This is a genomic window from Pseudomonas azotoformans (genome assembly GCF_900103345.1).
Taxonomy (GTDB): domain Bacteria; phylum Pseudomonadota; class Gammaproteobacteria; order Pseudomonadales; family Pseudomonadaceae; genus Aquipseudomonas; species Aquipseudomonas azotoformans.
In genome coordinates this window covers 3,080,934-3,194,262 of sequence record NZ_LT629702.1, presented here as the reverse complement: position 1 = coordinate 3,194,262, position 113,329 = coordinate 3,080,934, and the positions used below count along the sequence as shown (strand labels likewise).

At 59.4% G+C, this 113,329-nt stretch carries 109 protein-coding genes, 1 tRNA gene and 4 pseudogenes (1 of these 114 running past the window's edge); 71 read left to right on the top strand and 43 right to left on the bottom strand.

Annotated features, from left to right (window positions below; translation table 11 throughout):
• Positions 1-320 precede the first annotated feature (320 nt).
• The 3 genes from BLR69_RS14240 (at position 321) to BLR69_RS14230 (ending at position 3,365) form a co-directional block, all read left to right on the top strand.
• On the top strand, positions 321-1,652 hold the full coding sequence (locus tag BLR69_RS14240) for a dicarboxylate/amino acid:cation symporter (RefSeq protein ID WP_071493962.1): 1,332 nt from the start codon (positions 321-323) through the stop codon (positions 1,650-1,652).
• Positions 1,653-1,791: 139 nt separating this feature from the next.
• Positions 1,792-2,778 carry an XdhC family protein gene (locus tag BLR69_RS14235; RefSeq protein ID WP_071493961.1) on the top strand — a complete coding sequence of 329 codons (987 nt, stop codon included), beginning with the start codon at positions 1,792-1,794 and terminating at the stop codon, positions 2,776-2,778.
• Positions 2,775-3,365 carry a nucleotidyltransferase family protein gene (locus tag BLR69_RS14230; protein WP_071493960.1) on the top strand — a complete coding sequence of 197 codons (591 nt, stop codon included), beginning with the start codon at positions 2,775-2,777 and terminating at the stop codon, positions 3,363-3,365. Before BLR69_RS14235 ends, BLR69_RS14230 begins: the two co-directional genes overlap by 4 nt.
• Before the next feature lie 135 nt (positions 3,366-3,500).
• Here the strand turns inward: BLR69_RS14230 and BLR69_RS14225 are convergent.
• Positions 3,501-3,764, bottom strand: a pseudogene (locus BLR69_RS14225) (integrase core domain-containing protein); the annotation flags it as partial.
• Positions 3,765-3,828: 64 nt separating this feature from the next.
• Here BLR69_RS14225 and BLR69_RS14220 point away from each other — a divergent pair.
• The gene (locus tag BLR69_RS14220; protein WP_083365807.1) at positions 3,829-5,205 is read left to right on the top strand and encodes an IS30 family transposase; all 1,377 of its coding nucleotides are present in this window, start codon (positions 3,829-3,831) and stop codon (positions 5,203-5,205) included.
• On the opposite strand, the gene BLR69_RS31515 is transcribed toward BLR69_RS14220, so the two are convergent.
• The 3 genes from BLR69_RS31515 to rne all read right to left on the bottom strand — a co-directional run bounded on the left by BLR69_RS31515 (position 5,108) and on the right by rne (position 9,442).
• Positions 5,108-5,833, bottom strand: coding sequence for a DDE-type integrase/transposase/recombinase (locus tag BLR69_RS31515; protein ID WP_367889370.1), 726 nt, complete (start codon positions 5,831-5,833; stop codon positions 5,108-5,110). The genes BLR69_RS14220 and BLR69_RS31515 overlap by 98 nt on opposite strands.
• Positions 5,782-6,177 (bottom strand): IS3 family transposase, encoded by a 396-nt coding sequence (locus tag BLR69_RS31510; RefSeq protein WP_071493958.1) that lies wholly within the window; start codon positions 6,175-6,177, stop codon positions 5,782-5,784. The genes BLR69_RS31515 and BLR69_RS31510 overlap by 52 nt, the downstream gene beginning before the upstream one ends.
• Before the next feature lie 112 nt (positions 6,178-6,289).
• Positions 6,290-9,442, bottom strand: coding sequence for a ribonuclease E (gene rne / locus BLR69_RS14210; RefSeq protein ID WP_197681379.1), 3,153 nt, complete (start codon positions 9,440-9,442; stop codon positions 6,290-6,292).
• Positions 9,443-10,201: 759 nt separating this feature from the next.
• Between rne and rluC the strand changes: the two genes are divergently transcribed.
• From rluC to BLR69_RS14190, 3 genes are read left to right on the top strand one after another with little or no spacing between them, the layout of a single operon-like run.
• Positions 10,202-11,161: a 23S rRNA pseudouridine(955/2504/2580) synthase RluC gene (gene rluC, locus BLR69_RS14200; RefSeq protein WP_033901273.1), complete on the top strand. Its 960-nt coding sequence runs from the start codon at positions 10,202-10,204 to the stop codon at positions 11,159-11,161.
• Positions 11,148-11,810, top strand: coding sequence for an HAD-IA family hydrolase (locus BLR69_RS14195; protein WP_071493956.1), 663 nt, complete (start codon positions 11,148-11,150; stop codon positions 11,808-11,810). The genes rluC and BLR69_RS14195 overlap by 14 nt, the downstream gene beginning before the upstream one ends.
• Positions 11,811-11,831: 21 nt before the next feature.
• A complete protein-coding gene (locus tag BLR69_RS14190) occupies positions 11,832-12,815 on the top strand; it encodes a S49 family peptidase (RefSeq protein WP_071493955.1) in 984 nt (327 codons plus the stop codon).
• Positions 12,816-12,945: 130 nt separating this feature from the next.
• On the opposite strand, the gene BLR69_RS14185 is transcribed toward BLR69_RS14190, so the two are convergent.
• On the bottom strand, positions 12,946-13,524 hold the full coding sequence (locus BLR69_RS14185) for a Maf family protein (protein ID WP_071493954.1): 579 nt from the start codon (positions 13,522-13,524) through the stop codon (positions 12,946-12,948).
• Positions 13,525-13,629: 105 nt separating this feature from the next.
• On the opposite strand from BLR69_RS14185, the gene BLR69_RS14180 reads away from it, so the two are divergent.
• The 20 genes from BLR69_RS14180 to BLR69_RS14085 all read left to right on the top strand — a co-directional run bounded on the left by BLR69_RS14180 (position 13,630) and on the right by BLR69_RS14085 (position 31,320).
• A complete protein-coding gene (locus BLR69_RS14180) occupies positions 13,630-14,160 on the top strand; it encodes a YceD family protein (RefSeq protein WP_010566563.1) in 531 nt (176 codons plus the stop codon).
• Between the two features lie 13 nt (positions 14,161-14,173).
• Positions 14,174-14,356: a 50S ribosomal protein L32 gene (rpmF, locus tag BLR69_RS14175; protein WP_003179396.1), complete on the top strand. Its 183-nt coding sequence runs from the start codon at positions 14,174-14,176 to the stop codon at positions 14,354-14,356.
• A 4-nt stretch (positions 14,357-14,360) separates the two neighbouring features.
• Positions 14,361-15,371 (top strand): phosphate acyltransferase PlsX, encoded by a 1,011-nt coding sequence (gene plsX, locus BLR69_RS14170; RefSeq protein ID WP_076955198.1) that lies wholly within the window; start codon positions 14,361-14,363, stop codon positions 15,369-15,371.
• A gap of 126 nt (positions 15,372-15,497) precedes the next feature.
• Positions 15,498-16,436 (top strand): ACP S-malonyltransferase, encoded by a 939-nt coding sequence (fabD, locus tag BLR69_RS14165; protein ID WP_021491483.1) that lies wholly within the window; start codon positions 15,498-15,500, stop codon positions 16,434-16,436.
• A 25-nt stretch (positions 16,437-16,461) separates the two neighbouring features.
• The gene (gene fabG, locus BLR69_RS14160; protein ID WP_015885432.1) at positions 16,462-17,205 is read left to right on the top strand and encodes a 3-oxoacyl-ACP reductase FabG; all 744 of its coding nucleotides are present in this window, start codon (positions 16,462-16,464) and stop codon (positions 17,203-17,205) included.
• Between the two features lie 191 nt (positions 17,206-17,396).
• A complete protein-coding gene (acpP, locus tag BLR69_RS14155; protein WP_003175607.1) occupies positions 17,397-17,633 on the top strand; it encodes an acyl carrier protein in 237 nt (78 codons plus the stop codon).
• A gap of 128 nt (positions 17,634-17,761) precedes the next feature.
• A complete protein-coding gene (gene fabF / locus BLR69_RS14150; RefSeq protein ID WP_058427473.1) occupies positions 17,762-19,006 on the top strand; it encodes a beta-ketoacyl-ACP synthase II in 1,245 nt (414 codons plus the stop codon).
• Entirely contained in the window at positions 19,006-19,821 is an 816-nt protein-coding gene (pabC, locus tag BLR69_RS14145) for an aminodeoxychorismate lyase (protein WP_071493952.1), read from the top strand. The genes fabF and pabC overlap by 1 nt, the downstream gene beginning before the upstream one ends.
• 1 nt (position 19,822) lies before the next feature.
• Entirely contained in the window at positions 19,823-20,968 is a 1,146-nt protein-coding gene (mltG, locus tag BLR69_RS14140; RefSeq protein ID WP_071493951.1) for an endolytic transglycosylase MltG, read from the top strand.
• A 19-nt stretch (positions 20,969-20,987) separates the two neighbouring features.
• Positions 20,988-21,620, top strand: coding sequence for a dTMP kinase (tmk, locus tag BLR69_RS14135; RefSeq protein WP_071493950.1), 633 nt, complete (start codon positions 20,988-20,990; stop codon positions 21,618-21,620).
• Positions 21,613-22,602: a DNA polymerase III subunit delta' gene (locus BLR69_RS14130; RefSeq protein ID WP_071493949.1), complete on the top strand. Its 990-nt coding sequence runs from the start codon at positions 21,613-21,615 to the stop codon at positions 22,600-22,602. The genes tmk and BLR69_RS14130 overlap by 8 nt, the downstream gene beginning before the upstream one ends.
• A gap of 63 nt (positions 22,603-22,665) precedes the next feature.
• The gene (locus tag BLR69_RS14125; protein ID WP_071493948.1) at positions 22,666-23,451 is read left to right on the top strand and encodes a TatD family hydrolase; all 786 of its coding nucleotides are present in this window, start codon (positions 22,666-22,668) and stop codon (positions 23,449-23,451) included.
• Between the two features lie 445 nt (positions 23,452-23,896).
• Entirely contained in the window at positions 23,897-24,565 is a 669-nt protein-coding gene (locus tag BLR69_RS14120) for a TetR/AcrR family transcriptional regulator (protein WP_071493947.1), read from the top strand.
• 115 nt (positions 24,566-24,680) lie between these two features.
• A complete protein-coding gene (locus BLR69_RS14115) occupies positions 24,681-25,649 on the top strand; it encodes a GTP 3',8-cyclase MoaA (RefSeq protein ID WP_071493946.1) in 969 nt (322 codons plus the stop codon).
• A gap of 144 nt (positions 25,650-25,793) precedes the next feature.
• Entirely contained in the window at positions 25,794-26,399 is a 606-nt protein-coding gene (locus BLR69_RS14110) for a DUF4823 domain-containing protein (RefSeq protein ID WP_071493945.1), read from the top strand.
• A gap of 16 nt (positions 26,400-26,415) precedes the next feature.
• Positions 26,416-26,976, top strand: a complete 561-nt coding sequence (locus BLR69_RS14105; protein ID WP_071493944.1) for a DUF1285 domain-containing protein — start codon at positions 26,416-26,418, stop codon at positions 26,974-26,976.
• A gap of 70 nt (positions 26,977-27,046) precedes the next feature.
• A complete protein-coding gene (locus BLR69_RS14100) occupies positions 27,047-27,760 on the top strand; it encodes a GntR family transcriptional regulator (protein WP_071493943.1) in 714 nt (237 codons plus the stop codon).
• Complete coding sequence (locus BLR69_RS14095; RefSeq protein WP_071493942.1) at positions 27,757-28,764, top strand: ADP-ribosylglycohydrolase family protein; 1,008 nt, start codon at positions 27,757-27,759, stop codon at positions 28,762-28,764. The genes BLR69_RS14100 and BLR69_RS14095 overlap by 4 nt, the downstream gene beginning before the upstream one ends.
• A 179-nt stretch (positions 28,765-28,943) precedes the next feature.
• The gene (locus tag BLR69_RS14090; protein ID WP_071493941.1) at positions 28,944-30,410 is read left to right on the top strand and encodes a purine-cytosine permease family protein; all 1,467 of its coding nucleotides are present in this window, start codon (positions 28,944-28,946) and stop codon (positions 30,408-30,410) included.
• A complete protein-coding gene (locus tag BLR69_RS14085) occupies positions 30,403-31,320 on the top strand; it encodes a PfkB family carbohydrate kinase (protein ID WP_071493940.1) in 918 nt (305 codons plus the stop codon). Before BLR69_RS14090 ends, BLR69_RS14085 begins: the two co-directional genes overlap by 8 nt.
• A 48-nt stretch (positions 31,321-31,368) precedes the next feature.
• On the opposite strand, the gene BLR69_RS14080 is transcribed toward BLR69_RS14085, so the two are convergent.
• Positions 31,369-31,635, bottom strand: coding sequence for a hypothetical protein (locus BLR69_RS14080; RefSeq protein ID WP_058427435.1), 267 nt, complete (start codon positions 31,633-31,635; stop codon positions 31,369-31,371).
• Between the two features lie 51 nt (positions 31,636-31,686).
• Entirely contained in the window at positions 31,687-32,019 is a 333-nt protein-coding gene (locus tag BLR69_RS14075; protein ID WP_058427434.1) for a hypothetical protein, read from the bottom strand.
• A gap of 190 nt (positions 32,020-32,209) precedes the next feature.
• Between BLR69_RS14075 and BLR69_RS14070 the strand changes: the two genes are divergently transcribed.
• The 6 genes from BLR69_RS14070 to BLR69_RS14045 all read left to right on the top strand — a co-directional run bounded on the left by BLR69_RS14070 (position 32,210) and on the right by BLR69_RS14045 (position 38,213).
• Positions 32,210-32,689 (top strand): GNAT family N-acetyltransferase, encoded by a 480-nt coding sequence (locus BLR69_RS14070; RefSeq protein ID WP_010208407.1) that lies wholly within the window; start codon positions 32,210-32,212, stop codon positions 32,687-32,689.
• A gap of 223 nt (positions 32,690-32,912) precedes the next feature.
• Positions 32,913-33,734, top strand: coding sequence for an SDR family oxidoreductase (locus BLR69_RS14065; protein WP_071493939.1), 822 nt, complete (start codon positions 32,913-32,915; stop codon positions 33,732-33,734).
• Positions 33,735-33,766: 32 nt separating this feature from the next.
• Positions 33,767-34,747 carry a substrate-binding domain-containing protein gene (locus BLR69_RS14060; RefSeq protein ID WP_071493938.1) on the top strand — a complete coding sequence of 327 codons (981 nt, stop codon included), beginning with the start codon at positions 33,767-33,769 and terminating at the stop codon, positions 34,745-34,747.
• Positions 34,744-36,243 (top strand): L-arabinose ABC transporter ATP-binding protein AraG, encoded by a 1,500-nt coding sequence (araG, locus tag BLR69_RS14055; protein WP_071493937.1) that lies wholly within the window; start codon positions 34,744-34,746, stop codon positions 36,241-36,243. Before BLR69_RS14060 ends, araG begins: the two co-directional genes overlap by 4 nt.
• A gap of 17 nt (positions 36,244-36,260) precedes the next feature.
• Positions 36,261-37,226, top strand: a complete 966-nt coding sequence (gene araH / locus BLR69_RS14050; RefSeq protein ID WP_028617559.1) for an L-arabinose ABC transporter permease AraH — start codon at positions 36,261-36,263, stop codon at positions 37,224-37,226.
• Positions 37,227-37,409: 183 nt separating this feature from the next.
• Positions 37,410-38,213 carry an IclR family transcriptional regulator gene (locus tag BLR69_RS14045; RefSeq protein WP_071493936.1) on the top strand — a complete coding sequence of 268 codons (804 nt, stop codon included), beginning with the start codon at positions 37,410-37,412 and terminating at the stop codon, positions 38,211-38,213.
• Here BLR69_RS14045 and BLR69_RS14040 read toward each other — a convergent pair whose 3' ends face one another.
• On the bottom strand, positions 38,214-39,266 hold the full coding sequence (locus BLR69_RS14040) for an NAD(P)-dependent alcohol dehydrogenase (RefSeq protein ID WP_071493935.1): 1,053 nt from the start codon (positions 39,264-39,266) through the stop codon (positions 38,214-38,216).
• A 180-nt stretch (positions 39,267-39,446) separates the two neighbouring features.
• Between BLR69_RS14040 and BLR69_RS14035 the strand changes: the two genes are divergently transcribed.
• Positions 39,447-40,340, top strand: coding sequence for an AraC family transcriptional regulator (locus tag BLR69_RS14035; protein WP_071493934.1), 894 nt, complete (start codon positions 39,447-39,449; stop codon positions 40,338-40,340).
• A gap of 178 nt (positions 40,341-40,518) precedes the next feature.
• On the opposite strand, the gene BLR69_RS14030 is transcribed toward BLR69_RS14035, so the two are convergent.
• Positions 40,519-42,183: an electron transfer flavoprotein-ubiquinone oxidoreductase gene (locus tag BLR69_RS14030; RefSeq protein ID WP_071493933.1), complete on the bottom strand. Its 1,665-nt coding sequence runs from the start codon at positions 42,181-42,183 to the stop codon at positions 40,519-40,521.
• 506 nt (positions 42,184-42,689) lie between these two features.
• Here BLR69_RS14030 and BLR69_RS14025 point away from each other — a divergent pair.
• From BLR69_RS14025 to BLR69_RS13960, 14 genes are all read left to right on the top strand, one after another.
• Positions 42,690-43,439, top strand: a complete 750-nt coding sequence (locus BLR69_RS14025) for an electron transfer flavoprotein subunit beta/FixA family protein (protein WP_057009251.1) — start codon at positions 42,690-42,692, stop codon at positions 43,437-43,439.
• A gap of 2 nt (positions 43,440-43,441) precedes the next feature.
• On the top strand, positions 43,442-44,371 hold the full coding sequence (locus BLR69_RS14020) for an electron transfer flavoprotein subunit alpha/FixB family protein (protein ID WP_071493932.1): 930 nt from the start codon (positions 43,442-43,444) through the stop codon (positions 44,369-44,371).
• A gap of 73 nt (positions 44,372-44,444) precedes the next feature.
• Positions 44,445-45,260 (top strand): substrate-binding periplasmic protein, encoded by an 816-nt coding sequence (locus BLR69_RS14015; protein ID WP_071493931.1) that lies wholly within the window; start codon positions 44,445-44,447, stop codon positions 45,258-45,260.
• 9 nt (positions 45,261-45,269) lie between these two features.
• Positions 45,270-45,632: a DUF4398 domain-containing protein gene (locus BLR69_RS14010; RefSeq protein WP_058427423.1), complete on the top strand. Its 363-nt coding sequence runs from the start codon at positions 45,270-45,272 to the stop codon at positions 45,630-45,632.
• Positions 45,629-46,444 (top strand): OmpA family protein, encoded by an 816-nt coding sequence (locus BLR69_RS14005; RefSeq protein WP_071493930.1) that lies wholly within the window; start codon positions 45,629-45,631, stop codon positions 46,442-46,444. Before BLR69_RS14010 ends, BLR69_RS14005 begins: the two co-directional genes overlap by 4 nt.
• A gap of 249 nt (positions 46,445-46,693) precedes the next feature.
• Positions 46,694-48,133, top strand: a complete 1,440-nt coding sequence (locus tag BLR69_RS14000) for an aminotransferase-like domain-containing protein (RefSeq protein ID WP_015885400.1) — start codon at positions 46,694-46,696, stop codon at positions 48,131-48,133.
• Positions 48,134-48,237: 104 nt separating this feature from the next.
• Positions 48,238-48,723 (top strand): translation initiation factor 2, encoded by a 486-nt coding sequence (locus BLR69_RS13995; protein ID WP_071493929.1) that lies wholly within the window; start codon positions 48,238-48,240, stop codon positions 48,721-48,723.
• Between the two features lie 162 nt (positions 48,724-48,885).
• A complete protein-coding gene (locus BLR69_RS13990) occupies positions 48,886-49,140 on the top strand; it encodes a YkgJ family cysteine cluster protein (protein ID WP_071491547.1) in 255 nt (84 codons plus the stop codon).
• Between the two features lie 41 nt (positions 49,141-49,181).
• Positions 49,182-49,787, top strand: a complete 606-nt coding sequence (locus tag BLR69_RS13985; protein ID WP_071493928.1) for an START domain-containing protein — start codon at positions 49,182-49,184, stop codon at positions 49,785-49,787.
• Positions 49,788-49,890: 103 nt separating this feature from the next.
• Positions 49,891-50,127, top strand: a complete 237-nt coding sequence (locus BLR69_RS13980) for a hypothetical protein (RefSeq protein ID WP_058427417.1) — start codon at positions 49,891-49,893, stop codon at positions 50,125-50,127.
• Between the two features lie 213 nt (positions 50,128-50,340).
• Positions 50,341-50,682: a ribonuclease E inhibitor RraB gene (locus tag BLR69_RS13975; protein ID WP_058427416.1), complete on the top strand. Its 342-nt coding sequence runs from the start codon at positions 50,341-50,343 to the stop codon at positions 50,680-50,682.
• A 401-nt stretch (positions 50,683-51,083) separates the two neighbouring features.
• Positions 51,084-52,493, top strand: a complete 1,410-nt coding sequence (locus tag BLR69_RS13970) for a circularly permuted type 2 ATP-grasp protein (RefSeq protein WP_071493998.1) — start codon at positions 51,084-51,086, stop codon at positions 52,491-52,493.
• Positions 52,494-52,497: 4 nt separating this feature from the next.
• Positions 52,498-53,448, top strand: coding sequence for an alpha-E domain-containing protein (locus BLR69_RS13965; protein WP_071493927.1), 951 nt, complete (start codon positions 52,498-52,500; stop codon positions 53,446-53,448).
• Positions 53,445-54,248 carry a transglutaminase family protein gene (locus tag BLR69_RS13960; protein WP_071493926.1) on the top strand — a complete coding sequence of 268 codons (804 nt, stop codon included), beginning with the start codon at positions 53,445-53,447 and terminating at the stop codon, positions 54,246-54,248. The genes BLR69_RS13965 and BLR69_RS13960 overlap by 4 nt, the downstream gene beginning before the upstream one ends.
• 251 nt (positions 54,249-54,499) lie before the next feature.
• Here BLR69_RS13960 and BLR69_RS13955 read toward each other — a convergent pair whose 3' ends face one another.
• A complete protein-coding gene (locus BLR69_RS13955) occupies positions 54,500-55,306 on the bottom strand; it encodes a c-type cytochrome (protein WP_071493925.1) in 807 nt (268 codons plus the stop codon).
• A gap of 645 nt (positions 55,307-55,951) precedes the next feature.
• On the opposite strand from BLR69_RS13955, the gene BLR69_RS13950 reads away from it, so the two are divergent.
• The 3 genes from BLR69_RS13950 to BLR69_RS13940 all read left to right on the top strand — a co-directional run bounded on the left by BLR69_RS13950 (position 55,952) and on the right by BLR69_RS13940 (position 60,128).
• Complete coding sequence (locus tag BLR69_RS13950) at positions 55,952-57,157, top strand: acetyl-CoA C-acetyltransferase (protein ID WP_071493924.1); 1,206 nt, start codon at positions 55,952-55,954, stop codon at positions 57,155-57,157.
• 14 nt (positions 57,158-57,171) lie between these two features.
• Positions 57,172-59,319: a 3-hydroxyacyl-CoA dehydrogenase NAD-binding domain-containing protein gene (locus tag BLR69_RS13945; protein WP_071493923.1), complete on the top strand. Its 2,148-nt coding sequence runs from the start codon at positions 57,172-57,174 to the stop codon at positions 59,317-59,319.
• 83 nt (positions 59,320-59,402) lie between these two features.
• The gene (locus BLR69_RS13940; RefSeq protein ID WP_071493922.1) at positions 59,403-60,128 is read left to right on the top strand and encodes an amidotransferase; all 726 of its coding nucleotides are present in this window, start codon (positions 59,403-59,405) and stop codon (positions 60,126-60,128) included.
• On the opposite strand, the gene BLR69_RS13935 is transcribed toward BLR69_RS13940, so the two are convergent.
• From BLR69_RS13935 to BLR69_RS13925, 3 genes are all read right to left on the bottom strand, one after another.
• A complete protein-coding gene (locus BLR69_RS13935; RefSeq protein WP_071493921.1) occupies positions 60,125-61,096 on the bottom strand; it encodes a magnesium and cobalt transport protein CorA in 972 nt (323 codons plus the stop codon). The two genes, BLR69_RS13940 and BLR69_RS13935, sit on opposite strands and share 4 nt — an antisense overlap.
• 190 nt (positions 61,097-61,286) lie before the next feature.
• Positions 61,287-62,027, bottom strand: coding sequence for a 1-acylglycerol-3-phosphate O-acyltransferase (locus BLR69_RS13930; RefSeq protein WP_071493920.1), 741 nt, complete (start codon positions 62,025-62,027; stop codon positions 61,287-61,289).
• Between the two features lie 212 nt (positions 62,028-62,239).
• Positions 62,240-62,932, bottom strand: coding sequence for a crotonase/enoyl-CoA hydratase family protein (locus BLR69_RS13925; RefSeq protein WP_071493919.1), 693 nt, complete (start codon positions 62,930-62,932; stop codon positions 62,240-62,242).
• A gap of 320 nt (positions 62,933-63,252) precedes the next feature.
• Here BLR69_RS13925 and BLR69_RS13920 point away from each other — a divergent pair.
• Positions 63,253-63,342: transfer RNA gene (locus BLR69_RS13920), tRNA-Ser, on the top strand.
• A 379-nt stretch (positions 63,343-63,721) separates the two neighbouring features.
• Here BLR69_RS13920 and BLR69_RS13915 read toward each other — a convergent pair.
• The 3 genes from BLR69_RS13915 to BLR69_RS13905 form a co-directional block, all read right to left on the bottom strand.
• Complete coding sequence (locus tag BLR69_RS13915) at positions 63,722-65,317, bottom strand: YecA family protein (protein ID WP_076955199.1); 1,596 nt, start codon at positions 65,315-65,317, stop codon at positions 63,722-63,724.
• Positions 65,318-65,419: 102 nt separating this feature from the next.
• Positions 65,420-66,331, bottom strand: a complete 912-nt coding sequence (locus BLR69_RS13910) for a pPIWI-associating nuclease domain-containing protein (protein WP_071493918.1) — start codon at positions 66,329-66,331, stop codon at positions 65,420-65,422.
• A 125-nt stretch (positions 66,332-66,456) separates the two neighbouring features.
• Positions 66,457-66,708, bottom strand: a complete 252-nt coding sequence (locus tag BLR69_RS13905; RefSeq protein WP_071493917.1) for a helix-turn-helix domain-containing protein — start codon at positions 66,706-66,708, stop codon at positions 66,457-66,459.
• 110 nt (positions 66,709-66,818) lie between these two features.
• Here BLR69_RS13905 and BLR69_RS13900 point away from each other — a divergent pair, with 110 nt between their 5' ends.
• Both BLR69_RS13900 and BLR69_RS13895 read left to right on the top strand, forming a co-directional pair.
• Positions 66,819-67,124, top strand: a complete 306-nt coding sequence (locus tag BLR69_RS13900; protein ID WP_071493916.1) for a hypothetical protein — start codon at positions 66,819-66,821, stop codon at positions 67,122-67,124.
• 331 nt (positions 67,125-67,455) lie between these two features.
• On the top strand, positions 67,456-68,340 hold the full coding sequence (locus tag BLR69_RS13895) for a hypothetical protein (RefSeq protein ID WP_071493915.1): 885 nt from the start codon (positions 67,456-67,458) through the stop codon (positions 68,338-68,340).
• Between the two features lie 1,267 nt (positions 68,341-69,607).
• Here the strand turns inward: BLR69_RS13895 and BLR69_RS13880 are convergent.
• Entirely contained in the window at positions 69,608-70,015 is a 408-nt protein-coding gene (locus tag BLR69_RS13880; protein WP_069788554.1) for a hypothetical protein, read from the bottom strand.
• A 325-nt stretch (positions 70,016-70,340) separates the two neighbouring features.
• Positions 70,341-70,865, bottom strand: a complete 525-nt coding sequence (locus BLR69_RS13875; protein WP_069788555.1) for an RIP homotypic interaction motif-containing protein — start codon at positions 70,863-70,865, stop codon at positions 70,341-70,343.
• 205 nt (positions 70,866-71,070) lie between these two features.
• Between BLR69_RS13875 and BLR69_RS13870 the strand changes: the two genes are divergently transcribed.
• Positions 71,071-71,613, top strand: coding sequence for a recombinase family protein (locus BLR69_RS13870; RefSeq protein ID WP_071493996.1), 543 nt, complete (start codon positions 71,071-71,073; stop codon positions 71,611-71,613).
• Between the two features lie 389 nt (positions 71,614-72,002).
• On the opposite strand, the gene BLR69_RS13865 is transcribed toward BLR69_RS13870, so the two are convergent.
• From BLR69_RS13865 to BLR69_RS13855, 3 genes are all read right to left on the bottom strand, one after another.
• Positions 72,003-72,740 (bottom strand): hypothetical protein, encoded by a 738-nt coding sequence (locus BLR69_RS13865; RefSeq protein ID WP_071493912.1) that lies wholly within the window; start codon positions 72,738-72,740, stop codon positions 72,003-72,005.
• Positions 72,727-73,554: a hypothetical protein gene (locus BLR69_RS13860; RefSeq protein WP_071493911.1), complete on the bottom strand. Its 828-nt coding sequence runs from the start codon at positions 73,552-73,554 to the stop codon at positions 72,727-72,729. Before BLR69_RS13860 ends, BLR69_RS13865 begins: the two co-directional genes overlap by 14 nt.
• 178 nt (positions 73,555-73,732) lie before the next feature.
• A complete protein-coding gene (locus BLR69_RS13855) occupies positions 73,733-75,226 on the bottom strand; it encodes a site-specific integrase (RefSeq protein ID WP_071493910.1) in 1,494 nt (497 codons plus the stop codon).
• Between the two features lie 747 nt (positions 75,227-75,973).
• Here BLR69_RS13855 and BLR69_RS13850 point away from each other — a divergent pair.
• From BLR69_RS13850 to BLR69_RS13840, 3 genes and pseudogenes are all read left to right on the top strand, one after another.
• The gene (locus BLR69_RS13850; RefSeq protein ID WP_071493909.1) at positions 75,974-76,966 is read left to right on the top strand and encodes a hypothetical protein; all 993 of its coding nucleotides are present in this window, start codon (positions 75,974-75,976) and stop codon (positions 76,964-76,966) included.
• A 180-nt stretch (positions 76,967-77,146) separates the two neighbouring features.
• Positions 77,147-77,425, top strand: a complete 279-nt coding sequence (locus tag BLR69_RS13845; protein ID WP_071493908.1) for a hypothetical protein — start codon at positions 77,147-77,149, stop codon at positions 77,423-77,425.
• Positions 77,424-77,846, top strand: a pseudogene (locus BLR69_RS13840) (aromatic alcohol reductase); the annotation flags it as partial. The gene BLR69_RS13845 and the pseudogene BLR69_RS13840, both read left to right, overlap by 2 nt.
• 128 nt (positions 77,847-77,974) lie before the next feature.
• Here the strand turns inward: BLR69_RS13840 and BLR69_RS13835 are convergent.
• From BLR69_RS13835 to BLR69_RS13820, 4 genes are all read right to left on the bottom strand, one after another.
• Positions 77,975-78,328 carry a gamma-glutamylcyclotransferase family protein gene (locus BLR69_RS13835; protein WP_071493907.1) on the bottom strand — a complete coding sequence of 118 codons (354 nt, stop codon included), beginning with the start codon at positions 78,326-78,328 and terminating at the stop codon, positions 77,975-77,977.
• Positions 78,329-78,337: 9 nt separating this feature from the next.
• Positions 78,338-78,997: a M24 family metallopeptidase gene (locus BLR69_RS13830; protein WP_071493906.1), complete on the bottom strand. Its 660-nt coding sequence runs from the start codon at positions 78,995-78,997 to the stop codon at positions 78,338-78,340.
• A gap of 70 nt (positions 78,998-79,067) precedes the next feature.
• Positions 79,068-79,646: a DUF4337 domain-containing protein gene (locus BLR69_RS13825; RefSeq protein WP_071493905.1), complete on the bottom strand. Its 579-nt coding sequence runs from the start codon at positions 79,644-79,646 to the stop codon at positions 79,068-79,070.
• Positions 79,647-79,701: 55 nt separating this feature from the next.
• The gene (locus BLR69_RS13820) at positions 79,702-80,586 is read right to left on the bottom strand and encodes a LysR family transcriptional regulator (protein ID WP_071493904.1); all 885 of its coding nucleotides are present in this window, start codon (positions 80,584-80,586) and stop codon (positions 79,702-79,704) included.
• A gap of 93 nt (positions 80,587-80,679) precedes the next feature.
• Between BLR69_RS13820 and BLR69_RS13815 the strand changes: the two genes are divergently transcribed.
• On the top strand, positions 80,680-81,648 hold the full coding sequence (locus BLR69_RS13815) for an NAD(P)H-binding protein (protein WP_071493903.1): 969 nt from the start codon (positions 80,680-80,682) through the stop codon (positions 81,646-81,648).
• 121 nt (positions 81,649-81,769) lie between these two features.
• On the opposite strand, the gene BLR69_RS13810 is transcribed toward BLR69_RS13815, so the two are convergent.
• Both BLR69_RS13810 and BLR69_RS31165 read right to left on the bottom strand, forming a co-directional pair.
• Entirely contained in the window at positions 81,770-82,126 is a 357-nt protein-coding gene (locus BLR69_RS13810; protein WP_071493902.1) for a helix-turn-helix domain-containing protein, read from the bottom strand.
• Positions 82,080-82,331, bottom strand: a pseudogene (locus BLR69_RS31165) (type II toxin-antitoxin system RelE family toxin); the annotation flags it as partial. The gene BLR69_RS13810 and the pseudogene BLR69_RS31165, both read right to left, overlap by 47 nt.
• 257 nt (positions 82,332-82,588) lie before the next feature.
• Here BLR69_RS31165 and BLR69_RS13800 point away from each other — a divergent pair.
• Positions 82,589-83,278 (top strand): HAD-IA family hydrolase, encoded by a 690-nt coding sequence (locus tag BLR69_RS13800; protein ID WP_071493901.1) that lies wholly within the window; start codon positions 82,589-82,591, stop codon positions 83,276-83,278.
• Positions 83,279-83,362: 84 nt separating this feature from the next.
• On the opposite strand, the gene BLR69_RS13795 is transcribed toward BLR69_RS13800, so the two are convergent.
• Positions 83,363-84,109, bottom strand: a complete 747-nt coding sequence (locus BLR69_RS13795) for a 3-oxoacyl-ACP reductase family protein (RefSeq protein WP_071493995.1) — start codon at positions 84,107-84,109, stop codon at positions 83,363-83,365.
• Positions 84,110-84,234: 125 nt separating this feature from the next.
• Between BLR69_RS13795 and BLR69_RS13790 the strand changes: the two genes are divergently transcribed.
• Positions 84,235-85,164, top strand: a complete 930-nt coding sequence (locus BLR69_RS13790) for a LysR family transcriptional regulator (RefSeq protein WP_071493900.1) — start codon at positions 84,235-84,237, stop codon at positions 85,162-85,164.
• Here the strand turns inward: BLR69_RS13790 and BLR69_RS13785 are convergent.
• The 3 genes from BLR69_RS13785 to BLR69_RS13775 form a co-directional block, all read right to left on the bottom strand.
• Positions 85,145-85,861 (bottom strand): aspartate/glutamate racemase family protein, encoded by a 717-nt coding sequence (locus tag BLR69_RS13785; protein WP_071493899.1) that lies wholly within the window; start codon positions 85,859-85,861, stop codon positions 85,145-85,147. The genes BLR69_RS13790 and BLR69_RS13785 overlap by 20 nt on opposite strands.
• 13 nt (positions 85,862-85,874) lie before the next feature.
• Positions 85,875-87,401 carry an NCS1 family nucleobase:cation symporter-1 gene (locus BLR69_RS13780; protein WP_071493898.1) on the bottom strand — a complete coding sequence of 509 codons (1,527 nt, stop codon included), beginning with the start codon at positions 87,399-87,401 and terminating at the stop codon, positions 85,875-85,877.
• Positions 87,402-87,867: 466 nt separating this feature from the next.
• Positions 87,868-88,602, bottom strand: a complete 735-nt coding sequence (locus BLR69_RS13775; RefSeq protein ID WP_071493897.1) for a phosphoadenylyl-sulfate reductase — start codon at positions 88,600-88,602, stop codon at positions 87,868-87,870.
• Positions 88,603-88,754: 152 nt separating this feature from the next.
• Here BLR69_RS13775 and thrH point away from each other — a divergent pair, with 152 nt between their 5' ends.
• Positions 88,755-89,372, top strand: coding sequence for a bifunctional phosphoserine phosphatase/homoserine phosphotransferase ThrH (gene thrH, locus BLR69_RS13770; RefSeq protein WP_071493896.1), 618 nt, complete (start codon positions 88,755-88,757; stop codon positions 89,370-89,372).
• A 12-nt stretch (positions 89,373-89,384) separates the two neighbouring features.
• Here thrH and BLR69_RS13765 read toward each other — a convergent pair whose 3' ends face one another.
• The 6 genes from BLR69_RS13765 to rloA all read right to left on the bottom strand — a co-directional run bounded on the left by BLR69_RS13765 (position 89,385) and on the right by rloA (position 94,871).
• Positions 89,385-89,741, bottom strand: a complete 357-nt coding sequence (locus tag BLR69_RS13765; RefSeq protein ID WP_071493895.1) for a helix-turn-helix domain-containing protein — start codon at positions 89,739-89,741, stop codon at positions 89,385-89,387.
• Positions 89,741-90,043: a type II toxin-antitoxin system HigB family toxin gene (locus BLR69_RS13760; RefSeq protein WP_071493894.1), complete on the bottom strand. Its 303-nt coding sequence runs from the start codon at positions 90,041-90,043 to the stop codon at positions 89,741-89,743. Before BLR69_RS13760 ends, BLR69_RS13765 begins: the two co-directional genes overlap by 1 nt.
• Positions 90,044-90,272: 229 nt before the next feature.
• Positions 90,273-91,616, bottom strand: coding sequence for an aminodeoxychorismate synthase component I (gene pabB, locus BLR69_RS13755; protein WP_071493893.1), 1,344 nt, complete (start codon positions 91,614-91,616; stop codon positions 90,273-90,275).
• Between the two features lie 194 nt (positions 91,617-91,810).
• Positions 91,811-92,797: an alpha-L-glutamate ligase-like protein gene (locus BLR69_RS13750; RefSeq protein WP_071493892.1), complete on the bottom strand. Its 987-nt coding sequence runs from the start codon at positions 92,795-92,797 to the stop codon at positions 91,811-91,813.
• The gene (gene rloB / locus BLR69_RS13745; protein ID WP_058427392.1) at positions 92,797-94,329 is read right to left on the bottom strand and encodes an osmotic stress tolerance membrane protein RloB; all 1,533 of its coding nucleotides are present in this window, start codon (positions 94,327-94,329) and stop codon (positions 92,797-92,799) included. The genes BLR69_RS13750 and rloB overlap by 1 nt, the downstream gene beginning before the upstream one ends.
• A 5-nt stretch (positions 94,330-94,334) precedes the next feature.
• Complete coding sequence (rloA, locus tag BLR69_RS13740; RefSeq protein ID WP_071493891.1) at positions 94,335-94,871, bottom strand: retropepsin-like aspartic peptidase RloA; 537 nt, start codon at positions 94,869-94,871, stop codon at positions 94,335-94,337.
• Positions 94,872-95,141: 270 nt separating this feature from the next.
• On the opposite strand from rloA, the gene BLR69_RS13735 reads away from it, so the two are divergent.
• The 7 genes from BLR69_RS13735 (at position 95,142) to BLR69_RS13705 (ending at position 104,633) form a co-directional block, all read left to right on the top strand.
• Entirely contained in the window at positions 95,142-95,852 is a 711-nt protein-coding gene (locus BLR69_RS13735; protein WP_071493890.1) for a GntR family transcriptional regulator, read from the top strand.
• Positions 95,852-96,745, top strand: coding sequence for a methylisocitrate lyase (gene prpB / locus BLR69_RS13730; RefSeq protein WP_071493889.1), 894 nt, complete (start codon positions 95,852-95,854; stop codon positions 96,743-96,745). Before BLR69_RS13735 ends, prpB begins: the two co-directional genes overlap by 1 nt.
• Before the next feature lie 41 nt (positions 96,746-96,786).
• The gene (prpC, locus tag BLR69_RS13725; protein WP_071493888.1) at positions 96,787-97,914 is read left to right on the top strand and encodes a bifunctional 2-methylcitrate synthase/citrate synthase; all 1,128 of its coding nucleotides are present in this window, start codon (positions 96,787-96,789) and stop codon (positions 97,912-97,914) included.
• Between the two features lie 199 nt (positions 97,915-98,113).
• Complete coding sequence (gene acnD, locus BLR69_RS13720) at positions 98,114-100,708, top strand: Fe/S-dependent 2-methylisocitrate dehydratase AcnD (protein ID WP_071493887.1); 2,595 nt, start codon at positions 98,114-98,116, stop codon at positions 100,706-100,708.
• A gap of 9 nt (positions 100,709-100,717) precedes the next feature.
• Entirely contained in the window at positions 100,718-101,908 is a 1,191-nt protein-coding gene (gene prpF / locus BLR69_RS13715) for a 2-methylaconitate cis-trans isomerase PrpF (protein WP_071493886.1), read from the top strand.
• A gap of 203 nt (positions 101,909-102,111) precedes the next feature.
• Entirely contained in the window at positions 102,112-103,596 is a 1,485-nt protein-coding gene (prpD, locus tag BLR69_RS13710) for a 2-methylcitrate dehydratase (RefSeq protein ID WP_071493885.1), read from the top strand.
• 149 nt (positions 103,597-103,745) lie between these two features.
• A complete protein-coding gene (locus BLR69_RS13705; protein WP_071493884.1) occupies positions 103,746-104,633 on the top strand; it encodes a hypothetical protein in 888 nt (295 codons plus the stop codon).
• Between the two features lie 67 nt (positions 104,634-104,700).
• Here BLR69_RS13705 and BLR69_RS13700 read toward each other — a convergent pair whose 3' ends face one another.
• From BLR69_RS13700 to BLR69_RS13680, 5 genes are read right to left on the bottom strand one after another with little or no spacing between them, the layout of a single operon-like run.
• A complete protein-coding gene (locus BLR69_RS13700) occupies positions 104,701-105,429 on the bottom strand; it encodes an alanyl-tRNA editing protein (protein ID WP_071493883.1) in 729 nt (242 codons plus the stop codon).
• 2 nt (positions 105,430-105,431) lie between these two features.
• Entirely contained in the window at positions 105,432-106,424 is a 993-nt protein-coding gene (locus tag BLR69_RS13695; protein WP_071493882.1) for a serine O-acetyltransferase, read from the bottom strand.
• 37 nt (positions 106,425-106,461) lie between these two features.
• Positions 106,462-107,376: a PLP-dependent cysteine synthase family protein gene (locus tag BLR69_RS13690; RefSeq protein ID WP_071491545.1), complete on the bottom strand. Its 915-nt coding sequence runs from the start codon at positions 107,374-107,376 to the stop codon at positions 106,462-106,464.
• Positions 107,377-107,391: 15 nt separating this feature from the next.
• Complete coding sequence (gene moeB / locus BLR69_RS13685) at positions 107,392-109,254, bottom strand: molybdopterin-synthase adenylyltransferase MoeB (RefSeq protein WP_071493881.1); 1,863 nt, start codon at positions 109,252-109,254, stop codon at positions 107,392-107,394.
• A 26-nt stretch (positions 109,255-109,280) separates the two neighbouring features.
• Complete coding sequence (locus BLR69_RS13680; RefSeq protein ID WP_166794313.1) at positions 109,281-110,174, bottom strand: DMT family transporter; 894 nt, start codon at positions 110,172-110,174, stop codon at positions 109,281-109,283.
• Positions 110,175-110,334: 160 nt separating this feature from the next.
• Between BLR69_RS13680 and BLR69_RS13675 the strand changes: the two genes are divergently transcribed.
• A complete protein-coding gene (locus BLR69_RS13675) occupies positions 110,335-111,759 on the top strand; it encodes an aminotransferase-like domain-containing protein (protein ID WP_071491410.1) in 1,425 nt (474 codons plus the stop codon).
• A gap of 128 nt (positions 111,760-111,887) precedes the next feature.
• Here the strand turns inward: BLR69_RS13675 and ppsR are convergent, their stop codons facing one another.
• Positions 111,888-112,706 carry a posphoenolpyruvate synthetase regulatory kinase/phosphorylase PpsR gene (ppsR, locus tag BLR69_RS13670; protein WP_003193298.1) on the bottom strand — a complete coding sequence of 273 codons (819 nt, stop codon included), beginning with the start codon at positions 112,704-112,706 and terminating at the stop codon, positions 111,888-111,890.
• Positions 112,707-112,884: 178 nt separating this feature from the next.
• Between ppsR and ppsA the strand changes: the two are divergent.
• A pseudogene (gene ppsA, locus BLR69_RS13665) lies at positions 112,885-113,329 on the top strand (phosphoenolpyruvate synthase) (it continues 1,932 nt past the right edge of the window).

Below are 113,329 nucleotides of genomic sequence, written 5' to 3'. Positions count from 1 at the left end.
GAAGGGCGGATGGTAGTCATCCCCGGGTAGGGTCACAAGGCGGATATCCGCCAAATTGTAGGACGGGATTGGAGTGGTGGGCGGAAATCCGCCACTCGATCGAAGGCGTGGGAGCGTGCCGGAAAAGCCCAAGCCCTGATGTCTAAAGGCCTTCAGGGTTTTTCAGCAAAGTGGCACGGCGTTTGCGATAAGGATTACAGCGCAGGCTGGACCTACAGACCTCGCAAACAACAAATCCCTCCAGTGCAGGAGGGTTCGCAATTCAAGTGTCGTGGGCAATGGCGGATATTTGCCACACGGGACGATTGAGGAACTTTGCAATGACGACTCGTCAGCCTATCTACAAATCCCTGTACTTCCAGGTGATCGTTGCAATCGTTATCGGTATTTTGCTCGGTCACTTCTACCCAGAGACCGGTGTGGCCCTCAAGCCGCTGGGTGACGGGTTTATCAAACTGATCAAAATGGTCATCGCCCCGATCATCTTCTGCACCGTTGTCAGCGGCATCGCTGGCATGCAAAGCATGAAATCGGTGGGCAAGACCGGCGGCTACGCGCTGCTGTACTTCGAAATCGTTTCCACCGTCGCGCTGCTGATCGGCCTGATCGTGGTGAACGTCGTGCAACCGGGCGCCGGCATGCACATCGACGTAGCGACCCTGGATGCTTCCAAAGTCGCGGCCTATGTGACCGCCGGTAAAGACCAGAGCATCGTCGGCTTTATCCTCAACGTTATCCCGAACACCATCGTGGGTGCCTTCGCCAACGGCGACATCCTGCAAGTGCTGATGTTCTCGGTGATCTTCGGTTTCGCCCTGCACCGCCTAGGCGCCTACGGCAAGCCGGTACTGGATTTCATCGATCGTTTCGCCCATGTAATGTTCAACATCATCAACATGATCATGAAGCTCGCGCCAATCGGTGCCCTGGGCGCCATGGCATTCACCATCGGTGCCTACGGCGTCGGTTCGCTGGTGCAGTTGGGCCAGTTGATGATCTGCTTCTACATCACCTGCATCCTGTTCGTGCTGGTAGTGCTGGGCGGTATCTGCCGCGCTCACGGTTTCAGCGTGATCAAACTGATCCGCTACATCCGTGAAGAGCTGTTGATCGTACTGGGTACTTCCTCCTCCGAATCCGCACTGCCGCGCATGCTGATCAAGATGGAGCGTCTGGGCGCGAAGAAATCCGTAGTAGGCCTGGTGATTCCAACTGGCTACTCGTTCAACCTCGACGGTACTTCGATCTACCTGACCATGGCTGCCGTGTTTATCGCCCAGGCGACTGACACCCACATGGACATCACCCACCAGATCACCCTGCTGCTGGTGCTGCTGCTGTCCTCCAAAGGCGCTGCAGGCGTGACCGGTTCGGGCTTCATCGTACTGGCGGCCACCCTGTCGGCCGTAGGCCACCTTCCGGTTGCCGGCCTGGCGCTGATCCTGGGTATCGACCGCTTCATGTCCGAAGCCCGCGCACTGACCAACCTGGTAGGTAACGCCGTTGCCACCATCGTTGTGGCCAAATGGGTCAAGGAGCTGGACACCGACAAGCTGCAAAGCGAGCTGGCGTCCGGCGGCACCGGTATCTCGGAAACCCGTGAGCTGGATGACCTGGGCGTGGCCGAAGGCCCTGCACCTGTGGTCAAGTAAATCGCCGATGACGTGAACTAACGCCGACAGCAACGCACAAACGCCCCGACTGGTTCGGGGCGTTTGCGTTTCTGGCGCCTTACTCTGGTGGCTTTTGTTTTACAGTAGCGAATCAGTTGTAACGCTTGCAGGAGGTTATGTGGACAGTGTGGATCTGAATGTCCTGCGCAGCGTGCTCGAATGGCGCCGTGCCGGGCAGCGAGTGGTGTTGTACAGCGTGGTCCAGACCTGGGGCAGTGCGCCGCGCCCGCCGGGCGCCATGCTGGCGTTGCGGGGCGATGGGGTGGTGATCGGCTCGGTATCGGGCGGGTGCATCGAAGACGACTTGATTGCCCGCCTGCAGGATGGCCGGCTGCCTGAAGACGGGCCGCCGGTGCAGTTGGTGACCTACGGCGTCACCCGCGATGAGGCAGCGCGCTTTGGCCTGCCGTGCGGCGGCACCTTGCGCCTGACCGAGGAGCGGGTAGACGAGTGGGAGTGGGTCGCTGAGCTGTTGGCGCGGTGCGAGGATCATCAGATTGTCGCCCGGGAGTTGGAGCTGGCCACTGGCAAGGTGACGTTAACCGGTGCAAGCAAGACCGATGTTGTCACCTTCGACGGTGAGCGTCTGCGAGCCATCTACGGCCCGCGCTGGCGCCTGCTGTTGATCGGCGCCGGGCAGTTGTCGCGGTATGTGGCGGAAATGGCGCGCCTGCTGGATTTCGAAGTACTGATCTGCGACCCGCGTGAGGAGTTCGTCTACGGCTGGGAAGAGCAGCACGGCCGCTTTGTGCCGGGCATGCCTGATGAAGCGGTGCTGAATATCCAGACCGACGAGCGCACGGCCATCGTCTGCCTCACCCATGACCCGCGCCTGGATGATATGGCGTTGCTGACGGCGTTGAATTCCTCGGCGTTCTACATTGGCGCCCTCGGTTCACGGGTCAACAGCCAGAAGCGCCGGGAAACCCTGGCGGTGCTGGGCTTGTCGACGGAAGCGATTGCGCGTCTGCATGGGCCGATCGGTTTGCATATCGGCAGTCACACGCCGGCGGAAATCGCATTGTCGTTGATGGCGGAAATTGTCGCGATCAAGAACGGCGTGGCACCGATGCAGAAGAAGCCGCTGCCGGTGGTGGTTGAGTGAGCATCACTGCGATTGTGCTGGCGGCGGGGCAGGGCAGTCGTTTCCGCGCGGTGGCAGGGGCTGACCAGGACAAGTTGCTGGTTGATTGCGTGGGCCTGGATGGCGTAGTTCGGCCGGTGATCGAGCAGGTACTGAAGAATCTACCGAGTGTCGTGGTTGATCGCTGGGTGGTGACTTCACCGGATCGGTCTGAAGTGATTCGCCTGGCAGAGGCCTACGGCTGCAAGGTATTGCTGCTGCGCTCGGCCGGCATGGGCGACAGTATTGCCGCTGCGGTTGCCGCCAGTGCTTCGGCGAATGGTTGGCTGGTGGTGCTGGGGGATATGCCGTTTATTCGGTCATCGAGCATTGAGCGAGTGATTGCGGGGTTGGAGGAGGGTGGCATCAGTGTGCCGGTGCAGGGCGGGCAGTACGGGCATCCTGTGGGGTTTGGTCGGGTATTTGGGGCGCGGCTGATGGCGCTGAACGGTGACCGTGGGGCGAAATCTCTGTTTGCGCAGGCGGCGGTGTGTGAAGTCGTGGTTGAAGACCCTGGCGTACTCTGGGATGTCGACCTGCCACACTGCCTGAATTTCGAACCGATCTAAGTGTGGGAGGGGGCTTGCCCCCGATTGCGCTGGATCAGCGGCAGATGGGTTGGCTGATCCTCTGCTATCGGGGGCAAGCCCCCTCTCACAATAGGTTTTGGGAGTGTCTAGTCCTGAAATAGGTTTACACCTGTTTCACCCCAACGCCCGATGCACTGCATCGGGCGTTTTATATTTCAAGGACAGATGCGGGCGCTCTTGGTTGTAGACCAGGATTGCTTCCCGCACCATCTGCTCCGCTTGTTCCAGGTCTGTCGGCCGGTGGAGCAACAGTTCTGTTTTCAAGATGCCATTAACCCGCTCTGCCAAGGCGTTTTGGTAGCAGTCATAGCCATCGGTCATTGAACACGTGATGTCGTGCTTGGCATGGAGTTTTTGATACAGTGCCGAGCAGTACTGGGCGGATTCAACCGGTCGTCGCAACACCTTTATCGAGGTGTTTATGGGACGACCTGCAGGATGGATGCAAAAATTGACGGGCCGGGGAGCGATGCGCTCTCCAGGTGCACCCTCACTTCGTAATGAGATCGAACGGCTATTTTGGGTGCAGATTGCTACAGGCATCACAAGCGAAAAGGCAGCACATGCCGTTGGCGTATCAACCGCGGTAGGTACACGCTGGTTCCGTCATCGAGGCGGGATGCCATTATTCATGTCGAATCACATATCAGGACGATACTTATCGTTTGCAGAGCGAGAAGAGATTGGGCTGCTTCGAGCGCAAAGTGTTGGCGTTCGTGATATCGCCCGTCGCCTTGGACGAAGCCCATCGACAATTTCACGGGAGCTGACACGAAATGCTACTACCCGTTGCGGTCGGCTTGAATATCGAGCGTCAGTAGCGCAATGGAAGGCAGAACTGGTGGCCAAGAGGCCGAAACCAGCAAAACTGGTCACTAACCCGCGACTGCACCAGTACGTACGCGACCGCCTTGAGGGCAAGGTTCAAGACGCCGATGGTCGTGAGATTTCTGGGCCTCGGCAAGCGCCCTTCAAAGGCCGAAATAAACCGCATCGCAGTGACCGTAAATGGGTCAATGGCTGGTCGCCTGAACAAATTGCCAACCGGCTCCAGATCGATTTTCCGGATGATGAATCCATGCGTATCTCTCATGAAGCCATATATCAGGCGCTCTACATTCAGGGTCGAGGAGCTCTCAAGCGCGAACTGGTGAGTTGCCTGCGCTCAGGACGAGCGTTACGCGTACCGAGAGCCAGAGCGCAGGCCAAAGTGTGGGCACACGTCAGCGAGGACGTGATGATCTCCAGTCGTCCTGCTGAGGTAGAAGATCGGGCTGTACCCGGGCATTGGGAGGGCGACTTGATCATCGGTCTGAACCGTTCTGCGATTGGAACTCTGGTCGAGCGCTCAACTCGATTTACCATGCTCGTCCATCTGCCTCGCGAGAACGGTTATGGGCTAATTCCCCGCACGAAGAACGGCCCGGCGCTGGCTGGCTATGGGGCTGTTAGTATGGCCAACGCATTGAAGAAGACGGTGGCTGATCTTCCCATCGAGCTGTGGCGATCCTTGACCTGGGATCGTGGAAAGGAGCTGTCGGATCACGCTCGGTTTACCATCGAGTCCGGAGTAAAGGTTTTCTTTGCTGATCCACATAGTCCATGGCAGCGCGGCACAAACGAAAATACGAACGGCCTTCTACGGCAATACTTCCCGAAAGGGACTGACCTCTCTCGTTGGAGTGCCCAAGAAATACAGGCGGTAGCTCACGTACTCAATACTAGACCTCGAAAAACACTAGGCTGGAAAACACCCGCCGAAGCACTGAATGAGTATTTAAAGTCTGTACAACAATCCAGTGTTGCGACGACCGGTTGAATCCGCCCTGCACACCTCGATCCGAGTGATGAACCAGTTTCTGACGTGTTCGACGTGTTTTCAACGCCATGCGTAAGGCCTGGGCCACCGAGTCGGCGTGAAGGCTGCCGTGCACGTGATACCCGACAATTTTTCTTGAGAAGGCGTCTGTTATCAGGCTCAGGTAAACCGGATCATCACGCTTGGTGGATAGGTAAGTAATATCGGCCACCCAGACCTGTTCCGGACCGCTCGCGATGACTTGCTGCGGGCCTGGCTTTAGCAGATTGGGATGGCAGTGAAAGTGATGATGGCTGTCGGTCGTCTTGTGATACGCCCGTTTCCTACGAACCAACTGTCGGTGCTCGCGCAGCACCTCAAACAAGCGATCACGGCCAACATGCAGCTCAGGCTTCTCACGCTCTGCGTGCATCAATGACTGGAGTTTGCGTGTGCCGATGCAGGGTTGGCGCACTCGGATTGCCTGCACAAATTTGATGAGTTTCTGATCTTGATCGACTCGAGCCCGATAAACGCGATCACGCTTGTAAAAGGCTTGGCGGCTGATCCCCATAAACTGGCAAGCCCTGCTGACACTCAGGGTCTGGGTTTGCGCAACGACTTGCCGGGCCGCTTTTTTACGACGGATACGCCGTAGTCGTTCTTCAGAACCTCGACCAAGTCTTCGAAGAATTTGGCTTTCTGATTCGCCAGCGCCAACTGCTCCTCAAGCTCTTTGATTCTCTGCTCGGGAGTTAATGGCAAAGTGGGCTCATCCATCGGTCGGACCCTCTGGGAGCGAATGGAAGCGCCTTGGCTCCAGTCCTGTCGACCATGCTTGCGTAACCAGACCAACACCGTCGACCGGCCCTGGATCCCATAGCGCCGTTGAGCCTCTTTATAACTCAACTCGCCTTTTTCGACCTGATCGACAACCGACAATTTAAAAGTCAGCGTGTAATCGCGCTGACTGCGTTTTGCGCCCGTATCCATTGCACCCTCCTGATCAGAAGCCAGAAGGTGTAAACCTTATTCAGGACGAGACAGAGTGCATAAAAAAGCCCCGCCTGATCACTCAGGCGGGGCTTTTTAGTTGCTGCGGGAATCAGACGAGAGGTTTGCTCTCGTGCTCTGCTTCCTGTGCTGCGGCAGCAGCAGCGGCTTCCGCTTCCTTGCGACGACGACGCACTTCACGTGGATCGTTCGGCGCACGGCCGTTTTCGGTCAGGGCGCTGACCGGAGCGGCTTCAATCACGGGTGCAGCCACTTCGGCAACCACCGGCGCTTCTACCACCGGCGCAGGTTCAACGGCCGGAGCGGGCTCAACCACTGGGGCTGGCTCGGCAACCACAACTTCGGCAACCGGTGCCGGCGCTTCTTCTACCGCTGGGGCAGGTGCTGGCGCTTCGACCGGAGCGGCAGGCTCGGCCGTCCATTGGAAGGCGGTCTGTTCTTCACGAACTTCGCGAACTTCCGGGGCGGCTTCGACAACCGGTGCTTCAACCACTGCTTCAACCACTGGTTGAGGCTCAGCCACAGGTGCTGGTTCAACCGCTGCCACTTCAACTTCTGGCAGGGCTTCTTGAGCCGGAGCAACTTCCACTTCCGGAACAACCGGTGCTTCGATTGGGGTAGTCGCTTCAACAACTGGCGCTTCTACGACTGGGGTTTCGGCAGCAGGTGCTTCAACGACCGGCGCTTCAACCACTGGGGTCTGGGCAGCAGGTGCTTCTACAACGACGGCTTCTTCAACAGTCGCGGTAGCGCGCTCAGCCTGCTCGTGAGCCTGGGCTTCAGCCGGAGCGCTGATGACCGTGCTGGCAACGGCAGCGGTAACGGCCAGGCCGGCAGCCAGTTCGGCGCCAGTCGGTTCGCTGGTAGCGGCTTCTGCGTTTTCGCCGGTCTCTTCGGAGCCTTCGATCACGTTGCCGTTGGCATCGCGTTGACGCTCACGACGGTTGCTGCGACGACGCTGGCCACGGGAGCGGCGGCGTGGACGATCGCCTTCGGCGCCTTCCTGACCGTCTTCCTGCAGTTGCTCTTCGCCGGTCAACACTTCTTCTTCGCTGGCGGCAGCCGCTTGTTCTGCACGTGGTTGACGCTCTTCACGCGGAGCGCGAGGCTGGCGTTCTTCGCGCGGTGCGCGTTCCTCACGCGGCTGGCGAGCCGGGCGTTCCTCGGCAACAACAGCTGCGCCGGCAACGGCTGGCGCAGCGTCCAACGGCTCCCGCAGTTCACGCACGCGTTCTTCGCGCTCGCCACGTGGCTTGCGGTCTTCACGTGGGGCACGTGGAGTGCGTGGTGCGCGCTCTTCACGCGGTGCACGTTCTACGGTCGGGGTTTCTTCGCGGGCTTCGCGAGGCGCACGCTCTTCACGTGGGGCGCGTTCTTCACGCGGCGCACGTTCTTCGCGCGGCTTGCGCTCTTCGTCACGACGGCCGTTGCGGTTACGGCTTTGCTGGCGACCGTTGCGACGCTCTTCGTTGCGCGCTGGGCGCTCGGAAGCCGGTTTTTCAACCACGACCGGTGCGGCAGGCTCTTCCTTGGTGGCGAACAGGCTCACCAGCGATTTCACCAGGCCTTTGAACAGGCTTGGCTCAGGCATTACGGCCGGAGCGGCAACCGGGGCGGCGGCTTCAACCGGAACCGGTGCGTTGGCACGGGCCGGAGCGGTTTTCACAGCGGCTTCCTGGCGGACCAGGGTGCGGGTCGCGGCGGCTGGCTGCACTTCTTCGATTTCGGCGGCAGCAGCGGCGATTTCGTAGCTGGACTGGCCGCTGTGGGCTTCCGGGCTGTCATCACGCAGGCGCTGCACTTCGAAGTGCGGCGTTTCGAGGTGGTCGTTCGGCAGGATGACGATACGGGCACGGGTGCGCAGTTCGATCTTGGTGATCGAGTTGCGTTTTTCGTTGAGCAGGAAAGCTGCAACCGGAATCGGCACTTGTGCGCGGACTTCGGCGGTGCGGTCTTTCAGGGCTTCTTCTTCGATCAGGCGCAGGATAGCCAGGGACAGCGATTCAACGTCACGGATGATGCCGGTGCCGTTGCAACGCGGGCAGACGATGCCGCTGCTCTCGCCCAGGGACGGACGCAGGCGCTGACGGGACATTTCCAGCAGGCCGAAGCGCGAGATACGGCCCACCTGTACGCGGGCACGGTCAGCTTCCAGGCATTCGCGGACTTTCTCTTCCACGGCGCGCTGGTTCTTGGCCGGGGTCATGTCGATGAAGTCGATCACGATCAGGCCGCCGATATCACGCAGGCGCAGCTGGCGGGCGATTTCTTCAGCCGCTTCCAGGTTGGTCTGCAGGGCGGTTTCTTCGATGTCGCTGCCTTTGGTCGCACGCGCCGAGTTGATGTCGATGGACACCAGGGCTTCGGTCGGGTCGATCACGATGGAGCCACCGGAAGGCAGTTCGACCACGCGCTGGAAGGCGGTCTCGATCTGGCTTTCGATCTGGAAACGGTTGAACAGCGGAACGCTGTCTTCGTACAGCTTGATCTTGCTGGCGTACTGCGGCATCACCTGGCGGATGAAGGTCAGGGCTTCGTCCTGGGCTTCAACGCTGTCGATCAGCACTTCGCCGATGTCCTGGCGCAGGTAATCGCGGATGGCGCGGATGATCACGTTGCTTTCCTGGTAGATCAGGAACGGCGCGGAACGATCCAGGGAGGCTTCCTTGATGGCGGTCCACAGTTGCAGCAGGTAGTCGAGGTCCCACTGCATTTCTTCGCTGCTGCGGCCCAGGCCGGCGGTGCGCACGATCAGGCCCATGTCGGCCGGTGCGATCAGGCCGTTCAGCGCTTCACGCAGTTCGTTGCGCTCTTCGCCTTCGATGCGACGGGAAATACCGCCGGCACGTGGGTTGTTCGGCATCAGGACCAGGTAGCGGCCAGCCAGGCTGATGAAGGTGGTCAGGGCGGCGCCCTTGTTGCCACGTTCTTCTTTTTCGACCTGGACGATGACTTCCTGGCCTTCGCTCAGGACGTCCTTGATGTTCACGCGGCCTTCGGGGGCTTTCTTGAAGTATTCGCGGGAGATTTCTTTGAGGGGCAGGAAGCCGTGGCGCTCGGAGCCGAAATCGACAAAGGCAGCCTCGAGGCTTGGTTCGATGCGAGTAATACGGCCTTTATAGATGTTGGCCTTCTTTTGCTCGCGTGCACCGGATTCGATGTCCAGGTCGTAGAGGCGTTGGCCATCTACCAGTGCAACACGCAACTCTTCGGGTTGAGTTGCGTTAATCAGCATTCTTTTCATGTTGTACCGTCGGTTTCCGGGCTGCCGGAAACGGCGTTCGGCACACACGACTTCTCACGGTCGGTGTCAGGTGCGTCAAGAGTGGTTGGCCACTCCAGTGTCCAGCAATAACGAGCCAATTGGGCCGGTATCGCGACGGACGCGTCCTGCTTGTTAGCGGTGGTGACAAAGGCACCACTTCAACAAAAGCTAAGGTCAGGAGGAGGAATCAACCGGCGACTGTGGACGAGATGAAGCGTCTAAATATAAGCCTAGTGCTACACGGTCCGACGGTTGTGCATCTCCACCCTACACGTATCCCTGATAATTCGGGTGCTGCCGCGCGCAGAATCCGCAGCGGGTTGGCATTTACCGTGTTCTCCAATGGGGAGTCCACGCTCATGGCTAAACAAGACTAGGTGTGGGCGGTTGCGCTCTCACTCAGCTCTTAACAGGCGTTGTTTCCGAAGCATTCGCCGTGGTCTGGTCCAAGACTGACTGCACTTTGTGAACTGGCCGTAAATATCGGCGCAGAACGCGAGTATTCACTCTGCTTTCTGCACTCGCTTCAGGCCTCATGTCACCTGCGCTTGTTACAATCTTGAGCCTTCCAGGGTGGCGAAAGCCCCGTAGGACGGCCTCGCGTCCTGATGAATTGCGATGGTCAGGGCCGGCAGTTTGCCGCATGTCCTCTGTCCAGGCCGCTTTTGGCGGCGTTCGCGACTATAGCAGCAATGATTAAGTGCTTCAATTCCATAAAAAATTGTTATCATCGCCGCCATGACGACTACCGCCCCCCAGACCCCCAGCGTCCAGCTGCTTGAGGTCTCGCCGGAATATGCCGGCCAACGCATCGACAATTTTCTCCTGGCCAGGCTCAAAGGCGTGCCCAAGACCTTGATTTACCGCATCTTGCGTAAAGGTGAAGTGCGGGTGAACAAGGGCCGGATCAAGCCCGAGTACAAGTTGCAGGCGGGCGATATCGTGCGCGTGCCACCGGTGCGCGTGCCTGAGCGTGACGAGCCTGTGCCATTGGCCCAGGGCTTGTTGCAGCGCCTGGAGGCCTCGATTGTCTTCGAAGACAACAAGCTGATCGTGATCAACAAGCCCTGCGGCATTGCGGTGCATGGTGGCAGCGGCCTGAATTTCGGTGTGATCGAAGCCTTTCGTCAGTTGCGCCCGGACGCCAAGGAGCTGGAACTGGTCCACCGCCTGGACCGCGACACCTCCGGCCTGCTGATGATCGCCAAGAAACGCAGCATGTTGCGCCACCTGCACACCGCTCTGCGCGGTGATGGTGTAGACAAGCGCTACATGGCGCTGGTGCGCGGCAACTGGGCCAGCTCGATCAAGAGCGTCCGTGCGCCGTTGCAGAAGAGCAACCTACGCTCCGGCGAGCGCATGGTCGAAGTGGACGAGGAGGGCAAAGAAGCCTTGACCCTGTTCAAGGTGCTGCGCCGTTTCGGCGACTTCGCCACCATGGTCGAGGCCAAGCCGGTCACCGGGCGCACCCATCAGATTCGCGTGCACACCCTGCACGCGGGCCACTGCATCGCGGGCGATACCAAGTACGGTGACGAGGATTTCTCCAAGGAAATCCGCGACCTGGGCGGCAAGCGCTTGTTCCTGCACGCCTACATGCTCACGGTTCCGCTGCCCGATGGTGGCGAATTGAAGCTACAGGCGCCGGTCGATGAGATGTGGGCCAAGACCGTGGAGCGCTTGAGTGTCGCACCTTGATTACAAACTGCTGATTTTCGATTGGGACGGCACCCTGGCTGACTCCATTGGCCGGATTGTCGAGTCGATGCACGCTGCGTCGACGCGCTCGGGGTATGCGCTGTGCAGTGATCTGGCGGTCAAGGGCATTATCGGCCTGGGCCTTCCCGAAGCGATCCGTACCCTGTATCCCGAGATCAGCGACGCTGAACTGGTCGCGTTTCGCGAACACTATGCCGATCGCTACATCGCCCTGGAGGCTACGCCCTCGCCGCTGTTCGACGGTGTGGTGCAATCCCTGGAGGCATTCCGTACCCAGGGCTATCACCTGGCGGTCGCCACCGGCAAGGCTCGACGTGGCCTGGATCGGGTGCTCAAGGCCCACGGTTGGGAAGATTATTTCGATATCACCCGCGCCGCCGATGAAACTGCCAGCAAGCCTCATCCTCTGATGCTTGAGCAGATCCTGGCTCATTGCGGCGTGTCGCCACGCCAGGCCTTGATGGTGGGCGATGCCTCCTTCGACCTGATGATGGCACGCAATGCGGGCATGGACAGCGTGGCGGTCAGCTATGGCGCCCAGGCTGCCGAGGCGTTGCAGCAATATGAACCGCGACTGACGATCGATCATTTTTCCGAATTGCAGGCCTGGCTCAATCGGGCCCAATAAGTCTTTGCTGGGGTTGATGGCATGAGTGACGAGTGGAAAGCGCCTGAAAAGGCTGAAAGCAGTGATGACAAAAGCTGGAAGCTGCTGGAGAAGACCCTCCTGGCCAGCGTCCAGGAACAGCGCCGCGCGCGACGTTGGGGGATTTTCTTCAAACTGCTGACCTTTGTCTGGCTCATCGGCATGCTGGCGTTGTTCAGCCCGCTGATGGACATGGAGAAAAGCGCAACCCGTGGCGCCCACTACACCGCCCTGATCGAAGTGCGCGGGGTGATTGCCGACAAGGAGTCTGCCAGCGCCGACAACATCGTCAGCAGCCTGCGCGCCGCTTTCGAAGACCCTAAGGTCAAAGGTGTGATCCTGCGCATCAACAGCCCGGGCGGCAGTCCGGTGCAGTCGGGTTATGTGTATGACGAGATTCGCCGTCTGCGTGGCCTGCACCCGGATACCAAGCTGTATGCGGTGATTTCCGATCTGGGCGCTTCCGGTGCGTATTACATCGCCAGTGCTGCTGATCAGATCTACGCCGACAAGGCCAGTCTGGTGGGGTCTATTGGTGTAACGGCAGCGGGCTATGGGTTTGTCGGCACCATGGAGAAGCTGGGGGTTGAGCGGCGCACCTATACGTCGGGTGAGCACAAGTCGTTCCTTGATCCGTTCCAGCCGCAAAAAGCTGATGAAACCCAGTTCTGGCAGGGCGTGCTCGACACCACCCATCGCCAGTTCATCGCTAGCGTAAAGCAGGGGCGTGGGGATCGCCTGAAGGACAAAGACCATCCGGAGCTGTTCTCCGGCTTGGTGTGGTCAGGCGAGCAGGCGTTGCCGTTGGGCTTGATCGACGGCCTGGGCAGTGCCAGTTCGGTGGCGCGGGACGTGATTGGCGAGAAAGAGTTGGTGGATTTTACGGTTGAGGAATCGCCGTTTGATCGTTTCTCCAAGCGGCTCGGTGCGAGCGTGGCGGAGAAGCTGGCCTTTTACATGGGCTTCCAAGGCCCGGCTCTGCGCTGAGCCTCAGGCTACATGTAGATGAAAGTGTGGGAGGGGGCTTGCCCCCGATTGCGGTGGGTCCGCTGCGGGTTAGTTGGCTGATCCTCTGCTATCGGGGGCAAGCCCCCTCCCACATTTGCTTGTGGTGTTCTCAGGGGATTTGCACGCCTTCGGCCAGCAGCATATCCACCAGTCGAATCAGTGGCAGGCCCACTAAGCTGGTCGCATCCGGTCCTTCAGTGCTCTGGAATAGGCTCACCCCCAAACCTTCTGCCTTGAAGCTTCCTGCACAGTCATACGGCTGCTCGACTCGCAAATAGCGCTCGATGCGCTCTGCATCGAGTTCGCGCATATGTACGGTAAAAGGCACGCAGTCGACCTGGCAGCTGCCTGTCTCGCTGTTCAGCAGCGCCAACCCAGTGAGGAAGCTGACGCGCTTGCCACTGGCTGCCAGCAGTTGCTCGCGGGCATTTTCGAAGGTGTGCGGCTTGCCAATGATCCGACCATCGAGTGCGGCCACCTGGTCGGAGCCGATGATCAAATGCCCCGGATGACTGCTCGTCAGGGCGCGGGCTTTTTGCTCAGCCAGGCGCTTGACCAGTTCGATGGCGGGTTCATTTGCACGGTGGCTTTCATCGATATCCGGCGAGCTGCAGATGAACGGCAGGTGCAGGCGGCTCAGCAATTCCCGGCGATACACCGAGCTGGATGCGAGTAATAAAGGCAGCATGGGCGTCTCCTCAGGTCGGCAGCGGATTCTAGCGGGGCGACCGGCTGACGCACAGGGCTGAATTTCCTTTGACATGGCTGGGTGCATCCCTATAATGCTGCGCCTATGTTGAATGACCCGATTCCACCTCACGTTGACCCGCGCAAATTGGCTGATCGTGGCACTTCCCTTCAAGGTGAGTTGCTGCTGGCCGATTTGGAGAGACTCTGCGACCCGCTTTCCGATACTGTCGGTACGGTGCAGGCCAAATTCGTTTTTGAACGAGATGAACGTAAGTCTGTGGTAATCCACAGTTTTATCGACACCGAAGTCAAAATGGTTTGCCAGCGTTGTCTTGAGCTGGTCACCCTGCCGATCCACAGCGAGTGCAGTTATGCTGTGGTGAAGGAGGGTGCGAATACCCAGTCGTTGCCGAAAGGTTATGACGTGCTGGAACTGGGCGAAGATCCTTTGGATCTGCATGCACTGATCGAGGAGGAGCTTCTGCTCGCCTTGCCCATTGTGCCTGCTCATCATCCGGAAGAATGCCAGCAGCCGGCGGGCCTCGATGACGAGCCCGAACCGAGCGAGGACGAGGTAACGCGGTCCAACCCGTTCAGTGTATTGGCGCAGTTAAAGCGTGACCCAAACGTTTAGGAGTTAATCAATTATGGCTGTTCAGCAGAACAAAAAATCCCGCTCCGCCCGTGACATGCGCCGTTCGCACGACGCTCTCGAGGCTAGCACCCTGTCCGTGGAAAAGACCACCGGTGAAGTTCACCTGCGTCACCACGTATCGCCAGAAGGCGTATACCGTGGCCGTAAAGTGATCGACAAGGGCGCTGACGAGTAATCACTTGTCTGCTCTAGTCATCGCGATAGACGCAATGGGCGGGGACTTCGGTCCCCGCAGCATTGTTCAGGCCTGCATTGCCAGCCTGTCTGCAACACCCTCGCTGCACCTGACCCTTGTCGGTCAACCCTCCTTACTTGAAGAACTGATTGCCAGCCATCCGGCGGTGGATCGCGCGCGCCTGACGATTACGCCAGCCAGCGAAACCATCACCATGGATGAAAAGCCGGCGGCCGCCCTGCGTGGCAAGCCTGACTCTTCGATGCGGGTGGCTCTGGAGCTGCTGCGTGATGGCAAGGTGCAAGCCTGTGTCAGCGCCGGCAATACCGGGGCCCTGATGGCGTTGTCGCGGTTTGTGCTCAAGACGCTGCCCGGCATTGACCGGCCCGCGATGGTGGCGGCGATTCCGACGCAGAAAGGCTATTGCCAGTTGCTGGACCTGGGCGCAAACGTCGATTGCAGCGCCGAGCATCTGCTCCAGTTTGCCGTGATGGGCTCGGTGGCCGCCGAAGCGCTGGGCGTGGCCCGGCCACGGGTGGCCTTGCTGAATATCGGCACCGAAGACATCAAGGGCAACCAGCAGGTCAAGCTGGCCGCCACGTTGCTGCAAGGCGCGCGGGGGTTGAATTACGTCGGGTTTGTCGAAGGTGACGGCTTGTACCGTGGCGAAGCGGACGTGGTGGTGTGTGATGGGTTTGTCGGCAATATCCTGCTCAAATCCAGTGAAGGCCTGGCGACCATGATCGCCACGCGTATTGAAGCGCTGTTCAAGCAGAGCCTCGCATCGCGCCTGGTCGGCGCCCTGGCGCTGCCGCTGATGCGCCGCCTGCAGGCTGATCTGGCTCCGGCGCGGCATAATGGCGCGAGTTTCCTGGGGTTGCAGGGCATCGTGGTAAAAAGCCACGGCTCGGCCGGTGTCGAGGGGTTTCAAAGTGCGATCGCGCGGGCAGTGATCGAGATCCAGGAAAACCTGCCGCAACGCTTGCACGGCCGTCTTGAGGACCTGTTGCCTTAGGCGAATCGGCCCGGGAGTGCTTAAATGTGACCGGCCAGTTCAATTGACCATCCAATCTGTCAGTTTCGTGCGCTCCCACTGTAGGAGTGCGCTTTTTTGACGACCAGATCATTAGGGGCTTGTTACATGTCTACATCCCTCGCATTCGTCTTTCCAGGGCAGGGTTCGCAGTCCCTCGGCATGTTGGCCGAGCTGGGCGCGCAATACCCGCTGATCCTGGACACCTTCAAGGAAGCTTCCGACGCCCTGGGTTACGACCTGTGGGCACTGACCCAACAGGGGCCGGAAGAGCAACTCAATCAAACCGATAAAACCCAGCCGGCCATCCTGACCGCTTCGATCGCCCTGTGGCGCTTGTGGCTGGCGGAAGGCGGCGCACGCCCTGCATTCGTCGCCGGCCACAGCCTGGGCGAATACAGCGCCCTGGTTGCAGCGGGCAGCCTGACCTTGGGTGAGGCGGTCAAGCTGGTCGAGCGTCGCGGCCAATTGATGCAAGAAGCCGTTCCGGCCGGGCAGGGCGGCATGGCCGCAATCCTGGGCCTGGACGACGCTGTGGTGATCGAGGCCTGTGCCGAAGCGGCCCAGGGCGAAGTGGTCAGCGCAGTAAACTTCAACTCCCCTGGCCAGGTGGTGATTGCCGGTGCCAAGGCTGCCGTTGAGCGTGCCATCGAAGGCTGCAAGGCCCGTGGTGCCAAGCGCGCGTTGCCGTTGCCGGTGAGCGTACCGTCGCACTGCGAGCTGATGCGCCCGGCTGCCGAGCGTTTTGCCGAGTCCATCGCCGCCATCAACTGGCAGGCGCCGCAGATACCGCTGGTGCAGAACGTCAGCGCCGCCGTGGCTGCTGACCTCGATACCCTCAAGCGCGACCTGCTGGAACAGCTCTACAAGCCGGTACGCTGGGTTGAATCGGTCCAGACCCTGGCTGCCAATGGCGCGACTGAACTGGTTGAGTGTGGTCCGGGCAAAGTCCTGGCCGGCCTGAACAAGCGCTGCGCCGACGGCGTGTCGACTGCCAACCTCAATACCCCTGACGCCTTTGCTGCCGCTCGCGCGGCACTGGCCTGAATCCCTGAACTTAGGAGAAGCCTGCATGAGTCTGCAAGGTAAAGTTGCACTGGTCACCGGCGCAAGCCGTGGCATCGGCCAGGCGATCGCCCTGGAGCTGGGCCGTCAGGGCGCCGTTGTGATCGGCACCGCCACTTCCGCTTCGGGCGCCGAGCGTATCGCCGCGACCCTGAAGGAAAACGGCGTGCAAGGCACTGGTCTTGAGCTGAACGTGACCAGCGATGAGTCCGTGGCTGCCGTGCTGGCCGAGATCACCGCACAGTTCGGCGCGCCGGCGATTCTGGTGAATAACGCCGGCATCACCCGCGACAACCTGATGATGCGCATGAAAGACGACGAGTGGTACGACGTGGTCGACACCAACTTGAACAGTCTGTTTCGCCTCTCCAAGGGCGTTTTGCGCGGCATGACCAAGGCGCGTTGGGGCCGAATTATCAATATTGGCTCTGTAGTGGGTGCCATGGGCAACGCAGGCCAAGTAAACTACGCAGCCGCCAAGGCCGGTCTGGAAGGTTTCAGCCGTGCATTGGCACGTGAAGTCGGCTCGCGGTCGATTACGGTCAACTCGGTGGCCCCAGGGTTCATCGACACCGATATGACCCGCGAACTGCCGGAAGCACAGCGTGAAGCGTTGCTGACGCAGATTCCGCTGGGCCGTCTGGGCCAGGCTCAAGAGATCGCGAATGTGGTCACTTTCCTGGCATCCGACGGTGCGGCATACGTGACTGGGGCTACAATCCCGGTGAACGGCGGGATGTACATGAGTTAAATTGTGACGGATCGCTTCAAAAATATGTCATACGAGCTGTCTAAAATCCGTTATAAAGCTGCAACTTAATTTATAGGCAGGTGGTCGACCGGGTACAGGGTGAAGCTTTCAGTTGAAAAGCTGAAAAGGCTTTCTATACACTTACCCACTGGCCAGCTGCCTGAATTTGTCCATTAGGAGTTAAACAAGGTATGAGCACCATCGAAGAGCGCGTCAAGAAAATCGTCGCCGAGCAACTGGGCGTTAAAGAAGAAGAAGTGGTCAACACTGCTTCCTTCGTAGAAGACCTGGGTGCCGATTCCCTTGACACCGTTGAGCTGGTGATGGCTCTGGAAGAGGAATTCGAGACCGAAATCCCGGACGAAGAAGCTGAAAAAATCACTACTGTTCAAGCTGCTATCGACTACGTTACTAGCCACCAGGCGTAATAGTTTGTAGTCGTCGCTTGCTGTCAGGGAAAAACCGCACTGCTGTAACGGCGTGCGGTTTTTTCTTTAGCCCTGATGAAAAGTACGCGCTGAAGCAAAAGTGTCGTCATTAGAAAAAGGAGAGTGCTGTGTCGCGTAGACGCGTCGTAGTCACCGGTATGGGTATGTTGTCGCCACTGGGCACGGATGTGCCAAGCAGTTGGCAGGGCATTCTGGCTGGCCGCAGTGGTATTGGTCTGATCGAACACACGGACCTTTCTGCCTATTCCACCCGTTTTGGCGGCTCGGTAAAGGGTTTCAATGTCGAGGAATATCTCTCGGTCAAGGAATCCCGCAAACTCGACCTGTTCATTCAATACGGCCTGGCAGCCGGTTTTCAGGCGGTACGCAATGCCGGCCTGGAAGTCACCGACGCCAACCGTGACCGCATCGGCGTGGCCATGGGTTCGGGTATTGGCGGTTTGACCAATATCGAAGAAACCAGCCGCACGTTGCACGATTCCGGCCCCCGTCGAATTTCACCGTTCTTCGTTCCGGGCTCGATCATCAATATGATTTCCGGTTTCCTGTCCATCCACCTGGGCGCACAGGGACCTAACTACGCCATCGCCACGGCGTGCACCACCGGCACGCATTGCATTGGCATGGCGGCGCGCAATATCGCCTATGACGAAGCCGACGTGATGATCGCCGGCGGCGCCGAGATGGCGGCGTGCGGCCTCGGCATGGGCGGCTTCGGCGCGTCCCGTGCGCTGTCGACGCGTAACGACGAGCCGACCCGCGCCAGCCGTCCATGGGACAAAGGCCGTGATGGCTTTGTACTGTCCGACGGTGCCGGCGCCCTGGTGCTGGAAGAGTTGGAACACGCCAAGGCGCGTGGTGCCACCATCTACGCCGAGCTGATCGGCTTTGGCATGAGCGGTGACGCCTACCACATGACCTCACCGCCGTCCGACGGTGCCGGTGCTGCGCGTTGCATCACCAACGCCCTGCGCGATGCGAAGGTCAATGCGGACCAGGTGCAGTACATCAACGCCCATGGTACTTCGACCCCGACGGGCGACCTGGCGGAAGCCGAGGCCATCAAGTCGGTATTCGGCGAGCACGCCTACAAGCTGGCGGTCAGCTCTACCAAGTCCATGACCGGTCACCTGTTGGGTGCGGCGGGCGCGGTCGAGGCGATCTTCAGTGTGATGGCCATCAAGGATCAGGTCGCGCCGCCGACCATCAACCTGGATGAGCCTGACGAAGGCTGCGACCTGAACTTCGTGCCACACGAAGCGCAGCCGATGCCGATCGACGTGGTGATCTCCAATTCGTTCGGTTTTGGCGGCACCAACGGTTCCCTGGTGTTCCGCCGGTTCGCCGAGTGATGCACAGCTGGGTCGACGGTCAGCCAGCGGACAGCGTGCCCCTGAAAGATCGCGGCCTGGCGTATGGCGATGGGTTGTTCGAGACCATCGCCGTAAAGGCCGGGCAGCCGGTGCTGCTCGACCGTCACCTGCAACGCCTCGACGAGGGTTGCAGGCGCCTCGCCTTGGTTGCGGATCCGGTGTTGATCCGCAGCGAAGTGCTGGCCTACGCCACCGCCCTTGGCGAGGGTGTCCTCAAATTGATCCTGACCCGTGGCGACAGCCTGCGCGGTTATGGCATCAACCCTGGCGCACCGGTGCGCCGTATCTTGCAGGGCAGCCCGCCCGCTAACTATCCCAACGCCCATGGAACCGATGGCATCCGCCTGTTTCCCTGTGCTACCCGGTTGGCCGAGCAGCCGTTGCTGGCCGGTCTCAAACACCTCAATCGCCTGGAACAGGTGATCGCCCGCGCCGAATGGCAGGACGCCGAGCACGCTGAAGGCTTGATGCTGGATGTGTCCGGTCGCGTGATCGAAGGCGTATTCAGCAACCTGTTCCTGGTGCGCAACGGCTTGTTACTAACCGCTGATCTGACGCGTTGCGGCGTGGCCGGGGTGATGCGTGCCGAGATTCTGGCCCAGGCACAGACCCTGGGCGTCCCGGTGGCCGTGGCCGACATCAGTGTCGAGCAATTGCAGCAAGCTGACGAAGTCTTCGTGTGCAACAGTGTTTATGGCATTTGGCCGGTGCGCGAGTGCGCTGCGATGAGCTGGTCGGTTGGCCCGCTCACCCGTAAACTGCAGGGCATTGTTCGCGCGCTATTGGAAATCTGAGTTGATACGAAAACTGGTTGTACTGCTGCTGGTCGGTCTGTTCTCGGCGGCTTTGCTGTTGGGCTATGGCGCCTGGAAATACGACGCTGCCCTGAAGCAGCCCTTGAACCTGACCCAGGAGCAATTGCTCGACGTACCGGCTGGGGCGACCCCCACTGGCACCTTCAATCGCCTGGAAGCCGACGGCGTGCTGGACGGTGCCTTCTGGTTGCGCCTGTACTGGCGCTTCAACCTGGACGGCCAGCCATTGCACAGCGGCGAATACCGCATGACGTCCGGCATGACGGCGCAGGGCCTGATCGGCCTGTGGCAGCGTGGCGAAGTGGTGCAATACAGCCTGACTCTGGTTGAGGGCTGGAACTTCCGCCAGGTACGCTCGGCGCTGGCCAAGCATGAAAAGATCGTGCAGACCCTCTCGGGCCTGAGCGACAGCGAAGTCATGGACAAGCTCGGTCACCCTGGCGTGTTTCCCGAGGGGCGGTTCTTCCCCGATACCTACCGTTTTGTGCGCGGGATGACCGACGTCGAATTCCTGAAAAAAGCCTACAACCGCCTGGACGATGTCCTCGCTCAGGAGTGGAGCAAGCGCGCCGCCGATGCGCCGTACACCGACCCTTATCAAGCACTGATCATGGCCTCCCTGGTGGAGAAAGAGACGGGCGTGCCTGAAGAACGTGGGCAGATTGCCGGGGTGTTTGTACGTCGCCTGAAGATCGGCATGTTGCTGCAGACCGACCCGACGGTGATCTACGGCCTGGGCGAGCGCTACAACGGCAAGTTGACCCGCGCGCACCTCAAGGAAGCCAACCCCTACAACACCTACATGGTGGCCGGCTTGCCGCCGACGCCCATCGCCATGGTCGGCCGCGAGGCGATCCATGCCGCGCTGAACCCGGTGCCGGGCAGCAGCCTGTATTTCGTTGCCCGTGGCGATGGCAGCCACATTTTCTCCGATAACCTGGATGCGCATAATGCCGCCGTGCGTGAGTTCCAACTCAAGCGGCGCGCCGATTACCGCTCCAGCCCGGCGCCGGTGGTGAAGCCTGCCGAAGACGCAACGCCACCGGCGGATGTGCCTGCCGAGACGCCGGTAGAACCGCCGGCGGACCCTGCACCGGACGCCACCGCGCCGCAAAGCCCGCAATAATTCTGACTAAGGACTGCCTGTGACTGGCTTGTTTATTACCCTGGAAGGCCCCGAAGGCGCCGGAAAAAGCACCAACCGCGATTACCTGGCCGAGCGCTTGCGCAGCGAAGGCATCGAGGTGGTGTTGACCCGCGAGCCCGGTGGCACGCCGCTGGCCGAGCGTATCCGCGAAGTGCTGCTGGCGCCAGGTGACGAGCAGATGAACCCGGACACCGAGCTGCTGCTGGTGTTCGCCGCCCGTGCCCAGCACCTGGCCGAGGTGATCCGTCCGGCCCTGGCCCGTGGTGCCGTGGTAATCTGCGATCGGTTCACCGATTCTACCTATGCCTATCAGGGCGGCGGTCGGGGCTTGTCCGTGGAGCGCATCGCCACCCTGGAAACCTTTGTCCAGGGCGAATTGCGCCCTGACCTGACCCTGCTGTTCGATCTGCCGGTGGAAGTCGGCATGGCCCGCGCCAGTGCCCGTGGCCGCCTGGACCGCTTCGAGCTGGAAGGCGATGAGTTCTTCAACGCGGTACGCAGTGCATTCCTCACGCTTGCCAAGGCTGAGCCTGCGCGGTATTCGTTGTTGGATGCCGCCCAACCGCTGGCGCAGGTGCAGCAAGCCATCGACGCGCTGCTACCTAAACTGCTGGAGCGCGCCCGTGGCTGAAGCCTACCCGTGGCAGGACAGCCTGTGGCAACAACTGGCCGGCCGTGCCCAGCACGCCCACGCCTACCTGTTGCATGGGCCGGTGGGGATCGGCAAGCGAGCGTTGGCCGAGCGCCTGATGGCCAGCCTGCTGTGTCAGCGCCCGGTCAAGCTTGAAGCCTGCGGCGAGTGCAAATCCTGCCTGCTGCTCAAGGCCGGCAGCCACCCGGATAACTACCTGCTGGAGCCCGAAGAGGCCGACAAGGCAATCAAGGTCGACCAGGTGCGCGACCTGGTCAGCTTCGTGGTGCAGACCGCACAGATGGGCGGGCGCAAGGTGGTGCTGATCGAGCCGGTGGAGGCGATGAACATCAATGCTGCCAACGCCTTGCTCAAAAGCCTGGAGGAGCCGTCCGGCGATACGGTGTTGCTGCTGGTGAGTCACCAGTCCAGCCGTTTGCTGCCGACCATCCGCAGCCGCTGCGTGCAGCAGGCCTGCCCGCTGCCAAGCGAGGCCATGAGCCTTGCGTGGCTGGCGCAGGCGTTGCCGGAGTGTTCCCAGGACGAACGGGTCGAGCTGCTGACCCTGGCCGCCGGCTCGCCGTTGGCCGCCGTGAAGCTGCACGCCCAGGGCGTGCGTGAACAACGTGCGCTGGTGGTGGACGGGGTCAAGAAACTGATCAAGCAGGAAGTGTCCGCCACCCAGCTGGCAGAAAGCGCCTGGAAGGACATCCCCCTGCAGTTGCTGTTCGACTGGTTCTGCGACTGGTCAAGCCTGATCCTGCGCTACCAGCTGACCCAGGATGAAAACGGTCTGGGCCTGCCGGATATGCGAAAGGTGGTGCAATACCTGGCGCAGAAAAGTGCCCAGGACAAGGTGCTGACCCTCCAGGACTGGATCCTCGCCCAGCGCCAGAAGGTGCTGGGCAAGGCCAACCTCAACCGCGTTCTGCTGCTGGAAGCGTTGCTGGTGCAGTGGGTCGGTTTGCTCGGCCGTCGTTAATTCCCGTGGCCGGCGGGTGTATCGTCGGCCAGACACTTTTCGTGACTGAAGTTGTAGATTCCTATGATTGTAGATTCCCACTGCCACCTTGACCGTCTCGACCTGGCCCAGCACGGCGGCTCCCTTGACGCTGCCCTCGACGCCGCCCGCCAGCGTGGGGTAGGGCACTTCCTGTGCATCGGCGTCAGCGCGGAGAATGCGGCGGACGTCAAAGCCCTGGCCGAGCGTTATGCCGATGTGCATTGCTCGGTGGGTATCCACCCGCTGGACCTCAAGCCCGGTGAAGCCCCGGCACTCGACTGGCTGCTGGGTGAGCTCAATCACCCGCGCGTGGTGGCCATCGGCGAGACCGGCCTGGATTACCACTACGAACCCGAAGCCGCCGAGTTGCAGCAGGCTTCGTTCCGCCTGCACCTGCAAGCCGCCCGGCAGACAGGTAAACCGGTGATCGTCCACACCCGTGGCGCCCGTGCCGATACCCTGACCCTGCTGCGCGAAGCGGCATTGCCCCAGGCCGGCGTGTTGCATTGCTTTACCGAAGACTGGGACATGGCCAAGGCGGCGCTGGACCTGGGGTTCTATATTTCGCTGTCGGGCATCGTCACCTTCCGCAACGCCGATGCCTTGCGTGATGTGGCACGCCAGGTGCCCGCCGATCGCCTGCTGGTGGAAACCGACTCGCCGTACCTGGCGCCCATCCCCCATCGCGGCAAGCCGAACCTGCCGGAGTATGTGCGCGACGTGGCGGATTACCTGGCGATGCTGCGCGGCGAGTCCTACGAGCGTTTTGCCGAGCAGACCACGGAAAACTTCAAGCGACTGTTCCCGCTGGCTCACGTAACCCGCTAGCGTTGCCGAATCGCAGGCAAAAAAAACCCGGGTTCTGGGGGGTGAATCCGGGCTAAGACCATTAGGAGTAAAACAAGGGTACGCGGTCCGTTGGTACCCAGGTCGGCGCTTCACTTGGGGGAGATGTCACGTCGACAGTTCAAGTATTGATCAGTATCCGATTCAGTCCAGTCGCGACTGATCGTTTTTTAAACAGATTTGGAATACGCGCGCTTCGCTTGAGTTCTCATCGGGCCGGTGCACGGGTGCGGTTGTTGCGTATTATTTCTGACTGATATCAATGAAAACGTTGGCGCGCTGAAAGTAAAGTGCATTGCGGGTTCACATAGACATTGCCCAACGACCGTTCAGTCGGGATAATCCCTCGCACCGGGTAAATCGTATCGCCACGTATCTGTGGCCCTGCGCAACCCTCCCTAATCCGACCTTTGCAGACCTCTTCCTCATGCACAAAGAACCCCGTAAGGTCCGTGAGTTTCGCCGCCGTGAGCAGGAAATTCTCGACACCGCACTCAAGCTGTTCCTTGAACAAGGTGAAGACAGCGTCACCGTCGAGATGATCGCGGATGCCGTGGGTATCGGCAAAGGCACGATCTACAAGCACTTCAAGTCCAAGGCCGAGATCTACCTGCGCCTGATGCTCGACTACGAGCGCGACTTGAACGAGCTGCTGCATTCGGCCGACGTCGACAAGGACAAGGAAGCCCTGTCCCGTGCCTACTTCGAGTTCCGCATGCGTGACCCGCAGCGCTATCGCCTGTTCGACCGGCTGGAAGAGAAGGTGGTCAAGGGCCATCAGGTGCCGGAGATGGTCGAGGAACTGCACAAGATTCGCGCCTCGAACTTCGAACGCCTGACCCTGCTGATCAAGGGCCGCATCAGTGAAGGCAAGCTTGAAGATGTGCCGCCGTATTTCCACTATTGCGCCGCCTGGGCCCTGGTGCACGGTGCCGTGGCGCTTTACCACTCGCCGTTCTGGAGCAACGTGCTGGAAGACCAGGAAGGTTTCTTCCAGTTTTTGATGGATATCGGCGTGCGTATGGGCAACAAGCGCAAGCACAGCAGCGAGCCCCCGGCGATTGAAGCAACGCCGGCCCAAACGCCTGCCACGTAATGATTTGCTGCCAGGCGTAGTACCCCAGGAATATACTCAGGCAAGGACTCTTGCTAAAAGCTGATTTATCAGTCAGCTTTTAGCGCGCCCGAATCATCCTCTGCCGGAGTGATCCATGATCGTTGATCGTCAAGGCAGGCGTTTTCGCAATTTGCGGATCAGCCTGACCTCAGCCTGCAATTACGCGTGTACCTACTGCGTGCCCAACGGCAAGCGGCTGGTGGCTGCCCAGGACGAACTCTCGGCCGAGGCCATGGCCCGTGGTGTGGAATACCTGATCGAAGCGGCGGGCATCGACCGCCTGCGCATCACTGGCGGTGAGCCGCTGGTCAGCCCCAAGCTGGAAGCTTTCATGGGCGCCGTGGGGGGGATGGGTCTCAGCGATATCAGCCTGACCACCAACGGCCAACTGCTGGCGCGCAAGCTGCCGCTGCTGGTGGAAGCCGGGATCAAGCGCATCAACGTGTCCCTCGACACCCTGGATGCGGATGCCTTCCGTAGTATCGCCCGTGGTGGCGACCTGGCCACGGTGCTCGACGGCATGGACCGGGCCCGCGCTGCCGGCATCAAGATCAAGGTCAATATGGTGCCGTTACGCGGCCAGAACCTCGACCAGGTCATGCCGCTGCTCGACTACTGCCTGGAGCGTGGCTACGAGTTGCGCTTTATCGAGTTGATGCGCATGGGCCACTTGGCCAAGGACTCCAACGCGTTCCTGCAGCAGTTTGTCAGCCTGCAACAACTGCTGGGCCTGATCGGCGAACAGTATGAATACCTGCAAGCCAACGCCCCCGTGGACGCCACGGCCGTACGCTACGAAGTGCCGGGCAAGGGTTTCTTTGGTGTGATCGCCAACGAGAGCGTGCCGTTCTGCCGCACCTGTTCGCGGTTGCGCTTGTCGTCCACTGGTTGGCTGCATGGCTGCCTGTCGTCGAGTAACCGTCACTACGTCGGCGACCTGCTGGACAAGCCGCGCCATCAAGCGCTGCCGGCGTTGCAAGGCCTGTTGATGAAGGCCCTGGGCGACAAACAGGAAGTGGCCTTCTCGGGCGGTGCAACCATCATGAAGATCATCGGCGGCTAACCAACCCGCCCAGACAGCACACAACCAAATGTGGGAGGGGGCAAGCCCCCTCCCACATTTGTTATGGGTTGTCACCAAATGGCGCAAAACCTGCATCACACGCCCATTCGCCGGTTTTCCGTCACCGGCTTCTGGAGGATTAGGATGCGTAGTCTGGTTTTGTTGCTGGCGTCGTTGACGCTGAGTGGCTGCATGACCGTCAGCGATATGGCCGAAGGCACCCGCTATCAGATGAGCGACGCCGGTTTGCTCGACTACAGCGATACCCGCCGTACCGCCTCGGTACGCATACAGCCGGACTCCTTCGTCTTTATCGCCCAGGGCGCCTTTGTGCCGCCGGGCAGTGCCTATCCGCGTCCGAACGTGGTGGCCGAAGAAGCCTTCAATGGTTTTGTCGAATACTTCCCCATGGTGCGCCGCGCCCGTCAGCCCGAAGGCCTGGAGCAGGCCATGGCCGAAGCCCGTGCGGCGGGGGCTCACTACCTGCTGTACTGCCGTTTCGCCAAGGCGGATGACCGCATCGGCAACGCGGATGAATGGGCTGACCAGGAGGCCCTCGACCGTGTCGGCCTGGACAGCGGCGTTATCCAGATCATGTTGATCGAGACCAGCACCCAGTATTTGATTGATACTGCCCGTATTCGCAGTCGTGGCGGTTTACTGACGTTCCACGACAACAAGCCACAAGACCTGATCGCCCGCCCGCTGGCGCAGTATGCTCGCGGTCTGCTGGGGATGAGTGATCAGTAAGGACCAGGAGAACCCCATGACCGATACCGCCAAGGCCAACGACCTGTTGGCCCAACTGCCCAAAGGCAAGGGACCGGCCCCGGTGCACCTGTGGAACCCGGACTTCTGCGGCAATATCGACATGCGCATCGCCCGTGATGGCACCTGGTTCTACCAGGGCACGCCGATCGGGCGCAAGCCGATGGTCAAGCTGTTCTCCAACATCATCCGCCGCGATGGCGATGATTACTTTCTGATCACCCCCGTGGAAAAAGTCGGCATCACCGTCGATGATGCGCCGTTTGTCGCCATTACCCTGGAAGTCGAAGGGCAGGGCGAAAGCCAGGTGCTGCGCTTCACCACTAACGTCGATGAGCAGGTCGAAGCCGGCCTCGAACACCCGCTGCGGGTGGTGATCGATTCCGTCACCCAGGAACCTGCGCCCTATGTGCGAGTGCGCAGCAACCTCGAAGCCCTGGTGCACCGCAATGCGTTCTACCAATTGGTGGAGCTGGCAGTGAGCCGTCCGATCAACGGTCAGAACTGGCTGGGCGTCTGGAGCGCAGGGGAGTTTTTCCCCATTGGCCTGGAACCCTGAGGCCGGTTTTTTCATTTCCCTGAAATAATTCACTTGCTGCACATGGGCGCTTTGCGTTATCAATTTGTACATGATTAGACATGTTCGATTTGATAAGAAAAAACGCGTCGTCGACGAGCTCATCCGCCGTATCGAGGGTGGGGTGATGGCCGACGGTTTCCTGCTGCCGGGCGAGCATCAGTTGGCCGAGGAGTTCGCGGTCAGCCGCGGCACCCTGCGTGAGGCCCTCGCCGAACTCAAGCGGCGTAACTATATTGCGACCCAGAGCGGCGTCGGCTCCATCGTCACCTTTGACGGCATGGTGCTCGACCAGCGCAGTGGCTGGGCCCAAGCCCTGGCGGACACCGGTGCGAAGGTCAATACCGATATCCTGCGCCTGGAAGCGGTGACCCGTCCGGACCTGTTCAGCCGTTTTGGCAGCGACCAATTCATTGCCCTCGACCGTCGCCGTCGCACCACTGACGGCACTGCCGTGTCCCTGGAACGCTCGCTGATGCCCGCTTCCGGAGGCCTGGAGGGCCTGCCGAGAGTCGGCCTGATCGATAATTCCCTGACCATTACCCTGGCTGCCTACGGTTATGTCGGCGCCGAAGGCGACCAATGGATCGGTGCAGAGCCCCTCAGCGATGAAGATGCCGAGTTGCTTGGCCGGCCAGCCGGCACGGTGTTCCTCAAGGCCTCGCGTACCACCTACGACCGTCGCGAGCGTTTCATGGAGTACGTCGAAAGCTTGCTCGATCCCCTGCACTTTCGCCTGCACCTGCAATTTGGAAACTCGAAATGACCCCGCTCAATCGCGCCCTCGGCGCCTTCTACGGCCTGGCCTTGGGCGATGCCCTGGGCATGCCGACCCAGTCCCTGAGCCGCGAACAGGTGCGCGCGCGTTTCGGTGCCATCACCGGCCTTGAAGACGCCGACGCGGACCAGCCCATCGCACCGAACATGCCCGCCGGCTCCATCACCGATGACACCGAACAGGCCATCCTGGTGGGCGAGTTGCTGGTGGAAGGCCGAGGCAAGATTGAACCCACTGTGCTTGCCCAACGCCTGATCGACTGGGAAGCGGTGATGCGTGCCAAGGGCTCGCAGGATTTGCTCGGCCCCTCCACCAAGCGCGCGATCGACATGATCCTCGCCGGCCACACCCCGGAAGAGTCTGGCCGTTACGGCACCACCAACGGCGCCGCGATGCGCATCACGCCGGTGGGGATTGCCGCCGATGTCAGTGACCCGGCACCGTTTATCCAGGCGGTGATCCAGGCCTGTCAGGTTACCCACAACACCACCCTGGGTATTTCCAGTGCGGCGGCGGTGGCGGCGGTGGTATCAGCCGGAATCAACGGCGTGGACCTGGGCGAAGCGTTGAACATCGGCACCCAGGTTGCCCAGCAGGCCGAAGGCCATGGTCACTGGATCGCCGGTGGGCGGATTTCCACGCGCATCAGTTGGGCGCGGACCTTGAGCGTCGGCAGCGGCGACAAGGCCCTGTTCGCCGACCTGTTGTACGAATTGATCGGTACCTCCGTCGCGTCCCAGGAGTCGGTGGTGGTGTCATTTGCCCTGGCCCAGCAAGTGGCGGTGGGCGAGATGAGTGCTTTCGAGGCGCTGTGCCTGGCGGCCAGTCTTGGCGGTGACACTGACACCATCGCCGCGATTCTCGGCGCCATGCTCGGTGCGTGCCTGGGCATGCAGTGCTGGCCTGAGGCGCTGATCGAACAGATCAAGCAGGTCAATGATTTGGACCTGCAGCCCTTGGTCCAGGGGCTGCTCACAATACGCACCCCGTAGGAGCGAGCTTGCTCGCGAAGGGACGTTAACGATAACGCGCAAAGCCAGGCAGCACGCGGCGCCCTGACGTTTTTCGCGAGCAAGCTCGCTCCTACAGTGATTCATCGAGTCAGGATGACCGGTCAACGCTTTGATTCTCTGCCACAACCACAACAATACAGGCACTTGGAGCACCCCTCATGAGCAGCACATCTTCCGGCCAAAGCGCCGGGCAATTGGAAACACGCGGCATCGAACCGGTTCCTGAAGGCGAGTGCAATGGCCACCCGCTGCAACTGTTCTGGGTGTGGTTCGCGGCCAATATCAGCATCCTCGGCTTGCCGCTCGGCGCCACCCTGGTCGCGTTTCGCGGCCTGGCGATCTGGCAGGCCATCATCGTTGCGATCCTCGGCGCCGCCGGCTCCTTTGCGGTGGTGGGCATTATCTCCATCGCCGGCCGTCGTGGTCGTGCGCCCAGCCTGACCCTGTCCCGCGCCATCTTCGGCGTGCGCGGCAATATCGGGCCGACCCTGGTGTCGCTGATGTCGCGCCTGGGCTGGGAAACCGTCAACACCACTACCGCCGCCTTTGTGCTGCTGTCGTTGTGCTCGATCCTGTTCGGTTCGCCGGTCGAAGCCAAAAGCGCGCCGGTGCTCACCCTGGTCTTCATCGCCATCTTTGTGCTGCTGACCTTGTCAGTGTCCGGCCTGGGCCATGCCACCTTGCTGGTGATCCAGAAGTGGGCCACCTATGTGTTCGGCGCGTTGAACATCCTGGTGGGCGGTTTCCTCTGCGCCACCATCGACTGGAGCGCGGTGTTCAACGCCACCCCGGCACCGCTGAGCGCGATGATCATCGGCGTCGGCACCATGGCGGCCGGCACCGGTATCGGCTGGGCCAACGCCGGTGCCGACATGTCGCGCTACCAGCACCGCAGCGTCAAGGCCGTGCGCCTGGTGGCGTCGGCGGCGTTCGGTGCGGGCATTCCGCTGGTGCTGTTGATCACCCTCGGCGGCCTGCTGTCGGTGGGCAACAATGACCTGGCTTCGGCCACTGACCCTATCATCGCGATCCGCGACATGTTGCCGACCTGGATGGCCGTGCCGTACCTGATCACCGCGTTCGGTGGGTTGCTGCTGTCCAACAACCTATCGGTGTACTCGGCGGGTCTCACCACCCTGACCCTCGGTTTGAAGGTCAAGCGCGTGCATGCGGTGATCGTCGACATCGTGGCGATCTTTGCCGGTTCGATTTACTTCATGCTGATCGCCGACAGTTTCTACGGCCCGTTCATCACCTTCATCTCTTTGCTGGCGGTGCCGATCACGGCATGGGTCGGCATCTTCGTGGTCGACCTGATCCACCGTCACTACTACAGTCCCAAGGACCTGCTGGACGTGAGCCCAAGCAGCGCCTACTGGTATCGCGGCGGTGTGGAGTGGCGTGCCTTCGGTGCCTGGGCCGTGGCGATCGTGCTGGGGTTCAGTTTCACCACCATCGGCACCACCGCCGAGAACATCTGGTTCGCCGGGCCTTTGTCCGACTCCTGGCTGGGCCACAACGGCCTGGGCTGGATCGTCACCTTCCTGGTGGCCGGTGGGATTTATGCAGTACTGGGCGGTGCGGCTGACCGTCGCCCGGCTTTAGTAGAGAGCCCCAATGTCTAGATTGCTGCACACCGGCCAGGTCATCGTCGACCTGGTCATGGCCCTCGATACCTTGCCCGCAACCGGCGGCGACGTGCTGGCGCAATCGGCCAGTTTCGAAGCCGGCGGTGGCTTCAATGTGATGGCGGCTGCGCGGCGCAATGGGCTGGCGGTGGTCTACCTGGGCCGTCACGGCAACGGGCGTTTCGGCGACCTGGCGCGTGCGGCGATGCAGGCGGAAGGTGTCGAGATCGCCCAAGCGGCCAGCACGGACAAAGACACGGGGTTGTGTGTGTCGCTGACCGAGGCCAGCACCGAACGCACCTTCATTTCCCATATCGGCGCTGAAGGCGAGTTGAGCGCCGAGGACCTGGCGCGCGTGGTCCCGCAGCCGGACGATTACGTGTATGTGAGTGGCTACAGCCTGTTGCTGGAAGGCAAGGCGCAGGCCCTGCTCGACTGGTTGCTGGCCCTGCCTCGCGCTATCAAGGTGGTGTTCGACCCCGGTCCGTTGGTGACGGCACCGGATTCAGCGCTGATGGTCGCGTTGTTGCCGCGTATCGATATCTGGACCAGTAATGGCCCTGAGGCGCTGGCGTTTACAGGGGCGGGTACGGTTGCAGAGGCGTTGGTCGACCTCAATCGTCATCTGCCCGGCGATGCCTTGCTGGTGGTGCGGGATGGGCCGAATGGCTGCTGGGTGAGCCGCAATGGCCAGGCCGAGCATGTGCCGGGGTTCAAGGTGACGGCGGTGGACAGCAATGGCGCTGGGGATGCCCATGCCGGGGTGTTTATCGCAGGGTTGGCCGATGGCCTGGCACCTGCCCAGGCAGCACGCCGGGCGAATGCGGCAGCGGCGCTGGCGGTGACGCGCTGGGGGCCGGCTACCTCGCCTGTTGCCGCAGAAGTCGACGCCTTGCTCCGGGAGTAGGGCGGGTCAAAAAATGTGGGAGGGGGCGAGCCCCTCCCACATTTGAGGCTACTGGCTCGTTTCAGACTCCAACTTACGCGCCTCATCCACACCCGACGCCGTCAGCTTGATCGGCAGGTTCAACGCATATTCACCGGCGGCGTCGGTGGTCACATGCCCATCCTTGATCAGGCCGCGATCCTGCAGGAACGCCAACGCACTGGCGACGACTTTTTCTCCGCGGTAGTTATCCAACACCTCCTTACCCAGCCCCTGGGGGTGAGCGTGCAGCAGGCGGGTCAAGACTTCTTTCTCAAGGTCTTTGTCGACGTTCATGCGTACCTCTTCACTGGGAAATGATCGGGTGTTCGTCTTGTGTTGGGTGGATCAAGGCGCAGGTTGTTTCGGAGCGCCGGGCAGGTTCGAGTCATCGCCCTTATTGATCTTGGGTTCATTGACCGATGGACCCATTTTGCCGTTGCCGACGGCGGCTGGTGCCTGGCGTTGGGTGTCATGGCCCTGGGTATGCGGGTCAGCGGCATTGGTATTGTCAATGACTGCGCCGCCATTGGTGTCCAGGCCGGTGCCCATGGATTTCTGGGACTCGGTGGTGGCGTCCGGATTGGTCGGGCCGGTGGAGGAGGTGGCCGCAAAACCGCTCAGCGAAACCGAAGACAACAGGCCAGCCAGGGCGAGGGCAGCAAACTTGGAATGCTTCATGAGGGTGTCTCCATATGATGAATGTCCTTACCCTCTATTGGTCCGCCGGTGCTCTGCGTTCGTGCCTTGATGGCGACGAACGGTCTTGCGTCACCTGTAAGATTTTGTGTGCCAGTGACCACGAAATTGCGCTGCAACTCGTCACGAAAGCGCCTTAGTATGTGTGCTTTGAAATTGCCAAGGCTCGCCCATGACCATCGAGATTCGCCCCGCCGTGCCCAGCGATGCTGCGCAGATCCTGACTTTCATCACTGAGTTGGCCGAGTATGAGAAGGCCCGGCATGAAGTGATCGCCAGTGTGGTGGACATCGAGCGTAGCCTGTTCAGCGAAGGGGCGACCGCCCATGGCCTGATCTGTTTGCGCGATGGCTTGCCGATTGGTTTTGCGGTGTTCTTCTTCAGCTATTCCACTTGGCTGGGCAGCAACTGCCTGTACCTGGAAGACCTGTACATCAACCCGGAGCAACGCGGCGGCGGCGCGGGCAAGAAGCTCTTGCGCCACTTGGCGAAGATCGCGTTCGACAACGGCTGCGGGCGCTTCGAGTGGAGCGTGCTGGACTGGAACGAACCGGCGATTGCGTTCTACAAATCCATCGGTGCCCAGCCGCAGGAGGAGTGGGTGCGCTATCGCATGGAGGGTGATGCGCTGCGTGACTTCGCCCTAGGCTAAAGACCGTAGATCAAAATGTGGGAGGGGGCTTGCCCCCGATAGCGGAGTGTCAGTCACCCAAGATGCTGGCTGATCGACCGTTATCGGGGGCAAGCCCCCTCCCACATTTTTTTGCGATTTTCTCATAATATGGGATGCAAATTTATATATTGAGATATTTCAAAAGATGGGTTTATAGTCGGCTGCATCAGCACTCACTACCAAAAATAAAACAGGTGAAGCGATGCAGGCACAACCGTTGTCACTCCCTGCCGTGCCCGAACCCACCTACGGCGAGCGGCTCAAAGGCAAAGTGGTGATCATCACCGGTGCCGCCCAAGGCATTGGCGAGGCGATCGTCGCGTGTTTCCAGGCGCAGCAGGCGAAGCTGGTCATCGCTGACATCCAGGGCGAAAAGGTCGAGCACGTTGCCGCCCACTGGCGCGCACGTGGCGCCGAGATCTACGCGCAACCCGTCGATATCACGTCCAAGGAGCAATGGCAGGCGCTGGTCAATGTGGCCATCGAGCGTTTCGGTCGTGTGGATGTACTGGTCAATTGCGCCGGGGTCAATGTGTTCCGCGACCCGCTGGAGATGACCGACGAAGACTGGCGCCGCTGCTTCGCCATCGACCTCGACGGCGCCTGGTACGGCTGCCGCACGGTGTTGCCGCACATGATCGAGCAGGGCCTCGGCAACATCATCAACATTGCTTCCACCCATTCCAGCCACATCATTCCTGGCTGCTTCCCCTATCCCGTGGCCAAGCATGGCCTGCTTGGCCTGACCCGCGCCCTCGGCATCGAATACGCGCCCAAGGGCATCCGTGTGAATGCTATCGCGCCGGGCTACATCGAAACCCAACTCAATGTCGACTACTGGAACGGTTCCCCCGACCCCCACGCCGAGCGCCAGCGTGCGTTCGACCTGCACCCGCCCAAGCGCATCGGCCAGCCGATCGAAGTGGCGATGACCGCGTTGTTCCTGGCGACCGACGAGGCGCCGTTTATCAATGCCACCTGCCTGATGATCGATGGCGGGCGGTCTGTGATGTACCACGACTGAAGCGTTTTCCAATAACAAGAAAGAGGTGGTTCATGTTCAAGAAGACTTTAGGCACCCTGGCACTCGCAATGGCTTTCAGCAGCGTGGCACTCGCCGAAGAAGTGAAGATCGGTTTCCTGGTCAAGCAGGCTGAAGAGCCGTGGTTCCAGACCGAATGGGCCTTCGCCGAGAAAGCCGGCAAGGAACACGGCTTTACCGTGATCAAGATCGCCGTGCCCGACGGTGAAAAAACCCTCTCGGCCATCGACAGCCTGGCTGCCAACGGCGCCAAGGGCTTTGTGATCTGCCCGCCGGACGTGTCCCTCGGCCCGGCCATCGTCGCCAAGGCCAAGGTCAATGGCCTGAAAGTCATGGCCGTGGATGATCGCTTCGTGGATGCAAAGGGCAACTTCATGGAAGACGTGCCGTACCTGGGCATGGCTGCCTTTGAAGTGGGCCAGAAGCAGGGCGCCGCAATGGCAACCGAAGCGAAAAAACGCGGCTGGGACTGGAAGGAAACCTACGCCGTGATCAACACCTATAACGAACTCGACACCGGCAAGAAGCGCACCGACGGTTCGATCAAGTCCCTGGAAGACGCCGGCCTACCCAAAGACCATATCCTGACCGCCGCGCTCAAGACCCTCGACGTACCCGGCAGCATGGACGCCACCAACTCGGCGCTGGTCAAGCTGCCCAGCGGCGCGAAAAACCTGATCATCGGCGGCATGAATGACAACACCGTGCTCGGCGGCGTACGCGCCACCGAAAGCGCGGGCTTCAAGGCGGCCAACGTGATCGGTATCGGCATCAATGGCACCGACGCCATCGGCGAGTTGAAAAAGGCTGACAGCGGCTTCTTCGGCTCGATGCTGCCCAGCCCGCATATCGAGGGTTACAACACCGCGTTGGCGATGTATGAGTGGGTCACCAAAGGCACCGAACCTGCGAAATATACGGCGATGGACGAAGTGACCCTGATCACCCGCGCCAACTTCCAGGCAGAGCTGACCAAGATCGGGCTGTGGAAATGACCGGCGCGGCCTTGCGCTTCAACGGCATCGGCAAGGAATTTCCCGGTGTGAAAGCCCTGGCGCAGATCAGCTTTGAAGCGCGGCCGCGTGAGGTGCATGCGTTGATGGGCGAGAACGGCGCGGGCAAGTCGACGCTGCTGAAAATCCTTGGCGGTGCCTACTTGCCCAGCAGCGGCACGTTGCAGATCGGCGCGCAGACCATGGACTTCAAGTCTGCCGCCGACAGCATTGCCAGCGGCGTGGCGGTGATCCACCAGGAACTGCACCTGGTGCCGGAAATGACCGTGGCCGAGAACCTGTTCCTTGGGCACCTGCCGACCCGTTTCGGGGTGGTCAACCGCAGCCAGTTGCGCCAGCAAGCGTTGGCCTGCCTCAAGGGCCTGGCGGATGAAATCGACCCGGATGAAAAGCTCGGCCGTCTGTCCCTCGGGCAACGCCAACTGGTGGAAATCGCCAAGGCGCTGTCCCGTGGCGCCCATGTGATTGCCTTCGACGAGCCCACCAGCAGCCTGTCGGCGCGGGAGATTGACCGCTTGATGGCGATCATCACGCGGCTGCGTGACGAAGGCAAAGTGGTGCTCTACGTCTCCCACCGCATGGAAGAAGTGTTCCGCATTTGCAACGCCGTCACGGTGTTCAAGGACGGTCGCTACGTGCGCACCTTCGACGACATGAGCACCCTGACCCACGACCAATTGGTGACGTGCATGGTCGGCCGCGATATCCAGGACATCTACGACTACCGCCCGCGTGAACAGGGCGATGTAGCGCTGAAGGTCGAGGGCTTGCTTGGCCCGGGCTTGCGTGAGCCTGTCAGCTTGCAGGTGCACAAGGGCGAGATTCTGGGTCTGTTCGGCTTGGTCGGGGCAGGGCGCACGGAGCTGTTTCGACTGCTGAGTGGTTTGACCCGCAGCACTTCCGGCAGCCTGGAACTGTGCGGTCAGGCCCTGCAACTGCGTTCACCGCGCGATGCCATCGCCGCCGGCGTACTGCTGTGCCCGGAAGACCGCAAGAAGGAAGGCATCATTCCGCTGTCCAGCGTCGCCGAGAACATCAATATCAGCGCGCGTGGCGCCCACTCCGCGTTCGGCTGGCTGCTGCGCGACGGCTGGGAAAAGGCCAACGCAGACCGGCAAATCAAAAGCATGAAGGTCAAGACGCCGAACGCCGAACAGAAAATCATGTACCTGTCCGGCGGCAACCAGCAGAAGGCCATTCTCGGCCGCTGGCTGTCGATGCCGATGAAAGTGCTGCTGTTGGACGAACCCACCCGTGGCATCGATATCGGCGCCAAGTCGGAGATCTACCAGATCATCCATAACCTGGCAGCCAGCGGGATTGCGGTAATCGTGGTGTCCAGTGACCTGATGGAAGTGATGGGTATTTCCGACCGCATCCTGGTGATGAGCGAAGGTGCCCTGACCGGCGAACTCGCCCGTGACCAGGCGGATGAAACACGGCTGTTGCAACTGGCTCTCCCGCGTTCGCGGGCTTGAAGAATTCGAGGTGAATGATGTCTGAGGTAAAAACTGCAAAGGGCTTCTGGCCGGGTTTCAACCAGCGCAAATTCCTCGATGACTGGGTGATGCTGCTCGCCGCGTTGAGTATCTTTGTGCTGAGCGCGTTGTTTATCGACAACTTCCTTTCACCGCTGAACATGCGCGGGCTGGGCCTGGCGATTTCCACCGTGGGCATCGCCGCGTGCACCATGTTGTTCTGCCTGGCATCCGGGCATTTCGATTTGTCGGTGGGCTCGGTGATCGCCTGCGCCGGTGTGGTCGCGGGTATCGTGATCCGTGACACCGACAGCGTGGTGCTCGGTGTGTCGGCGGCATTGGCCATGGGCCTGGTGGTGGGGCTGATCAACGGCATTGTCATCGCCAAGCTGCGTATCAACGCCTTGATCGCGACGTTGGCGACCATGCAGATCGTGCGCGGCCTGGCTTACATTTTCTCCAACGGCAAGGCCGTCGGTGTGATGGACGAAGGTTTCTTTGTGTTTGGCAACGGCCAACTGATGGGCGTGCCGGTGCCGATCATCATCACCGTGCTGTGCTTTGTGTTCTTCGGCTGGCTGCTCAACTACACCACCTACGGGCGCAACACCATGGCCATCGGTGGCAACCAGGAAGCGGCGTTGCTGGCCGGGGTGAACGTCGATCGCACCAAGATCATCATCTTTGCCGTGCACGGGTTGATCGGTGCGTTGGCCGGGGTGATCCTCGCCTCGCGCATGACCTCGGGCCAGCCGATGATTGGGCAGGGGTTCGAGCTGACCGTGATCTCGGCGTGCGTATTGGGCGGGGTGTCGTTGAGTGGCGGCATCGGCATGATCCGCCATGTGATTGCCGGGGTGTTGATTTTGGCGATCATCGAGAATGCGATGAACCTGAAAAATATCGACACCTTCTATCAGTACGTCATCCGTGGCTCGATCCTGTTGCTGGCGGTCATCATCGACCGCATGAAACAGCGCTGATCCCCAGCCCTATGAAGATTCAAATGTGGGAGGGGGCTTGCCCCCGATAGCGGTGGGTCAGTGGATACATGTTTCTCTGATGTGCCGCCATCGGGGGCAAGCCCCCTCCCACATTTGGATCGCCACTGTATTGAGGGTCGGTATTTGCCATAATGCCCCCGCTTTCACACTAATAGGCCCGATATGCAGGAAAACGCCCACACCCCCGTCAAAGACACCGCCCCCACCGGCACCCAGACCCTGCTGCGCGGCCTGGGCGTGGTGCAGGCCGTGGCGGCGGGTGCGCGGGATCTGAAAGAGATCGCCAAGCGCATCGGCACCACCCGCAGCACCACCCACCGCCTGGCCAGTTGTCTGGTGGACGAGCGTTACCTGCGCGTAGTGCCGCAAGTCGGTTACCTGCTGGGGCCGAAGTTGATCGAGCTGGGTTTCCAGGCGCGCGAAGAGCTGCCGCTGGTGACCTTGGCTATCCCCTATCTGGATGAGCTGTCGGCATTGACCGGTGACACTATCCACCTGGCCATTCGCGAATACGACGACGTGCTTTACCTGCACAAGAACCCCGGCCGCAATGGCCCGGAAATGCGCTCGCGGGTCGGCCACCGCATGCCGCTGGCGCGCACCGGAATTGGCAAGGCATTGCTGCTGGATGACACGGTGCAAGAGTGGCAGCGTCTGTACGACGTCAGCCTGCCGGTGGGCGGGAAAAGCCTGCAATGGCCGCAGCACCCGGAACAATCCTGGGCACAGTTCGAGCAGCGCATGCGTGAATACGTGGTGGGCGGGTATGCGTTCGACCTGGAAGACAACGAACCGTCGATTCGCTGCGTGGCGGCACCGGTGCGCGATGCCAGCCGGCGAATCGTCGCGGGCATCAGCATCGCCAGTACCGTGCCCTACATGCCCTTGGAGAAAATGGCCGAGCTGATTCCCGTGGTCAAACAGGTCGCAGCCCGGCTGTCGGCGGAGTTGGGCGCGAAGGCCTGATCAGGCCTTCAAGGTCGCCATGTCAATGACAAAGCGGTACTTCACATCGCCGGCGATCATGCGGCTGTAGGCTTCGTTGATCTGGCGGATGTCGAGCATTTCGATGTCGCAGGTGATGTTGTGCTCGGCGCAGAAATCCAGGACTTCCTGGGTCTCGGCAATGCCACCGATCAAGGAGCCCGCCAGTACTTTACGGCCCAGCACCAGCTTGGCGGCGTTGACCGGCGGGTCGACCGGCTCGATCAGGCCGACCAGGATGTGCACGCCGTCAAAGCGCAGCACGTCGAGGTAGGGGTTCAGGTCGTGCTGCACCGGGATGGTGTCCAACAGGAAGTCGAAACGGCCGGCGGCGGCTTTCATCTGCTCGGCATCGGTGGACACGATCACATGGTCGGCACCCTGGCGACGACCTTCTTCGGCTTTGCTCGCCGAGCGGGTGAACAACGTCACTTCCGCGCCCATGGCCTTGGCGAACTTGATGCCCATATGGCCCAGGCCACCCATGCCCAGCACGCCGACTTTATCGCCGGCCTTCACGCCGTAGTGCTTGAGCGGCGAGTAGGTGGTGATGCCGGCGCACAGGATCGGCGCCGCGCTGGCCAGGTCGAGCTTGGCCGGGATCTTCACGACGAAGTGCTCGCTGACCACGATGCTGTCGGAGTAACCGCCCATGGTGTTGCTGCCGTCTACACGGTCCGGGGTGGCGTAGGTCATGGTCGGACCTTCGAGGCAGTATTGCTCCAGGTCTGACTTGCAGGCGTCGCAGTGACGGCACGAATCGACCATGCAGCCTACGCCGACCAGGTCGCCAATTTTGTGCGCGGTGACGTTGGCGCCCACGGCGGTGACCTTGCCGACAATCTCGTGGCCCGGCATCAGCGGGTACACGGCGATGCCCCATTCGTTGCGAGCCTGGTGGATGTCGGAGTGGCAGACGCCGCAGTAGAGGATCTCGATGGCCACGTCATCGGTGCGCGGGCTGCGGCGCTGGAAAGACATGGGGGCGAGGGGAGTGGTGGCCGACTGGGCGGCATAACCGATGGCGGTGTACATGGGGAAACCTCGCAAAGCAATGACAGGTGAGGTGGCGCATTCTCCGCGCCGGGTCCTGATGCGGCCATGGCGATTGCTCCGAGTCTCATGCCTATTCGTCCGGGAGTGCCCCTGGTTTGGATCCATTGGCCGCCAGACCTGCGATGATGTTCTCATCCCTTACTCGCGAAGTTTTTTGCCATGTTGTTGACCCGCCATCTCGATGCCAATGCCACCTTGGTTGCCTTGATTGAGGGGCTTACGCCCTGCGACGGTTTTTCCCCGACCCACCTGTCCGGTGTGCAAGTGCTGCGCGCCAGTTGTGACGTGGCACGCGGGCCGCAGATCTATGAGCCGAGCCTGATGTTCGTGGCCCAAGGCAGCAAAGTCGCCTACCTGGGGCCGCGCACGTTGGAGTATGGCGCCGGACATTACCTGATCCAGGCCATGCCGGTGCCGTTCGAGTGCGAGACCTTTGCCATGGGGGCTGATGCGCCGTTGTACGGTGTCACGGTGGGCATTGACCGCGTGGTCCTGGGCGAATTGGTCATGGCCATGGGCATTCAGGCCGGGCCGCCACCGACCGCACAGACGCTGGAGTCGATGAGCTCGGTGATGCTCGATGACGCAATGCGCGGCGCCGTCGAGCGGCTGTTGCAATGCCTGCACGATCCGCTGGAAAGCCGGATCATGGGCGCGGCGCGGGTCCGGGAAGTGTTGTTCACCGCTCTGCGGGGCCCGCAGGCGGATGTGTTGCGAGCACTGGTGGAGCAGCAGGGACAGTTTTCGCGGATCGCCACGTCGTTGAATCACCTGCATGCCCATTACGCCGAACCGCTGAATATCGAGACGCTGGCGGGGTATGCGCATATGAGTGCGTCGACCTTTCATGAGCACTTCAAGCGCTGCACGTTGTTGTCGCCGGTGCAGTACCTCAAGCGTTTGCGTCTGCTCAAGGCCCAGCAGTTGCTGCTGGTGGACGGCATGGGTGTGGCGCAGGCGGCGCATAGTGTGGGGTATCAGAGTACGTCGCAGTTCAGTCGGGAATATAAACGCTACTTCGAACGCAACCCCGGTGAAGAGCGTGCTGCATAGTTATTCCAGGCAAAACGCAGATTAAATGTGGGAGCGGGCTTGCTCGCGAAGGCGGTGGACCAGTTAAAACATCTTTAACTGACACACCGCTTTCGCGAGCAAGCCCGCTCCCACATTTTGATTGGTGTTGGCCAAAAAAAGGCTCCCATTTGGGAGCCTTTTTGTTCGAGCCGCGAGCTTACATATTCGGGTAAGTCGGCCCACCCGCACCTTCCGGTGTGACCCAGGTGATGTTCTGCGAAGGGTCCTTGATGTCACAGGTCTTGCAGTGCACGCAGTTCTGGGCGTTGATCTGGAAGCGCTTCTCGCCGTCTTCCTGGGTGATCACTTCATACACGCCGGCCGGACAGTAGCGCTGCGCCGGTTCATCGTAGAGCGGCAGGTTGGTGCCGATCGGGATGCTGGCGTCTTTCAACTTCAAGTGGCATGGCTGTTCTTCTTCATGGTTGGTACCGGAGATGAACACCGAGCTCAGCTTGTCGAAGCTCAGCTTGCCGTCGGGTTTGGGGTAGTCGATCTTCTTGCTGTCCTTGGCCAGCTTGAGGCAGGCGTAGTCCGGCTTGGTGTCGTGCAGAGTGAACGGCATCTTGCCGCCCAGGATGTTCTGGTCGAACCAGTTGAAGCCGGCACCGATGATCGGGCCGAACTTGTGCATCGCCGGGCCGAAGTTGCGGCTGGCGAACAGTTCTTCGTAGAGCCAGCTGGACTTGAAGCTGTCGACGTAAGCGGTCAGTTCATCACCGCCTTCGGAGTCGGCAAACAGGCGGTCGGCCACGGCGTCGGCGGCGAGCATGCCGGACTTCATCGCGGTGTGGCTGCCCTTGATCTTGGCGAAGTTCAGGGTGCCGAGGTCGCACCCGATCAGCGCGCCGCCCTTGAAGACCATCTTCGGCAGCGAGTTCAGGCCGCCTTTGCAGATGGCACGGGCGCCGTAGCTGATGCGCTTGCCGCCTTCCAGGTACTGGGCCAGCACCGGGTGGTGCTTGAGGCGCTGGAACTCATCGAACGGCGACAGGAAAGTGTTGCTGTAGGACAGGTCGACGATCAGGCCGACTACTACCTGGTTGTTTTCCAGGTGATAGAGGAACGAGCCGCCGGTGTTCTCGGCGCTCATGATGTCCAGCGGCCAGCCGGCGGTGTGCACCACCAGGCCAGGCTGGTGCTTGGCTGGGTCGATTTCCCAGATTTCCTTGAGGCCGATGCCGTAGTGCTGGGCGTCGGCGTCGCTGTCCAGGTTGAAACGCTGGATCAGCTGCTTGCCGATATGGCCACGGCACCCTTCGGCGAACAGCGTGTATTTGCCACGCAGTTCCATGCCGGGGGTGTAGACGCCTTCTTTCGGGTTGCCTTCGCGGTCGACGCCGAGGTCACCGGTGATGATCCCGCGCACCACGCCGTGTTCGTCGAACAGCGCTTCCTGGGCGGCGAAGCCTGGGTAGACTTCCACACCGAGGTTCTCGGCCTGCTGGGCGAGCCAGCGGCACAGGTTGCCCAGGGAGATGATGTAGTTGCCTTCGTTGTGCATGGTCTTGGGCACAAAGAAGTCAGGCACCTTGGTGGAGGCTTCGGGGCTGCGCAGTACATAGATGTCGTCGCGCACCACTGGGGTATTGAGCGGGGCACCGAGTTCTTTCCAGTCCGGGAACAGTTCGTTCAGGGCGCGTGGTTCGAACACGGCACCGGAGAGGATATGCGCGCCGACTTCGGAGCCTTTCTCGACCACGCAGACGCTGATTTCCTTACCGGCTTCGGCGGCCTTCTGCTTCAGTCGGCAGGCGGCAGACAGTCCCGCCGGGCCAGCGCCGACGATGACCACGTCGAATTCCATGTATTCGCGTTCCACAGGCTATCTCCTACTCAAGGCTCAACAGGCTTTTTTTTCTAATGGGTGGAGGTTCGGTGTCGTCTTGCGGCAACGGCAAGACCCACCTTTCTCTCTAGGTGGCGCATTATATCTACACCACTGGCAGCGTCCAATACAAACGTTTGTTTGAATTGCTCGCAGGCTAGATAAATCAAAGTGGTGCGGCTTATGACTGGCTATTTTGCTGTATTGACCAGAATAGGCGTTCCGGTCAATATACGGTCGGTTTTGCGCTTACCGTAGGCAGACAGCAGGTTTCAAGAGCACGTCCAAAAGCAAGACAGGTGACGCGTGCCCAAACATTGGCGCGCAGTTTACACGCTGCGATAAAGAATGACCTCTCAGTCACCCCTGACGAACGGTCATCATTTCCCGTGAGCAAGGTCGCCGCCTGCGTTTTTGGAGGTGCCCTTGTGTGCCGATGAGCATCAACCGCCAGGTTCGCCTAGGCGACTTTCTTTTCACCGGAGAGTAACGAGGAATCCATGAAGGTTCTTGTAGCTGTCAAACGCGTTGTCGATTACAACGTGAAAGTTCGCGTCAAGGCGGACAATTCCGGCGTCGACCTCGCTAACGTCAAGATGTCGATGAACCCTTTCTGCGAAATCGCCGTGGAAGAAGCCGTACGCCTGAAAGAGAAAGGCGTGGCGACTGAAATCGTCGTGGTTTCCATCGGCCCGACCACTGCTCAAGAGCAGCTGCGTACCGCCCTGGCACTGGGCGCCGACCGCGCCATCCTGGTTGAGTCCGCTGAAGAGCTGACCTCCCTGGCCGTTGCCAAGCTGCTCAAAGCCGTTGTCGACAAGGAACAGCCTCAGCTGGTGATCCTCGGCAAACAGGCCATCGACAGCGACAACAACCAGACTGGCCAGATGCTGGCTGCGCTGACCGGCTACGGCCAGGGCACTTTCGCCTCCAAGGTCGAAGTGAGCGGCGACAGCGTGGCTGTCACCCGTGAAATCGACGGCGGCGCGCAGACCGTTTCTTTGAAACTGCCGGCCATCGTCACCACCGACCTGCGTTTGAACGAGCCGCGCTACGCGTCCCTGCCAAACATCATGAAAGCCAAGAAGAAGCCGCTTGAGTCGTTGACTCCGGAAGCTTTGGGCGTTTCCACCGCCTCTACCAACAAGACCGTGAAAGTTGAAGCACCGGCTGCACGCAGCGCGGGCATCAAGGTCAAGTCGGTAGCTGAACTGGTAGAGAAACTGAAAAACGAAGCGAAGGTAATCTAATCATGACTATCTTGGTAATCGCTGAACACGACAACAAGGTGCTGGCCCCGGCCACCCTGAACACCGTGGCTGCCGCTGCGAAAATCGGTGGTGATATCCACGTATTGGTTGCTGGTCAGGGCGCTGGCGCCGTGGCTGAAGCCGCTGCGAAAATCGCGGGCGTGAGCAAAGTACTGCTGGCCGACAACGCCGCTTACGCTCACCAGTTGCCGGAAAACGTTGCCCCTCTGGTTGCAGAGCTGGGCGCTGGCTACAGCCACATCCTGGCTGCCGCCACTTCCAACGGCAAAAACATCCTGCCACGTGTTGCTGCGCAACTGGACGTTGACCAGATCTCCGAGATCATCTCGGTCGAAAGCGCCGACACCTTCAAGCGCCCGATCTATGCCGGTAACGCTATCGCTACCGTACAGTCCAACGCTTCGGTCAAAGTCATCACCGTACGCGCCACCGGTTTCGACCCGGTTGCCGCCGAAGGTGGTTCGGCTGCCGTTGAAGCCGTCGCCGCTGCCCACGACGCTGGCACCTCCAGCTTTGTTGGCGAAGAGCTGGCCAAGTCGGACCGTCCTGAGCTGACCGCTGCCAAGATCGTCGTTTCCGGCGGGCGTGGCATGCAGAACGGTGACAACTTCAAGCACCTGTACGCCCTGGCCGACAAGCTGGGCGCTGCGGTCGGCGCTTCCCGCGCTGCCGTCGACGCAGGTTTCGTACCCAACGATATGCAGGTCGGCCAGACCGGCAAGATCGTTGCGCCACAGTTGTACATCGCCGTCGGTATCTCCGGCGCGATCCAGCACCTGGCCGGTATGAAAGACTCCAAGGTGATCGTTGCGATCAACAAGGACGAAGAAGCACCGATCTTCCAGGTGGCTGATTACGGCCTGGTGGCGGACTTGTTCGAAGCTGTCCCTGAGTTGGAGAAGCTGGTCTAATCCAGTCGCTTCACTTATAAAGAGCCCGGTCCTTGTGACCGGGCTTTTTTTTGACTTGCTGGAGACACTTGCCATGGAACTGCGTCCCTGGGCCGTACTGCTGGGCCTCACTCTGCTGCCGAGCCTGACGCTGGCCGCCGGCAAATGCGACCGCCTGGTGATCACCGGCAGTCCGGACGCGCCGCCCCTGCTCTGGCGTGACCCGCAAGACCCCACGCACCTCATCGGCGCCACCGCCGACGTGCTGCAACAAGTGGGCAAGGACCTCGGGTTGAAAATCGACCTGCTCTACGGCGGCAGACGTTCGCTGGCCCTGGATGAAGTGCGCAGCGGGCGCATGGATATCCTCGCCGATGCGCCGCTGAACCTGGGCGAGCTGGAAACCCTCGACTACATCCACCCGGCCCTGGTGCAGCTCGACTACCTGGTGTGGACGCGCAAGGATTCAGCGCTGGCCTACACCACGGCGGCGGACCTGCACGGGCACAAAGGCGCGGTGTCGGAACGTGCGCGCTTGAGTGCCGCCTTCGAAACGTTCGCCGGCCAGCAACTGAGCCTGCAACGCCTGCCGTCCTTGACGCCGGCGTTCCAGAAGCTGCTGCTGGGAGAGGTCGACTATGTCCTCGCCGGGCGTTATTCCGGCATGGCGATGGCGCAGACGTTGGGCATGAGCAACGACCTGATCACCCGCGATGTGCCCGTTGATCAGCCGGGCCTGTACCTGGCGATTTCCCACAACTCGGCCTGCAACGATCCGTGGTTGCGCGGACAGCTCGCCAAAAAGATGACAGAATTGCCCGGGTCTGGTGTGACGGAAGCCGCATTGCAGCGCAATCTGGAACGTTGGAAAGCGCAATTGCAACAACCCGTCGGCACCCCAACAAAGTAGGGATTTTCAGTGACTCTTCGACCTCTTTTCGCGGCCCTCGCCGTTGTCGCTCTGGCGGGATGTGCAGCTGATCCTGCGCCGAATGAACAAATTCGCCTCACCCAGCAAGCCCTTGAGCAAGCCAGCGCCGTTGGCGCCAACCCCGATGAATCGCCCGAACTAAAACTGGCCGAAGAGAAATTCGCCCGGGCCAAGTCGAGCATGGCTGACCAGTCCTACAAAAATGCACGCATGCGCTTTGAGCAAGCCGAGTTGGACGCGCGCCTGGCAGAAGCCAAAGTGTTGACCCGCAAGAGCCAGGAGCAGTTGAACGTGCTCAACACCCGCATCACTCGCCTGCGCAAGCAACTGCAGTTGGGGGAAGCCCAATGAGTCCGCTGATCCGTGGTTTGAGCTGTGCGCTGTTGTTGGGCACTGCCGTATTGGGCGGTTGTGCCAGCCATCCCGACAGCGAACAGGCCCTGCAACAGGCCGGGAATGACTTCCAGAAGGTCAAGGAAGACGCCAATGTGTTGCGCTTTGCGCCCAAGGACGTAATCCGCGCCGGTGAGTCCCTGGCCCGTGCCGACCGCTTGTCCAGCTACTGGGGCAGTGGTGCCGACGTGGTGCATTACGCCTACTTGAGCCAACGCTACAGCGCTATTGCCCGTGAACACACCGAACAGGCGCTCAACCAGGAGCGCGGTGCCAAGCTCGAACTGGAGCGCCAGCGCCTGCAACTGGCGCTGCGTGAAAGCAAGCTGAGCAGCGTGCAGCAGCAGGGTAAATGGCTTGAAGAGCAGATCGCCAGCCTGACCACCACCCAGACCGATCGTGGCCTGGTGATGACCCTGGGCGATGTGCTGTTCGACACCGGTGACGCCGAGCTGAAGAACTCGGCCAACCGCACAGTGCTCAAGATCGTGCAGTTCTTGCAACTGAACCCCAAGCGTGTGGTGCGTATCGAGGGCTACGCCGATAACACCGGCGGCGAGCAGGAAAACCTCAAACTGTCCCGCGACCGCGCGCAGTCGGTGGCTGATGTGCTGGTCGACCTGGGGATCGACGAAAAACGCATCCAGGTGGAAGGGTATGGTGACCAGTACCCGGTGGAGGCCAATGCCTCCGAGCGGGGCAGGGCGCAGAACCGTCGCGTTGAAATCGTCTTCTCTGACGAAAAAGGCCAACTCGGCGCCGCCCGGTAGAAGCCTGGAGCAGCTATGAATGTGGGAGGGGGCTTGCCCCCGATAGCGGTGCATCAGTCAGCAAATCTGTCGCTGACCCACCGTCATCGGGGGCAAGCCCCCTCCCACATTTTTTGGTGTGCACCCTCACAGTTTTACTGTCACTCCAACGCGCGCTCGACTATTGTGGCAACTGTCCCCGTACACTTCTAAACTGTGCCGGTATGTTTCACACAAAAATAAAATACCCGTGAAATCGAGTGCTGCGTCATGACCAATCTGTTGCTTTACCAACGTATCGCCCAGCAACTGGCTGAGGATATCCGGCGCGGTGTCTATCAACCGGGTGAGCGCGTGCCTTCGGTGCGCAAGATGAGCTCACAGCTGAACGTCAGCCACGCCACCGTGTTGCAGGCCTACGCCAACCTGGAAGACCAGGGGTTGATCCGGGCGCGGCCACAGTCCGGCTATTACGTGCACCAGACGCCAGCACTCACGGCGCCGACGCCGGACATTGCACGGGTCGAGCGCCCAGGGTTGGTCACCCGCAGCAGTATCATTCAACAGGTCTTGGGCGAATCGCGCCGCGAGGGTGTGTTTCCGTTGGGCGCCGCAGTGCCGAGCGTGGACTACCTGCCAGTACGCGCTCTGCACCAGCAATTGGCCAAGGTCACGCGCTTCCAGAGCCCGCGTGCATTCAGCTACATGTTCAGCCCCGGTTTCGAACCGCTGCGCCGCCAGGTGGCGATCCGCATGCGCGATGCGGGCGTGGTGGTGGACCCGTCCGAAGTGGTGATCACCCACGGTTGTGTCGATGCGTTGCAGATGTCGTTGCGGGTGCTGACGCGGCCTGGCGACCTGATTGCCGCTGAGTCGCCGACCTATTACGGGTTGCTGCAACTCGCCGATCTGTTGGGCCTCAAGGTCATCGAGATTCCCAGCGACCCGTCCACCGGCATGAGCCTGGAAGCCCTGCAACTGGCGGCCAACCAATGGTCGATCAAGGCCCTGGTGCTGACCACGCGCCTGAGCAACCCGCTGGGCGGCACCATGCCTGAGGAACGGCAGAAACAGTTACTGCGCCTGGCCTCGGACTTCGACATCCAGATTGTCGAGGACGATATCTACGGCGAGCTGATGTTCGAACTGGGCCGCACCAAGGCGCTGAAAGCCTATGACCGCCTGGATCGGGTTATCTATTGTTCAAGCTTTTCGAAGACGCTGTCCCCTGGTGTGCGCATTGGCTGGATGATCGCCGGCAAGTACCAGCAGGAGATCCAGCGCCTGCAGATGTTCAGCACTCACTCCGCCTGCAGTGTCACGCAGATGGGCGTTGCCGCTTACCTGGAGAATGGTGGCTACGACCGGCACCTGCGCTACATTCGCCAGGAGTACCGCAAGAACCTCAGCGCCTTTCAGCTGGCGGTGCAGCAGTATTTCCCGGAAGGCACCCAGATGACCCGTCCGACGGGCGGCTTCATCCTGTGGGTCAGTTTGCCTGGAAGGGTCAATACCCAGGAACTGCACGTGCGCGCACTGCAACAGGGCATCAGTATTGCGCCGGGGCTGATCTTCAGTAATACGGAGCAGTTCAACCACTGTATTCGCCTGAACTGCGGCACCCCGTGGAACCGCGAGGCAGAGCGGGCGCTGATGACGTTGGGGATGCTGGCGAGCCAGTTATGCCAGGAAACAGCAGCAGGATTATGACGCTCAGAAAGGGGACAAATCCTCTAGCACACTAATCACTATGCTTGTCATGGCGCGCACAACAAGCGAGCATATGGCCCTCTGCCGTTAATGCTGTAGGCGATATGACCTGTATTTTTCGCGCTGTTCTGGTAATTGGCCTGTTAAGCCTGTGCAACGTCGGCACAGTGCTGGCGGCAGCTCCTGTGAGTGAAACCAAGCCCGCCGCCAGTAACGAGCAGAAGCCCCCCGCGAAAAAAACGGCCCCCGTTAAAAAAGCCCCAGCGGTGAAGAAACCCACCGCTGCAGCCAAAAAACGTGCAGCCAGCAGGTCCAAGGCATCCCGCGAAGTGACGCAGACACAATTGCCACCGGCACAGTTGGACCTGTCCCTGCCGTCGGACATGGTCAGGCACTTGCAACCTATCGGCACCATGCCCAAACCTAAAAGTGTGCCCTTGCTGCCGCCGATGTTCGGCGAGAAACCCACCGACAACAGCGCCTTCCAGATCAACGGCCGCCTGCTCAGCAATGAAATGAAGCTGCAATTGCGCAACGAAGAACGGCGCGAAGTCGAAGGCGCCGCGGTGGAGTTCGAGTTCAAGCAGTAAACTTTTCCCGCAAACGTGACGCGTGCCCTCGACCATCTGTCGCAGACTGGTCAGTCACTTGTGTTTTCTGCGAAAAACCCCTGTTAACCCATTTTAAAACGGCTGTTTTAGGGCGTACTCTAGCCCGGCCATCCACATTGAGTCGTCGAGGACCTGCTGGTCATGAATTGCCGTGAAGGCTGTGGCGCTTGCTGCATCGCCCCCTCCATCAGTTCGCCATTACCGGGCATGCCACAGGGCAAACCGGCGGGCGAACGCTGCCTGCACCTGTCGGTCGAACAGCTATGCCTACTGTTCGGCCAGCCGGAGCGACCGGCGGTGTGCAGTGATTTCAAGGCAGATCTCGAGGTCTGCGGCACCGACCAGGCCGATGCGATCCGCTTGATCGGCTGGTGGGAGCAGATGACGGCGGCTTGATGGGCTTTACTATCGGAACTTCAACAATAAGGAATACAACAATGGGTTCGCTGAAACGAATGGCTGTGTTGTGCGGTTTTACGGTGTTGTTTGCTGCCACTGCCCAGGCTGAGGATTGGCAAGTCGCCAAGGACGAAGACGGTATCAAGGTGTCCCTGAGCGAAATTACCGGCTCCAAGTACAAGGCGTATCGCGGGGTGACCACGATCAAGGCGCCGGTGGCGAAGATCGTCGCGTTGCAGGAAGACGTAGTCGGTGCGTGCGCCTGGATCCACGAATGCAAGGCCCAGAAGCTGGTCGACAAGAAGGGCGACGAGAGCTGGACCTACACCCAATTCAAAGCACCGTTCCCCGTGACGGATCGCGATTCCTACCTGCATATCACCACGACCAAGGCCGCTGACGGCACCTTGACTCGTAAACTCGAAGGTGTCCCCACCTACAAGCCTGAAGAAAAAGGCTACGTGCGCGTCGCCCAAGTGGATGGCTTCTGGAAACTGGTGCCCAAAGGCGACAACCTGACCGAAGTCACCTACCAGGTGCACACCGAGCCAGGCGGCAGCGTCCCCTCGTGGTTGGCCAACAAGTTCGTGGTGGACGCCCCGTTCAACACCTTGAAAGCCTTGAAACAACACGCGGAAAAATAACTGCAGCTGATCCGGTGCCTCCGGCCTTGAGTGGAACGTTTGCCCAGCGCTCAAGGTCCAGATACGTGTAAGCCCACACATGGGTTTTATCGAGGAGGCACCGATGCAAACGTGGCAAATTACCTTCGTTGATGATCACGGCGTGCAGTCCGTGGAGCAGTTCACCTGCGAACACAAGCCCAGCCTCGAAGACGCTGCGCACATGATTCGCAACAAGCTGGTGCCCGTCGCCGCCGAACTGGACCTCAATGACTTAGAGGGCCGCAAGCCCGAGCCGACGGTCAAGATCCTCAAAGACCAGAACAGCATCCAGATCCTCGACATCTCTCCCGCCGCCTGAACATTCCCTGTAAGTCATCCAAGCACCTCTGGTGGAGGTGATAGCTTCGCGCTACTCTGCAAGGGAGATCAGCGAATGAATCGCTAAGGTCTGGTCTTGTCAGCTACATGCTTGTTTTCCAGCGGTGATGTTGTTGCCGTAGTCCCCACGCCATTGCGGCGTGGGCTTCGGGAAGCACGGAAAGTCTATCCATCAATTTGAGGAGCACTTTTCATGAGCACAGCCTATCAAGAAGACATCAGCACCAACGTTCTGCGCCGCATGAAAGAAGGCGGTTTCGACTTCTCGCGTTTTCACCCCATCGAGTTCTACGCCATTTTCCCGGATGAGGAACGGGCGCGCAGGGCTGCGGGTGAGTTTCGCGGGGAATCCCTGAATGCCCAGGTGAGTGCGCGCGACGATGGCGCCTGGTACCTGGAGCTGAGCAAAGTCATGTTTGCGACCTACGACGGCATTGGAGACTTCGAGCAAGACTTCGGGGCGGTGGTCGAGCCGCTGGGCGGGATCATCGAAGGATGGGGCGTGAAGCAGGAGGTGCGTGGGTTACCCATGTAGCGGCAGTTTATGAGCAACACAGCGTATCGGCTGACCTTTGGGTCGGCCGATTTTGTTTGTGAGGTGGGAAAATTACTCGGAACTTGCGCGCTGTTTTTATGCACCAAAAAAAAGGCCACCCATACGGGTGGCCTAAAGGGAAGAGCGGAGCGCTGAAGGCAGTTCAGCAGATGGGGCCGATTATCCGCAGCCTGCGCCGGGCAGTGAAATCAACTCTGACTATGCTGTTGATAGTCAAAGCCCGCATTGCGATGAAGCGTCGGGCAGTGCACCGGGCATTCTGCGCACCAGGACGGTGCGAGCAGATTGCGTGGTTAATTTAACTCACTGATTTTTAAGTGTTTATGCCGCTGGCACGGGCCTTGCGATGGTTCTTGCGCCCGGGTGACAAGGAGTTCGGCATGATCCGCACTTATTACGATGAAATGTACGATGGGGCAGGCCAGGTCCGACCGCATTACCGCGAGTTCGCCCGCTGGTTGGCCGAAACCCCCGCTGAACTGCTGGCTCAACGCCGGCGCGAAGCCGATTTGCTGTTTCACCGCGCCGGGATCACCTTCACCCTCTACGGGGACGAGCAGGGCACTGAGCGTCTGATTCCCTTCGATACCATCCCGCGCAGTATTCCCGCCAGCGAATGGCGGATTGTCGAGCGTGGCTGCATCCAGCGGGTCAAGGCGCTGAACATGTTTCTCGCCGACCTGTATCACGAGCAGCGCATCATCAAGGCCGGGGTCATTCCTGCCGAACAGGTGCTGGCCAACGAGCAATACCAGTTGGCGATGCAGGGGTTGGACCTGCACCGCGACCTGTATTCCCACATATCCGGCGTTGACCTCGTACGCGATGGCGACGGCACGTACTACGTGCTCGAAGACAACCTGCGTACGCCCAGCGGCGTCAGCTATATGCTCGAAGACCGCAAGATGATGATGCGGCTATTCCCCGAACTGTTCGCTGCCCAGCGCATCGCGCCCATCGATCACTATCCCAACCTGCTGCTGGACACCCTGAAAAGCTCAAGCCCCTTGGATAACCCCAGCGTGGTTGTACTGACTCCGGGGCGCTTCAACAGCGCGTTCTTCGAACATGCCTTTCTCGCCCGCGAAATGGGCGTGGAACTGGTGGAAGGCGCCGACCTGTTCGTACGCGATGACCGCGTTTTCATGCGCACCACCGATGGCCCCAAGGCCGTGGACGTGATCTACCGTCGTCTCGACGATGCGTTTCTCGACCCCCTGGCCTTCAACCCGGACTCCATGCTCGGCGTGCCCGGCCTGCTCGCGGCTTATCGCTGCGGCAATGTGGTGCTGGCCAATGCCATCGGCACCGGGGTGGCGGATGACAAGTCGGTGTATCCCTTCGTCACCGAGATGATCCGTTTTTACCTGGATGAAGAACCGATCCTGAAGAATGTTCCGACCTTCCAGTGCCGTAAGCCCGACGAACTGTCCCACGTACTCGCCAACCTGCCCGACCTGGTGGTGAAGGAAACCCAAGGCTCCGGTGGCTACGGCATGTTGGTAGGCCCGGCGTCCACGGCGGCGGAAATCGAAGCCTTCCGAGCGCGGATCAAGGCCAAGCCCCACGCCTATATCGCCCAGCCGACCCTGTGTTTATCCACCTGCCCGACCTTTGTCGAAAACGGCATTGCGCCGCGCCATATCGACCTGCGCCCGTTTGTGTTGTCCGGCAAGGAGACCCGTGTAGTGCCCGGCGGCCTGACCCGCGTGGCCTTGCGCGAAGGTTCGCTGGTGGTGAACTCGTCCCAGGGCGGCGGCACCAAAGACACTTGGGTGGTCGAGGACTGATGCCATGTTGAGTAGAACTGCCTCGGATCTGTACTGGATGTCGCGCTACCTGGAGCGTGCGGAAAACCTCGCACGCATGCTCGACGTCAGCTATTCGCTGTCACTGATGCCCCAGGATGGGCGCGGCGACGGCCTGCATGAACTGGCCATGCCGCTATTGATTACCGGCACCCTGGAGGATTACCACGAGCGCCACGGCGAATTGCACGCCGAACGCCTGTTGCACTTTTTCGCGCTGGACGCGGCCAACCCGGCCAGCATCTACAGTTGTCTCGGCGCCGCGCGGGCCAGCGCCCATGCGGTGCGTGGGCGAATTACCGCCGACATGTGGGAAAACATCAACGCCACCTGGCTGGATATTCGGGATATCGCCCAGCAGGGCCTGAGCCGTTATGGCATGAGCCGGTTCTGCGAGTGGGTCAAGGAGCGCTCCCATCTGTTCCGTGGTGCCACCTACGGCACCATCATGCGCAACGATGCTTTCCGGTTTATCCGCCTGGGCACCTTTATCGAACGGGCCGACAACACGTTGCGCCTGCTGGACGCCCGCTATGAGATGGCCGGTGACCGCGCCGAGGCTGTCACCGATGGCACGGCCCACGCCTACTATCAATGGAGCGCCTTGCTGCGCGCCTTGTCGTCGTTCGAGGCCTACACCGAGATTTATCGCGATGCGCCTGGCGCACGGCAAGTCGCCGAGTTGCTGCTGTTGCGCGCCGATGTGCCACGCTCACTGCGGGCCTGCAGTGAAGAGATCGACCAGATCCTCGCCAGCCTGCCTGGCATCAACGGCCGCCCGGCCCAGCGCCTGGCCGCCGAGATGGACGCGCGCCTGCGCTTTACCGCCATCGATGAAATCCTTGAGGAAGGCCTGCACGCCTGGCTGACCGACTTTATTCCTTTGGTCCGCCAGTTAGGCGACGCCATCTACAGTTCCTACCTGGAGGCGGCATGAGACTCTCCATCAGCCACGAAACCACCTACCACTACGAAGACCAGGTGCGCGCCAGCATTCAGTACCTGCGCCTCACGCCCCATGACAGCGAGCGCCAGCATGTACTCAGTTGGCAACTCGACCTGCCACGCCCGGTGCGTGCCCAGGTGGACCCGTTCGGCAACATCCTGCATGTGCTGACCCTGGATGAGCCCCACGACGCCATCATCATTGGGGCGCGTGGCCAGGTGGACATCGATGAGCTGCGCGAGGCCGAGCATGAGAGCCAATCGGCGTTCCCGTTCCTGCGGTGCACGCGCCTGACCGAACCCGATGAAGCCCTGCGCGGTTTTGCCGAACAGCACTGCCATCAACGGCGTGACCGTACGGCGTTGATCGACTTGATGCACGCACTGAACCAGGCGATGGTCTACACGCCCGGCGCGACCGAGGTCGACACCTGCGCCGCCCAGGCCTTCGCCGGCCGTGCGGGCGTGTGCCAGGACCACACCCACGCGTTCCTGGCCTGTGCACGTAGCCTGGGCATTCCTGCGCGGTATGTGTCGGGGTATTTGTACACCGAGGACAGCACGCACCTGGCCAGCCACGCCTGGGCCGAAGCCTGGCTGGATGACGCCTGGTACAGCTTTGACGTGACCAACCAGCTGGCCCGCCCGGAGCGGCACTTGAAGCTGGCGGTGGGGCTGGATTACCTAGACGCTTGCCCGGTGCGCGGCATGCGCCGGGGCGGGGGGCATGAGCAGATGCATGCGAAGGTGTTCGTGGCGCCGACGCCGGTGATTTCCGTCCAGCAGCAATGATTCGGTTGCGGCGAGCGGGGTGTTGTGGCTGGCGGACTTGTTGTGGTGAGCAGATTTGTTGTGGTGAGCAGATTTGCTGTGGTGAGCGGGCTTGCCCCGCGCTGGGCTGCGCAGCAGCCCCAAAACCAGGAACCGAAGAAACTCCTGACACACCGCATTCTGCTTGATCAGGGCTGCTGCGCAGCCCAGCGCGGGGCAAGCCCGCTCACCACAGCAAGCCCGCTCGCCACAACGCGTTCACCACCGGATGTTTAAGGTTGCTGTTTGCGCCCCGCCATATGCTTCAAATACCCCACCAATAAATCCAGTTCACCGTCCGGCAACACACTGGCCGCGAACGCCGGCATCTTCGCCTGTGGCCAATGCCGCAAACTCTGCGGGTTGCGGATATAGCGCTTGAGGAAATCACCGCCAAAATACTCGGTGGGGTTGTAGGGGATATTCAGGTCCGGTCCGACCTGGGCGTCTCCGGCGCCATTGAGGCGGTGACACGCCAGGCAATTTTTCTGGAACAGGGCAAAACCCTGGTTGATCGGGTCATTGGCCGCCAGCTTCGGATCCGGCAACAACGCCGGAAAGCGCTCCGCCACCGTCTTCAACTGCTTGATCCCGGAGATCTGGAACGGCCACTGCTCAGGGCTGATAGCCCCGGCTTGCGGGTCAGTCCATACCAGGTAGAACGGCCCGGCACTCGGTTTGCCATCTGCCAGCGCCGGCCAGGGTTGAGCAGGGTCCTCCACCGCCAGCCAAGCACGTGCACCCTGTTGTTCCAGCAACGGCGCGGCGGTGAGTTCGGCGGCGAATCCATCCAGGGCAACCGCTTGCAGATGGCTCTCAGGTTTCAAACCCGGTAGGAGTACGGCCAGCGGCACTGCGCGATAACTCATGCTGCGCTTGTAGGAGACGTCATCGACAATCTGCACCGTCTGTGCTTGCGGGTGCTTGAGCAAGTCGGCCGTCTGCCAGGTCTTGCGGGAATGGTCGAGTTCGATGGTCAATTGCGCGGCTGCAGCAGGAAGCGCGATCAGCAGGGCGAGGAGGGCGAGGATGGATTTCAAGACGCAGGCTCGAATCAAAGGGCTGTTTAAGCTAACGATACCGGAAATCGGCGCGCAAAAAGGCAGCCCCTGCCGGACCGCTATGCGCAATGTCCTGGCAGGCGCTGCCAAAAGCTGCAGACCCGGTGCTGTGAATGCACGGAATGTGGCGTTGGGGGGTCACCCAATGACCTTGGTCAAATTGGGCAAGATCAGAATCAGTGTGGTGGCGAACAGAATGAGTCCCGCCTGACGTACTTTCGAATGTTTGAACATGGCTGACTGCCTTTTGTTGTTATTCCTGAGCGTCAAATGCGTGCCGGTCTTATTTCAGTATGGCGAGATGACGTGTCGCTTTTCTTACAGTTGCTCCAGCAAAACCCGGCAGCAACTTCTTACTGATTCAACCTTAGAGCCCTCGTTCTTCGCGGCTTAGACTCATTTCATATCAGCTAATCAGAATTTCAGCTTAAAAAGGCATGAGGCATATCGCCATCTTGGCGCCAATGCCTTGGCTAGACAGCTAAAACGATTAATCAGGTGATTACCTCAGGTGCCTACCGTTCGTCCGAGCGAGGGGGTCAAAAGCAATGAGCGCATCCGTCATTGAAACCGTGTCAATCGGGCCTAAGGTAGGGCACACATGCACACTGGTTCGAGGACGTCATGACCCAAGCGTTGATCTTTGATGCAATACGCACCCCCCGTGGCAAAGGCAAGCCGGACGGTGCCCTGCACAGCGTCAAGCCGGTGAACCTGGTAGCCGGCCTGCTCACGGCGCTGGCCCGGCGCAGTGACTTGGACACCCACCAGGTGGACGACATCGTGCTCGGCTGCGTGACCCCGGTAGGCGACCAGGGCGCCGACATCGCCAAGACCGCCGCGCTGGTGGCGGACTGGGACATCAGCGTCGCCGGGGTGCAGGTCAACCGCTTCTGCGCGTCAGGCCTGGAAGCGGTCAACCTGGGGGCGATGAAAGTCCGCTCCGGCTTCGAGGACCTGGTGGTGGTCGGCGGTGTCGAGTCCATGTCCCGCGTGCCCATGGGCAGTGACGGTGGCGCCTGGGTGCTCGACCCGCAGACCAATATGCACAGTCACTTCACCCCGCAGGGCATTGGCGCGGACCTGATCGCCACCCTGGAAGGTTTCACCCGCGAGGACGTCGACGCCTTTGCCCTGCATTCCCAGCAGAAAGCGGCGAGGGCGCGTGCGGAGGGTTCCTTCAACAAATCGCTGATCGCGGTGCAGGACCAGAATGGCATCGTACTGCTGGACCATGACGAATTCATTCGCGGCGACTCCACCCTTGAAGGCCTCGGCAAGCTCAAGCCGAGTTTCGAAATGATGGGGCAGATGGGCTTCGATGCCACCGCGTTGCGTGTCTACAGCCACGTAGAACGCATCCACCACGTACACACCCCCGGCAACAGTTCCGGCATCGTCGATGGCGCCGCGCTGATGTTGATCGGCTCCGAAGCCAAGGGGCGCGAGCTGGGCCTGCAACCGCGCGCGCGTATCGTTGCCACAGCGGTCACCAGCACCGACCCGACCATCATGCTCACCGGCCCTGCGCCCGCTACGCGCAAGGCCCTGGCCAAGGCCGGCCTGCGCGTTGAAGACATTGACCTGTTCGAGGTCAACGAAGCGTTTGCCTCGGTAGTGCTCAAGTTCATCAAGGATATGGGCATTGACGCCGCTCGCGTGAACGTCAACGGCGGCTCGATCGCCATGGGGCACCCGTTGGGGGCGACCGGCTGCGCGATCCTCGGCACCCTGCTCGATGAACTCGAAGTACGCCAGCAGCGCTATGGCCTGGCCACCCTGTGTGTCGGTGGTGGCATGGGCATCGCCACCATTATCGAACGCCTCTGACCAAGGAACTTGTCATGACCCAAGCCATTCGTTACGAAAAAGGCCAGGACGGCATCGTGGTGTTGACCCTCGACATGCCCGGCCAGAGGGCCAACACCATGAACGGCGTGTACCGCGAGGCCATGGCGGCTACGGTGGAGCGCCTGGAGGCGCAAAGGGACAGCATCGCCGGCGTCGTCATTACCTCGGCGAAGAAGACTTTTTTCGCGGGTGGCGACCTCAATGAACTGATCAAGGTCGACAAGGCCCACGCCAAGGATTTCTACGACGGTGTGCGGGTGTTGAAGGCGCAACTGCGGCGCCTGGAAACCCTCGGCAAGCCCGTGGTGGCCGCTATCAACGGTGCGGCACTCGGGGGCGGTTGGGAGATTTGCCTGGCATGCCATTACCGCGTTGCGCTGGACGACAAGTCGGTGCAGTTGGGCTTGCCGGAAGTCACCCTGGGCCTGCTGCCGGGCGGCGGCGGGGTCGTGCGCATGGTGCGCATGCTGGGGCTGGAAAAGGCCTTGCCGTATTTGCTCGAAGGCAAGAAAGTGCGGCCGCAGCAGGCACTGCAAGCCGGCTTGATCAACGAGCTGGCGGCGGATCGCGATGAGTTGCTGGCCAAGTCCCGCGCCTGGATCCTGGCCAATCCGGACGCCAGGCAACCGTGGGACAACAAGGCCTACCAGATTCCGGGCGGTACACCGTCGAACCCAAAAGTGGCGCAGATGCTGGCCATTGCGCCGTCGATTTTGCGCAGTAAAACCAACGGCTGTTTCCCCGCCCCGGAGAAAATTCTCTGTGCGGCCGTTGAAGGCGCCCAGGTGGACTTCGACACCGCGCACCTGATCGAAACCCGTTACTTCACCGAGTTGGTGACGGGGCAGGTGGCAAAAAACATGATCGGCACTTTCTGGTTCCAGCTTAACGAGATCAACGCCGGCAGCTCGCGACCGCAAGGGTTTGCACCGTATGTCACGCGCAAAGTCGGTGTGCTGGGCGCCGGGATGATGGGGGCGGGCATTGCCTATGTCAGCGCCAGCGCCGGTATCGAGGTGGTGCTCAAGGACATCAACCTGGCGGCCGCCGAGAAGGGCAAGGCGCATTCAGCTGCGCTGCTGGACAAGAAGGTCAGCCGTGGGCAATTGACCGCCGAGCAGCGGGAAACCATTTTGGCGCGGATTCGTCCTACGGACTCCGATACCGACCTGGCGGGTTGCGACTTGATCATCGAAGCGGTATTCGAAGATCGTGAACTCAAGGCCAAGGTCTCGGCCGCTGCGCAAAGCGTGGTCGGCGCCGACGCTGTGATCGCCTCCAATACCTCCACCTTGCCCATCAGCGGCCTGGCCACGGCAGTGCCGGAGCAAGCCAAGTTCATCGGCCTGCACTTCTTCAGCCCGGTGGACAAGATGCCCCTGGTGGAAATCATCAAGGGCGCGCGCACCAGTGACGAAACCCTGGCCCGTGGTTTCGATTTTGTCCTGCAAATCAAGAAAACCCCGATCGTGGTTAATGACAGCCGTGGCTTCTTCACTTCACGGGTGTTCGGCACCTTTACTAACGAAGGCATCGCCATGCTCGGTGAAGGCGTGGCCGCACCGATGATCGAGACCGAAGCGCGCAAGGCCGGCATGCCGGTGGGGCCGTTGGCGGTGTCTGACGAAGTGTCCCTCAGCCTGATGAGCCATATCCGACAGCAGACGGCCAAGGACCTGCAGGCGGAGGGCAAGGCGCTGCCTGCGCATCCGGCGACGGCGGTGATTGATCTGTTGGTCAACGAATACAAGCGCGTGGGCAAGGCGGCGGGAGGCGGTTTCTATGAGTACCCCAGCGGCGGGCAAAAGTACCTGTGGCCGGAGTTGAAAAGCCGCTTTGAACGGCCCGGTCAACGCATCTCGCCGCAGGATGTACGCGACCGCCTGCTGTTTATCCAGGCGATCGAGACGGTGCGCTGTTTGGAAGAGGGGGTGTTGATGTCCACGGCCGACGCGAATGTGGGGTCTGTTTTCGGCATTGGCTTTGCGGCCTGGAGCGGCGGCGCGTTGCAGTTCATCAACCAATATGGGCTGAACGACTTTATCGCCCGCGCCCGCTACCTGGCGGAGCAGTATGGCGAACGTTTCACGCCGCCGGGGTTGTTGCTGGAGAAAGCGGCGCAGGGTGAAGTGTTCCGGTGAAGCAGGGGGGCTTGCCTTGAAGGGGTATTTCAGGGCAGGCTCTGGGGTGTGCAATATTCCCATCACCGTGTCAGGTATTTTTTATGTCGCTACGCGTCTGTATCCTGGAAACCGATATCCTGCGTCCAGGCTTGATCGATCAATACCAAGGGTACGGGCAGATGTTCAAGCGCCTGTTCGCCAAGCAGCCGATTCCCGCCGAGTTCGTGGTGTACAACGTGGTGAACGGTGAGTACCCGTCGGACGACGAAGTGTTCGACGCGTACCTGGTCACCGGCAGCAAGGCCGACTCCTTCGGCACTGACCCATGGATCCAGACCCTCAAGACCTACCTGCTCGACCGCTACGAACGCGGCGACAAGCTGCTAGGTATCTGCTTCGGTCATCAATTGCTGGCACTGTTGCTGGGCGGCAAGGCCGAGCGCGCCGGCCAGGGCTGGGGCATGGGCATCCACGACTACCAGCTCGATGCCAAGGCCCCTTGGATGAGCCCCGAAGTGCCGGAACTGACCCTATTGATCAGCCATCAGGACCAGGTGACCACGCTGCCGGAGAATGCCACGGTCATCGCCTCCAGCGCGTTTTGCCCGTTCGCGGCCTACCACATCGGCGACCAGGTGCTGTGCTTCCAGGGCCACCCGGAGTTTGTCCACGACTATTCCCGCGAGTTGTTGGAGATTCTTCAGACAACCCTGGGTGAAAAGGTCTACACAAACGGCGTAGCCAGCCTTGAGCGCGACCACCACGGTGCAACCGTGGCGGAATGGATGATGCGGTTTGTGGCGCACAAGTCCGAAGCTCAGGTTTAAAGCCAACCCGACCGTTTGAAACTGGCCCACAACCCCGTGCAACCCGTCGCAATAAACCCGAGCACCGCAAAATAGCCGTAGTGCCATTGCAGCTCGGGCATGTTCTGGAAGTTCATCCCATAAATTCCCGCCACCGCGGTGGGGAATGCGAGGATCGCCGCCCACGCGGCGAACTTGCGCTGCACCACGCTCTGGCGCGAAGCCTCCAGTAACACACCGATTTCGATGGTCTGGCTGGCGATATCGCGCAGGGTGGTGAGGTCTTCCATCTGCCGCGTCACGTGAATCTGCACGTCACGGAAATACGGGCGCATGTTCTTGTCGATGAACGGGAAGCTGAGCTTCTGCAGCTCCTGGCTGATCTCCACCATCGGCGCCACATAACGCTTGAGCCGCAGCACATCGCGGCGCAGCCCGTGGAGGTTCTGGATATCGCGCTCGCTCAACGAACTGCACAACACGTTGCGCTCCAGTTCATCGATCTCGGCGTGGATCGCTTCGCTCACCGGCTGGTAGTTCTCGGTGACGAAATCCAGCAGCGCATAGAGTACGAAATCTTCCCCATGCTCCAGCAACAACGGCCGCGCCTCACAACGCTGGCGCACAAAGCCGTAGGACGCCGAGTGCCCATTGCGGGCGGTGATGATGTAGCCGTTGCCGGCAAAAATATGGGTTTCGATAAACTCCAGCTTGCCGTTCTCGCGCACCGGTGAGTAGGTGACGATAAACAGTGCATCGCCGAAGGTTTCCAGTTTGGGGCGGCTGTGTTTTTCCAGGGCGTCTTCGATGGCCAGTTCATGCAGGTTGAACTGGCGTTGCAGGTTGGCCAGCTCCTGGGCGTTGGGTTCTTCCAGGCCGATCCACACAAAGTGATCGGGTTTGGCGGCCCAGGCCGCGCCTTCGTCGAGGGTGATATCCGAAACTTTCTTACCGGCGCTGTAGACGGCGGCCGCAACAACTCTACCCATGGTGCTGATCGCTTCTTATTGGGATGACAGGTGTTGGGCAGCTTAGCCTGAATGGCGTTCCGTTGTAGCCGTTGAACGCTGCTTTGCTCTTTACTGTAGGAGCGAGCTTGCTCGCGAAGAACGTCAACGAAAACGCGGCGCTATCAGGACGCCCTTGTCGCCTGTATGTTTTTCGCGAGCAAGCTCGCTCCTACAGCGGGCGACTTGCTTGGGAGGTATTCAGTTCCAGATCCATTGCCTTGATGCACTCATCCATCTGCGTCTGGCAGGTTTGCATCAACTGAGGAATGTCATCTGAGGTCAGGCCCGTTGTAGGAATCGGCGGCAACGACCGTATGAGCACATCCCCGCTGTTCCAGCGATTGAGCTGCATATGCGTGACGTAATTGCTGACACACACCTGCACAATCGGCACACCCGCCGCGATAGCCATATGGAACGCGCCTTTCTTGAACGGCAGCAACCCTTGGCCCAGGTTGCGCGTGCCTTCCGGGAACACCCAGATCGAAGTGTCTTCGTGCTGCAAAGTGTGGGTGGTGGTAAGCATCGCGCGGCGTGCCTTGTGCGCATTGCCCCGGTCAATCAACACATTGCCCGCCAACCAGAACAACTGGCCGAACAGCGGCACCCATTTCAGACTTTTCTTGGCGATGCACACCGTGCGGTAGGGCACTACGTTGCCGAACACAAACAGGTCATAGTTGGATTGGTGATTGGCGATGATCACGCAGGTGCCGGGCTTGTTGCGCAGCGAGTCCACATCGGCCTTCACGTTGAGCCGCAGGATCCACATGGCCGGCAGCGCATACAGGCGTGCGCAAAGGCGACTGTTGTCGGGGTTGAACGGCCGGCACACACCAACCAGCACGCCGAGCACACCGGCGAGCATAAAGTGCAGGCTCATCAACAACATACGCAACAGAAAAAGCATCGATACGGCCCACCGGGACAAAAGGTGGCGCAGTGTACGGTTGTGCACTGTATTCGGCAATTACCCCGGTAGAGGTAGGAGATAGGCGATGTTTAAGCGCATGTTTCAACATCTGTCGATACGGGCAAGCTAGAGCGGCTGAAGATGATTCGGAATTGGTTGTAAGAAAAAGCCCGACTCAAGGTCGGGCTTCGGTGTATCAGGCGTAGGGCTTAACTCAGGATATGCCCTTGGTCCTGGATGATGGCGTCATCCAAGGCTTCCAACAGTTCTTTACGGACTTTCAACTTGGTGTGCTTGTGGGCGTTCATGTTGAGCTTCTTCAACTGACGTGCCGCCTCCAGCGCAGCCGCGTGCAGCTCCTCCGGTGCCACCACCTTATCGAGGAAGCCGGCTTGCAAAGCGCCCTGCGGGTCAAACATCTCGGCATTGATCACCGAACGATGGAAGGCCGACTTGCGCAGGCGATCCCGCGCCAACTCGATACCGGCGTGGTGCATGGTCATGCCAATCGCCACCTCGTTCAGGCCAATGCTGAACGGGCCATCCACCCCAATCCGATAATCTGCCGACAAGAGCAGGAAGGCGCCCTTGGCCACCGCATGCCCAGGGCACGCCACAATCACCGGGAACGGGTGCGACAGCAGGCGACGCGCCAACGTCGACCCGGACGTCACCAGGCCGATGGCCTCTTTAGGGCCGGCGGTCATCACCTTCAAATCATAACCACCCGACAAAATCCCCGGCGTCCCAGTGATCACCACCACCGCCCGGTCCTTCTCCGCCTGGTCCAGCGCTTCATTAAAGGCACTGACCACCGCCGGAGAAATGGCATTCACCTTGCCGTTGCTCAAGGTCAGGGTCGCGATACCGTCTTCGAGGTGGTAGGCAATCAACTCACTCATGACGCGGTTCCTTGTAGGACTTGTTATAGAAGAATGCAGCAGACGTTACCCACCACGCCCGCCCCGGTAAAGCGCTGTGACTGACTGGCCAGTCAGGGTTTTCCCCTGCACAGCGCATCGGAATGCCTGGGACAGGGCACAATCGCCACCCCAGAGACCTACCGCCAATGCCTGAGAATGGCACAATCAACGCCCCTTGCCGGGCGGTGAGCGGCATAACCGGCTAAGCGCATGAATATTCTGAAAAAAACCTTTGCCATCAGAAAGGCTTTCGACTACATTAGCGCGCCTCGACAGACTGAACTGGTTTGACGAGATACGGTGAAGTGTCCGAGTGGCTTAAGGAGCACGCCTGGAAAGTGTGTATACAAGAAATTGTATCGAGAGTTCGAATCTCTCCTTCACCGCCACATTTAGAAAAGCCCGTGAATTCAGTTACTTAGAGTTCGCGGGCTTTTTCGTTTGTACTACTCAATTGTACTACTCTCGCTCTACGTCGCATTCCCTCTCGACCTATGCAGCTAAGGCGATCCAATCCATCGTCGAGAACGTTTTTGGTTTTACTCCTGACTGGCAGGAATCGGCCAAAATCAGCCACTCGCGTACGAATTCGTTCGGCCCAGAGACGGCATTTGGAATGACCAGTCTCGACTGCGGAAAACGGTTGTTCAGCCGTTGTGATAAATGGCATGAGCTGACTCGTTGGGACATTCCATGCTCATTGAAGGGCGAGGAAGCCCCCCCGTTCTCAGGCGCTAAAGTATTGTGGAGCTATACCCGGATAATGGCTCACATCTTTTCCATTTGGGGCGTCATCATTGCGCTTGCCATTCGAGCGCAGTACTCGTCGGCCAAATCCTCTCGGGTCATCTCCTTCAATCGTTCAACGTCAGGTGCATGCCCCATGAGCTCAATCAGCTTCTCTTTTGTGCTGCTCGAGTATGTTTCCCATAAGAAGTCGAACCAGTCCAAGCCGGTCTTCGGAGACGAACGGCCAGCATTTTTATCAATAACGCCGAAAAAGGTCTTAGGGTGCTGGATGTGAGCCTTTAGTTCATCTTCCGTCAACGGAATCTTGACTATGAAGCGCTGTTGATCGTCCGTGCGAACGAGACACGCTGCCTCTCTCCACGTTGGTATAACGACGCAACTCTCTACCGTAGCCTCTATCTGTGTTCCGTTAGGTGCTGGCACTTCCATCCGCTGACCAACCTGTAGCCGTGTCTTGGAACTTCCGTCTGAGAACGCCTCAGTCTCTCCGTCGAACGTAGTGGGAATGCGCCGGTGCTTCTGCATGGACTCCAGTAGCGAAAACACTGGCGCATGCTGACGCCTAGTTTTGACCTGCTGAAGCAGGGTTTTGGGCCCAGGGTGAAGATCTTCGAGGTGAAAGCCCCATAGCAGCACTCCAGAAGGCAGATCAATAGCATCAAGGTGATGCTCCTCTGGCTCGTACGTGACTATGACATACGCCTGCGGAAGCGTTTGCCCAACCGGATCTCGCTCATATAGCTTTAAGAGGTTTTCAGCCTCTACAAGCGCTACTGGATTAGGTTGGCCCCTGCCCAGTTCCAGTCGCTCGTCATTTGTGTCAATGAAAACAATGCGAGGATGATCCGACTTTTTGCTCAAAGCGCGATTCATTTGTCTGTTGATTTTCATCCGCCTGCCTTCTCGTCGCTTGGCCTCAACGGCGTAGATCGCACCGGACTTAGCGTCAGTGGCAATGAACTCAACGTGGGTACTACGTCTGTCAGTTTCATCTTGGGGTTGCAGGCTGAAGCCTGCCCGAAGCAGGGCGGCAGCGACTCGCACTTCATACAACGCGCCGGGGAAGTTCTCCGCGCATTTGATTCGGTCGATAAGCAATTTCTCGACCTCAATGGCGTGCTTCAGGCTGTAGAGGTCATATGCGAAGCGCATATAGGCACCTATGGCCCCCGTCATCGGCTGAGCAACACCTGGCCCAGTCTGTTCCATGTGAGCTTTCGAATGCTCAGAGCTGCGGACGGCCCAGGTGAGAATGCGATGTCGCTCTTCTGGAGGCTTGCTTACCTCTGACGTCCACCATTCTCTGCCCAAGACGATCCTCGGGTAGTCGTTCAGGAAGTCGTGAAACGTTTTCCAATTCTGTGAGAAATGCATCGTGTTACCGACGGCTATGACTCTGTGATCATGGAACTTAGTGGAAATGATCGACTTACCAAGGCCCTGCTGCTCACGCCTTTGAAACTCACGGGCTTCATGATGAGCGAGTTTCATCTGCATCTGCTCGTACATGCGCGGTACATTCGGCCCGAGACCGTCGACAGACCCATGACATTTTTTGAGCTTGCGGCCGCTACCGCAAGGGCAGGGATCATTTCGACCAGGCTTGTTGCGCATCCGCACAGGCTTCCCGTCAGGTGGAGTTGAGCGCCACGAAATGGCCGCTTGCAGCAGGTGTCGAAGCTGCCCGTCTAGCCAGAACGGCTGGGGCCAGTTGGTTTAGGTCGCGGGCTCAGAGTCAATCGTACTTACATGGTCCCACTCGTCCTCCCGCTGCCCCCAAGCCTTCGTATCCACGATAATAGAGTCATCCTCCATTACTAATGAATCACCGGTAGGGTCCTCGACAGAGCAGGTGAGGCTGCAGCGAAACTCAAACGAATCATCTTGCAAGTGGCCATCACCGCGCCGAACATCCGAGTTAGATCCCCACTGCAGTTGAACATTTATAAACCCGGCTGCAAATAAATGAACAGTGTCGTGGGTGATCCGCTCTACCCCGCTGATATTGACACTGACGTCTTCCAGCGAATAATGATGAGCTACGCTATCCAACGCCTCGAGAGAGTCAGAAACGACCTCGTAGATAGCCTGGTCTTCGATCGCTTCATAAAGGCTGTGAGCTATGCGGCTGCGACAGTTAACCATCGCCATTCCCAACCCTCGTAAGGCATCAAGTGATTTTTCGACAAGCATTTTGACCTCCTGACCAGGAAGGTTGAAGGTTGCCTCTTCTACGTGCGTGTACTTGCTCAACTCGGTTAGCGAGTCTCGGATCGCCTTGCGTTCTGGCGACAGATCAAGCTTCAGCTCCTTTGCAACATATTCGTCTGAAAGTCCTCCCTGAACCACGTACCGAGCGTGCTGGATCTTCGTGACCCCATCTCTAATGTGAGGCAGCTGAATCTCGTCTTTGTACCAAGGACACTTCAGGACCTCTGCCTTGGGGGCCCGTTTCATCAGAATAGAGTTGGTCAGCTCCCGCAGTGCGTAGGCGAAGTTGTTGAAGCGGAGCTTATTATCTACGTCTTCCAAGTTTCGGAGTGCTGCGGCATAGAGACTGTGATGGAATTCATCCGTCCCCAGCAGCCAATCTACTGGATCTTCGATAGCGATCATTTCGTCAATCATGCGTCAGCAGCCTTCTCGGTAGTCATCGCCCTTGGTTTTGACCGACGTTAATGCCAGTCACCCTCGAAAATGTGATGAAGCTCATAGCTAACACTTCGAGGATACGTTTGGTCGTATGTATAGCCTCATCCTTCCTCTGCTAGTAGTTCTTCAAGGTCAATTGCCAGTTTCGTAAGCTTAACTCCAAGGACGTTGCACAGATCGCGGACCTGTACTACATCCAGGCGGCGCGTCCCACTCTCAACGTCACTCATGAAGGATTGCGGGCGCCCCAGCGCTTTTGAGCACTGGACCTGGGTCAGACCTGCCTCGTCTCGGTATTTCTTCAGCAGTGACAAGAGCACAGCGTGCTCATGTCTGTAGATCGTTTTAGGCATGGTCGTCAGCTATGGAGATTAGCTGCTCAACCTATATCTGCTTTTCAGATATCTGAATTTCAGATATTTTGTCCGCTCGACACTCCAGTGTTTATTAGGTGAGCACAGTCATGAACGAACGAATCTACGTGCTGAACGGCCAGAAGAAGACCACCAATCACATTCTGCATCTCCTCCTTTGCATACCTACAGTCGGGTTGTGGCTAGTGTTTTGGTTTCTTGTCGCCATGCAGAATAGTAGGCATAACAAAAGAATTGATAAGAAGATCGCTCGAATACTGGAGCACAAAGAATCTGGGAAGTCCGACGTGGAAGCGTACCAGGCTATTCGCAACGAGGATCAATACAAGAACAAAGTATTGTTGATCATCATTATCGTGATCGTTTTCATTGTCTATCTGAACTCTCGTCACTGAGTGGCGTTGGCTAAGAAAGGGGGGGGGCGAAGTTGCATTTGTAAGCCTCTGCTGGCCTCTTAGTCGTCACGTATGCTGTAAGGCGAAGTTTGGGCTGCCTGCCAAGAGTAAGGCTCTCATATCGCACTACAGGGGCTTGAAAGTGTAAAGTTGCTTGACAACTATGGTCTTAAAATGCATATTAGCCGCTTTCCAGAAAGCCAGAACTGAACGATCTCGACTTGCCCCAGTGCAACGTCAGGCGTTGGTTTCTTGCCGTCTGGAAAATGACCCAACAACTTACCCGAGGCATTCGCCTATGAATTGAACTACCACACAGGAGCCGAACAGTATGCGTACGTTTACCCTTCGTTTGACCCCCGGCACAATCGCTGCCAACCAAGACACTATTGCCCCCACCATTGATGAACAGATTGTTGAGCTGCATCGGCAGGGCATTTCACGCCGGAAGATCGAGCAGCGCTTAGGTGTAACGGAACATCACGTCCGGCGTCTCACTTCTGGTGTAGTAAAGGGACAAAAGTCATATAACGACCCTTTCGGTCGTGCAGTTGCGAAAGCCTACCCCTTGGCTGTCAGCCCACTTGGCATCAAGGATTATCTGTTTCACAGCATCATGTTTGAATGCTATGGATCCACATGGAACTCCCAAGAAGGCAAGCGCGAAGGTGGCTACGACAAAGACTGTGCGAGCCGTGTGCGTATGCGTATCCGGGAGATTGCGGCTTCAAGAGGTGAGGTTGCCGTATTCCTAATGGATTGGTTTGATGCCCGCGCCCCTGTGGAATGCAACCGAAAGATTCGCGAGTGCGCCGTGACCCTTGCCCAGCGGTTGCAAGACGTCGTCGATGAATACATGGCTGCCTGTGGTGTTGAGCTGGTTGTCGATGAAGGTTCGCCCAACCAATTCGAGGGCGACCAGTACCTAACTGAATTCGCAAAGCAAAGGAAGGCTGCACGCTCGCACATTCTGAAGCTGGCAATCCCTGAGGTCGGGTCGGAACCCATCAGCGTGTTGATTGAGCGTGCAGAGGAACAGGCCAACGGCCTTGGCCGTATGCCAGACGCAGTGATGGGCAAAGTCGATTCCTACGATGGGTATTCCCTGGAACCGACTGGTAGCAACCCGTTCCTTGACTACGTTGAGGATCAGGGATGGCTAAGGCCCGAGCACTACGCCGAGGTGGAAGAATCCATCGCCAATCTGGGCTACTGACCAGATCACCCCAACCGCGCGAACAATACTAAGGGGGTGGGTGTTGTGGTGTTTTTGCCGGGATAACGGAGTTATCGATTGTTACGTTGCAGTGCTGTCGCACAGTGCGGAGCACTACGGTGGACTCACACGTGGATTGCCGTTAGTCGTATCGTCCCGATTCCGGATCAGCCCACCAATAAATACATCCAGCATCACCACAACCCAAAAAGCTTTTGCTCTTGATCTGTTGCACCGAAGGTGATGGGCAACAGTTGTCAGCGAGCGCTGACGGAAAACTACTGAATGCGAGCGCATTCGATTCTGCACAAGAATCCAAGATCAAAGGTAAGAGCGGTTCTGTGGTGATTTCTTTATGTATGACTTCGGTTGGACTGGAAGTCCTGTGGCGATACGTCCACTGAGAGGTGGAGACAAGCGTTAAGGTGAATGACTTTACAGCGCCGCTGTGATCCTGATCCGTCTTGACCGTGTATCAGCCCTTGGCTGATCTGTGCACAGAGACTGACATTATCCGATAGCGGAAGCTATGAGGTTATCTGCCCCTATTGGCGAAGTCGTCCACCCAGCAGTCCGTTATTTGAGATACGAGAGAATTCGTGTGCACTTCTTGCCGGTGACTTTCCACCGCCGTGGGTCCGCTGTAGGCCGTACCATTTGGGTAATACAGAATTCCTTATGACCATCGGCGTAAATGATCACTGCCGTGGTGGTAGAGGTACCGTCTTCGTTCAAGTAGGCAGTGACATTCTCACTTTTCTCTGGACGCTTATCAGGGCCACCGTAGGGATCAGGGACAGGAGCCGAGTCAGCCGCATATGCTGCTTGGGCGAGCAGTAGAAATGTGAATGTGCAGATGAATTTCATGATGGGTCCTTCCACAGTGTAGGGGGTTCAATGAATGCAGTTGAACTTTACAGCGGCGCTGTGGGTAGTCCTATACCCTTAGGGCAAGCGTCCATCACAGAGAAGATTTCAATGGTGCATTGCACGGCGATATCCCAGCTAAAGGAAGCTACGGCCCTCCAGCGCTTGAGGTTTGAAATGTCACTCCGCAAACAAGGCTGGCAGCGAGTAACTGGTTACTCAGTCTGGACTACCTCCTACCAAGATGAATTGAACCGGGCACCCATTGCCAAGAAAGTAGACCAAGCCTTGAGGCAGGCTGCTCACCACGCCAAATTGGCTACCATCGCTTACGTGGTGCAGATTGGTGATAGTCCGCTGATCCAAGTCTCGTAGGCCATACAGCGTGAGATGTAGACGGTTATGCAGCCTTGGGGCGAAAGCCCCGGTATATCCACCTTGTGGTGGTAAATACGCTGAAAATGACGAGGTTAGTGATTGCCCATATACCTAGAATGGTCCCAGCCCAACCTAGGCGCCTAACAGGCAATCGCTCTACTTCATCGCTGTATTCGATTGCCGTCTTCCTGTAGGTCATCACCGCATCATCTTTTTTCAAGTCGAGGCAGAGTGATGGTGGCGTTTCTGGTGCTAGCTTGTGGCCTTGATAGTAGAGGTTGCAGTCGCCCCAAAACTTTAGTCGTGCCTGATACCTGTCTTTGACCTCGGATTGGCTAGGGTAGGAATCCACCCCGCCTAGGGTAATCGCGGCAAGCAGGATTACTGCAACCGCAACCCACAGCCTTTGCCACCCGTTCAATCGTTCCATTCGCCAGTGCTCCTTGGTCATAGGCATGATTATCCATGCTGGCACCGTAACGTCATACCGTTTTGGAAACCTCTTGATAACCTGGACAAAACCCACTCGAAACCAGTGCGCGATGTGGACGTTGTTTCTAAGATTGACTTTGTGGCACGTCTGAAGCCCTCTGTTTCCGTAGGGGGCAACGTTAATTTGCTTAGCTCGGGTCCATGCTGACGCCCAAATCGAGGTTTTCACACTAAAACGCCCGTTCTGAGCCGGAACCACCGTTTTCCTGCAAGGCCAAGGCGGCGATAGCCTCCGGCCCCGAAGGGCCGAAAGGGAGAGGTAATCAGCTCAGTAGGCCGAGAGCCACGGGAAGTGTTGCACCAACAGCGGCAGAAACTAGTGGGTGTGCAAGGAAGGCATTGAGCTTGTTCTTCGCTTCCTCTCGCTCTTCCTTAGGGGCGTCCGCGTTGTCTATTGAGGTAAGCACCTCTTTCAGGGCTACTTCAAGATTCTGGACGTTGTGGTCGCCAATCTGGATGCCGGTCGATCCGTGGATGTTGATGTTATTGGTGGTGACGGAAGGCTGCGGCTTGGGGAGGGCGGAATCCTTTGTAATTGTCAGCTCGTAATGGGGGTCAAAACGAGAGTGGGAGTGTCCACCGCTGTAGTATTCGAACTCGTTAATTGTGTAGACGAATTCCTGTCCGTGCACCTTGCGAACGATCTTGTCGCCTTCGGTGATTTCCAGCTCGACCTGGAAAAGCCTAAGGGGGGTAGTGCTGAAAGCACATGCGTACGGTCCGCGACGTTTTCCGTTGTGCTCAATGTAAACTAGGTCATTGCCTGGATCTTGTAACAAGAGATTCATCTAAATCATTCCTGCTGCGTATGTTAAATCGCCACCATAGCTTGATGAGGGTCAATGGATCAATTTTTAGATTGTATTCATTTGGGTATACCCTTCAGACCGCTCGTCGGTGAATACAAGGGTCGTGTTCATTAGGGTTTGTTTTTGTTAATGAATACGATCATACTCAAACCTCTAGAGTTAAATGAATACAGAGGGGAGAGCAATGGCGAGCATCGGCTACATTCGAGTTTCATCCACCGATCAAAACACCGCTCGCCAGCTGGAAGGCGTTGCCCTGGACGAAGTGTTCACAGACAAGGTGTCAGCGGCCAACACTGACCGCCCCGAACTACAGGCAATGCTTCGCCATGTTCGCAAGGGCGACGTTCTCCACGTCCACAGCATTGATCGGTTAGCCCGCTCACTGGAAGATCTGCTGGCCCTTGTAAAGGGATTGATCAGTCGGGGTGTGGCTGTCTCGTTCCATAAGGAACAACTTCACTTCACCGGCGAAGCCAACCCTATGCAGGAGCTAATGCTGGGTCTGCTGGGCAGTGTTGCTCAGTTCGAGCGTGCGTTGATTCGTGAGCGTCAGGCAGAGGGCATTCAAAAGGCCAAGGCAGCAGGTGTCTACAAGGGACGTGTGAAGACGGTAGATGACGAAGCCATTCGCAAGGCAATGGCAGAAGAGGGCGCATCTTTCCGCAAGGTAGCAAAGGCCCTTGGTGTAAGTCTGAGCACCGTGCAACGTGCCATGAAGAATTAACGTTGCTGAGACAGCCTTCCAGCCCGCCTTGACCGGGCTTTGTCGTCTCTGATGCCATGTGATTCAGGTTGCTATAGCGTGGCTTGTAGGGGGTCTCAGAGCGCCACGGCGTGTCAGGTTATTCCTGGATTTCAAGGGTTTGGATAAGCCCCTGTCGTTCGATGTTAAGCGCCTGTCGAATGACCACCAAAAATACGTTGCTGTACAATCCCCTGTGCTCGCCTGCACCGGAATTCTGGGGACAGTCCAGAGGTGCAGGTGGGCTACCAGATTATTTTCTAACGGTGAAACTCAAGTCAAAACGAAAGTCAGTTGTTTTTTTCAGCGAAAATTTAACTTCTATGATTATTAATGTTGAATGCACGGTATGCTTTGGTGTGAGTTGTCATTCAGTAGAGACTGTAGTTTAGTCCAACTTCTTTTAGTGTTGAGCTAAATTCTTGGTTTGATTTAAGATATTCTGTAGGCGGAAGTCCTGTAAATTGAGCGGACAGCATAATGAGTCGTAGTAGAGAAAAATCTGTAAAGTTTATCAATGTAAGATAGTGGGACTTTCTATCCTCGGCGGAGAACTCATTGGCGTCGCTTAATTTTTCGGAAGTGAGCTTTACGATGTTGTAAAAAATCCTTGTGAGGCCATAAATTTGATCGGTCGGATCAGCCGCCTCTAAGTATGCGTTGACAATGTCCACATCAAAGCTTTCTCTCAAGCGTTCCACTTCTGTTTCAATAACGATAACCGCTTCAACTCCCATTTTTTTGGAAAAGGTTTGATATGATATATCGTTAACTTTTAAGGAGTTGAATAATTCTCTTTGAGAAGCGATCATGTGGAATAGCTGGGTTTCAAATGAACGCAGCTTTTCAGTCTTTCTAGTGTTTTTTACTTCTTCTCTCAAACCTACGTTCGCTTCATTCTGGAGACTGAGAGATTTTATGATGAATAACAGCGACATGAAGCTTAAAATAGGGTTGATTAAGCCGCCTACAAAGTCTCCTAGCTGTCCCCATGCTTCTGGCTCATCTGAGATTACATAGCTCAACTTTACGTAAAAATTAAGCACGTATGACAAGCAGACGATTGCAATAAGGGTGATCGCGATGAAGATGTATCTATTGGTCTTCATGGAGTCCGGCTACTACATATTTAACGACCTTGTCGTCAAAGCGTTTAATGGGATATACCTCGATTTCCAAATATTTCCAACGTTCTATCTCAATTCCATTGTTGTAGTCTAGATTTTCTGAGAATCTTTTTTTGGTGGCAAATCTAACTTCCCTGTAGACTTTTTCGAAGCCGAATGCAATGGTCTCTTCTTCGTCCTGAATTTGTAAACGTCCATTTCCGGTATTAGTGTTGAATCGTCGTACGGCTGCGATGATAGTTTCTCGAACATCCGAGCGTACGGCCTCCAATGCGTGTGCCGTGGTTTCGTCAAATTCGGCAATCAATATTTTTTGTACTGAGTTTTTTCTAAAGTTAACCTTGACGTCATATCCGAATTTTTTCGAAACTTCATGTGCGTCTTTCATGATTGAAGTTCGTAGTTGTCTGACAAGCCTTTCAGCATTATCACCGAGACTCTCAACTATTTTTTCCGCTTTTGCGGATAGTTCCTTAGTTTCTAAGTCTAGAGCTTCGTTCATAAAAAAGCCCATCAGCTCTGCGAAAGCCGTATTGCCAATTTTTCGATATTCCTTTTTCAGCTCTTCATCAGAAATGTTCAAGCTGAAGATTTGACCGTAAGAACCCTCGAACGTTTTTTTTAGCATAGTCCGAACGTTGCTCTTACTGTTTTTACGCTGGGGAACATTGCCAGTGAGCAGCGTTTCCGCAATGGTTCTTGTCGCGTCAGAAACACCTTGTAAGGTGTCAAGGCCGGTTTTCATATCTACTTCGTAGTCAGGTGTCTCAATTACGACGTCGAAATTTATTGCCATGATGCAGTTGTCCTCAGGTGCCAGCAATGCTCACATTGCCCCTAGCTAAAATCCCGTCCTTGGAAGCCTCCATGCCAGCTGTGGATCTCGGCAACCTCAGAAAATAATGGCGCTAGGCCATCTTTTCATAGTTATACTTTAAACTTAATGTTAGCGCACGTCCGTTTTTAGATTTTCCTCACAGCTTCAAACCCGTGGCTATGGTGGGCAGCTTCGATATAGCGTCAAACTTCTGTTTTGTGGACGCACCCTTCGAATAAACATCATGGGTAACTGATCCCGTCTCATGACCTACCAATTCTTTCGCCAGTGCGTCTGGCACGTCTGCCCTGATTAGCTCGGTCACAACTGTGTGCCGAAAACTGTGAAAGACATGCAGTCTGCTGAACCCTGCCGCTGTACGTAACCTGCCAAATGCTTTGGAGATTGCGTGCGACCGCTTGCCATACTTATCTGCTGACTCTGCTGGGATGAGGAAGGTATCTGTGCTGTCCTTACGGAGTCGATCCACAGCGGCCAACAGGCTTGGATGAATCGGTACCACACGCTTACTCGCCTTGCTTTTGCTCTTGGGGAAGTCAAAACACTGGACACCATCGACGGTAATCACGCTGTCCGTGGTCAGTCTGCAAAGCTCTTCAATCCTGGCCCCCGTGTACCAGCCCAAAGCAATCAAATCTGCAAGCGGCTGATCATCATTATCCAGCGCTGCACGTTGCAGCTTGAGAGTATCAGCCCGAGTGTAGATTTCCCTGTCCTTACCTGCTGTGTCTGCGCCCCCACCCTTTGGCAGATCGTGACCAACGAACGGATTCACCTTGTCCTGATACATCTCGCGCCAACCCGAATCGTACTTCATCGCCCATTTCCAGAACGCAGTGCCAGCCATCAAATACTGACTCAGTGTCGCGGGTGCCCGGTCTAGGGATTTCAACCAAACGTCTACGGTGTCGAAGGTCAGAGGCAGCGAGTCTTTCTTCAGGAAGTCTGTCAGGCGTTCCATCTTCCCAACTTGCTGGTCTACGTGTTTCGGGGCGCCCCCACGGCTCTCCCGGAATTCTCGAAATGCCTTGAGTCTTGCGGGCGTGATGGGTGACTTTGGTTTATGGGCATCTGGCGCCGCTAGTATCTGTAGTGCCTCGGTCTCTTCCATTGAGGAGAGTCCTTGGGTTGCACCAAACACCTTCGCCATGAGCTGCTGCGCCATTTCTGTAGCAAAGTCGATGTTAGCCACTTCGCCATCCATGCCTGTCATGGCGTAAACCCGGTCTGCCTTCTCCCGGCGTTTCTTGCCCTCTGGCGAGTCGTCGAAGAGCCCCCGGTAAAGCGCTTCAATATCCTCAGGGGCGAACGCCAATGGTTCGTCAGTCTCCCCGAGGGCAACGTCTGTTTTGAGCTTGCGTGTGGCCTGTGCAAATCCATGAGCCACGTTTGCTACGGGGTCTTTCCACGTATCCCCACGGGCAGCCCGTTTCCCTCTGGCCTGTGCAATCTGCGCCTTCCATTCGGCTAGTACCACCAAGCGGCGTTCCATGGCTTCGGAGCGTAGGCCGGTCTGTAGTGACCGGATGAGAACGGTCTTGCCGCCCATCGCCGCCCGGACATCAGCAGGTACAGCAAGTCTGCAATACCATGTGGATTCGCCGCGTTTCTGGATCAGGTTATCGGCCATGGGGTCACGCTGGGAGAGAAGAGTGGTACAGCGAATTGTACTACTCGATTGTACTACTATCCAAGCTGTAAGCCCCTAAATACGGGGTTTAAAGGCCCGTAGGTGTGGTTAATTCGAATCTCTCCTTCACCGCCACATTCTGAAAACGCAAACCCCTGATTTTCCTAGAGAAAGTCGGGGGTTTGTGGTTTTTGGCGCCCAAAAAATAAGCCCATGGGACCACCATGGGACTAGCGCTCTATTCTGGTGCGGAAAGCGTGGCCAGTGACCGCGTGATCGGCAGGGCCATTTCAGCCGGCGGCAGACCACTTAGCGTGCGTGTGGCGAACTTCTGCCAAGAGCGGGCTAGAGCAGAAGTTACGCAGTCAGATTGCCGCCGCAGTGGTTGCGCACGTGACGTGGGTGGGTTCTCACAGGCCGCCTATTTCTGAGACTCCGCAGTGGTAGCTCAATTTCGAGCAGTAAAAGCCTGCTTTCGGTTTGTTTGCTCCAGATGACGCGCAGTTCGACTCGCCTCACCTGGCAGCAGATATCGGGCCAGAAAAATAGGCTATACTGTATTAATTAACAGTGGTTTGGCACGTGGGTACCGGCCCTCAAAGCTCCACGGGGCGCATTGCCCTAGGGCATGCTCCGGCTCCAACCAAGGCTTAACGGCATTACGAAAAATCTAGTCATGATCAATCTGCCGCTCCGCAGCCGGGTGATGTCTAGCAATAGAATCTTGATATCTGGGTACATATCCGTATGCACGAGAAACTCGATAGAACCGTTGAGATCCGCACATTCAATACAATTTCTGAGATTGAGGCGCTCCCTGGCTTCAAAAAAGAAAACCCAGTATCGCCTAAAAATTATAAACATATTCTTGGGGATTATTTTTTTAGCGATGAGGTGAAATGCTGTCTTCTGAAAAGCAATGACAAGCTATGCAATGAGGGTCACAAGTGGGGCTTTGTTGCTCTGCTTACAGATAACAGCATTACTCTTGTTGGCAACGATTGCGCCCAGACCAAATTTGATGGTAAGTCAAAGCTGAACGCTGACAGAACTAAATACCTGAATCAGAAGAAATATGAAGAAGGGCTTGAGCGCCTTCGAACGCTAGTGGAGCAAAAAGACTCCGCACTCAAGGAAGTTTTTCAAGTAAAGTCGGACTTGGCTACAGTCCAGGCTCGTGTTCATGCAATGCGGGAAAAACTCGGGCCTCAGACCATGAGGCATCTTGAGTCCATCGCCCGCACCGGCGCTTATGCACTGTCAGTAACGGGCGTGACGATAAAGGAATACACAGATAAGAAAGGGAAGATAAAAACTGATCGTCGTACCCAGCGTATGACGCTAGGTACGATAGCTAACACTTCTTTCCTTCTAGTTGAGAGATACCGAGACGTGTTGCAGAACCTCTCGGATGTCAAAAAAGCCTACGATGAAGCAGAGAAGATAGAGAAGAACGTCACCACACTAAAACTCAATGCTCTCACAAAAAAAATGGATGTCATTGAGTTGGCCAGAAAAAACGCCTTTCAACTTATCGAGCAAGAGCAAAAGTTTGCGGCCAGCGATTTAAGCCTCTTGTGCTACATTACTTCGGATAAAGTAGAGCGATACAAGTCAGCTAAATACGCTTTAGAGCAAGCCAATCAAGATTCCGGAAAAGAAAAAGCAAAGGAATGGTTTGCTGAGCGAGATCGTTTTTTTCGCAATCAGTTGAATGTTACAAAAATAGAAGTTTTGTAAGATAAATATAGGGCGCTGAATGCGAATAACGCCGCTTATGTAAAAAAGGCCCCCACACTTTGACCTGGTGCGGGGGCCTTTTTGTGTGCCGGCGGAAACCATAACCCCCTGAACTGGCATACCAACCCCCCATAGAGTGGCTTCACGTAACACCTGCCACTCACTCGAAAGGAATCATCTGTGTACGAGTCACTGAAGGACCCGACCGCGATTGCCGCCGCCAATCTGTATTTTGACGATCTTATCGCTCTGGCCGACCCAGCAGCCGCGTTGCCACACCTGCAGCCCCAGGTAAAAGATTTTAGGTTTGAAGCTTTGAATCACGCCGGCATGTTGCGCACGCAAAACCAGTTACGCGGCTTCCTTTGGGGGCTGATGGTGGCCGGGGCTCTAACGGCAGAGCAAATGAACGCCATGAGCCAGCGTCTGGACAGTGGCCGCGCAAATGTGTGGTTGTGAGCCTGTATTCGAGGTGGTTGACTTCGAAAACGATACCGTGAACGCGCTGGGCAGCCTTGAGAACAGCGTGACGCTTACGACTCCAGAGGACATTGGTGCGCTGACAGCGGAAGTCGTCTTCTTCGAACCGCGTTTGCGCAACCAGATCGTGTATCTATCGGGAGACACTGTGACGTACGGAGAGTTTGCGAGTCTTCTTGAGCGTGTGCTGGGACGCCCTTTCAAGCGTAACGTATGGACTGTTCCGTTCCTGCTTCAGGAACTGGAGAAAGATCCGACCCACCACATCAAGAAGTACCGCGCGGTGTTTGCCCAGGGTAGGGGGGTGGCGTGGCCTAAAGCAGGCACTTTCAACGAGCGGCAGGCGATTCCGGTCGTGACCGCCGAACAATGGGCCCAGAGCAACCTTGTCGGCATCTGACCAGAGAAGCCGCGCGGTCCTGAGCCTGGCAATTATGTTCTGTCTTGTCATCGTGTACGCGTCCGGTCGCTCTTGAAAGCGCTCAGGCGAGCCTAGGCGGGCGGCTAACTAAGCCGCCCTTGTTCATATCAAGCCTGCACGTACACCCAAGCCCTCAACCCCGAAGCCAACCCCACCTCCACCCGCTTGTAGTCCGACACTTCATACGCATCCGCCGCCGTCAGCTCCTGCTCCGTAATCCGGAACACCATCCCCTCAATCCTGGCGCCTGCCTCAGCGCTCGGCGTCACAATCGGATGATGCGTCTTGCCACTGCTCGCCAGCACATCCGGGTCGGTGATCTCCACCCAGTTCTGCGAATAGCCCAGCATCGCATCCTGCTGGCCTGTCAGCTCCCGGCCGAAGTTGGCCAGTTGTACGGATTTGTCCTGCAACGTGCCGTAGGAAAACAACAGCACGGGGTGTTCGGTGGGGCGGTTCATTTGTGTTCCTTAAGCGAGGAGGTCTTCGTAGAAAGCCCCGTAGGGTTTGCTCGGGTGGGCGATCTGGATTTCCAGGATCCACAGCCCGGCATTCGGGTAGTGCTCGAAATCACCCAGGTCGCCGCCGCGGTGGATGGCGTGGGGGAAGTCGCTGACGCGGTGGCCCTTGATGTCGAGGTTCAGTTGCCAGCCCATGGCCAGGGCTTGTGCTTCGGCGTAGCGGTAAAGCTCCTGGCCGACGACCTGGTCGTTTTTCCAGCGGGCTTGCACGCGGTCGAACAGTGCTTTGGCGGCGCTGGCGCAGGCGTGCATGTCCGGGTCGTTGCCGATGGCGAAGGTGGCGCCGGCGTCACCTTCGTGGCCTTGCCAGACGGCGCCCATGTCGATGAAGAAGATGTCGTTGTCGCCCAGCACCGGGTCGCCGTCGGAGCGTTGTTTGAAGGTCTTGAGGGTGTTGGCGCCAAAGCGCACCAGCAGCGGGTGCCAGATGCGCTGCATGTCGAGCTCGGCGAGGACGTGTTTGCCCAGCTCGCGGGCTTCGGATTCGAGCATGCCGGGGCGGATGCGTTGGGCGAGGTGTTCGATGGCTTGCCAGGTCATGCCTTGGGCGTAGCGCATGGCGTCGATGCTGTAGGCGGCGCCCACAGCTTCCTTGGGTTGTGCGGACACCGGTATCTCCTTGGGTTTCGTTATGCCATTTACTATATAGCGGTAAAGCTCTGGCGCCCAAGGGGATTTTTTATAAATGCAGCCAGGCCAGGCTCCCCAATATCACGGCTGCTCCGCCTGCCGTATACGACAGGCGCTTCAACCATTCGCGCCTAGTGAGCAAGGTGATCGCCGCCAACGAAATCGCGATCTGAATTGCGGTCATCGCCTGGGCCCAGCGATGGTGCTGGTGCAGCGCCTGTTCCGACTTTTCATCCCATTCCTTTGAGGTGGCCTCAAGCTTTTCGGCCTGTTTGCGCACGTCTTCCTTCTGGCTTCTGTAGCGCTCGATCTCTTCCTTGTAATGCACCGCGTCCACGCCGGGGATGTGGGTCGCCAGTTCTGCCAGGTTTTGCCGGCTGGATTTGGCTTGGTAGTAGTTCCACTGGTTGGCGGCTTCGGTCTTGAAGATGGCGGCGTTGTTCTTGTCCATCGCCGCTTCGCTTTCGGTGGAGCCGGCCTGGTAGCTGAGCATGGCGCCGAGGGTGGCCATGAGGGCGGTCATCACGGCGATGCGGCTGGCGAAGTTGTCACCGCGGCCGTGGGCATGTTCGGTGGTGTGTTCGATGTGTTTTTCGTGGGGGCTGGGGACTTCGAAGGCTTCGGACATGGGGGGCGTCTGTGAAGGGACTGAGGGAGTCTGATTCTTCACCAGTGAAGCTGTCTCAATCCTGTACGTAACGCTGCAAACCTTCGACAAGCGCGTCGAACATTACGCGGCAGCGCGGGCTGCTGCGCAGGTCTTCGTGCATGGTCACCCAGGTGTCCAACTTGAGCGCAAAGCCTTCCGGCAGGACCCGGCGCAGGCGGGGATCGCGCTTGGCCAGTTGGACCTGGCAACCGCCGATACCGGCACCGGCGCGGATCAGTGCCAGTTGTGCCAGGTCGCTGTCGCTGCTGAGGGCGAAGGCGCTGCGCTTGAAACCCTTGATGGCCAGGCTGCGGATAAATGCGTTTTCCTGGTCGAAACCGATCACTGAGTGGTCGGCCAGGTCCTGCATCAACAAAGGCGTGCCGTGCTGCTGCAAGTAATCGTCGCGGGCATGCAGGCCTACTTCGATCAAGCCAATGCGTCGCGCGAGCAGTTGCGCCTGGCGGGGGCGGACCATGCGCACGGCGATGTCGGCTTCCAGTTGCAACAGGTCGCTCAGGCGGTTGGTCAGCACCAGTTCGACCTTGAGGTGCGGGTGTTCCCGGCGCACTTGCGTGAGGATCGGTGGCAGCACTTCCACGCCGACCACTTCACTGGCGGACACGCGCACCACGCCGCGCACTTCATTGCCTTGGGCAGACGCTGCACGCTCAAGTGCCGCCGCTGTACGCTCCATGGTTTCGGCGTGGGCGCGCAGGGTGTGGGCCACGGCCGTGGGCAACAAGCCGGTGGGTGAACGGGTAAACAGCACCACGCCCAGCGCCGTTTCCAGCGCGGCGATGTGCCGGCCGACCGTGGGCTGTGTAATGCCGAGTTGCCGTGCGGCCCCCGACAACGATCCTTCCCGGAACACGCCAAGGAACGACCGGTAAAGCTCCCAACCAATATTCATTCCCATGCATAAATGTATAGCGCCTGGACGGTCTTCGACAATTCCTCTATAGCTTGGCCGCGCAGAAAATGACCCCATCAACCAGCGTGGGAGCGTGTGATGAATACAGTATTGGTGTTGGGTGCAACCGGTGGCATTGGTGGCGAAGTTGCACGGCAGCTGCTGGCGGCGGGCTGGCAGGTGCGCGCGTTGACCCGTGATGCCGACAAGGCCCGTAGCCAGAACGCCGCATTTGGCTGGCTTGAGGGGGATGCACTCAACCGCGATGACGTACTTGCTGCAGCCCGAGGTTGTGAAGTGATCGTGCACGCGGTCAACCCGCCGGGCTATCGGCACTGGGCCGAGCGGGTGCTGCCGATGATCGACAACACCATCGCGGCGGCCGTTGCTGAAGGCGCCACCATTGTGTTGCCCGGTACCGTCTACAACTTTGGGCCGGACGCGTTTCCCGTCCTGCACGAAGACGCCCCTCAACACCCGCTAACCCGCAAGGGCGCGATCCGTGTGCAACTGGAGCAGCGTTTATACGACGCTTCAGGCAACGGGGCGAGGGTGCTGATCGTGCGCGCCGGTGACTTTTTCGGCGCGCAGGCGGCCAACAGCTGGTTTTCCCAGGGCTTGGTCAAACCTGGCAACCTTGTGCGCAGCATCAATTATCCGGGGGCGCCAGGTGTTGCCCATCAATGGGCGTACCTGCCCGATGTGGCGCGCACGATGGTTGAACTGCTCGAGCGCCGTGAAACCCTGGAGGCGTTCGCGCGTTTTCATATGGCGGGGCAGGTGGACACGGATGGCAGACAGGTGAGCCGGGCGATCCAGCGCGTGGTGCTGCGTAGGACAGGGCAGCAGCCGGTCGTCAGGATGTTCCCCTGGTGGCTGCTGAAAATAGCTTCGCCCTTTGTAGTCACCTTCCGTGAAATGCTGGAGATGCGTTACCTGTGGCAAACCCCTGTGCTGCTCGATAACACGCGGCTGGTGGCGGTATTGGGCGCTGAACCTTACACGCCGCTGGATGAAGCGGTGGAGACGACCCTGGCCGGCATAGGTTGCCTGCCTCGGGCGGTGTGAAGTTTGGCTCGAAGGGGCCTGTAGCGTCGGCCTCTACGGCACTGGCCCATGCGCGGATCCAGGTGGAAGCCTTGAGCAAGGGCTTCAACGCGTGGGCGGGCGGATTTTCCAGAGTAACGCTCTATAGCTCCAGTTGATTGGCGTTGATGCCGAACGCCTTGGCAATTTTTTCCCGCGTTGCACGGCGAGGTTTGTTCACCGACTCTTGTTGGGCAAATGCGGATTGGGAAATGCCCAGGCGTTTGGCAACCTCTTCCTGGGTCAGTTTCAGGTGTTCGCGCCATGCACGGATAGGGGTTGCCCCATCCACCAGGCGGCTTACCACCGCATGGGGAATCAGATTTGGATCGTTCTGCCGGGCCAGATAATGTTCATAGGGAATCACCACAAAGGCTGGCTTGCCCTCCGTATTGTGGATGATCTGTACGGCAGTAGGTTCGCTCGTCACGCTTCTTGACCTCTTCAATGCTGACCACATGGATATCGCGATCCCAATCGAAAAGGACTCGGTAATTACCCACGCGCAAGCGATAACCATGGGGGTAATTGACCAATGCCTTGACGTTGGCTGTCTCGGGCATGCGCTCAAGCGCTGAGACAGCATCGCGTACCTATTGCTGATGATACGTATGCAACCGAAGCAGTTGCTTTACGGATTTTCTAGTCCAGTGGATGGAGTTCATTGGAAGGTTAATAAGTCTTTTATAAGGTTCGCAAGAAATATTTTCAGACGCGGGCCAGTGGCTGTTCGCGCTGCCCTCACAAACCGTAGACGCTCGCCACTCACACCGATCGGTATAACTGTTTCCAGTTATGAGGCATTGATGTGAAGGGCCATGAACTGGGGAATTGAGTCGATACAAAGTCGTGGAGGTTGCCTGTATGAGACCCGCCCCGCTATTGTGCTGAATCCTTTTAGTCTTTCCCTTGGGTTGTAGCGATGAATGTACCGCGTACCGCAGTCGGTCCGATCAAGGCCGTGATTTTCGACATGGACGGGTTGTTGCTGGATACCGAAGGCATCTACACCGAAGTCACGCAGATCATCGCTGAACGCTTCGGCCGCACCTACGACTGGGGCATCAAACAGCACATTATTGGGCGTGGTGCCCAGGACCTGGCGGACTACGTGGTGAAGGCGCTGGACCTGCCGATCACACCAGCTCAATTCCTGGAGATCCGCGAACCGCTGATGAGCGAGCGTTTCCCCAAGGCCTTGGGCATGCCCGGCGCCGAAGCCTTGGTGCGGCACTTGAAGGCGCACAATATCCCGATTGCCGTGGGCACCAGTTCGTCGCGCAATTCGTTTGGCCACAAGACCACCTTGCACCGCGAATGGTTTGGCCTGTTCGACACCATCGTCACCGCTGACGACCCGGAAGTCGGCGCCGCCAAACCCGCGCCAGACATCTTCCTCACTGCCGCCCGCCGCTTGGGCGTGGCACCGGAGGATTGCCTGGTGTTCGAAGACTCACCCTTCGGCGTCACTGCTGCCAAAGCTGCCCACATGACCGCCATCGCCGTGCCGGACGAAGCCATGGCCGACAGCAAGTATCACCACGCCGACCAGATCATCCGCAAGCTAGCGGACTTCGACCTGGCGGCCTACGGCCTGCCACCTCGAGCCTGATTGATCGCGGTTAAAAATGTAGGAGGGGCGGTGCGACGATTCGACTTGCCCCTCCCACATTTGATTTGCAGTGTTCCGCAAATCCTAGGCGCTGAAGCCACCATCGATGGTCAGACTTGCACCGGTGATGTAGCCCGCTTCCGGCCCTGCGAGGTAGGCCACAAAACTGGCAATCTCTTCCACATGCCCATACCGCCCCACCGCCATCAAGCTGATCAGGCTCTCGGCAAAATCACTGTTGGCCGGGTTCATATCGGTATCCACCGGCCCAGGCTGCACGTTATTGATGGTGATCCCACGTGGCCCCAGGTCTCGCGCCAAGCCTTTGGTCAACCCCACCAGCGCCGCCTTGCTCATCGCATACGGGCCACCGCCACCAAACGGCATGCGCTCGGCGTTGGTGCTGCCGATATTGATCACGCGGCCGCCTTCACCCATATGCTTGGCCGCTTCCTGGGTTGCGATAAATACGCTGCGCACGTTGATCGCCAGGGTCTGGTCAAAGTCTTCCAGCTTGAAATCCTCCAGCGGCGCGATGGCCAGTACGCCGGCATTGTTCACCAGGATATCCAGGCGCCCAAAGGCTTCGACGGTGGCGTTGACCGCATTGCGGATCGCATCGGCATCGGCGCTGTCGGCGTGGATCGCCAGGGCTTTGCCGCCTTCGCTGATCACGCTGTTCTGCAATTCTTCAGCCTTGGCGGCTGAACTGACGTAGGTAAAGGCGACGGCTGCACCCTGCGCTGCAAGACGTTTGACGATGGCGGCGCCGATGCCGCGAGAACCGCCTTGAATCAAGGCGACTTTGCCGCTGAGGTTTTGTGTGGTCATGTCGATCTCCAAGCTGTTCAAGGCGGGATGCCTTGTTGTTGGAACCGAGTATCGACCTCGCCAGCCCCTCCCGGTAGACCCGGATTGCTATAGTCTGTGTAAACCAAAAGTTTAGAGTGGGCGATATGGAAAGCTTTGGCAGTATCGAATGTTTCGTGCGTAGCGCCGAAGGTGGCAGCTTTGCCGAAGCGGCGCGGCACCTGAGCCTGACACCGGCGGCGGTGGGCAAAAGTGTCGCCAAGCTTGAGGCACGCCTGGGTGTACGCCTGTTCCAGCGCAGTACCCGGCGCCTCACCCTCACCGAAGCCGGCAAGCTGTTCCTTGAAGAGGTCAGCGGCAGCCTCACCACCATCCAGAACGCCGTGGCCAACCTGGCCAGCGCCGAAGGGCGGCCGGTGGGCACGTTGAAAGTGAGCATGGGTACGGTGTTTGGCAATCGCTACGTGGTGCCGCTATTGGGCGTGTTCATGCGTCGCTTCCCGGACATCAGCCCGGACTGGCATTTCGATAACCGCCAGGTCGACCTGATCGGCCAGGGCTTCGATGCCGCCATTGGTGGTGGCTTCGAGCTGCCTCAGGGGGTGGTGGCGCGCAAGTTGACGCCGGCCCATCGAGTGCTGGTGGCGTCCCCGGACTACCTGGCGCAGCGTCCTCCGGTGCGGGTGCCCGAAGATTTGGCGCGTTGCCACGGCATCCTCATCCGTTCACCGCAGACCGGTCGAATACGGTCCTGGCAATTGACCAGTATCGAGCGTGAACACCGCCCGCTGGTACTCAAGCCGAGCATGACCATGAGCGACTCCGAAGCCGCCTGCTGCGCCAGCGCCCAAGGCCTGGGCATCGCCTTGGTGAGCATGCCCATGGCCGTGCCATTCCTGGACAGCGGCGCGGTGGTGCGAGTGCTGCCCGACTGGTACGTCGACGACGGCAACATCTCCATTTACTACGCCGAACACAAACTGCTGCCCGGCAAGACTCGCGCGTTTGTGGATTTCATCATCGAGCAATTCGCCGAGCAGCAGTTGAACCAACGCTTCAGCGCGGCCAACCGATGACTTTTTTCGCCCTCGGCGTCGCATAAGTCCTGATCTTCGACGTCGACAGTCCCAACCGCACCAGCGACTCGGCAATGGTCACCGCCGCCGTCACCCCATCCACCACCGGCACGCCGGTGCGCTGGCGAATCTGCTCATCCAGCCCGGCCATGCCGCCACAACCCAGGCAGATCACCTCGGCCTTGTCTTCGCTGATGGCCAACTCGGCCTGGCGCACGATGGCTTCCATCGCCGCCAGCGGGTTTTCTTCCAGCTCCAGCACCGCCATGCCACTGGCGCGTACCGAGGCGCAGCGCTGGTACAGGCCGGCCAGTTTCAGGCGGTCTTCGATCAGCGGCACAGTGCGGTCCAGGGTGGTCACCACCGAATAGGTGTGGCCGAGGAACATCGCGGTGCTGGCGGCGGCTTCGGTGATGTCCACCACTGGTACGTTGAGCAATTCCTGCAAACCTTCACGACCATGCTCGCCGTAGCCAGCCTGGATCACCGCATCGAACGGCTGGTCGTAGGCCATCACCCGGTCCATCACCGCGATGGCCGCCAGGTAGCTTTCAAAGTTGCCCTCCACCGATTCGGCGCCGAAGTACGGCGTGAGCCCGACAATCTCTGTGCCCGGCGCAGCCACGGCGCGGGCCTGCTGGGCGATGGTTTCGGTAATGGATTCGGTGGTGTTGACGTTGACCACGAGGATACGCATGGCAGGTCCTTGATTAATGACTGACGTTATCGACGGCAATGCTTTCGCCACTGACATCGGCGTAGAACGGCTGGCGCTTGGCGATCAGCAAATACAACAGCCCTGCAATACCGGCGCCAAACATCCAGGAGAACGGTGAGACGCTGGCGAAACCCGGTAACAAAGCCAGGAGAATGGCGATCACCGCCGCCGGAACAAACGCTGCCACCGCACGCAAATTGATTCCCCGGCTGTAGTAATAAGCGCCGCTTGGGTCTTCGCTGTACAACTGCGGCACGTCGACCTGGCTTTTGCGGATCAACCAGTAATCGACCATGATCACCCCATACAGCGGCCCCAGCAGCGCGCCCAGGCCGGAGAGGAAGTACACGATCACCAGCGGGCTGTTGTAGAGGTTCCACGGCAGGATCAGCACCGCCACGGTGGCGCTGATCAACCCGGCGCGACGGAAGTTCAGGTACTTGGGCGCCAGGTTGCTCAGTACAAAGGCCGGCGCGACAAAGTTGGCCATGATGTTCACCGCCACGGTGACGATCAGGAACGCCAGGCAGCCCAGCACCAGGAAGAAGGTATTCGGGATGGCGGCGATGATTTCGGTAGGGCTTTCGATCACCCGGCCATTGAGCTGGAACTGCCCGCCGCACAGCAGCACGGTGATCGCGGCAAACACCAGGATATTTACCGGCAGGCCCCAGAAGTTACCGACCTGGATGGTCTTGCGGCAGGGCGATGAGCGGGCGAAGTCACAGAAATTGAGGATCAGCGTGCCGTAGATCGCCAGCCACAGCGCGCCACCGGCAAAGATATTGCGCCACATCTCGCCGCCGCTCAGCGGCTCGCGGATCGACCAGGCAATGTTGCCGCCCGTTTGAAAATACATCCAACCGGCCAACGACGCCACGGTGAGCAAAATCACCGGCCCGGCGAAACCTTCGTAGCGGCGCACCATTTCCATGCCGTAGGCCAGGATCACCAGTTGCACCAGCCAGATCGCCACGAAGCATACCCAGCCGAGGGACGACAGGCCCAGGATCGAGTTGTGGTCGTATTCGGCAAAGCCCGGATGAATCGCCGTCAGCAACACGCGGAACACCACCGACGCCAGGTAGGTCTGGATGCCGAACCAGGCAATCGCAATCACCGCGCGGATCAACGCCGGAATCTGTGCGCCATGAATGCCGAAGCTGATACGGCTGATCACTGGAAACGGCACGCCGGTCTTCTGCCCCATATAGCCCGACAAGTTCATGAAGAAGTACACCAGCGCTGCACCGATGCCGAGAGACAACAGAATCTGCCAGCCGCCCAGGCCCAGTGCATACAAGCCAATGGCAAACGAGTAGTTGGCGATGTTGTGTACGTCATTGGTCCACAGCGCGAAGATGCTATAGCGACCCCAGCGCCGGCCTTCAACCTTGGTGGGCGCCAGGTCCTTGTTGTGCAGGCGTGGGCTCAGCACCAGAGGGCCGGGCTCGATGGCTTCGGGCTTCAGGGAGGAGGGCAGATCCAGTGCGATGTTATTCGAGAGGCTTGTACGCATTCCGGCAGGCTCCAGCGCATCGGCAGCCAGACTGCAGATGGCAAAGTGTATGTAGGTTTTGTATTTATTGTATACAAAGCGTATTTCACCTTAAGCCACTTGCGTGCCAGTTTTGGATATATGAAAACCTTGGGTAATTTCGTTTTTATAGGTTTATGAAATAACTAGCTGAATTAAAAGCAATATAAATTGACCGTTTGAACAGTTATTTATTTTTTGGTGGGAACCGGGCGATTTGCAAAGACAAAAGGCAGGAGCGGAGAGGTGTTACGTAATGGTGCGCCACAAGATGGATTGCACACATAAATGGCACCGATGGTTACATGTGTGTGTACACGTTCGGCGGCAAACATAAATCAAATGTGGGAGGGGGCTTGCCCCCGATTGCGGAGTGCCAGTCACCATTGACCTGGCTGACCCACCGCTATCGGGGGCAAGCCCCCTCCCACATTTTTACAGCGCAACTTCAGGCCTTGCTGATGATATTCCCGGCATGTAGCCCGCATTCCTTCTGGGTGGCCTCTTCCCACCACCAGCGACCTTCACGCTCATGCTGGTTCGGCAACACTGGGCGGGTGCAGGGCTCGCAGCCGATGCTGATGAAGCCGCGCTCATGCAGGCTGTTGTACGGCAGCTCCAGCATGCGGATGTAACCCCAGACTTCCTCACTGGTCATCTGTGCCAGCGGGTTGAACTTGTACAGGGTGCGTTCCGGTGTCGAGAAGGCCGTGTCGATTTCCAACGCCGCCACCTGGCTGCGGGTGCCGGGGCTCTGGTCGCGGCGCTGTCCGGTGGCCCAGGCAGTGACGCCGGCGAGTTTACGGCGCAGCGGTTCGATCTTGCGCACGCCGCAGCATTCGCCGTGGCCGTCCTTATAGAAGCTGAACAGGCCTTTCTCTTTGACGAAAGGTTCCAGCTTGCTCTGGTCCGGCGAGATCAGCTCGATGTCGATCTTGTAGAACTCGCGCACTTGCTCGATAAACCGATAGGTCTCCGGGTGCAGGCGGCCGGTGTCGAGGCTGAACACCTTGACGTTCTTGTTCAGCTTCCAGGCCATGTCCACCAGCACCACGTCCTCGGCGCCGCTGAAGGAAATCCACAGGTCATCACCGAACTGGCTGAACGCCAGCTTGAGAATGTCCTGGGCGGATTTGTTGGCATAAGTCGCGGCGAGTTCAGCGACGTCGAAGGCTTGGTTCATCAGGACGGTTCCTACAGGTCAGTGGCGCTGAGCGCTCTATAGGGGAGCGATGGTATCAAAATCCGCCCTGCGTTGCGGCGGCGAGCGTGAATGGCTAGAGTTCGGCAGTGCATTTGCTCGCTCAACCAACAACATCTCTAGGGGAGTGTCTTGTGGAAATTGCCTGTCTCGATCTGGAAGGAGTACTGGTTCCGGAAATCTGGATCGCCTTCGCCGAAAAAACCGGTATTGAATCCCTGCGTGCCACTACCCGTGACATTCCCGACTACGACGTACTGATGAAGCAGCGCCTGCGCATCCTTGATGAGCATGGGCTCAAGCTCGCCGACATCCAGGCAGTGATCGCCACTCTGAAGCCGCTGGATGGCGCCATCGAGTTCGTCAACTGGCTGCGCGAGCGCTTCCAGGTGGTGATCCTGTCCGACACGTTCTACGAATTCTCCCAGCCGCTGATGCGCCAACTGGGTTTCCCGACCCTGCTGTGCCACCGCCTGATTACCGACGAAACTGACCGTGTGGTGAGTTACCAACTGCGCCAGAAAGATCCGAAGCGTCAGTCGGTATTGGCCTTCAAGACCCTCTACTACCGTGTGATCGCTGCCGGTGACTCCTACAACGACACCACCATGCTGGGTGAAGCCGACCGTGGGATTCTGTTCCATGCGCCGGAAAACGTGATTCGCGAATTCCCGCAATTCCCGGCGGTGCATACCTTTGAGGATTTGAAGAAGGAATTCATCAAGGCCTCGAGTCGGTCGTTGAGCCTGTAACCCTGCGGTTGATCAAACGCCTGCCAGCAAACGCTCATAAGGAATACTCAAGCCTTCATGCAGGCGCTTGATCATCGACAGACTCAATTTTCGCTTATGGTTCAACACCTCTGATACCCGCCCACTGGTGCCGATAAAGGGCTCCAGGTCGCGGGCGGTCATGCCCAGTTGTTCCATGCGGAATTTGATGGCTTCCACCGGATCTGAAGGAGGCATTGGATAATGCTCGGCCTCGTATCTCTCGATGAGGATGGCGAGGATTTCCAGCTCGTCACCCTCCGGCGAGCCGATTTCAGCTCCCCAGATCTGCTCTACGCGCGCGAGCGCTGCGGTCAGGTCTTCCTGGGAATGTATAGGTTTGATGTTCATCACACGGTCTCTGCGTTGATCTGGTTGTATTGCACGTGGGTCCCTACGAAACGTATGAACCCAAGCTGGCGCTGATAATCGATCGCCATGATCACCCGGTACTTGTTGCCGCCCACGTTGAACACAACCCTGCCACCTTTAAGGATGCTCGCCGTTCGAAGCTCTGCTTTGAGCGCCTGTGGCGTTGGGTAAGTCGTTTTTTCCATATGGCGGTACAGCTCGACCAGCGGTGTTTTAGCGTCGGAATAGGCTGGGTGGCTTTCCCAGAATATTCGCAGGGTAGAGAGAGCGATTATGCGCATCGCGTCTACCTCCCATTTTGGGAGAATATAGGCGCGGTTGGATGGAGATGCAATTGCGGAAACAATTTTTGACGAGTAAGCAGTCGGTTCATGTGATCCCTCACAGACGGCCAGTGGATGGTCCAAGCCGGACGCTATCGTCCAGCCCTAATACCGTCCATAGACGTTCTGATTCAGGTTTTTTCCTTTCGGGCGGCTCTGTCGACAAGAGCCAGGAGGGGCTTGGTTGCTACAGACTTTCCAAAGTGTGTAACAACACCCGCACCTTCGTCAGCGACTCCTGATACTCCGCCTCCCACTGCGAGTCCGCCACAATCCCGCCGCCGCCCCAGCAGCACACCTGGCCATCCTTCACCAGCAAACTGCGAATGGCGATGGAACTGTCCATCTCGCCGCGCACATCCAGATACACCAGCGAACCGCAGTACAACCCACGGCGAGTCGGCTCCAGCTCGTCGATGATCTGCATCGCGCGGATCTTCGGCGCGCCGGTAATGGAACCGCCGGGGAAGCTGCCGGCGATCAGGTCGAGAGCGTCCTTGCCGTCTGCCAGCTCGCCGATGACGCTGCTCACCAGGTGGTGCACGTTGGGGTAGCTTTCCAGGCTGAACAGCTCCGGCACGCTGACCGAGCCGGTGCGGCAGGTGCGCCCCAGGTCGTTGCGCAGCAGGTCGACAATCATCAGGTTTTCGGCGCGGTCTTTGGGGCTGGCCAGCAGTTCGGCGGCGTTGGCCGCGTCTTCCTCAGGCGTCAGCCCGCGTGGGCGGGTGCCTTTGATGGGGCGGGTTTCGACCTGGCGTTTGCTGATGTGCACGAAACGCTCTGGCGACAGGCTCAGCACCGCACCCTCGTCCGGCAGGCTTTGAAACCCGGAGAACGGCGTCGGGCAGGCTTCGCGCAGGGCGCAGTAAGCGACCCATGGATCACCGCTGCACGGCGCTCGAAAACGCTGGGCGAAGTTGACCTGGTAACAGTCGCCGGCCTGGATGTAATCCTGGATACGCACAATGGCCTGACGGTAAGCCTCGGCGGTGAGGTCCGGCGTCATGGGACCCTGGAGTTTGAACGTCGCCGATGTGTTGGCAACGTCATGGCTGAATAACTCGATCAACCGCTGCCGTTCGTTCTCGGCCAGCGTGGGATGGAACACCAACTGGCTGGTCTGCGCCTGGTGATCACTGGTCAACGCCCAGGCATACAGGCCAAAGCGCGCATCCGGCAGGTGCAGGTCGTCCGTTGCCAGATGCGGCATCTGCTCCAGATGCCGACCAAAGTCATAGCTCAGGTAGCCGATCAGTCCACCGGCAAAGGGCAGCGTGTAACCGGTCGGTAGATCCGCTTCGCCCAGATGCGTAAGGTTTTCCCGCAAGCGTTGCAGGAAATCACTGCCGCTTTCGTCGGGCGATACCGTCAATGTTTCCTGCGGCCAGGCGCTCAGCAGGTCATATCGCCCGCGTTCGGCTGCCGGCCGGCCGCTGTCCAGCAGCACCGCGCCAGGGGCGTGACGAATCGCCGCAAAATATTCCGCGGGGTTGGCTCGATAGGGCAGTGGGTGTACGGAGCAGGTTGGCATGCGGGGTGGATCAGCCGTTGGCGTGGGGGAGGGGATTGTAGCCCCCCGAAGAATTTGGTCCTAGAGCGCGGTTCAAATGTGGGAGCGGGCTTGCTCGCGAATGCGGTGGGTCAGTCACGCATCTGTTGACTGACACGCCGTCTTCGCGAGCAAGCCCGCTCCCACATAAGCCCGCTCTCACATTAGATTGGTCTTCAGCCTTCAACCGGTGGAATATGCCCAAACATTTCTTGAACGAACTTCACCCGCTCCTCCGGCGTTTCCGTCACGCCAGCGGCGTTCAGCTCCTCCAACCGCGCTTCCACTGCATGGGTACGCAGGGTCAAACCGCAGTCATTGGCAATCTGGATATTCAGCCCAGGCCGCGCATTCAGCTCCAGGATCAGCGGGCCTTTCTCCTGGTCCAGCACCATGTCCACGCCGATATAGCCCAGCCCGCATAACTCATAGCAGCCGGCGGCGAGCTTCATGAAACCGTCCCAGTTGGGCAATTGCACGCCATCCACCGCATTGGTGGTGTCGGGGTGTTTGGTGATGATGTTGTTCAGCCAGGTGCCGCGCAGGGTCAGGCCGGTGGCAAGGTCCACGCCGACGCCAATGGCACCCTGGTGCAGGTTGGCCTTGCCGCCCGACTGGCGGGTCGGCAAGCGCAGCATGGCCATCACCGGGTAGCCCATCAGCACGATGATGCGGATGTCCGGCACGCCTTCATAGCTGATGCTCTTGAAGATCTGGTCGGGCACCACGCGGTACTCGATCAACGCACGATCACGGTGGCCGCCCAGGGAGTACAGGCCGGTGAGGATGCTGGAAATCTGATGCTCGATTTCTTCATGGCTGATGATCTTGCCGGACACCGTGCGGTAGCGTCCTTCAAAGCGGTCGGCGACTACCAGGATGCCGTCACCGCCGGCACCCTGGGCCGGCTTGATCACGAAGTCGCTGCGCCCGCCGATGATCTCGTCGAGCTTGTCGATTTCCTTCTCGGTGCTGATCACCCCATACATTTCCGGCACATGGATGCCGGCCGCCAGCGCGCGTTCCTTGGTGATGATCTTGTCATCCACGATCGGGTACAGGCTGCGCTTGTTGTACTTGAGCACGTAGTCGGCGTTACGCCGGTTGATGCCCATGATCCCGCGCGCTTCCAGGGCTTTCCAGGTCTTCCAGAAACCGAACATTACTGGTCAGCCTTCAAGAACGCCTTGAAACGCACCAGCTCGGTCAGGCGGTAACCGCGATAACGCCCCATGGCCAGCATGAAACCCACCAGGATCAGCAGGATCGCCGGGAAGGTGAACACGAAGTAGATCAGCTCCGGCACGCTCATGATCAGGTGCGCCAGGGACGCCGCGAACAGCGTACCAATCGCCACTTTCAGCGCATGGTTGGCGCCGCGTTCTTCCCAGGTGATCGACAGGCGTTCGATGGTCATGGTCAGAATCACCATCGGGAACAGCGCCACCGACAGCCCGCGCTCCAGCCCCAATTTATGGCTGAACAGGCTGATGGCCGCAATCAGCACCACCACAAAGGTCAGCACCACCGAAAGTCTCGGCAACATCTGCAATTTGAGGTGTTCCAGGTACGACCTGAGCGACAGCCCCAGCGCCGTGATAATCGTAAACAGCACAATCCCGAAGCCCAGTTGCGTCTCGCGGAACGCCAGGGCGATCAGCACCGGGGTGAACGTGCCCAGCGTCTGCAAGCCGATCAGGTTACGCAGGATCAGGATCACCAGCACGCCGATCGGGATCATCACCATGATCATGAAGGTTTGCTGGGTTTGCAGCGGCAGGCCGTACAGCGAGTATTCGAGGAAGTTGGCGTCGGTGTTCTCGTCGGTCAGCTTGGCCAGGCGAATCGCGTTCATCTCGCTGTTGTTGAGGCTGAAGGTCACCATGGCCTTCTTGCCGCCGTCGACGGTGATCAGGTTTTCATCACCGGTCCACCACAGCAGGCGGTCGGCAGGCAGGCCCTGTTCGCCGGTTTCCGGGTTGAAGTACAACCAGTCATTGCCGTTGAAGCTGCGCAGCCACAGTTCCGGGGTTTGCGGCTGGTCGGCGACCAGGCGGATGGTGTGGACCTTTTCCACCGGCACATGGGCGATGGACAGCAGCAATTCGACGATCTTGGCCTTGTGCGGCGTCGACGGGTCGCCCGCCAGCAGCAGCTTCACGTTGTCGTCGTTGAGGTTGTTGGTGCGCTTGATCGCTTCGGTGATAAACGTCTCGACGTCGGCCGAGTGCTGGCGGATCGGCGCCAGCAGGGCTTCGGCGGCGATTTTTTCCGGGCCTTCCACGGCAATGCTGTCGCGGAACGTGGGGCCCTTCACTTTGACTTTTTCGCCGCTGTAGCGTTTGGTCAGCACCAGGCGGTAATACAGGGTCTGGTTGCCCTTGGCACGGCGGGCCGACCAGGTGACCTTACGGTTGCCGTCGATGCGGTTGACGCTCACCCCATAGTTATTCGAGATGAAGCTTTCGTTGAGGCTGACGAAGTCGCGGCTCAAGGGCGGCACGAACATCTGGATCTTCACCGGGTCTTTCGGGTTGGCGACGAACTCGACCTTGGCGTCGATGTTCCACAAGTCGTCGGTGGCGTCCTCGGTGACGGGGATCCCCAGCACGAAGATCTGATAAGCGGTGACCGAAATACCCAGGACCACCAGGATGGTGATCAGGATCTTCAGGTGCAGGGTCAGAGAGCGCATTCGGTTTACTCGGCGGTATGAGCGTCGGCGGCGCAGGCGGGTTTGCCTGCTGCGTATTTAAGACTGGGGTCGACCAGCGCATCAAAGCGTTTCAGCGCTTCGGAGCCGATCAGCAGCGGGTATTGGAATGCGCTGCGGTCAGTCAAGTTCACTTCGATGCTGCGTAAAGCGGTGCCCATGCAGATATCCAGGGCAATCACCGGACGGGCGGTGTAGTTCTTGTCCTCATCGGGGTCGTAGTCACCGGCGCGGCGCTTGATCTTGCTGACGCGGGCCAGGGGACGCTCGATGGGATGGGAATGGGCGGTGTCGATGGCCAGGTAGAAGCGCACCCAGGATTCGCCGTTGCGCTTGAAGCGCTTGATATCACGGGCACTGAGCGAGGCGGTCTTGGCACCGGTATCCAGCTTGGCGGCGACCTCCAGGTCGATACCGGCCAGTTGCGCGTATTCGTTGAGGCCATACACGGTCTTCTCGGCGGCAGCGCCGAGGCCGGGTGCGGTCAACAGGCACATTGATAGAAGGAAGGGTTTGAGTCTCATAGATCCCGAGGCGGCAGTGCGATGTTCAATTCAAGGCGACTGGCATTGCTGCGCAAACTCCCTCGTACGCCGTTTCATCCAATGATGGCAGGCAAAAGTGCCGGGCATTCTAACATGATGCTTTTTTGGCGCCAGCGCTGGCAGCCGGCCATGCCCCGATAGGGTGCAACCCTGGTTATTAGACGATTGTCGACAATGTGGATTTATTCTTTGACTATCCTGGGTTGATTGGCTAGTTTTTGCGGCATTGCTTTTAAAGGTGTCGACAATATGCTGGATCAGCTGGAATCCCCAGTGGTGACACAAGACGATTCCCAGACCATGTCCGAGAACGTCTTCCGGCGTATCCAGGCCGCCATCGTCAAAGGTGAGATCGCGCCCGGCAGCAAGATCTCCGAGCCGGAGCTGGCGCGCACCTACGGCATCAGCCGCGGCCCGCTGCGCGAGGCGATCCACCGCCTGGAAGGCCAGCGCCTGCTGGTGCGCGTGCCCCACGTTGGCGCGCGGGTGGTGTCGCTGAGCCACGACGAACTGATCGAACTCTACGAAATCCGCGAATCCCTCGAAGGCATGGCCTGCCGCCTGGCCGCCGAGCGCATGACCGACGCGGAAATCGAAGAACTGCGCCAGGTGCTGCACACCCATGAACGCGACGAAGCCTTCCAGGCCGGCCTCGGCTATTACCAGCAGGAGGGCGACTTCGACTTCCACTACCGAATCATCCAGGGCGCCGGTAACCGCACCCTGACGCAGATGCTCTGCGGCGAGCTGTACCAATTGGTGCGCATGTACCGCATCCAGTTTTCCGCCACCCCCAATCGTCCACGCCAGGCCTTTGCCGAGCACCACCGCATTCTTGACGCGATTGCCGATCGCGACGGTGAACTGGCCGAACTGTTGATGCGCCGGCATATCGGCGCATCCAAACGCAATATTGCCCGTCACTTCCCGGACGGCACTCCCCCATCACGAGGTGAATGATGAGTTCCAATAACAAGACGACTCCAGGCCAGCGTTTCCGTGACGCGGTCGCCAGTGAACACCCGCTGCAGGTGGTCGGTGCGATCAACGCCAACCACGCACTGCTGGCCAAGCGCGCCGGGTTCAAGGCGATCTACCTGTCGGGTGGCGGGGTGGCGGCTGGCTCCCTCGGTGTGCCGGACCTGGGCATCACCGGTCTGGATGACGTGCTGACCGACGTACGCCGCATCACCGACGTGTGCGACCTGCCGCTGCTGGTGGATGTGGACACCGGCTTCGGCTCCTCGGCGTTCAACGTGGCGCGCACCGTCAAGTCGATGATCAAGTTCGGCGCGGCCGCCATCCATATCGAAGACCAGGTCGGCGCCAAGCGTTGCGGTCATCGTCCGAACAAGGAAATCGTGTCCCAGCAGGAAATGGTCGACCGTATCAAGGCCGCCGTGGATGCGCGCACCGATGACAGCTTTGTGATCATGGCGCGTACCGATGCGCTGGCCGTCGAAGGCCTGGAGTCCGCGCTGGAACGTGCCGCCGCCTGCATCGAGGCCGGCGCCGACATGGTCTTCCCGGAAGCCATCACTGAGCTGGACATGTACAAACTGTTCGCCTCCCGTGTGAAGGCACCGATCCTGGCCAACATCACCGAGTTCGGCGCCACGCCGCTGTACACCACCGAACAGTTGAAATCTGCAGATGTTTCCATCGTGCTGTACCCGCTCTCGGCTTTCCGCGCCATGAACAAGGCCGCCGAGAACGTCTACACCGCGATCCGTCGCGACGGCACCCAACAGAACGTGATCGACACCATGCAAACCCGTATGGAGCTTTACGATCGCATCGACTACCACACCTTCGAGCAGAAGCTCGACGCACTGTTTGCCGCAAAAAAATAACCCGGCGCACTCCCGAATAAATTCAAGATTGGAGAACAGACATGGCTGAAGCAAAAGTACTGAGTGGTGCCGGCCTGCGTGGCCAGGTGGCCGGGCAGACCGCACTGTCCACCGTGGGCCAGGCCGGCGCCGGCCTGACCTATCGCGGCTACGACGTGCGCGAACTGGCCGCCGATGCGCAGTTTGAAGAAGTTGCCTACCTGCTGCTGTACGGCGAGTTGCCGACCAAGACCGAGCTGGCTGCCTACAGCGCCAAGCTGGGCAAGCTGCGCGACCTGCCGCAAGCGCTGAAGGAAGTGCTGGAGCGCATCCCCGCCGATGCCCACCCGATGGACGTGATGCGCACCGGATGCTCGTTCCTCGGCAATATCGAACCGGAGCAGGACTTCAGCGTGCAGCGCGACGTCACCGACCGCCTGCTCGCCGCCTTCCCGGCGATCATGTGCTACTGGTATCGGTTCAGCCACGACGGCAAGCGCATCGACTGCGTGACCGACGAGCCGAGCATCGGCGGCCACTTCCTGCACCTGCTGCATGGCAAGAAGCCCAGTGAGTTGCACGTCAAGGTGATGAATGTGTCGTTGATCCTCTATGCGGAGCACGAATTCAACGCCTCGACCTTCACGGCGCGTGTGTGTGCGTCGACACTTTCCGACCTGTATTCCTGCGTCACCGCCGCCATTGGCTCGCTGCGCGGCCCGCTGCACGGCGGGGCCAACGAAGCGGCGATGGAGATGATCGAACGTTTCTCGTCCGCTGAAGAGGCGGTCGAAGGCACCCTCGGCATGCTGGCGCGCAAGGACAAGATCATGGGCTTCGGCCACGCGATCTACAAAGACAGCGACCCGCGTAATGAAGTGATCAAGGGCTGGTCGAAAAAACTTGCGGACGAGGTGGGCGACAAGGTGCTGTTCCCGGTCTCCGAAGCCATCGACAAGACCATGTGGGAGCAGAAGAAGCTGTTCCCCAACGCCGACTTCTACCACGCCTCGGCGTACCACTTCATGGGCATCCCGACCAAGCTGTTCACCCCGATTTTCGTGTGCTCGCGCCTGACTGGCTGGGCGGCGCATGTGTTCGAACAGCGCGCCAACAACCGCATCATCCGTCCAAGCGCCGAATACACCGGCGTTGAGCAGCGCAAGTTCGTGCCAATCGAACGTCGCTGAATGGGAATGCCGACGATCCCGAATTGTTAACCGGATCAAATGTGGGAGGGGGCTTGCCCCCGATTGCAGTCTGTCAGTTGATGCAGCGGGCACTGACCCACCGCTATCGGGGGCAAGCCCCCTCCCACAGGTTGACCACATTTCAATTCTGGATCGGTGCAGGTCCTCCCCTTGTTATCACCGTGACCGAGTCCTGACGATGAACACTGAATTTCGCAAACCGCTCCCCGGCAGCCGCCTGGACTACTTCGACGCCCGTGCGGCTGTCGAGGCAATCACCCCCGGCGCCTACGCCACCTTGCCTTACACCTCCCGCGTGCTTGCGGAAAACCTCGTGCGCCGTTGTGCCCCGGCCACCCTCAATGCATCCCTGAGCCAACTGATCGAACGCAAGCGTGACCTCGATTTCCCATGGTTCCCGGCCCGCGTCGTCTGCCACGACATCCTCGGCCAGACCGCCCTGGTCGACCTCGCCGGCCTGCGTGACGCCATCGCCCTGCAAGGCGGTGACCCGGCCCAGGTCAACCCGGTGGTGCCGACGCAACTGATCGTCGACCATTCCCTGGCCGTCGAAGCCGGCGGTTTCGACCCGGACGCATTCGAGAAAAACCGCGCCATCGAAGACCGTCGCAACGAAGACCGTTTCCACTTCATCGAGTGGACCAAGAAGGCCTTCAAGAACGTCGACGTGATCCCGCCCGGCAACGGCATCATGCACCAGATCAACCTGGAGAAAATGTCCCCGGTGATCCAGGTGCGCGACGGCGTGGCCTTCCCCGATACCTGCGTCGGCACCGACAGCCACACCCCCCACGTGGATGCGCTGGGCGTGATCGCCATCGGTGTCGGCGGCCTGGAAGCCGAGAGCGTGATGCTCGGTCGCGCCTCGTGGATGCGCCTGCCGGAAAGCGTCGGCGTTGAACTGACCGGCAAGCTGCAACCGGGCATCACCGCCACCGACATGGTGCTGGCGTTGACCGAGTTCCTGCGTCAACAGAAAGTGGTCGGCGCCTGGCTGGAGTTCTTCGGCGAAGGCGCCTCGGCACTCACCCTTGGCGACCGTGCAACCATCTCCAACATGGCCCCGGAATACGGCGCGACCGCGGCGATGTTCTACATCGACCAGCAGACCATCGCCTACCTGAAACTCACCGGCCGTGAAGACGAGCAAGTCACCCTGGTGGAGCAATATGCTCGCCACACCGGCCTGTGGGCCGATGACCTGAAAGGCGCGCAATACGAGCGTGGGCTCACCTTCGATCTGTCCAGCGTCGTGCGCAACATGGCCGGCCCGAGCAACCCCCATGCCCGTGTTGCCACCCGCGACCTGGCGTCCAAGGGCATTTCCGGCCAGTGGGACGAAGTGCCCGGCCAAATGCCTGACGGTGCGGTGATCATCGCCGCTATCACCAGTTGCACCAACACCAGCAACCCGCGCAACGTGATCGCCGCAGGCTTGCTGGCACGCAACGCCAACAAGCTGGGGCTGACGCGCAAGCCGTGGGTCAAATCGTCCCTGGCACCCGGCTCGAAAACCGTGGCCATGTACCTGGAAGAAGCCGGCCTGGGCCATGAGCTGGAAAAGCTCGGTTTCGGCGTGGTGGCGTTCGCCTGCACCACCTGCAACGGCATGTCCGGCGCGCTCGACCCGGTGATCCAGCAGGAAATCATCGACCGCGACCTGTACGCCACCGCTGTGCTGTCGGGCAACCGCAACTTCGACGGGCGAATCCACCCCTACGCCAAGCAGGCATTCCTCGCGTCGCCGCCGCTGGTGGTGGCGTACGCGATTGCCGGCACCATCCGCTTCGACATCGAAAAAGACGTGCTCGGCCTCGACGCCAACGGCAAGGAAATCCGCCTGCAGGACATCTGGCCGAGCGATGAAGAGATCGACGCAGTGGTCAAGGCCTCGGTCAAGCCGGAGCAGTTCCGCCAGGTCTACATCCCGATGTTCGCCATCCACGAAGACACCGGCCCGAAAGTCGCGCCGCTGTACGACTGGCGCCCGCAGAGCACCTATATCCGTCGCCCGCCGTACTGGGAAGGTGCGCTGGCCGGGGCGCGTCCGCTCAAGGGCATGCGCCCATTGGCGGTGCTGCCGGACAACATCACCACCGACCACTTGTCGCCGTCCAACGCGATCATGCTCGACAGCGCCGCTGGCGAATACCTGGCGAAAATGGGCCTGCCGGAAGTCGACTTCAACTCCTACGCGACCCACCGTGGCGACCACTTGACCGCGCAGCGCGCAACCTTCGCCAACCCGAAACTGTTCAACGAAATGGTGGTGGAAAACGGCAAGGTCAAGCAGGGTTCCCTGGCGCGCATCGAGCCGGAAGGCCAGGTCACGCGGATGTGGGAAGCCATCGAGACCTACATGGATCGCAAGCAACCGCTGATCATCATTGCCGGTGCCGACTACGGCCAGGGCTCGTCCCGCGACTGGGCGGCCAAGGGCGTGCGCCTGGCCGGTGTGGAAGCGATTGCCGCCGAAGGTTTCGAGCGCATCCACCGCACCAACCTGGTGGGCATGGGCGTGTTGCCGCTGGAGTTCCTGCCGGGCACTGACCGCCACACCCTGAAGATCGATGGCAGCGAGACCTATGACGTGGTCGGTGCGCGCACTCCACGCGCGCAGTTGACCCTGGTGATCAACCGCAAGAATGGCGAACGTGTCGAGGTGCCGGTGACCTGCCGCCTCGACACCGCCGAAGAAGTGTCGATCTACGAGGCGGGCGGCGTGTTGCAGCGTTTTGCCCAGGACTTCCTGGAATCGGCGGCGACGGCCTGAGAGGACACCATGGCACACGTAGCGCAAATCAAGATCCCCGCCACCTACATGCGTGGCGGCACCAGCAAGGGCGTGTTTTTCAGCCTCACGGACCTGCCCGAACCGGCGCAGGTGCCGGGCGCTGCACGCGATGCCTTGCTATTGCGGGTGATCGGCAGCCCCGACCCCTACGACAAGCAAATCGACGGCATGGGCGGCGCCACCTCGAGCACCAGCAAAACCGTGATCCTGGCCAAAAGCACCCGCGCCGATCATGACGTGGATTACCTGTTCGGCCAGGTCTCCATCGACAAACCCTTCGTCGATTGGAGCGGTAACTGCGGCAACCTGTCGGCGGCGGTCGGTTCCTTCGCCGTCAGTGCCGGCCTGGTCGACGCGGCCCGCGTGCCCCACAACGGCGTGGCGGTGGTGCGTGTGTGGCAGGCCAACATCGGCAAGACCATTATCGCCCACGTGCCGATCACCGACGGCGCCGTGCAGGAAACCGGTGACTTCGAACTCGACGGCGTGACCTTCCCGGCTGCCGAAGTGCAGTTGGAATTCATGGACCCGGCGGCGGAAGAGGAGGGCGGCGGTGGTTCGATGTTTCCCACCGGCAACCTGGTAGACGACCTGGAAGTGCCTGGCGTCGGCACCTTCAAGGCAACGCTGATCAACGCCGGTATCCCGACCATCTTCATCAACGCCGAAGACCTCGGCTACACCGGCACCGAGCTGCAAGGTGCGATCAACAGCGACCCCAAGGCCCTGGCGATGTTCGAAACCGTGCGGGCTTATGGCGCGTTGCGCATGGGCCTGATCCAGCACCTGGACGAAGCTGCCCAACGTCAACACACACCGAAGGTGGCGTTTGTGGCCAAGCCTGCGGACTACGTGGCGTCCAGCGGCAAGGCGATCAAGGCGGGTGATGTGGACCTGCTGGTGCGTGCGCTGTCCATGGGCAAGTTGCACCACGCGATGATGGGCACGGCGGCGGTGGCGATCGGTACGGCGGCAGCGATTTCCGGCACCCTGGTCAACCTCGCGGCCGGTGGCGTGGAGCGCAATGCCGTGCGCTTCGGGCACCCGTCCGGCACCTTGCGCGTCGGCGCTGAAGCCACCCAGGTCAACGGCGAGTGGGTGGTGAAAAAAGCCATCATGAGCCGCAGCGCCCGGGTGTTGATGGAGGGGTTCGTACGCGTCCCCGGCGATGCTTTCTAACAACCCACACTGTCCCCAGTGTGGGAGGGGGCTTGCCCCCGATAGCGGTGTGTCAGCAGACACATATATCAACTGACCCACCGCCATCGGGGGCAAGCCCCCTCCCACATTGGATCTTCATACCCCCAAGCAGGCGGCCAGACCTGCGATGGAGCTATCAACCGTGATCCTGAGGACTAACCCAACCTTTTAGGAGTACTGCCATGAGCGCCAACGTCGACCAGAACAACCGTCCCGACTACGACCAGGTCCTGCAGGACATCGCCGATTATGTCCTCACTTACCGGATCGATTCCCAGGCCGCGTTGGACACCGCCCGCAACTGCCTGATGGACACCTTGGGTTGCGGCCTGCTGGCCCTGCGTTTCCCAGAGTGCACCAAGCACCTGGGGCCGATGGTCGAGGGCACGGTGGTGCCGTTTGGCGCTCGTGTACCGGGTACTTCGTTCCGGCTGGACCCGATCAAGGCCGCGTGGGACATCGGCTGCATCGTGCGCTGGCTCGATTACAACGACACCTGGCTCGCCGCCGAGTGGGGCCACCCATCGGACAACCTCGGCGGTATTCTCGCCGTAGCGGACCATCTGTCGCAAAAGCGTATAGCCAACGGTGACGCACCGCTGACGATGCGCGCGGTGCTGGAAGCGATGATCATGGCCCACGAAATCCAAGGCGTGATTGCCCTGGAAAACTCGTTCAACCGTGTCGGCCTCGACCATGTGCTGCTGGTCAAAGTCGCCTCCACGGCCGTGACCGCCAAGCTGATGGGCGCCAACCGCGAGCAACTGCTGGCGGCCTTGTCCCACGCGTTTGTCGATGGGCAGGCGTTGCGCACGTATCGGCATGCGCCGAATGCCGGGTCGCGCAAGTCCTGGGCGGCGGGAGATGCCTCCAGCCGGGGTGTGCGCCTGGCGGATATTGCGATGCGTGGCGAAATGGGCATCCCCGGTGTGCTGAGCGCGCCGCAGTGGGGCTTCTACGACGTACTGTTCAGCCACACCAACAAGGACCTGGCGCTCAAACCCCAGGACAAGCGCGGGTTCAGCCTGTCCCAGCCCTACGGCACCTATGTGATGGAGAACGTGCTGTTCAAGATCAGCTTCCCCGCCGAGTTCCATGCGCAAACGGCCTGCGAAGCGGCGGTGACCTTGCATCCGTTGGTCAAGGATCGCCTGCAGGAAATCGAACGTATCGTGATCACCACCCATGAGTCGGCAATTCGCATCATCTCCAAGGTCGGGCAACTGGCCAACGCTGCTGACCGTGACCACTGCCTGCAATACATGACCGCCGTGCCGTTGGCGTTCGGCAATCTGGTGGCCGAGCAGTACGAAGACGAATTCCACGCCGCCCATCCGATCATCGACGCGCTGCGGGACAAAATGGTCATCGTCGAAGACCCACGCTACAGCCGCGAATACCTGGAGGCTGACAAGCGCTCCATTGCCAACGCGGTGCAGGTGTTCTTCAAGGACGGCACGCATACCGAACAGGTGGCGGTGGAGTACCCGATCGGCCATCGCCGCCGTCGGGTGGAGGGCATCCCGTTGCTGGAGGATAAGTTCAAGGCCAACCTGGCCACGCGGTTTACCGCGCAGCGCAGTGCCGAGATTTTTGCGTTGTGCAAGGACCCGGCACGGCTTGAGGCGACTGCGGTGAATCGGTTTGTGGACGCGTGGGTGATCTGAAAACGTGTTTCAAGGGGTAGCGACGACACACTTTGAGAGTCATGTTTCCTACTTCTGCGGAACCGTTTTCAGATAACTGCCAATCAGGAAGTCAGACGGCCCGCGACCGGGCAGCCTTGAATACACCACCTGAACCTGAGAGGCGCTTTATGACCAGCGTAAACTATCAGCAGTACGCTCCCTATCACGCTAACTATGAGATGTCTCCAAAGCCTGCGCCGACTCGGTACGAAGACAGTGCCGAAGCGCAGACTTCGCCAAGCAACCAGTCCGATCCCACAGCACCCCGTCAGTCGATGTCGACGCAACAACGCGGGCGATTTTCTGCGCACAGTGGCATGGTCAACTCGCCCGCACCTGCCACACAAACAGATCCCGGTCGCCTGGAGCAGCTGTCTAAGGAAAACAAACAACTGCGTGAAAGACTTGAACAACTGGTTGCTCAGTTCTCGCCGTTAATCCTCAAACTTCAAAAGCAAGTGGATGATCTCCAGGAAAAACTCGATAAAAACGGGGAGTCTGCAAAAGGTGACTCTCCGCCGGCCCCAGACGCCAGTAGCGGTTGCGGGAGCAGTGCATCATCTGAGGTGAAGGCCCAGTCAGAAAACGCGCCGGTGTCAGAGCCGCAGGTGCCGCAGAACTTTGAGCAGATCTCGGCCGAAAACAAGCAACTGCACGACACAGTTGAACCACTGCAAACCCAATTCAATACGTTCGTCACACGGCTTCAAGAGCAAATACAAGCATTGAACAAGAAGCTGGCCGAGAGCGGGACGCCACCCAGTCAGGTTGCTCCTCAGGCCTCGGGCGCTCAGGGCAGTACCCCCTCGTATTCTTCAGCGGCCGCTAATGCGCCCGATACGAATAACGTCTCGTCGTCCGAGGAATCCCACATTGATACGCTCTTGCGCGAAAACGAGCAACTTCGTGCCCATCTAGATCAGATAATTGCCGATTTCGAAAACACACGCAAACAACTGCAGCAGCAAATAGAGGCACTCAATCAGAGCGCTCAAGCCCAGGCAGGAACATCTTAAGGTGATAGTCAGGTCAATAGGGGCAAGGCCTATCCAGCTCTCTATTGACCTCTACTTGTTGGTCGTATCATTCAAACCGCAAAATCACCCGGCGGTTGTGCTTGCTCTTCTTTTCGATCTTCTCGCAGAACACCCTGCCGATTTCTTCGGTGTTGAGCACATGGGTGCCGCCACACGGCTGGATATCAATGCCGGCAATCTCAATCACCCGGACTGCCCCTTGGATCATCGGCGGTGCCACCGCCTGTGTGCGGGTGATCTGCAATAGCGTGGCGTACTCGGTGGCGGGCATCGACAGGGTTTTTACCGGGTGGGCCTGTTCGATCAACGTGTTGAGATCGCGGGTGATGCTGTCTTTGTCGAGGGTCATTTCCGGCAGGTCGAAGTCCAGGCGGCCTTTGTCCGCGCTGATGCTGCATCCGGTGACCGGCGCGTCGATGATCGAGCACAACAGGTGCAGGCAGGTGTGCATCTTCATGTGCTGGTAGCGCCGCTCCCAGTCGAGGCCGGCGTCCACCTGCACCCCGGCGGTCAATTGCTCGGGGCAGTGTTCCACCTGGTGCCATATGATCGAGCGCTGCACAGGGTCGCGCACTGTGCCGGTCACGTCGACCCGCGTACCGTCCGCCAGGGTGAGGTGCCCCGTGTCGCCTGGCTGCCCGCCCCCGGTGGGGTAGAACAACGTGTGTTCCAGGGCGACGCCGTGTTCGCTGACGGCAATCACCCGGGCGCTGAAGGCGTTCTGGTAGGGCGCGCTGTCGAACAGCGCCAGGGTTTCCATGGTGTGCACGGACATGTTCAACCTCCAACGATCAATGGGCTGGCTTGCAACAGGGAACGCACCATCGCACTCAAGCCAGGCGGGGAAAGCAGGGTGATTTCAAATTCCGGGCCGCAGACCTTCAGGTTCAGCGGCAGGCGTGGCAGCTGGTTACCCGACTCGATGCGATGCAGGCGAAATTGCAGGTGGTGACGCTCCTTCACCGTGGGCTCCAGCATCAGCCCGGGCAAGGGATGGAAGTCGGCGTCCAGCACCGTGACCTTGTGGCTCGCATTGATCTCGCCGACCACGTGCAGACGCTCATCCAGGGCAAAGGCGCCGAGGTAATTGCTGTGGTCCGACTCGTCGTTTTTTTGCAGTTGGATCTGGTTCACCACCTTCACTTTGGTGCCGGCGGGCACATCCTGGGTGATCACGCAGGAGGGGCTGATAAACACGTTGTCGCCGATCAGTACATAGCCGAGCACGCGGGCGCCGGAACCAACCTCGACGTTATTGCCCAGGCGTGGGTGGCGCTTGCCGTCGGGGTTGTTGGCGATGCCACGGGCGCCCAGGGTCACGCCGCAGAGGATGTAGCAGTCGTTGCCGATCTCACACGTTTCGCCGATTACGGTGCCGTAGCCGTGATCCAGTACAAAGCGCCGACCAATGCGCGCCGCCGGGTGGATCTCGGCCCCGGAAAGCACCTTGCCCTGGTTGCTCAGCTTGAGGGCGATACGCGAGAAGACGCCGTTGGTGCGGTCGGGGAAATGCCACACCAGGTGCGCCAGCCGGTAATACAGCACCGCCTTGAACGACGCGTAGGACTCCAGGATCAGCTCACCGCGCCCACGGGATGCCGGGTCGCGGTAGGCGTAGGCGATCAAATCCTCGGCCACCGCCTGGGCGGCATTCTGTACCAGCGGCGCCAGATGCGGCTCCAGCTGTTTCATCTGTGCCGGCGTGAGGGTCTTGATGAGGTGAGTCAGCAACTCATCGTGCAACTGTTGCATGTCGATAAAGCCACCCATTGAGGCACCCCCGTCGTCTGATTGGTTGGAAGACCGTTTATTCGAAACTGGGCAGGTAGCTGTCGGCATTGTCGTAGACCATGGTCAGCACCACCGTTTCGGGCGGCAGTTCCGGGGCGAGTTGGGCGACGGCCACCATGTTGGCGGCCGAGGACAAGCCCAGGCTGATGGCGTCGGTGCGCATGATGCGTTTCATCATGTCGATGCAGTCCTGGCGCGAGACCTTGAGCATGCCGTCGATCACGTCCAGGTTGAGGATGCTCGGGATCAGGCCGATCGACAGGCCCTGGATATGGTGCGGCGCATGCTGGTTTTTCAGCAGGTCGCATTCTTCCGGCTCCACCCCCATGACGCGCAGGCCCGGCCAGGCGGCTTTCAGGGTTTCGCCAATGCCGGTGATATGCCCGCCGGTGCCGATGCCGCTGACAAAGTAGTCGGCGCGACGCTCGCCGAACGCACGCAGGATCTCCGGTGCGGTGGTGTCACGATGGGTCTGTGGGTTGGCGCCGTTGCGTTGCTGGTTGAGCATCACGTAGCTGGGGTTTTCCAGCTGCAATTCCATGCACTTTTCGCCGTGGGAGTTGTTGCCCAGGCGGCTGTCCGACAGCACCACCTTGGCCCCGTACAGGCGCAGCAGCTTCTGTTTTTCGGGGCTGTAGTTGTCGGGGATCACCAGCACCACCTTGTAGCCCAGCACATTGCCAGCCATCACCAGGCCGATACCGGTATTGCCGCCGCTGGGCTCGATGATGGTTTGCCCGGAGTCACGGATCAGCACGCCCCGGCGTTCGGCGTCGAGGATCATGCCCAGGGCGATGCGCGCCTTGTGGCTGCCACCCGGGTTGAGGGATTCGAGCTTGGCGTAGACCTCGATGCCGAGGTCTTCGGAGAACTGCGCCAGGCGTACGATCGGTGTTTGGCCGATCACCTCGAGAATGGAGTTGTGCAACATCATTCAGTCCTCGGCTCAATACAACGGCATGTCGGGTTCGACGTCGCGAACCCAATGCTTCATGCCGCCCTGCAGGACTTTGGTATTGGCGAAACCCGCCGCCAGCAAGGTACTGGCGGCTTGTTCGGCGCGGGTGCCGGCGTAGCAGATCAGGTAGTGGGTGTTGTCCCGGCTGAGGCGGTCGAGCTGATCGTCCAGTTCGGCCAGGGGGATATGCACCACGCCCGGTAATTTACACACCTCCAGTTCGCTGGCATCACGCACGTCCAGCAACACATCGACGCTGCGCGGGTGTTCGAGCAATTGCTTGAGTACACGGGGCTTTATGTAGCGCTCTTCGGCCAGGGACGGCTGGCTGGGCACAGCGTCTGTACAGACAGCCGGTGCCACGCTTTCGCTATGGCGCAGTTCGGAGCAGCACGGGCAGTTGGCACGGCGCTTGAAGCGGATCTCGCTGAACTTCATCGCCAGCGCATCGAAGCGCATTAAACGGCCGGACAGCGGTTCGCCAATGCCGATCAACAGCTTGATGGCCTCGGTCGCCTGGATCATCCCGACCACACCGGGCAACACGCCGATCACGCCCCCTGCACTGCAGTTGGGGGCAAGTTCGGCGGGCGGCGCGCTGGGGAACAGGCAGCGGTAGCACGGCCCACCTTTATAGTTGAGCACGCTGATCTGCCCGTCGAAGCGGTAGATGGCGCCGTATACCAAGGGCTTGCCCAGCTGCACGCAGGCGTCGTTGACCAGGTAGCGCGTGTCGAAATTGTCGGTGCCGTCGATCACCAGGTCGTAGGCGCCCACCAGTTCCAGGGCGTTATCGGCATTCAGGGCGGTGTCGTGGGCGTTGATCTGGATATGACGGTTGAGGTCTTGCAGGCGTTGCTTGGCGGACTCGACCTTGGGCATGCCGAGGGTGCTGTTGCCGTGGACGATCTGGCGTTGCAGGTTGCTGCTTTCCACCACATCAAAGTCCACCAGCCCCAGGGTGCCGACGCCGGCCGCTGCCAGGTACAGGCTGATCGGTGAGCCCAGGCCACCGGTGCCGATGATCAGCACCTTGGCTTTCTTGAGATTCAACTGGCCTTCGCGGCCCACGCCGGGCAGGGTGATGTGGCGCACGTAGCGTTGCACTTCTTCATTGCTCAGTGCGTCGACATCCATGCCGCCCGAGGTGGCGAGCAGTACTTCGATGCGGGCTTTTTCCGGCAGTGGGTCGTCGGCGCCCACCAACTCTTCCTCGGCGGTAAACAGGAAGTGTTCCTTGAGCTGGTTGTTCTTTTCGTGGAACAGGTGCGCGCGCAACTGCGGGTGGCTGCTGCAGAGGTTTTCAATGACTTCGCGCAATGTCGATCCGGCGCCCTCGAGGGTCGATTCCGGCAGCTTGGCCACGCGAACCAGAATGTCGGGGAAAGAGACAGCGTTCATGGACAACTCCGTGTGCAGGTCGTTGAAAGGTTGAAGGGCGAAATGCTTGCCATCCCAGGCAAACAGCTTGGAGCCGAGGGCCTGGCCCTGGCGAACGTCGACCACCAGGTAGCTGACGGGGTAGATCGGCTCACCAATGAACAGCGCCTTGTCCTCGTCTTCGTCGCTGAAATAGGCGCCGACATCCGGGTGAGAGTGATAGATCACCACCACCGGGTTGTCGCTGCGCAACGCCTTGCTCAGCAGCAGGGTGTCGGCCACCGAGAATGTGTAGCCGTTGGCGGCGCTGCGCGGATATATCTCGGGGTTCTTGCGGTGCAGCTCGTTCTGGATATTGCTGCCCAGGTACACGCTGCCGTCGGCGAAGACAAAACCACAGCACTCCTCGGGGTAGCTGCGGCTGGCGTGGGCGTAGATCTGTTCCAGGGCTTCGGGGCGGAGGACGTCCATGTTTCTCTCGCGTGGTGGTAGGAGGGTCAATTTTTCTTGGCCAGGAGTTTTTCAACCGGCAACTTGGTGATCGCAAAGCCGGCCAGCAGGATGGCCGAGTACAGCATCAGGTCGCGGGAAATCGACACGCCTTCGTACCAGGCGCCGATGATCACCGCGAACACCGGGAAGATGATGAACACGAACGACAGGATGATCGGGCTCAAGCGCTTGAGCAGCATGAAGTACACGATGAACCCACCCACCGAGGCCACCAGCCCCAGGTAGAACAGCGCACCCCACGACCGTAGGGTGATGGCTTCGAAGGTCGGCGCTTCAAACCACAGCCCGGCGACGAACAGCATCAGCCCGGCAATACCGATGGGCAGGGTGTTGTAGGTGATCACGCTGATGGCGCTGCCTTTCTGCTTGGTGATGACGTAGCACAAGGCATGCATGATCGCGGCGGTCAGAATTGCCAGTACCCCGAAGAACTCGGCGTGGTCCAGGTGCAGGCCCTGGCTCTTGATGATCATGTAGAGGCTGCCGAAGCCGATACCGATACCGACCACCTGGGAAAAGTAGATGCGTTCGCGCAGGAACAGCGCGGAGAAAATCAGGATGAACACCGGCATACAACTGAACAGCAGCGCGGTGAGGCCGGACGAGACATGCATCTCGCCGTAGTTGAGCAGGTAGTAGGGCACGCTGAAGTAGGACAGGGTCACGAACACGAAGAACCAGCGACTCTCGCGGGGAAACAGGATCGGTTCGCGGCGCACCATGGCAAAACACAGGAACAGCGGAAAGGCGATGAGGAAGCGCAGGCCGGCGGAGGTCAGCGGCGGCACGCTCTCCACGGCAATCTTGATACCCAGCCACGTGGTGCCCCAACTCAGGCACACGATCAGGAACATCACGCTGGTGATCAGCCCGGCCAGCCATTGTTTTTGAATTTTGGTCTTGGCGGTGTTTTCGAGAACGGCGGACATTGGCATCGTTTATTGCTTCCCTGAGCCGGAATTGAACTCTATATTGAGCTTGTAATGAGTTGTAAACTTCGGCGATTGAACCCGTAAAAGCACACTATTAGGGCGAAAGATGGCTGTCAAAACAAATATTGACATGGTGTCAATTATGCGTGAGGGGTTGTCCAACGGGCAGGGCGTGAAGTACAAGCGCCTGTCCGATGTCATGGAGCGGGGCATCCTTGAAGGTCTGATTGAGCCAGGAAGAAAACTGCCGCCCCATCGGGTGCTTTCCGACAATCTTGGCGTCACGATCGGCACCATCAGCCGCGCCTATGGCGAACTCGAACGCCTGGGCCTGGTGGTGGCGCGAGTCGGTGACGGCACTTTCGTGCGCAAGCGAGGGATGGAGCGCCAGCGCGATGAAGGCTTTCGCAACTTCAGCGAAGAACCGCGCCAATACTTCGACATGAGCCGGAATATGCACATCCCGGGGCAGGAGACGGTGTTCCTGGCCCAGAGCTTCCAAACCCTGTCGACCAACGCCAAGTTCCTCCAGGACATCAGTGCCTACACGCCAGACGCTGGTCTGCCGCGCTACCGTGAAGCCGGTGCGCAATGGCTGGTGCAGCGCGATTTTCATCCGATCCCCGAGCAGGTCATCTGCGTCAACGGCGGCCAGCACGGCTTGCTCTGCTCGATGATGGCGCTGTTGCGGGCTGGCGATACGGTGGTCACTGAACAGCTGACTTATCCCGGCCTGATCACCGCCGCGCGCATGCTGGGTATCCGGCTGATCGGTCTGGAGATGGACGAAGAAGGCGTGCTGCCGAGCGCGCTGGACGAAGTCTGTCGTAATCACCGGATTTCAGCGCTGTACTGCACGCCCACCATCCAGAACCCCACCACCGCTGTGCTCTCGGTGGCGCGTCGCGAAGCGCTGGTCAAAGTCTGTCGCGAACACAACCTGCTGATTCTTGAGGACGAAGCCCACGGTGTCCTGGTGGAAGACCGACCGCCGCCCCTCAGCCATTTCGCCCCTGAGCGTACGATTTTGATCAGCAGCCTGAGCAAGGCGGTGTCCGCCGGGCTGCGTGTGGGCTATGTGCATGCGCCGCCCGCGCTGGTCAGCCGTATTTCGGCGGCCCTGCGTTCGACCTGCTGGATGGCCACGCCCGTCACCCTCGAGCTGGCGACCCAGTGGATCGAAAACGGCACGGCGGAATACCTGCTGCGCCAGCAGATCAACGAGATCAGCCGCCGCAAGGCGCTGGTCCGCGACCTGCTGACGGGCCTGGAATACCGCACCCATCTCAACAGCCCGCACTTCTGGATAGAAGTGCCGGAGCCATGGCGGGCGTCGGAGATCGAGGCCGAACTCAAGCAGAACAATTACCTGATCGCCACCGCCGAGGCCTTTGCCGTGGGGCAGACGGCGGTGCCGCAGTTCATCCGGGCGAGTATCTGCAATACGTCGGGGGATGATCAGTTGTTGCGGGCGGGGTTTGATGCGCTGGCCACGGCGCTGGGGCAGGGGGGAGGAAGGTTTCAGCTGTAGGCAGGTTCACCGCGTTATCGTTCTTCGCAGGCAAGCCAGCTCCCACATTTTGACCGCATTCCAGAGCTGGAACTCGGTCAACTGTGGGAGCGGGCTTGCCCGCGAAGAGGCCAGTCCAGGCGCCACCCTTACTTGAACCTGCGCTCCACGCCTTTCTCCACCAGAATCTTCGCCGAAATCTCTTCCACCGAAAAATGCGTGGAATTGATGTGCGCAATATTCTCCCGGCGGAACAGATTTTCTACTTCGCGCACTTCAAACTCACACTGGGCATAGCTCGAATAGCGGCTATTAGGCTTGCGCTCATTGCGGATCGCGGTGAGGCGGTCCGGATCGATGGTCAGCCCGAACAGCTTGTGCGAATGCGCGCGCAGGGCCGCCGGCAGCGTCAGGTGCTCCATGTCGTCTTCGGTCAGCGGGTAATTGGCCGCGCGAATCCCGAACTGCATGGCCATGTACAGGCAGGTGGGCGTTTTGCCGCAGCGCGACACGCCTACCAGGATCAGGTCGGCCTTGTCGTAGTAGTGGGTGCGGGCGCCGTCATCGTTGTCGAGGGCGAAGTTCACCGCCTCGATACGCTCCATATAGTTGGAGTTGTGCCCAATGGAATGGGACTTTCCGACCGAATAGGAGGAGTGTTCACTCAACTCCTGCTCCAATGGCGCCAGGAAGGTCGAGAAAATATCGATCATGAAACCATTCGACGTTGCGAGAATCTCACGGATGTCTTGATTGACGATGGTGTCGAAAATGATCGGGCGGAACCCGTCTTTTTCAGCCGCCAGATTGATTTGTTGTACCATGGCCCGCGCTTTATCCACGCTGTCGATGTAGGGCCGCGTGAATTTGGCGAAGGTAATGTTTTCGAACTGCGCGAGCAGGCTTTGACCCAGAGTTTCGGCTGTGATGCCGGTGCCGTCGGAGATAAAGAAAGCAGATCGTTTCATTTGAGCCCTGGGCCTTAAGCTGATGGCGAATCTTGGATATGATAGGCGCGATTTTGCCGTCCCGCAGTGGGCCGCATTCTCACTTATTTTCCAGGTCCAGGCCACAAGCGCTGGTGTTTGCTCCTACTGAGCAGCCGGCGTCCTGAGCTTTTCCAACACAGAAAGTGGAGAGATCACCTTGGTAGAGTACGTAGTTTCCCTCGATAAGCTCGGCGTCCATGATGTAGAGCACGTGGGGGGCAAGAACGCATCCCTCGGCGAGATGATCAGTAATCTTGCAGGCGCTGGTGTCTCGGTGCCCGGTGGTTTCGCCACCACGGCCCAGGCTTACCGCGATTTCCTCGAACTGAGCGGCCTCAACGCTCAGATCCACGCCGCACTGGACGCCCTGGACGTCGATGACGTCAATGCCCTGGCCAAGACCGGCGCCCAGATCCGCCAATGGATCATGGAGGCCGAGTTCCCCGAGAAGCTCAACGAAGAAATCCGCACCGCCTTCGCCGCGCTGTCGGCCGGTAACCCGGACGTCGCCGTTGCCGTGCGCTCCTCGGCCACCGCCGAAGACTTGCCGGACGCTTCCTTCGCCGGCCAGCAAGAAACCTTCCTGAACATCCGCGGCGTGG

Excerpts from the sequence above, each read along its gene's own strand:
- BLR69_RS14240 (WP_071493962.1), top strand. The coding sequence starts at position 321 with ATGACGACTCGTCAGCCTATCTACAAATCCCTGTACTTCCAGGTGATC.
- BLR69_RS14220 (WP_083365807.1), top strand. The coding sequence starts at position 3,829 with ATGCAAAAATTGACGGGCCGGGGAGCGATGCGCTCTCCAGGTGCACCC.
- BLR69_RS31510 (WP_071493958.1), bottom strand. The coding sequence starts at position 6,177 with ATGGATACGGGCGCAAAACGCAGTCAGCGCGATTACACGCTGACTTTT.
- rne (WP_197681379.1), bottom strand. The coding sequence starts at position 9,442 with ATGAAAAGAATGCTGATTAACGCAACTCAACCCGAAGAGTTGCGTGTT.
- rluC (WP_033901273.1), top strand. The coding sequence starts at position 10,202 with ATGACGACTACCGCCCCCCAGACCCCCAGCGTCCAGCTGCTTGAGGTC.
- BLR69_RS14190 (WP_071493955.1), top strand. The coding sequence starts at position 11,832 with ATGAGTGACGAGTGGAAAGCGCCTGAAAAGGCTGAAAGCAGTGATGAC.
- BLR69_RS14185 (WP_071493954.1), bottom strand. The coding sequence starts at position 13,524 with ATGCTGCCTTTATTACTCGCATCCAGCTCGGTGTATCGCCGGGAATTG.
- BLR69_RS14180 (WP_010566563.1), top strand. The coding sequence starts at position 13,630 with ATGTTGAATGACCCGATTCCACCTCACGTTGACCCGCGCAAATTGGCT.
- rpmF (WP_003179396.1), top strand. The coding sequence starts at position 14,174 with ATGGCTGTTCAGCAGAACAAAAAATCCCGCTCCGCCCGTGACATGCGC.
- fabD (WP_021491483.1), top strand. The coding sequence starts at position 15,498 with ATGTCTACATCCCTCGCATTCGTCTTTCCAGGGCAGGGTTCGCAGTCC.
- fabG (WP_015885432.1), top strand. The coding sequence starts at position 16,462 with ATGAGTCTGCAAGGTAAAGTTGCACTGGTCACCGGCGCAAGCCGTGGC.
- acpP (WP_003175607.1), top strand. The coding sequence starts at position 17,397 with ATGAGCACCATCGAAGAGCGCGTCAAGAAAATCGTCGCCGAGCAACTG.
- pabC (WP_071493952.1), top strand. The coding sequence starts at position 19,006 with ATGCACAGCTGGGTCGACGGTCAGCCAGCGGACAGCGTGCCCCTGAAA.
- BLR69_RS14125 (WP_071493948.1), top strand. The coding sequence starts at position 22,666 with ATGATTGTAGATTCCCACTGCCACCTTGACCGTCTCGACCTGGCCCAG.
- BLR69_RS14120 (WP_071493947.1), top strand. The coding sequence starts at position 23,897 with ATGCACAAAGAACCCCGTAAGGTCCGTGAGTTTCGCCGCCGTGAGCAG.
- BLR69_RS14115 (WP_071493946.1), top strand. The coding sequence starts at position 24,681 with ATGATCGTTGATCGTCAAGGCAGGCGTTTTCGCAATTTGCGGATCAGC.
- BLR69_RS14110 (WP_071493945.1), top strand. The coding sequence starts at position 25,794 with ATGCGTAGTCTGGTTTTGTTGCTGGCGTCGTTGACGCTGAGTGGCTGC.
- BLR69_RS14105 (WP_071493944.1), top strand. The coding sequence starts at position 26,416 with ATGACCGATACCGCCAAGGCCAACGACCTGTTGGCCCAACTGCCCAAA.
- BLR69_RS14100 (WP_071493943.1), top strand. The coding sequence starts at position 27,047 with ATGATTAGACATGTTCGATTTGATAAGAAAAAACGCGTCGTCGACGAG.
- BLR69_RS14095 (WP_071493942.1), top strand. The coding sequence starts at position 27,757 with ATGACCCCGCTCAATCGCGCCCTCGGCGCCTTCTACGGCCTGGCCTTG.
- BLR69_RS14090 (WP_071493941.1), top strand. The coding sequence starts at position 28,944 with ATGAGCAGCACATCTTCCGGCCAAAGCGCCGGGCAATTGGAAACACGC.
- BLR69_RS14085 (WP_071493940.1), top strand. The coding sequence starts at position 30,403 with ATGTCTAGATTGCTGCACACCGGCCAGGTCATCGTCGACCTGGTCATG.
- BLR69_RS14080 (WP_058427435.1), bottom strand. The coding sequence starts at position 31,635 with ATGAACGTCGACAAAGACCTTGAGAAAGAAGTCTTGACCCGCCTGCTG.
- BLR69_RS14075 (WP_058427434.1), bottom strand. The coding sequence starts at position 32,019 with ATGAAGCATTCCAAGTTTGCTGCCCTCGCCCTGGCTGGCCTGTTGTCT.
- BLR69_RS14070 (WP_010208407.1), top strand. The coding sequence starts at position 32,210 with ATGACCATCGAGATTCGCCCCGCCGTGCCCAGCGATGCTGCGCAGATC.
- BLR69_RS14065 (WP_071493939.1), top strand. The coding sequence starts at position 32,913 with ATGCAGGCACAACCGTTGTCACTCCCTGCCGTGCCCGAACCCACCTAC.
- BLR69_RS14060 (WP_071493938.1), top strand. The coding sequence starts at position 33,767 with ATGTTCAAGAAGACTTTAGGCACCCTGGCACTCGCAATGGCTTTCAGC.
- araG (WP_071493937.1), top strand. The coding sequence starts at position 34,744 with ATGACCGGCGCGGCCTTGCGCTTCAACGGCATCGGCAAGGAATTTCCC.
- araH (WP_028617559.1), top strand. The coding sequence starts at position 36,261 with ATGTCTGAGGTAAAAACTGCAAAGGGCTTCTGGCCGGGTTTCAACCAG.
- BLR69_RS14045 (WP_071493936.1), top strand. The coding sequence starts at position 37,410 with ATGCAGGAAAACGCCCACACCCCCGTCAAAGACACCGCCCCCACCGGC.
- BLR69_RS14040 (WP_071493935.1), bottom strand. The coding sequence starts at position 39,266 with ATGTACACCGCCATCGGTTATGCCGCCCAGTCGGCCACCACTCCCCTC.
- BLR69_RS14035 (WP_071493934.1), top strand. The coding sequence starts at position 39,447 with ATGTTGTTGACCCGCCATCTCGATGCCAATGCCACCTTGGTTGCCTTG.
- BLR69_RS14025 (WP_057009251.1), top strand. The coding sequence starts at position 42,690 with ATGAAGGTTCTTGTAGCTGTCAAACGCGTTGTCGATTACAACGTGAAA.
- BLR69_RS14020 (WP_071493932.1), top strand. The coding sequence starts at position 43,442 with ATGACTATCTTGGTAATCGCTGAACACGACAACAAGGTGCTGGCCCCG.
- BLR69_RS14015 (WP_071493931.1), top strand. The coding sequence starts at position 44,445 with ATGGAACTGCGTCCCTGGGCCGTACTGCTGGGCCTCACTCTGCTGCCG.
- BLR69_RS14005 (WP_071493930.1), top strand. The coding sequence starts at position 45,629 with ATGAGTCCGCTGATCCGTGGTTTGAGCTGTGCGCTGTTGTTGGGCACT.
- BLR69_RS14000 (WP_015885400.1), top strand. The coding sequence starts at position 46,694 with ATGACCAATCTGTTGCTTTACCAACGTATCGCCCAGCAACTGGCTGAG.
- BLR69_RS13995 (WP_071493929.1), top strand. The coding sequence starts at position 48,238 with ATGACCTGTATTTTTCGCGCTGTTCTGGTAATTGGCCTGTTAAGCCTG.
- BLR69_RS13990 (WP_071491547.1), top strand. The coding sequence starts at position 48,886 with ATGAATTGCCGTGAAGGCTGTGGCGCTTGCTGCATCGCCCCCTCCATC.
- BLR69_RS13985 (WP_071493928.1), top strand. The coding sequence starts at position 49,182 with ATGGGTTCGCTGAAACGAATGGCTGTGTTGTGCGGTTTTACGGTGTTG.
- BLR69_RS13980 (WP_058427417.1), top strand. The coding sequence starts at position 49,891 with ATGCAAACGTGGCAAATTACCTTCGTTGATGATCACGGCGTGCAGTCC.
- BLR69_RS13975 (WP_058427416.1), top strand. The coding sequence starts at position 50,341 with ATGAGCACAGCCTATCAAGAAGACATCAGCACCAACGTTCTGCGCCGC.
- BLR69_RS13970 (WP_071493998.1), top strand. The coding sequence starts at position 51,084 with ATGATCCGCACTTATTACGATGAAATGTACGATGGGGCAGGCCAGGTC.
- BLR69_RS13965 (WP_071493927.1), top strand. The coding sequence starts at position 52,498 with ATGTTGAGTAGAACTGCCTCGGATCTGTACTGGATGTCGCGCTACCTG.
- BLR69_RS13960 (WP_071493926.1), top strand. The coding sequence starts at position 53,445 with ATGAGACTCTCCATCAGCCACGAAACCACCTACCACTACGAAGACCAG.
- BLR69_RS13950 (WP_071493924.1), top strand. The coding sequence starts at position 55,952 with ATGACCCAAGCGTTGATCTTTGATGCAATACGCACCCCCCGTGGCAAA.
- BLR69_RS13945 (WP_071493923.1), top strand. The coding sequence starts at position 57,172 with ATGACCCAAGCCATTCGTTACGAAAAAGGCCAGGACGGCATCGTGGTG.
- BLR69_RS13940 (WP_071493922.1), top strand. The coding sequence starts at position 59,403 with ATGTCGCTACGCGTCTGTATCCTGGAAACCGATATCCTGCGTCCAGGC.
- BLR69_RS13935 (WP_071493921.1), bottom strand. The coding sequence starts at position 61,096 with ATGGGTAGAGTTGTTGCGGCCGCCGTCTACAGCGCCGGTAAGAAAGTT.
- BLR69_RS13930 (WP_071493920.1), bottom strand. The coding sequence starts at position 62,027 with ATGCTTTTTCTGTTGCGTATGTTGTTGATGAGCCTGCACTTTATGCTC.
- BLR69_RS13925 (WP_071493919.1), bottom strand. The coding sequence starts at position 62,932 with ATGAGTGAGTTGATTGCCTACCACCTCGAAGACGGTATCGCGACCCTG.
- BLR69_RS13915 (WP_076955199.1), bottom strand. The coding sequence starts at position 65,317 with ATGCGCAACAAGCCTGGTCGAAATGATCCCTGCCCTTGCGGTAGCGGC.
- BLR69_RS13910 (WP_071493918.1), bottom strand. The coding sequence starts at position 66,331 with ATGATTGACGAAATGATCGCTATCGAAGATCCAGTAGATTGGCTGCTG.
- BLR69_RS13905 (WP_071493917.1), bottom strand. The coding sequence starts at position 66,708 with ATGCCTAAAACGATCTACAGACATGAGCACGCTGTGCTCTTGTCACTG.
- BLR69_RS13900 (WP_071493916.1), top strand. The coding sequence starts at position 66,819 with ATGAACGAACGAATCTACGTGCTGAACGGCCAGAAGAAGACCACCAAT.
- BLR69_RS13895 (WP_071493915.1), top strand. The coding sequence starts at position 67,456 with ATGCGTACGTTTACCCTTCGTTTGACCCCCGGCACAATCGCTGCCAAC.
- BLR69_RS13880 (WP_069788554.1), bottom strand. The coding sequence starts at position 70,015 with ATGGAACGATTGAACGGGTGGCAAAGGCTGTGGGTTGCGGTTGCAGTA.
- BLR69_RS13875 (WP_069788555.1), bottom strand. The coding sequence starts at position 70,865 with ATGAATCTCTTGTTACAAGATCCAGGCAATGACCTAGTTTACATTGAG.
- BLR69_RS13870 (WP_071493996.1), top strand. The coding sequence starts at position 71,071 with ATGGCGAGCATCGGCTACATTCGAGTTTCATCCACCGATCAAAACACC.
- BLR69_RS13865 (WP_071493912.1), bottom strand. The coding sequence starts at position 72,740 with ATGAAGACCAATAGATACATCTTCATCGCGATCACCCTTATTGCAATC.
- BLR69_RS13860 (WP_071493911.1), bottom strand. The coding sequence starts at position 73,554 with ATGGCAATAAATTTCGACGTCGTAATTGAGACACCTGACTACGAAGTA.
- BLR69_RS13855 (WP_071493910.1), bottom strand. The coding sequence starts at position 75,226 with ATGGCCGATAACCTGATCCAGAAACGCGGCGAATCCACATGGTATTGC.
- BLR69_RS13850 (WP_071493909.1), top strand. The coding sequence starts at position 75,974 with ATGCACGAGAAACTCGATAGAACCGTTGAGATCCGCACATTCAATACA.
- BLR69_RS13835 (WP_071493907.1), bottom strand. The coding sequence starts at position 78,328 with ATGAACCGCCCCACCGAACACCCCGTGCTGTTGTTTTCCTACGGCACG.
- BLR69_RS13825 (WP_071493905.1), bottom strand. The coding sequence starts at position 79,646 with ATGTCCGAAGCCTTCGAAGTCCCCAGCCCCCACGAAAAACACATCGAA.
- BLR69_RS13820 (WP_071493904.1), bottom strand. The coding sequence starts at position 80,586 with ATGGGAATGAATATTGGTTGGGAGCTTTACCGGTCGTTCCTTGGCGTG.
- BLR69_RS13815 (WP_071493903.1), top strand. The coding sequence starts at position 80,680 with ATGAATACAGTATTGGTGTTGGGTGCAACCGGTGGCATTGGTGGCGAA.
- BLR69_RS13810 (WP_071493902.1), bottom strand. The coding sequence starts at position 82,126 with ATGTGGTCAGCATTGAAGAGGTCAAGAAGCGTGACGAGCGAACCTACT.
- BLR69_RS13800 (WP_071493901.1), top strand. The coding sequence starts at position 82,589 with ATGAATGTACCGCGTACCGCAGTCGGTCCGATCAAGGCCGTGATTTTC.
- BLR69_RS13795 (WP_071493995.1), bottom strand. The coding sequence starts at position 84,109 with ATGACCACACAAAACCTCAGCGGCAAAGTCGCCTTGATTCAAGGCGGT.
- BLR69_RS13790 (WP_071493900.1), top strand. The coding sequence starts at position 84,235 with ATGGAAAGCTTTGGCAGTATCGAATGTTTCGTGCGTAGCGCCGAAGGT.
- BLR69_RS13785 (WP_071493899.1), bottom strand. The coding sequence starts at position 85,861 with ATGCGTATCCTCGTGGTCAACGTCAACACCACCGAATCCATTACCGAA.
- BLR69_RS13780 (WP_071493898.1), bottom strand. The coding sequence starts at position 87,401 with ATGCGTACAAGCCTCTCGAATAACATCGCACTGGATCTGCCCTCCTCC.
- BLR69_RS13775 (WP_071493897.1), bottom strand. The coding sequence starts at position 88,602 with ATGAACCAAGCCTTCGACGTCGCTGAACTCGCCGCGACTTATGCCAAC.
- BLR69_RS13765 (WP_071493895.1), bottom strand. The coding sequence starts at position 89,741 with ATGAACATCAAACCTATACATTCCCAGGAAGACCTGACCGCAGCGCTC.
- BLR69_RS13760 (WP_071493894.1), bottom strand. The coding sequence starts at position 90,043 with ATGCGCATAATCGCTCTCTCTACCCTGCGAATATTCTGGGAAAGCCAC.
- pabB (WP_071493893.1), bottom strand. The coding sequence starts at position 91,616 with ATGCCAACCTGCTCCGTACACCCACTGCCCTATCGAGCCAACCCCGCG.
- BLR69_RS13750 (WP_071493892.1), bottom strand. The coding sequence starts at position 92,797 with ATGTTCGGTTTCTGGAAGACCTGGAAAGCCCTGGAAGCGCGCGGGATC.
- rloB (WP_058427392.1), bottom strand. The coding sequence starts at position 94,329 with ATGCGCTCTCTGACCCTGCACCTGAAGATCCTGATCACCATCCTGGTG.
- rloA (WP_071493891.1), bottom strand. The coding sequence starts at position 94,871 with ATGAGACTCAAACCCTTCCTTCTATCAATGTGCCTGTTGACCGCACCC.
- BLR69_RS13735 (WP_071493890.1), top strand. The coding sequence starts at position 95,142 with ATGCTGGATCAGCTGGAATCCCCAGTGGTGACACAAGACGATTCCCAG.
- prpB (WP_071493889.1), top strand. The coding sequence starts at position 95,852 with ATGAGTTCCAATAACAAGACGACTCCAGGCCAGCGTTTCCGTGACGCG.
- prpC (WP_071493888.1), top strand. The coding sequence starts at position 96,787 with ATGGCTGAAGCAAAAGTACTGAGTGGTGCCGGCCTGCGTGGCCAGGTG.
- acnD (WP_071493887.1), top strand. The coding sequence starts at position 98,114 with ATGAACACTGAATTTCGCAAACCGCTCCCCGGCAGCCGCCTGGACTAC.
- prpF (WP_071493886.1), top strand. The coding sequence starts at position 100,718 with ATGGCACACGTAGCGCAAATCAAGATCCCCGCCACCTACATGCGTGGC.
- prpD (WP_071493885.1), top strand. The coding sequence starts at position 102,112 with ATGAGCGCCAACGTCGACCAGAACAACCGTCCCGACTACGACCAGGTC.
- BLR69_RS13705 (WP_071493884.1), top strand. The coding sequence starts at position 103,746 with ATGACCAGCGTAAACTATCAGCAGTACGCTCCCTATCACGCTAACTAT.
- BLR69_RS13700 (WP_071493883.1), bottom strand. The coding sequence starts at position 105,429 with ATGTCCGTGCACACCATGGAAACCCTGGCGCTGTTCGACAGCGCGCCC.
- BLR69_RS13695 (WP_071493882.1), bottom strand. The coding sequence starts at position 106,424 with ATGGGTGGCTTTATCGACATGCAACAGTTGCACGATGAGTTGCTGACT.
- BLR69_RS13690 (WP_071491545.1), bottom strand. The coding sequence starts at position 107,376 with ATGTTGCACAACTCCATTCTCGAGGTGATCGGCCAAACACCGATCGTA.
- moeB (WP_071493881.1), bottom strand. The coding sequence starts at position 109,254 with ATGGACGTCCTCCGCCCCGAAGCCCTGGAACAGATCTACGCCCACGCC.
- BLR69_RS13675 (WP_071491410.1), top strand. The coding sequence starts at position 110,335 with ATGGCTGTCAAAACAAATATTGACATGGTGTCAATTATGCGTGAGGGG.
- ppsR (WP_003193298.1), bottom strand. The coding sequence starts at position 112,706 with ATGAAACGATCTGCTTTCTTTATCTCCGACGGCACCGGCATCACAGCC.